Consider the following 112573-nt stretch of genomic DNA (forward strand, 5'->3'; position numbering starts at 1 on the left):
AGTATAAATACCTCCTATAGTTACCAGATGGAATTGTTTTCTTATCCCTAGACAAGGGTATGGTTACCAGATGGAATTATTGTCTTATCTCTAGACAAGAGTATAGTTGCCAGATGAAATTATTGTCTTATCTCTAGACAAGAGTATAGTTGCTAGATGGAATTATTGTCTCATCCCCAGACAAGGGTATAGTTGCTAGATGGAATTGTTGTCTTATCCCTAGACAAGGGTATGGTTACTAGATGGAATTGTTGTCTTATCCCTAGACAAGGGTATAAATGTCTCCTGTTATCCCCACTGATGTTTGTGTCACCTCGCCAAAAGATGTAGCAGATAAGCGTTAGCCTTAATTTACCCAAGGGGGTATTAGCATACAACTGTTGCCGGCATCACTTCGTTGGAGAGAATGTCTAGTATACAAGCATTGTCGGGGTGATTTTAAGGTATATAGTATACTTTTGTTGAAGGAGTAAATTTACTAGAAAACAAGCGGAGTAGACGGCTGTTGTTAGCCAGAAGCTTAAGAAATTTTCCAGTAGACAAGTATTATTATTATCATTCTACTAGGGGAGATTCCTTATTGGGACTACTCTACTGAGGGTATTCAGTGAGTAGACGGGTGTTGGAAAGGTGACTTGGCTAGGGGATATGTAGTAGACAAGTATTGTTAGTCCAACGCCCATAGGACGGCCTAATTTTACCAAGGGTGACACCTTTTGAAAAGATATTGTTGGGGTGATTTTATCTGCGTTTATTCAACAGAAAAGTATTATTGGCATGACTTGACTAAAGGGGATTTGCCGGTAGGGAATGTCTGCCAGACAACTGAAGAGGGTGTCTAGCATACGGGGATTGTGAGGCTGATTTCAGTGGGGGAAATTTAATAGCAAACCGTTGTAAGTCAGAAGCAGAAGGGAGTGTCTAGCAGAAAATTACTGTGTTGTTAGCATGACTAGACTGGGAGAATGTCTAGCCGGCTACTGTTGTGGGCTTTGCCCCCGCGATGGTATGATAGAAGGGTTTTACTGGAGGGTATGTCTAGTAGACAGGTAAAGGGATAACCAATAGACAGGCATTGCTGATAAGAAGACAAGTATTGTAAAAGGGGAATTGCGGGGAATTATCATTGTGACTAGACTGGAAGAGATGTATATGTAGCAGACAACTTTTGTTGCCATGACTTCACTGAGGGGATAGTCTAATCTCACTGGGGGTTATTTTTGGTAAACAATTGTTGTTAGTATGACTTTAAAGGGAGGGTGTCTAGTAGGTAAGCATTGTCGGGGTGATTTTACTAGGGGATAGGCAGACGAGGATTGCCAGTCTGAATTCCCCGAAGTGTCAGGGAGGTATTGTTGGTATGACTTTTAAATACTTTACCCTAAACCCTATCCCCTATCCCCTTTATCCTACCCCCAGAGAGGGGCGCCGAGAAGGCACTTAATTCGGTAGACTAGATGAGTATTGTGGGCGTCACTTGATTGGCGGAAAAGTCTAGTGGAGTATTACTAGTATGACTTGCCTGGGAAGTTTAGTAGACGGGTGTTGCTAGGATGACTTTGGAGGAGAGGGGATGGGGGAATGTGGCTATTGTGACTTTACTGGAGGGAGGTATTGGCTTAATAATAGGGATTAGTGGCGTAATCTAGAATTCTGGTGAAACAATGCGTATTTCTCTAAACTGGCTGAGAGAATTTGTGGAGGTAAAACTGTCGGCAGAGGAATTAGCCAAGACTTTAACCATTGCCGGGTTTGAGGTGGAAGACATTGAGGATAGACGCACCTGGGCTGATGGGGTGGTGGTGGGGAAGGTATTGGAGTGTAAAAAACACCCTAATGCTGATAAACTAAGTGTGTGTAGGGTAGACATTGGGGAAAAGTCCGTTTATCAAATTGTTTGTGGTGCGTCTAATGTAAGAGAGAATATACTTGTTGCCGTTGCCAAGCCGGGGAGTTATTTGCCTAAGGTAGATTTAAAAATTAAACCCACTAAGTTGAGGGGGGTTGAAAGCAATGGTATGATTTGTTCATTGGCAGAGTTAGGTTTAGAAAAGGAGAGTGAGGGAATACATATCCTGGAGGGGGATTATAGGGTGGGGGAAGATATTCGCCCCATTTTGGGTTTAGACGATGTTATCCTAGAGGTAACTGCCACTGCCAATCGCGCGGATGCTTTAAGTGTAGTGGGGGTAGCCAGGGAGGTGGCTGCCTTGACGGGGGGAAAACTCACCCTGCCACACATTGAGGAGACAATCAACCCCATTTACTCTGACAAGGTTGCCATAAGGGTTGAGGATACTTCCGCCTGTCCGGCATATATTGCCACAATCATCGAGAAAGTTAAAATCGCGCCTTCTCCTGACTGGCTACAAAGACGTTTGCAAGCGGCAGGAATACGCCCCATAAATAATGTGGTTGATGCCACTAATTATATTCTCCTAGAATGGGGGCAACCCTTACATGCCTTTGACAAAGATAAGCTACATACCATCGCCAAAAGTGACAGTCTAACAGTGGGTGTGCGTTTTGCCAAAGAGGGGGAGACTCTGACAACTCTAGACAGTCAAGAAAGAAAATTAACCCCTCAAAATTTGCTTATTACTATCAACAATCAGCCAGTAGCCTTAGCCGGCGTCATGGGTGGCGAAGATAGCGAAGTTGACGAGAATACTCAGAATATCTTACTAGAGGCTGCCCTTTTTGAACCAGTTGTAGTTCGTCGTAGTGCAAAAATTCAGGGAATTCGCACGGAATCTTCTACTCGTTACGAGAGGGGAGTAAACCAGGTAGAGTTGGAGAAGGCTTTAAATAGGGCAATTTCCCTTATCAACCAACTGGCAGGTGGCAAGGTTACCAGTCAGATTATAGCCGACAATCGCTCTTATTCTACCCCTGTTATTGAATTAAGACTCCAGCGTCTGCATCAGGTATTAGGGAAGGTGAGAAAAGGGGATAGCCTCATAGACATTCCCCCCGAAGATGTGGTTAGAATTCTAGAAGACTTAGGTTGTCAACTGGAGGTAAAAAAAGAGTCTCCTTTGGTATGGCAGGTAAGAATCCCCCCTTACCGTTATAGAGACTTAGAGAGGGAGATAGACTTGATTGAGGAGGTAGCTAGACTTTATGGTTATGACAATTTCCATGACACTCTCCCCACCCAGGCTACTGTAGGCTATCTTCCCCTCAATTATCAGATACAAAGGCAAATTAGGGCTTCTTTGAGAGGGTTAGGGTTAACCGAGTTGATGCATTACTCCCTAGTAAACGCCAAGGTAGCGGGGATTAAAATTGCCAATCCCCTGTTTGTAGAATATTCTGGTTTAAGGAGTAATCTGATTGACGGTTTGATAGACGCCTTTGAATATAATCTCAGTCAGGGTAATGGTTGTTTAAATGGTTTTGAAATAGGTAGAATCTTCTGGTTAGAAAATGGGGAGAAACGAGAAGCCGACGCCTTGGGGGGGATATTTGGGGGTGACTTGTATACCGAAGGCATTTGGGTAAGAAGTGGTAAACCTCAACCCATGACGTGGTATGAGGCTAAGGGAATCCTTGACAGTTTCTTCGACTCTCTGAAGTTGCCAATCACCTACCAGGCAGAATCTGATGACTGTCGTCTTCATCCGGGACGCACTGCCAGTTTATGGTTAAATGGGAATAGAATTGGTGTATTTGGGCAACTCCATCCCCGTTTGCGGCAACAAAAAGACTTACCCGACAGTGTTTACGTATTTGAGTTACAATTGGAACCCATAGTCGGCTTTTTAGAACAAAAACACATACAAACGCCTGTCTTTAAACCCTATTCCACCTATCCGGCAGTAGAAAGAGATATAGCCTTTTTCATCTCCACAGAGATACCCGTGGCAGAAATAGTCTCGGTGATGCGAAAAGCCGGTGGCAGGTTATTAGCTGATGTAAGGTTGTTTGACGAGTATAAAGGGGAGAATGTGGAAGAAGGGAAAAGGAGTTTAGCCTTTACTCTTACTTATCGCTCTCCCGATGGTACACTAAAAGACAGTGATGTGGAGCCAATTCATGATAAAATCCGTCAAACTCTTGGCCAGCATTTTGATATTATCCTCCGCAGTTGACATTGGGGAATGTAGGCGTTTATTATAAGCCCATACGGGGGGTTGGGATATAAGACGATGTACCCTTCCCGATTACAGACGAATGATAATTATTCTCCTGCGGTTGGGATTGGGTGTGGGAGTTTATAATTATAAACCCGCACATGGCGGGGGGAATAAGGCTAGGGAGAGTGGCTAATCCCAATGGTAAGCTAATGATAACAGTTTCCCCTTGGCAGGGGGTGGAGTTGAACGGCTACTCGGATAGAATTATAATCATTCGCACCTGCCTACGTTATTTTTAATTCTATTTTTGGGGATTGTTGAAAATTATACTACCAATCTTGACCCCAGTAGGGGCTTATAATCATAATTCCCCACTACATAACCATACCCCACCTCCCACATCCTATCCCCCACACCCTATCCCCTCATAAGTCACCGCCACGGCTAGTAAATCCCTAACCCATAGCTTCGAGATAGTTGTGGCTGTCATCGGCAACTGGGGTTTATTATGACACTGGTGTCTTAGTGTTGCCTAACCAGTAAGAAAGTGGTTTCTAATGGTATTGGTTGTCATACTTATTGTCACCGTTGTCAGTTGGTATTGTTAGCTTTAGGAATTGTTGTCACCGCTACTGCCTTCTTTCTAGTTATTGTCGGCGGGTTGCTTTTGATTTTATAGGCTACTGGTTAGGTGAAGACTAACTGTATTTGACTGCCACTGTCATTTTCCCTTAGCTATTATTATCCACCCTTCTCAATAGTGGTTTTTACCCAATAGGGGAGGTTTTCAGACTGATTTTTTTGTCACCCACTCCACTTTTTGGCTTTCTCAATAGCTTGAATTGATGGTATTGGCTAGCTAACTGATTGTCACTGTTGCCAGTGGTTAGTCATAATAATTGTTACCGTTATCAAGTACTAGACAAATCCGGTTGATGGGATGGTTGTTTGTATTATTAGCCACTGCCACTAGTTTAGTCATCAGAGTTACTGTTTCTATCTTCATACACTAGAATTTATCGGAGTCTCTGTGGCAGACATCAGCCGCCAGTGTTTTTTGTGACAGTCTCTAGTATAGGCTTGCGTCTGTTGTCAGTTTTTCCATCATTGCTTAGTTGGTGTCGGTTTCCGAATTAATGCTTTGTGTATTTTTGGCTAGTATTAGTCTCCAGAGTAGGGGAAGGCAGTGGTCAGACTGAATTTGTTTTTACCGACTGACTTGTAGTGACTTCGCATCTGCTTGTTACTCTAGTCATCACTGATTTCACATCACTGTATGTCGCCGAGGATGTGGTTTTTTCTATAAGCTACTGCCCTTGATTATGATAGTATTGTGTTGGGATTGTGGTTTCCATTAAGCTGCCAGTATTGGCGGTTAAACTGACTATCATTATTGTCAGTCACTTGTATTAACTGTCAGAATGATTGTCACCGTCAACACCCACATTTAGTTGTTGGTGTCGTTGGCAGTTGGTGATGATAGTCTATTTCTCCCCGGTTTGTCTTTGCTGTTAGAAACCACTACAGGTTGCCAGGCAAGAAAATGTCGGCTACTGGAATGCCACTAGCTTTTTTAACTGGCTTACTAGTCTTGGTTATATGTTAGTTGCCAGTATTAGTTGTCAGAATAATTCCTATCAGCCACCCAAGTGGGTTATCCAAACAATGTGGTGGTTGCCAGATGTCTTGTCACTCTTGCCATCAGCCATTAACATACTAGTAGCATTGATTGTGATGCCGCTGTCTCCAGGAATAGGCGTCAGTTTTGTTGTCATTGGCTACTGCCATTAATTAATTAATCAGAAGTCAGACTTCTTGTTTCCACTATCACATGGAAGCCATCAGAGTATTTTTTACTGACAGGGCGCCATTACATTCTATCACTCCCTTGTATTTTTCTCAACTAATGGGGGTGTGGGATGTGGGAGATTTGAGGTAGCTAATAAAACATGGTTAGTGATAGACAATGCCTTTGTAGAATCCTCGGGGATTAATACGCAATGCCATGTCTTGAAGGATTATTTTCTCAAAAACACTTTTACCCACCACGGGGGAAATCCCAATAAGCGTCAATGACAATGCCTTCATTCGGCCAAATGTTTTGTTTTTACCCGGGTTTCTCTATGCTAGGTATATAAAAATCCCACTTTGAATCCACGGGCTGTTGGCATTTTCAAATCCCTAAGATTAAATAGTTATTAACTACGATAATTCCTTTGTCTTCCTCTACAAATGTACCCATAACCTATTTCCCAATTAGGCCGCTAGCAATCTAAAAGGCGTCGCAATGGGGTAGAAAATAATTGCCTCTCTCCCAAAATCCGTTTAAATTGGGGAAGCTTTTTTTTGGCTGTAACATTTACCTTTAATTTTTAAATTTGTTTTTGGGCAACGTTATTATTACTTTGTACAATAAACCTCGTGAAATATATTTACTTTGGATTCTGATTATTGTTAATATGTTACTAAAAATAGAATTATTTTAATGTTAGCATAAATTGCCAAGGGCAAATTCATATTATTTCTTCCGTATGCAAAATTTAAAACCTTTCAAATAAAGGAGCCTTTTCAGGAATATATTTTCACTCATTTTTTAGCAGAGAGGCTTTTGAGACTCATGTTGACTAAGAAGAATCTAATTTTATGGCAATGTGATTCTTATGGGGCAAAATGCTATGAATATGAGGAGTGAGTAGCAGAAACTAAGATTTACAGGAAGTTATTATTGCGGAGTTTTAGACTGGCTTTCCCGTTGTCAGTCGTCAGTGGGTATTTCCAGACAAGTTGTGTTGTTAAGCTACTAGAATAAATAGCCAGTGTGTTGGTTTTATGTGTTTAGTCTTCTGAATGAAGGGAGGAATAGCTGAGAATACAACAAAACAACTTTTATGGGGTGGAAAGAGGCAGTCAAAAATGTGACAAAGTTATTCCCCCTTAGAGTGACAAGAAGTAGCCAAATGTGATGGAGTAACCCTCTTGGGGTAAAAGGGAATAGCTGGAAATGTAACCTGGTTACTTCCAGGGTGGAGTTAGCCGGAAGGGAAATAAGATGATTTTCTCTCACAAGGGAACAACCAGAAGTGTAAAATGGAAAGCAATAACCAGAAAGATAACAAGATTAGGCCAGAGTGGGATAGATGGGAAAATAGCCGTCAGTGTGACAAAATGATTCTGGGGGTAGAAGAAAGAGGAGAATAACTAGAAATATATAACAGTAACTATGAGGCAAGAGGATAGCAAGAAAAACAACAAGGCGACTTTTTTGGAATGGGAATTTTTGGAGGAGAAATGGATAGCCTGGAAAATGAGGCGACTGTTGTGAAGCAAGGGGGAATAACCAGAAATGAGATGGAAATGGGTAGCCGGGGATATAAACACCCACCCTATGGGAGAGAAGGCAATAGCCGGAAAGGCAATGTGACAAAATGTGACAGAATGACTCCCTTGGAAGAAAGAGGTAACCGGGAGGGTAATAGAAGGGGGTTAGGGAGGGATAGCCGGAAGCGTCACAAGGTGACTTTCTCCTAGGCTGGGAAGAGGCAACCAAAAGTTGTTTGGGGGATAGTTTATCTTTGTTTGCCTACATGCCAATAGCCGATTAGTTTGTAGACTAGTTTGGCGGCAGTGAATTCGGAAACAACAGAATCCCTTATAGGAGCCAATTCCATAATATCACAGCCAATCACCTCAAAATGACGACATAACAGACGTAAAAACGCCAACGTCTGATACCAGTCTAAACCCCCTGGCTCAGGTGTGCCAACTCCTGGTATTATACTAGGGTCAATGCCGTCTAAGTCTATGCTGATAAAAATCTTCTTAGTGGTTATTCTACTTATTGCCTCTGCCATCCAGTGGGGGTTAGAATGTATCTCTCTGGCCCAAATTACCGGTATATTCTTGGCTTTGATTAACTCCGCCTCCTCTTTGCAAATGGCCCTAATCCCCACCGGTAGTGTGGGTAGTCCCAATTCTAACACTCTTCTCATCACACAGGCATGATTGTGTATTGAATTTTCATATTCATGCCTCATATCCCCGTGGGCGTCTATCTGTACTACAGTAAATGTTTCAGAAATCCTTTCCCGATAAGCTCTCACTACTCCCGTAGTTATTGCGTGTTCTCCTCCTAGGGCGATAACCCATTTGCCGTCTTGAATGAGTTTTTTGACGGTGGCAGTGGTGATATCTAGCATCTCCTCGGGGGTGAGTTGGGGGTTAACCCGCGTGTCGGCTATGTATTCGTGGGTGTAGATAGGGGTTTGGAAACAGGTTTCGATGCCCAACTCCTCGTCATAACATTCTAACTGATCTGAAGCGGTTAGGATAGCCTCTGGCCCATTCTCACATCCTTTTCTATAGGTGGTGGTGGCTTCGTAGGGAATTGGTAAAATGACTACATCTGCCTTTTCATAGGTGGATGTGGTTTCTGAGCCCAAAAATTGTTTCATTTTCTCACTAAAAATCTTTCTTTGTCTTCCTAGTTTAGACCGTTATTAATTATAACAGAAATTTAAACTTTTATCTACAAGGCTTTTTCTGATAATAACCAGGTCAAGAATGCTGGGTTTATTTTTGTTTCTGCTGTTTTATGAGAGAAAATGAGATAAACTGATTCTTGTTTCCTTGTCGAGTTTTCCCAGAAGCAAAATTATATGAGTAGGCCAAGACAACACCTATTACTCCTGGGGTTAATTGTGATTTTAAGCCTACTGCTTAGGTTAACAGAATTAGCTGCAAAACCCCTCTGGGTGGATGAAATTCTAACAGTTATATTTAGTTTAGGGCACAGTTTTGATAATAGGCCGATGCCGCAAATATTCCCCATAGATTTTCTGCCGAATATTTTTACATTTAACCCCCAAAGTTGTGCTCAAATTGCAGAAACAGTATCTAGGGAATCCACTCATCCGCCGTTATTTTTTTGTCTGTTACATGGTTGGTTGGGGTGGATAAAGCCAAATGCGTCTCTGGAGGAAATAGTATGGCAGGCGCGTTTTTTACCAGCTGCCTTTGGGGTGGCGGCTACTGTCGCCATGTATTTTCTGGGAAGGGTGGCATTTTCTCCTACCACTGGCTTAATAGCATCAGCATTTATGGCAGTCTCTCCTTTTGCCGTTTATTTATCTCAAGAGGCGCGTCATTACACCCTTCCCATGCTACTAATTATTCTCTCCCTGACTGAGCTAATATCAATGCAAAGGAATTATACCTGTTGGGGAAAAATTCGGGCGAAAAACTGGCTACCCTGGGTCATTTTTACCACCCTTGGTTTATACACCCATTATTTTTTCATTCTAGTATATTTCTCGCAAATTGGCGCCCTATTTTGCCGACAGTTTTGGCTCTTATGGCGGGGAGAAAAATTTAAATCTTTCTTACTCTGGAGTCGAAGTTTTTATGTCTGTCTGCTGCCATTAATCTTATTCTCTCCCTGGCTATCGATTTTGTTACAACATTCTGGTCGTCCTGAGACTGAATGGTTTAAACCTTTTGAACCTAGCTTTTTAAATTATATCATTCCCTTATACCAAATTATGATAGGTTGGATTTTGATGGTAATAGCATTGCCTGTAGAAACCCCCTGTCTCTGGCTTACTATTCCCTCCGCTTTGTTGATGTTTACATTTGCTTTTCTCGTAGGCAAATATGTCTGGCGGGGATTATTTCAATCATTGTACAGTGGCGATTGTCTTCAACGAGAATCTACTATTATTGTTTGTAGTTTTATTCTCTTGAATCTGCTTCAATTTTTGCTAATCATATATCTACTCGGCAAGGATATAACTTCTGCTATTCGCTATCATTTTGTCTACCACCCTGCCATTTGTCTTCTCATGGCTGCCTGTTTTACCCACCCTCTAGGGCAAAACAAACGAAAAGAGAAAATAAAACTCTCATATTCTACTGTTTTATTAGTGGGATTGTTGAGTAGTTTGTGTGTGGTTTATGGGTTGGTATTTGAAAAACCTTACAAGCCGGAATTGGTGGCCCGAAATTTGAATTTAGAGGCAGAAAAGCCTTTAATAGTTGTCTCTGGGTACAGCAAATATCAGGAAATTGCCCTGGGTTTGGAATTTGCTTTGGAATTATATAAGCAACGCCATTATCTACCAACCTACTGGCTATTTGTTGATACTAAAAACGGCTACAATCCTGTGTGGCAATTCCTTTCCAACCTAGACAACTCCTTTGCCAGTAAATTTTCCAATTTATGGATAATTGCGCCCGGGTTGCGTCGCCAAGATTTTCCTTCAAATTTATCTTTCTCTGGTTCTGGTATGTGTGTTATCGATTCCCAACATCATTACCGTATTGGCATCCCTTATCAACTCTATCGTTGTTTTCCTTTTAGTAATTAAAACTTAATTGTGTTTGTTTCATAATCCGACTTTTACTAAGACGTGGCTGATATTCATTCAATTGATTTGTCAGCTACGTCGTCGTTTGGCGGTTGTTTTGTGTGGCAACTTTTTCCAACCTAGATAATTCTCTTGCTGGTAAATTCCTCAGGTGATTAATGGCAGCGTCGCCGGCATCTCCCCTCAACGTCTTATCAAATTTATATTCCCCATTGGCTTTACCTTTGTTGGTTTTAGTAATTAAAACCTGGATAACGACAATTCGATTCCCCAGCCGCCTCGTTTTTGTTCAAAAACTCCCTTATAATTCTTCTTAGTCAGTAGGGTTGACCGAAGTTAAGCTAAATTCTGAGATACCAACTGGGAGCATTTGTACATAGGTAATTAAACCAAAAGCGGAGAAGTTTGTTATTATCCACTTACTAGTTTTTACGAGTAAACAGGAATATATCATCCCGTTGGTATACTAGTATAAAGTCATTGTTGGTAAGCAGAAAATTAATTAGCCTTTTCATCTCCTCTTGGGAGGTGGGATAGCCGGGGTTTTTAGCATTAAGGAGAATGTATTTGCTTTTAACAACCTGCTGATAGTCTATAGTCTCGTCAGCCAGGTAAACCGTCTCACGATGAGTGAGATGAGGCGCGTATCTATGGTTGGTAAATACCACCTCTTTGTTATCAATTAATTCTATAGCTTTCCTAGTAGCCTGCCATTGGTGAACATCTCTCCAATAGGATGTCGGTGTGATGGGCAAGAATGCTGTCCATCTTGTCAAAGCCAGAAACATTATCAAGGCCCAGATTCTTATTTTTATGTCTTTTGATAACAGGGTTTTTTGTCTACCTAAACTGGCGACAGCTGTTATAATCAAAAAGGGAACTATAGGAATAGAATATTGGTATACCAGGTTTTTTTGCGGAAGATAATCAGCCAGCAGGTTGATAACGATAGTGGGAATTGCCGGAAGCAAATTATCTATTTCTTGCCAGGCTATTATGGGTATAACAGGAATAAATAAAAGGGTCAGATATTCAAGGTTAGGCAGAGTAAGAAGGTGGGATAAAACTGTTTTTGGTTTGGTGAAAACATTAACTATAATCTCTATAACACTATTACCTAAATAAGAATACCTCCCGACTGCTGCGGCTTCCTCGCCACTGAATTTAGGTATGACTATTTGAGAGGAGATTATAAACCATAAAACTCCCATAGATGTTGCCACTAAACCCTCTATTTTTCTGCGTCTAAATAGCAACAGCCATAGTCCCATCGCCGCTACATTTAAAGACAATACTGCCTTGCATCCTAGTATGAGAATAATACTGGCTACAAACCAATACCATCTTCTTCGAAGTGAATAACTATTTCCAAAGGCATTACTGGCTAAAGTAGCTATAAAAAACAATGGCGTGGCTATTGTCTCCGGGTGGAAGTCGAAAATATTCACGTTGAATATTACCGGATATAGCCAATAAACTAGGCATATTGTCCTCGATTTTTCCCCATTAATTCCGAAAAGAGAACAAATTTTTATCAGAGGCAAAACTGCTAACGATAAGGAGAGTGATTGGATAAAAAATAGCCAATATACTGACGGATAAAGGGAGTATAATGTAGCAATTGGATAGAGAATAAAGGCAGCATGATCCCCTAATATATGCAATCCCCTAAAGGTGATATAGGGATTTTTTCCCCGGGAAATCAGATAGACTGCATTGTCGAAAATCCCTAAGTCATAGGCGGCAGAATGGAATAATAAATGACGGATTACACTGGCAAGGAATAAAATTAAAAAGCTAAACAATGTCTGGAGACTAAGGGCATTTAGAAACTTGAAATATTGCATGATATATGTTACAATCGCCTCCAGGAGGAAGGGGAAAGATTAGACAATCAGAATTAACATTGTACAGAATTGAGACTGTAAGTAGACAAGCTTGTAAGAGAGAGTCTGGTAAACAAAATAAAGTGAAACACACCTACATTTTGTTTTACAAACCCTATAACGTCTTGTGTCAGTTTACAGATAATAGCCCAAAGAAAGAGGAAAGACAAACCCTAAAAGACTATATCCCAATACCTGATGTGTATCCGGTGGGGAGACTGGATTTGGATAGTGAGGGGTTGTTGCTATTAACCGACGATGGCAGAGTACAATATCGTCTTTGTAATCCGAGTTTTGCCCACCCACGCACTTACTGGGTACAAGTGGAAAATATACCTAATGAAGAAGCCCTAAAACAACTGGAAAGGGGGGTAATAATCCAGGGGAGAAAAACAAGAAAAGCTATAGTACGTGTGCTAGAATCAGAACCAGAGTTACCCCCTAGAAATCCCCCCATCCGCTATCGTAAAAGCATTCCCACCGCGTGGCTGGAAATAACCCTCACCGAAGGCAGAAATAGACAAGTCAGGAGGATGACAGCTGCCGTGGGATACCCCACCCTACGTCTGGTAAGGGTGAGAATCGGGGTTACCCCCACCCTCCATTTTACCCTCGAGGGATTAAAACCAGGACAGTGGCGATTCCTTACCCCTCAGGAAGAGAAAATTTTAGTCTCCCTAGTCACTAACTATTCTAAGCACAAATAACTATTCTAAAACACAAACTACCCTAAAGCCGATGAAATTGTAACAGGCTTCGGGGGGATAACTATTGCGTTTAGCACTACGACAGTATCTAGCAGGTAGCGCAAAAGAGCCTCCCCTCACAACTCTATTTTGGTTACTCATGGTAGAATAGTGGGGAGAACCATCTCTGGGGGTAGAGGTATAACTGCTAGTATAATGATCCTCACACCATTCCCAAACATTGCCATGACAGTCATATAAACCGAAGGGATTGGGATAGAAGTTGTCTACGGGGGTGGTTTTTCTTTCTCTGAGACTAGTATTTTTACCGCCTTGTTTTTGCGGATTGTAATTGGCTACTTCGGGGGTGATGACATCGCCGAAGGAGTAGCGGGTTTGGGTATTGCCGCGACAGGCATACTCCCATTCTGCCTCGGTAGGGAGACGGTAATTCCTACCAGTATATTTGCTTAGGCGTTTACAGAATTCTTGGGCGTCAAACCAGGAGACTCTTTCCACAGGCAGGTTATCTCCCTTAAAAGCAGCTGGTTTAGGTTTAAGAGGACGAACAATCTTGGGGAAACGGGATACCACCCTCCATTGTAGCTGAGTGATGGGATATTTGCTAATATAGAAGGGACCTAGGGAGACTAGATGTTGTGGTCCCTCGTCATTGTCCCTACCCTCTTCATCGTTGTTGGAGCCCATTAGGAATTTGCCACCGGGAATAAATATCATTTCCAGGTTGACCCCCTCTCCCAGGTATTCTACAAAGAATTGTGCCTCACGGGTAGTTAATTTTTTCTCCACCTTGGAAACTAAACCCAAAAAAGTTTTCTTGAGGGACAGGCTAATGGTCTCAAAGGTGAATTTTTCGATGTTAGGATAGTTATATCTAGGTCTGGTGAGGGTAGGCAGGGGTGCAGTTAAGTCTGCCGGTTGTACTACTGTTTCCTCGTTTTTTTCTGTTATCTCTTCTTCTTCTTGTGTCAAGGTGGGAGTTGAAGGCAAATCCACTGTTGGGGATGCAGCCATCATTTCCGGGGAATCTTTGAATAATTCTAACCAGTCTCTGAGACAGTGAGGGCGTTGTTTTACGTCCATTGCCATCCCTTTAAGGATAGCATCGTTAAAGATGTCACTGAGATTGGGATTATAATGCTTGGGAGGTATGAGAGGCTGAAGGTTACGTAAATTGGCGGAAGTGGGCAGTTGGGCGGTAACCAATACGTATAAGGTGGCGGCTAAAGAGTAAACGTCACTGTAGACTCCCAATTTGCCATTTTCTTGCCATCTTTCGGGGGGGGAGAAACAATCTAGGCCTTGGTAGGTTTTTCTCCTCTGGGCAAAGACAAACAACTTAATTGCCCAACCATAGTCTATGATAATAGGTTCTTTTGTTTCTTGTTCCAAGATGATATTCTGAGGTTTGATATTTAGGTGAAGACAGCGATTCTGATGGAGGAGGTTTAGGGCGGTGGCTATTTTCCTGGTTAATATCAAAGCCTCGGAGGGGGAGAATTTCCCTTGGTTGTCGAGATAGGTAGCCAAGTCAACCCCCTGAGGGTATTCCATCACCATGTAGACAATATCCTCTTCTACAAACACCTGAGGATAAAGTTTGACTATGTAGGGATTCTGACAATTATTTGCCACTTGCCGTGCCTGTTGAATCAGTTTTTTTGTCAAATCCCCTTTTTCCGCACCCATTAGGTCCGCTATTTCCGTAGCTACAATTGTCACTAATTTGTTACGGCTAGTTTCTCGGGCGCGATAGAAAACACCAACACCCCCCCTAAGAATAGACTCGATGACGAATTGGCCGTTATTGAGGGTTTTCCCTTTTTTCCAACTGCTCATGGGTATCCTAAACCACCATACCGTTGACTGTTGTTTGTTATCTTAAGTTCCGATTATCTCCTACAATAGTGAATAGTGGAGAATACCTACAAAGAGAAGAGATTTAATGAATCTGGAGGAAATTGTTGAACAGGCCATCAAAACTGGGTATTTGACTCCTACTATGGAAGCGGAGATTAGCAGGATATGTGAGGCTTCCGAGGAGTTAACGGCAGCAGAGTATAGGGCGTTGGATAGACTCATGGGCGCCTTGTTGGCGGGGGAGATTACTGCCTCTCCCAAAAAACGGTTTATCAATGTGATGGAGGAGTTGGTAGTGACTGAGGTAATCAATAGGGTGGCGGAAATCGAAACTACAAGCGATGTTGATTTGGATGTGGGAGACATTGCCGCCTATGCCCTCAATCGACTCCCCCCCCTCTATGCTACCACAGAAGAAGGAGCATCTTTCCAACGCCAAAAGGCCAAACAGGAATTGCAACCCCTAATTATTCAACGGGTAGAGGAGGCCATTGAGCGTTATCTCAACTGTCCTCGATTTTACCCTGAAAGGAAGGCTTTGGGTCATTCTAACACTCCCACTGTTTTTGAACAAGTCAGTCGTCTTCTCTCTTCCCAGGCTTCTCGATACGAAACGCCTCTAAACCAAAACGAGGAGTAATCTGAATACTATGCTTTCTCACCGTTTTAATACTGACACCTACTCCCACCAGGATACACAAAGGGCAGTATTAGACATAGAGGGGATGAGGTGTAGTGCTTGTGTGAGGGCAGTAGAAAGACAACTTACCAGACAGAAGGGGGTAGTTTCTGCCCAAGTCAATCTGATTACTTCTATCGCTACAGTACAATACAAACCAGAAGAGGTAAAACCGGAAGTCTTGGCGGAGAGGCTAACAGCCTTGGGGTTTCCCTCCCGGGTGAGGAAGGGGAAGGATTGGGAGAAGGAGCAAACGGAATTCTGGCGGCAAAAAAGGGAAGAAGAAAGGAGAAAATGGCACATAGAGCTGATTTTTGCCTTCTTACTCCTGTTTTTATCCTCTATAGGCCATTTAAACCCCCATGCCTCCCATTTTCCCTCTCACTGGGTTTTAGCTACTCTAGCCATCCTCTTCCCTGGAAGGGAAATAATACTAGACGGCTTTACGGGGTTGTGGCATAGACGGGCTAATATGAATACCCTGATAGCACTAGGAACCATTAGTGCTTATGTTACCAGCTGTCTGGCTTTGGCTTTCCCACAGTGGGGATGGGAGTGTTTTTTTGACGAGCCTGTCATGTTACTGGGTTTCGTGTTTTTGGGGAGGGTATTGGAGGGAAAGGCCAGAAATAAGGCTATGGAGTCTATGGAAACTCTCCTTTTCCTAACGCCAACCATCGCCCGTGTGGTGGCAAGGGGAAGACAAGAGGATGAAGGAGTGATGATACCGGCTTGTCAGGTGAAATCAGGGGAGTGGGTTAGGGTTTTAAAGGGAGAGAAGTTTCCTGTAGACGGCGTGGTGGTGGTAGGGGAAACAGTAGTAGACGAGTCTCACCTGACAGGGGAGTCTATCCCAGTGGCAAAGAAACAAGGGGATACTGTTGCCGCGGGAAGTCTTAATCTGGGAAACCCCGTCACCGTGGAAACAATCCATGTGGGCGGTGATACCATTGTAGGACAAATCGTTCGTGTTGTCCAGGAGGCACAAACCCGAAAGGCACCAGTGGAAAAATGGGCAGACTGGGTGGCAGGTTATTTTGTCTATGGTATCTTTCTGTTGTCGCTTTTGACCTTCTGTTTTTGGTATTTTTGGGGCACCCGCTTTTGGCTACCACCAGCTGCCAGTAAAGCCTCCTTTAGCCTGAAACTGGCTATTAGCGTTTTGGTTGTGGCATGCCCTTGTGCCTTGGGACTAGCTACCCCCATTGCTATCCTGGTAGGTACCACCCTTGGGGCTAGTATAGGTATACTGATTAAAGGGGGGGATGTCCTGGAAAAACTACAGCGGGTTACAAAAGTAGTATTTGACAAGACTGGCACCCTCACCCAGGGCAAACCGGAAGTAACCAATATTATCAGCTTTCACGAGGGGCTTGAAGAAAAACAAATCCTCCAGATAGCCGCCAGTTTAGAGATTAACAGCAATCACCCCTTCGCTTGGGCTATCGTCAGAAGAGCAAAACAACTAGATTTACCCCTGTTGCCCATCCAACAGTCTACAGAGGAAACCGGTTTTGGGGTAAAGGGCTACTTGGCCAACTGCCCCTACTATCTTGGTAACGCAGCGTGGCTACGAAAAAACCACCTAACCCTGCCACCCCAGCTAACCCATCTGGCAGACTCCCTCCAACAAGAGGGGAAAACCGTTTTATATTTGGCACGAGACGATGCTATAATGGCCATGATGGCCCTGGCTGACCCGATAAAACCCCATGCCCAAGAAACGGTGGCACAGCTAAAGCAAATGGGCTTCTCCCTGGCTGTTCTCAGTGGCGATCACCCGACGGTAGTTGAAACTATTGCTCAACAACTCCAAATAACAGAATACTACGGAGGGCTTACAGCTTTGGAGAAGGGAAAGCTATTGACCAAGTGGCCATATGTCGCCATGGTAGGGGATGGGATTAACGACGCCCCTGCCATGGCTCAGGCTTTTGTAGCCATTGCTATGGGGGATAAAACCCAAGTGGCAATCCAAGCCGCTGATGTGGTATTGCTTCATGGACACCTCCCGGACTTACTCTCCTTATTCCGTCTTAGTAAGGCCACCTTTAACAAAATTAAACAAAATCTGTTTTGGGCTCTAAGTTATAATGCCACTGCCCTCCCCCTGGCCACAGGCGTCTTCTTCCCCTGGCAACACTGGTGGCTTAACCCTAGCACTGCCGCTGCCCTGATGGCCTTTAGTTCCCTTTTTGTGGTTGCCAATTCCCTTCTATTGTTACAAAAGTCATCTTCCCTTTCACAGGATTATACTTAAGTGTTTCTTTAAAGATAAAATAAAGAACAGATGGCATAATGAAAAAGCAGTATCCCCAAGAGCCAAACAGAAGGGAAAAAACCATGAGACTGTCCCATTCACTCCCTGTAGATATGGTCAACGAAAGCCGAGAAATGACAGACTACCCCTCCGCCCAACCCCATAAAGCCCATATCCTCATCGTAGAAGATGATAAGGGCAGACGGGAACTTCTCCTTAGAAAAAGCCGTTATAGTATAGGAAGGGCACAACAATGTGACATACGTATTCACTCCCCCTTTGTGTCTCGTTATCATGCCACCCTCTCCCGCAAGTTCGACGAAGAAGGGTATTTGTACTACGAGATTTGTGATGGGGATGGGAAAACTCATTTTAGCGCCAATGGCATTATCGTCAACGGCAGGAAAGTGGTCAGTCACCCCCTCAAACACGGCGATAAGGTGGTTTTTGGCCCTCAGGTGTATATGATATACCAACACTGTCAAAGAGATATATTCCCCTCCCTACCACCAGATGATCCCTTTGATATTACCCTTATAGACCCGGCTATGATGGTAAGTGAGTGGGATGAGGTGTAGATTCTACTGGACTTACCCTGGCGCGATACAAAAGGCGGGCCCCCTGACGGTATCCCACGTAACGGATCCTAACCCATTTAATGTCTCCGGCGGATGGGGGTGTGTCTTCCATCAATTCGTGCTCTTGGGGATTATACCTTACAATCTCTCCCACTTGTCCAATGGGCTCTATCCCCCATGTCTTTAACAGCTGATACAATGGTTGTAAAAAGGGCAACAGTCGCGAGGCTGGCAAGTCTGGATGACGTCTAATGGCATCTACAAAGGTGGGAAGTTGTAACAACAGAGATTCCAAAATACTAAGAGTCTCCTCTTGGAATTGCTGTCTCGCCTCTGACTGGGATGGCTTTTCCTCCTCTTGAGGTTGGGTTAACTGGCGAATGGCTACATCCAAAGGCAACCCCACAGATTCGGCAATTTTTCTTATCACCCCTAGTGGTGTCTGTTCCAACAAACCATTCTCCAAACGGTAAAATTGTAACTCGGGGACTTTGCTTTTTCGACTCCATTGTCGGTAATTGTCACAGTTTATTTTCTCCCGCCAATGACGCAAAGTGTTTTTCACATGGTTATGCAAATCCTGCCTCATTTTTTTTTATAGCTATTTATTTTCTGGTCCAAATTGTTTAACATTAAGCAAGGGGGTAAAATGGAGGTCCAACCTACTCTTATATTTATGATATGATAGCGTCATCTGCCCTGGTATTATTGTAAGCAATTATAAAATATACCATTGAAATCCTGTAATGATAATGACCGACTCCAACCAACAAGGCAAGGCTAAGGCTCCAAAAATCCCTATTAAAGAATTTATCGGCAACAGACAGTCTACCCTGTTTCAGAGTCTTAAGCAACCCCAATTTACTGGCGAGTTGACTTTCCAGTCTGCCAAGGGGGAAAAGTGGACCTTTTATTTCTACATGGGCAGAATTATCTTTGCAACAGGTGGGAAACACACAGTTAGAAGGTGGATAAGAAGTGTCTCCCGCTTCGCACCAGTCTTAATCACTCAAATCCCCACCCTAGATGAGGAAGTCATCAACCAACCCGGTTTCCGTCAATTCTGGGAATATGAGTTACTCTGTTACTGGCTGAAAAAAGAAGAGGTTACCAGACAACAGTTAAATTCTATTATCCGTGCAAGTGTGGTGGAAATCCTATTTGACATTACCCAGAGAATGGAAGTAGTCTTCCAGTTGGATGCCACCCAACCCCTCTCCACCCAGTTGGTGTTTTTAGATCCAGAACAGGTTATAGCAGAAGCCTGGCAACTTTGGCAAAATTGGCAAAATGCTAAACTGGCAGATCGTTGTCCTAATCAGTGTCCTGTTATTAGACTAGCAGATAAATTACAAGAACGGGTAGCCCCTAAAACCTTTCAAATGATGCTCAAACTGTTCAATGGCAAAAATACCCTTAGGGATTTAAGTTTGCAACTAAATCAAGACCTCACCAAAATGACTCGTTCTATGTTACCCTATATCCAGTTGGGATTAATTGACCTGATAGACGTGCCCGATTTGCCCTGTCCTATTAAATTCAAAGACTAACTTCCATACCCGCCGACGAGTTGCTAAACTTTTTGCAGGGGGTTACAATTATGGGGACAGTTTCTACTCGGGGGTGATTTTTTATGGACGACTTTTGGGACAATGTTGCCCGTTATCCTCGCTATTTACTTAGTCTCATTTTGGGCATTTTTTTCTTTCTGGGACAGCAACTTAAACCCCTTTTTAATAACCCCCTAACCGCCACTATTTTAATTTTCATAATCTTGGGAATTGTGGCCTTCTTCTATTTCACTATAAGGGCTATGTTAGGACTGCCCATCTTTTAATAACAGTCTAATAACAAAACAGGAATAAATCCCCTTTGATAAGAAAATTATCGGCATAAAAGGAGGAAGGATAAAATTATGGCTAGCAGTCGTCGTGTGGAGAGGGTATCATCCCTAATCCGCCGAGAAATTAGTCAAATGCTTATCAACGGCATTAAAGATGATAGAGTGGGCGCAGGGATGGTAAGTGTGGTAGATGTGGAAATGTCAAGGGATTTGCAACATGCTAAGGTGTTTGTCAGCATCTATGGCACAGAGGAAGCTAAAGCCGAAACTATGGAAGGCCTTAAAGCCTGTACTCCCTTCGTCAGACGGGAATTGGGACAACGTATCCGTCTCCGTCATACTCCAGAGATACAGTTTATTTACGACCCGTCTCTGGAAAAGGGAGATAGGGTGATAAGTCTAATTAATAGGCTTTCCGCCCAAAGTGCCAGCAAATCTCAACAAAAGGAGGAAGAAACAGAAGAGGAAACAGAAGTAGAAGTCAGTGGTGAGGAGGAATAACCTCAAGCCTCAAAAGTGAGTGGTTTGCCCCTTACCTGGGTGTTGACTCTGCCATTGTCTAACACTACCTCCCCATTGACGATGGTATAAACTGGCCATCCGGTAAGATTCCATCCTTCAAAGGGACTCCAACCACACTTGGTGGCCAGATTCTCCCGTAAGACAGGACGCCAGTTTTCCCAATCCACCAAAACTAAATCGGCATCATAACCCACTTTTAATTCCCCTTTGTGGGGGATTTTGTAGATTTTGGCGGGATTGGTACACATCCATTTTACTACCTCGGCAAGGCTACAACGTCCCTGTTTGGCCTGAGTCAACATCAGTGGTAGACTTGTTTCCACCCCCGGCATTCCTGATGGACTTTCCGGATAGGGTTTTGCCTTCTCCTGCAGAGTGTGGGGCGCATGATCCGTCGCTATACAGTCAATTACACCGTCTTTCAACGCCCTCCATAACATTTCATTGTTTTCCGGCGAACGCAACGGCGGATTCATCTGTGCTAATGTGCCCAGTCTCTCGTAGTCTGTTGTGTTTAGAAGGAGGTGTTGCGGTGTAACTTCAGTCGTAATAAAAGAAGTTTTGTGGGTGCGCAGATACTCCGCCTCTATACCCGTACTAAGATGGAGAATATGTAAACGCCGTTGGTATTTATTTGCCAGTTTAACAGCCAGTTTGGTGGCCGAGAGGGCGGTTTCCTCATCTTGGATTTGGGAATGGATAGCAGGATTGGTGTTGCCGGCAAACAGTTTCCTTCTTTGGATTATCCTCTCTTGATTTTCCGCATGTACCGCAATTAGTCGGTTATTGGTGGCAAAAATCCTCTCTAAATCCTCCTCCTTGCTTACTAATAGAATACCATGGCCTGAGCCCATAAACACCTTTATCCCACAGACAGGATTAGCAGTGCGTAAATCCTCTAAATTCTCCGGTGTGGCGCCTATGAAAAAGCCGTAATTGACTAAACACTTCTTTTTTGCCCTTTCCAACTTGTCATTCAAAGCCTCCTGGGTAGTAGTGGGGGGAATAGTATTAGGCATCTCCAGAAAGGATGTAACTCCACCCTTCGCACAAGCACAAGTAGCCGTAAACAAGTCCTCTTTATGTTCTAGTCCGGGTTCTCTAAAATGTACTTGAGGATCAATTACACCCGGCATTAGCACTAAACCCCTAGCATCTATAATCCTACCACAGTCCGAAACCAAATCAGTGCCAATGGCTGCTATTTTCCCCTCTCTTACCAGTAAATCCCCCTTTCTCTCCTCTGAGGGCAGTATCATCAGGGCATCCTTGATCAGTAATTCTGAAGTCATTGGCGTCTTTTCTTTCCCCTCTCTTATTCTTGGCAATTCTAGTTTACTCTACATAGGGTTTTTCAAAAAGGCACTTTTTTTCCCAATGCTAGAATGGGTATCTGAATTGAATCCTAATAACCCCTATGGATATGCAATGGCAGGAATTGTGTGGTAGCTGGGTGTTAATTCCTCCCTACCCCGTCGGTGTTATTCACTTCCTCGGTGGCGCCTTTGTGGCAACCGCACCCCAAATCACTTACCGCTGGTTGTTAGAAAAATTGGCTTCTGATGGTTTTATCATTGTTGCTACTCCTTTCCTTAATACTCTCAACCATAAGGCCATTGCCCTCAGTGTTCAAAACCGTTTTGAACATGTTTTATTCCGCCTAGAATACCAGGAGAGAATTGATTTAACTGGCTTACCAATTTATGGAATTGGTCACAGTATGGGCTGTAAACTACACCTGTTAATAGGCAGTCTATTAGAAGTAGAGAGGGCTGGCAATATCCTCATTTCTTTTAATAATTTCCCCTTCAAAAAAGCCATACCCTTCGCTGAAAATATTATCGACAATCTTCAGGATAACATTAAACAATTATCACCCCTAATATATTCTCTTCAAAATCTCAGAAATCCCCTCCCCATCCCGGATTTCCTCCCCTTGCCCTCCTTCCCCCAAGAGCCCGATTTGGAGTTCATTCCCTCCCCTACACAGACCCAAGAAATTATTAAAAATAATTACAAAGTAAGACGCAATCTGTTGATAAAATTCAAGAATGACACAATAGACCAAACAGAAGATTTGCAAAAAATTTTGGAACAAAAACACCCCGAAATGATTTCCACCTTAAAATTGCCTGGCAACCACTTAACCCCCCTAGGCCCAGATTTAAATAAGGGCGTCACCGATGAATTTTTAAACCAAGTGGGGGTGGTTGGACAATGGGTAAAGGAAAATGTGGCTAGAGATTTTGATACCCTTTATAGGGAAATTAATAGATGGTTAAACCCCTGTGTAAGCTATAGTCCTTGATAAGATAATATCTAGGGTTTAAAATGAGACAAAAAAACCGCCAATAAGGGGTAATAAATGAAAAGTAAATTCCTGGAAAGACTACACAGTCCGCAACGCCCTGTGATAGTATTTGATGGGGCAATGGGCACTAATCTACAAGCCCAAAATTTAACAGCAGCAGACTTCGGTGGCGCAGAATACGAGGGATGCAATGAATACCTGGTATGTAGCAAACCAGAAGCAGTAGAAAAAGTACACCGCGACTTTTTAGAAGCAGGTGCGGATGTAATCGAAACTAACACCTTTGGAGGCTCAACCCTAGTCCTAGCAGAATACAACCTAGCAGACCAGGCCTATTATATCAACAAACGGGCCGCTGAACTGGCAAAAAGACTAGCCCAGGAGTATTCTACCCCAGAAAAACCCCGTTTCGTAGCAGGTAGTATCGGCCCCGGCACTAAACTGCCCACCCTCGGACATGTGGACTTTGATACCCTTAAACAAGCATATCTCCCCCAAATCAGAGGCTTGTATGACGGAGGCGTAGATTTACTGCTGTTGGAAACCTGTCAGGATGTACTACAAATAAAAGCCGGACTTAACGCCATAGAAGAAGTTTTTGCTGAAAAGGGAGAACGCCTCCCCATAATGGTTTCTGTTACCATGGAAACCACCGGCACCATGCTAATAGGCACAGATATCAGTGCCGCCCTTACCATCCTCGAGCCTTTCCCCATTGATATTCTAGGCCTAAACTGCGCCACCGGCCCAGACTTGATGAAGCCCCACATTAAATTCCTCAGTGAACATTCTCCCTTTGTAATTTCTTGTATTCCAAACGCAGGACTGCCGGAAAATATTGGGGGGAGGGCTCACTACAGGCTTACTCCAATGGAACTACGAATGCACTTGATGCATTTCGTAGAAGACTTGGGTGTGCAAATTATAGGCGGCTGTTGTGGCACCCGTCCCGATCATATCAAAGCCCTGGTGGAAATTGCTAGTAACCTTACCCCAAAACCCCGCACCGTCAGAAATAGTCTAACTGGTAACGTCACAATAACACAAGGATATGAACCAGCCGCCGCCTCCATTTACACCAGTGTACCCTATAAACAGGAAAACTCTTTTCTCATTGTAGGGGAAAGACTTAATGCTAGTGGCTCGAAAAAATGTCGTGAGTTGCTTGATGCCTCCGACTGGGATGGTTTAGTCTCCCTGGCCAAAACCCAGGCAAGGGAAGGCGCCCATGTTATAGATGTTAACGTGGATTATGTGGGGAGAGACGGCGTCTCAGATATGCGTCAGTTAGTCTCCCGTCTGGTAAATAATGTAAATCTTCCCCTCATGTTAGATTCCACCGACTGGCAAAAAATGGAAGCTGGTTTGAAGGTGGCAGGAGGTAAATGTATTCTCAACTCTACCAACTATGAAGACGGGGAGGAAAGGTTTTTCAAGGTATTACAGTTGGCTAAAAAATACGGCGCCGGCGTGGTGATTGGCACTATTGACGAGGAAGGCATGGCCCGCACAGCTGAGAAAAAATATCAAATTGCCAAACGCGCCTATGGTGACGCCACCAATTTTGGCATTCCACCCCATGAAATCTTCTTTGATACCCTAGTTTTGCCTGTCTCCACTGGTATTGAGGAAGATAGGGGCAATGCCAAGGCTACTATAGAAGCCATTAGAATGATTAAGGCGGATTTTCCCCACTGTCACTTCATGTTGGGGATTTCCAATGTTTCTTTTGGTTTAAACCCAGCCGCGCGTCAGGTTTTAAATTCTGTTTTCCTCCACGAGGCTATCGCCGCAGGTTTAGATGGTGCCATCGTCTCCCCCAGTAAGATTTTGCCTCTGGCTAAGATTGATGAAGAGGTCATCCAGGTCTGTCTTGATTTGATTTATGATCGAAGACAATTTGATGGCGATGTATGTGTTTATGATCCTCTTGCTAAATTAACTACCCTATTTGAGGGTAAAACTACTAAAACTAATAAAACTAATGTGGCTGATTTGCCCATAGAAGAGAGATTAAAACGACATATCATTGAAGGGGAAAAGATTGGATTAGAAGATACCCTAAGGGCCGCCTTGGAAAAGTATTCTGCCCTCGATATTATCAACATTTTCCTCCTAGAAGGCATGAAGGTTGTGGGGGATTTGTTTGGCAGTGGCAAAATGCAATTACCTTTTGTTTTACAGTCTGCCCAAACTATGAAAGCAGCTGTGGCATTTCTTGAACCTTACATGGATAAAACGGAAACCAATGGCGTTACCAAGGGCACTTTTATTATCGCTACTGTTAAAGGAGATGTACATGATATTGGCAAAAACTTGGTAGATATTATTCTTTCTAATAATGGCTACAAGGTTATTAATTTGGGAATTAAACAACCCGTTGAAAATATTGTCCAAGCATACCGAAAACACAAGGCAGACTGCATCGCTATGAGTGGCTTGTTAGTAAAATCCACTGCCTTCATGAAGGAGAATCTAGAAGTATTTAATCAGGAGGGAATCACTGTCCCGGTTATCCTTGGCGGGGCAGCTTTAACTCCCAAATTTGTTTATGAAGACTGTCGTCAAACCTACAAGGGCAAGGTGGTTTATGGCAAGGACGCTTTCGCCGATTTACACTTCATGGATAAACTAATGGCAGCTAAACAACAAAATAAATGGGATGACATTCAAGGGTTTTTAGGTGAATTCGCCGGGGAAAATAAAATATTCCAGGGAGTGAATTTGGAGGAAAATGAGGCTACATCTGAGAAGGGCCAAGAGAAAAAATCAGCCGGTATCGGAGTAGAAAAAGATACCAGAAGAAGTGAGTTTGTAGAAGCAAATGTACCTAGGCCAATACCACCTTTCTGGGGCACAAAAATTCTCCAGCAAGATGAGCTAAACCTCGATGAAATATTCTGGTATTTGGATCTACAGGCACTGTTTGTAGGTCAATGGCAATTCCGCAGACAAAAAGGTCAGTCGAGAGAGGAATATGACGTTTTTTTAAAGGGGAAAGTACACCCTATTTTAGAACAATGGAAAGAGAAAATTAAGAGGGAAAAATTACTACACCCAACCGTGGTTTATGGTTATTTCCCCTGTCAATCAGAGGGCAACACCCTGTACATCTACAACCCAGAAAACCCAGAAAAAAGAGAAGTAGTCGCTACCTTTGAATTCCCTCGTCAAAAGTCTGGTAAAAGACTGTGCATCGCTGACTTTTTTGCCAGCAGGGATAGCAACATCATCGACGTCATCCCCATGCAGGCAGTAACAGTAGGAGAAATTGCTACTACCTACGCCCAAAAACTGTTCCAAGATAGTCAATATACCGACTATCTATACTACCATGGCCTGGCAGTCCAAACGGCAGAGGCCCTGGCAGAATGGTGTCATGCCTTAATCCGTAGGGAATTGGGTTTCGGACACCTCGACCCTGACAATATTCGTGATGTACTACAGCAAAGATACCAAGGAGCTCGTTATAGTTTCGGTTATCCGGCCTGTCCTAACATACAAGACCAGTATGTACAATTGGAATTGCTGGGGTGTAAGCGGATTGGCATGTACATGGATGAGTCTGAGCAAATATACCCAGAACAGTCCACCAGTGCCATTATATGTTACCACCCGGCAGCCAAGTACTTCAGCACCTAGTACTATTTGCCAATACAAAAACGACTAAAAATACGGTCTAATACTGACTCGCTGACATCTTCACCGGTGATCTCCCCCAGGGATACAATGGCACTACGCAGGTCGATAGTCCAAAAGTCCAGGGGGAGTTGGTTTTCCACAGTTTGTAACACGTTTTCTAGGGCAACTTTGGCCTTGGTGAGGGAGGCGGCTTGTCTTTGGTTGATGGCAATTTCCAAATTCTGGGCAACGGTTTTCCCCTGATAGACGGTTTGCAAAATAGCCGACTCCAGTTGCTCAATGCCTTGATTCTTGGCAGCGGCAGTTGTCACCACGGTAGTTATCTCTGGGGGGTATTTTACATTACTCGGGGGAGCAATGTCAATTTTATTGATGACCAAGATTAGATTACGTTGTTTAACTTTATGATATATCTCCTCGTCTTCCGCTGTCCACCCCTCACTGGCAGACACTATAAACAGAATCAAATCCGCCTCTTGTGTAGCCTTTAATGATCTCTCTACCCCAATTTTTTCTACAATGTCTTCAGTTTTACGAATGCCGGCAGTGTCTAATACTCGGATGGGTATGCCCTGGACCACTAGTTGGGATTCTACCACATCCCTAGTAGTACCGGGCAAGTCAGTAACAATGGCTTTATCAGTCTTACTCCAGGCGTTTAGGAGGCTAGACTTCCCCACGTTGGGCCTTCCTATTATAGCAACCTTCACCCCACTGCGCAACAACTCTCCCCTCTCTCTAGTCGCCAAGATGGTTTCAATTTTTGCCAAACTTTCCTTTATCTGTTCAACTGTCTTATCTTCATCCAGGGGGGGTAAATCCTCTTCAAAGTCAATTCTGGCCTCCACCTCTGCTAGAATGTCCACTAACTGACTGCGGATTTCCCTAATAGGTTGTGCCAGTTTACCACAAATTCCTGCCAACGCAATTTCGGCTGCTTGGGCGGACGACGCCGCCACCATCTCCGCCACACTCTCCGCCTGTGTCAGGTCTATTCTACCATTTAAAAACGCCCTCAGGGTAAATTCTCCTGGTCTTGCCAGTCTTGCACCTTCTTGCAAACATACTTCTAACACCTGTTGTACTGGCATTATCCCCCCATGACAGTGGAATTCTACCACATCCTCCCTCGTATAGGACCTTGGCGACAACATCGGCAACAACAACGCCTCGTCTATTATCTTGTTTTTCTTTGGATCCTGTACATATCCATATAACACTCTATGTGACTCCCACACCGCCCTCCCTCTGGGTTTAAATATCCTCTTGGCTATCTCCACTGCTTTATCCCCACTCATCCTTACTACCCCTATGCTTCCCTGTTGGGGCACTACCGCCGTCGCTATTGCCACTATTGTCTCCTGTTGGATGATGGGGCTGGTACTTTCCCCAGCCCTACTATCCCCCTTCTTTGCCATTTTTCCCCTACCATCCTCTTTTCCTTCCTCTCATTATACTTCAACTCCTCTTCTTCTTTTTTTATGGCCACTATACCTCTCCCCTATCTCCTCATAATACCAAAACTCCCTTCCCTCCTCTCTATACAATTTTTATCAATTCCCCCCCCTCTCCCCTCCACGCTTTTGATAATCTTTTTCATTTAGAAAATACGGTGCCCAAATGGCTTGACAGTACCCTCGCCTGCCGCCACCCTACACCCCCCATCCTAGCAAAAGGTCTAGAAAAATGTCAAGGGGTATAGGTGTCAAGGGTGGGGGTAGGGCTTGTATCTATCCCAGCAAGGCAACAAGGGCAGAACCGAAGGCGGCGGAAGTGTTGGGGGAGGGGAAGACGGGAACTTTAAGATGTCGTTGTCGGATAGCAAGCCAAGTGGGATTATGGGCACCACCACCAGCAGTATAAACAAGGGAAAGGGGATTGGCGCCAAGTTGTACTAGTAATTGATAGCCCATGGCCTCAATAGCAGCAATGCCTTCAAGAAGGGCATGGAGAAATTGGACGGGATTGTCAGGACGAGGAGAAATTTTGGGCTCAAGATGGGGATTGTTGATGGGGAAACGCTCACCCTTGCTCAAAAGGGGATAATATTTAAGGGGAGAAGGGATAGAAGGATCAATTTGTTGGCTAAGGGAAACAATCTCCTCAAGGGAGAAAAAGTGGGTTAAAACAGCACCACCAGTATTAGAAGCACCACCGGCAAGCCACAAGTTACCAAGGCGATGACTGTAAATGCCATAACGGGCATCGTCAATCCGCCTGGTGGAAAGTAATTTTAAAACAAGGGTTGAACCAAGGGAAGTAACCGCCTCCCCAGGCTTGTTGGCGCCACTGGCAAGAAAAGCAGCAATACTATCAGTGGTACCGGCTTTGACTAAACAGTGGGGATTAATGCCAAATTGACGACTTATAGAGGGTAAAATGGGGGCTATGGCTTCCCCGGGAGTCTTAACCTGAGGTAGGGAAGAGAAAAAGGGCAAATTGTGCAGCCAACAGGGATAGTCTTCTATGGCAGGATCATATCCCAGTTTCAGAGCATTGTGATAGTCGCTGATACCAAGAATACCATGAAGGAGATAGGTCAACCAATCCGCTTGGTGAAGAACATAGAAACCATTTTTAAGGAAACCCTCACGATACCACCAGTAAACCTTGGCAAAACTGGAGGTGGCACTCACCACAATGCTGTCTTCTGGGGCGATTTGGGCTATCTCTTCCAGGTATTTTTGGCCTCGGTTGTCACTATACCAAAGGACAGGCGCACGGACCACCCCATCGTTGTCCAATAATAACATGGTACTGGAGGTAGCGTCAAGGGCAATAGCCCGTAAATTTTCGGCTAGGGGAGGGGGTAGATGAGAGAGGATGGAAAAAAGGGCTTCTTGCCAGTGTTGGGGAGACTGACTGGGGAAGGGGGTAGTGGTGTAGGAGAAGATAATTTCCCTGTCCTGATTAATAATAACAGCCCGGGCGGAGGTAGTGCCAAAGTCTATCCCCAGATAGTAACTCATCCTATTTACAAAACTTTACCTAGTTAGCAAAATATTGTAAACTACCACATGTTAGTGCCATCAAGGAGCAAAACAGATCCATGGAGTTAGCATTGGAAAAAGAGGGAATGCCATTGCCATCGGTGCCTAAGGAGTATCTGAAGGCGCCAGGGGGGTGGAATCCTAACGTAATAATGTTTATAACAGCAATACTACTAGGAATAAGCTCAGTGTGCGGGCACTTCTTCTGGCATTTTCCCAATTGGTATTGTTTTCTTGCCAATGTTTTGGCATTACACATGTCAGGGACAGTAATTCACGATGCTTCTCATAACAGTGCCCATAGCAATAAGATAATAAACGCCATAATGGGACATGGAAGTGCATTGATGTTAGGATTTTCTTTTCCAGTATTTACCAGAGTCCATTTACAACATCATGCCCATGTGAATGACCCAGAAAACGATCCAGATCATTTTGTATCTACGGGAGGACCATTATGGATGATAGCAGCTAGATTTTTCTACCATGAGGTCTTCTTTTTTAAACGGAAACTTTGGCGAAATTGGGAATTATTAGAGTGGTTTTTGGGTCGTTTATTAGTGTTTATAATTGTATTTCTGGGAATAAAATATGGTTTTATAAATTATCTAATGAACTATTGGTTTGTGCCGGCGTTGGTAGTGGGAATTGCCCTAGGTTTGTTTTTTGATTATCTACCCCATAGACCATTTAAAGAAACAGATCGTTGGAAAAATGCAAGAGTCTATCCCAGTCGTATCCTAAACATCTTGATTTTTGGACAAAATTATCATCTGATACACCATCTATGGCCCTCCATACCCTGGTATAAATACCAAGACGCCTATTATGCCACCAAACCCCTATTAGATGCCAAGGGATGTGCCCAAACCCTGGATTTATGGAATGGGAAAAATTTCTTGGAATTCCTCTACGATGTTTTCCTGGGAATTCGCTTTTACCCCAAAAAATAGGCCAGTGGCAGTTGTAGCCCCAACCCCCAGGATGATATTATAGGTAGAGGAATTGATAAGCAGCAAGGTAGAAATTATGGACATTCTAACACTAGGTTGGGTTGGTATTCTGGCGTTGTTTTCCTGGTCCATTGCTATGGTAGTATGGGGACGTAGAGGGTTTTGAGAGGTGGAGTTGGAATCGGTATACAATGTTTTGTTCGTGATAGCGCTGGGGTTGTTGTTATTTGTCAGTGGAGGGGTTTTTTACCTCACCAGTCTTCAGTGGCGGGATAGACGTCGTAGGGAAAGAGATAAACGTCTTTAAATCCTGTCTCAAAGTTAACTTGCCCCCCCAGGGGGGCTGTCGTTTATGATGAAAGGTAGTGAGATAGAAAAACAAAGTAACCCCTTGCCTTGGATATTCGGGTTGGCTGTGGGGGGCGTTTTATTACTGGTGGGGTGGAATTGGGCATCCTGGAATCGTCTTGTCAATTCAGAGGGGGATTGGCAGAAATACACAGTAGTAGTAAAACGGGAAACTATAAATCCAAGAATTAGAGCCAGCGGCAGGGTAGAAGCCGTCGATATTGTGAATATCAGTCCCAAAAACCCCGGCAGGATTGCTAGGCTGTTGGTGGACCAGGGAGCAATAGTAAAAAAAGGACAGCTAGTTGCTATAATGGAGAATGGGGAGTTGTATGCCCAGGGGGCAAAGGCAGAAGCGGCCCTAAAGGAAGCAGAAGCCACATTGAGGGAAAGAGATATAGCTATCCAGGGAGAGATTCAAAGACTGTCAGCACAGCTTCTTCAAGCCACAGCCAACCTCGAAGAAGCAAAAGAAAGAATCCCCCGACAAGTTGAGCAAGTGGCCTCCCAATTAAAAGAAGCAGAGTCCAGACTATTGCTGGCAGAAACCGAATTAAACCGAAATGAACAACTTTTGAAGGATGGAGTAATCACCCAGTCCCAATTTGATCAACTAGCAAGTCAGTACCTGGTGGCCAAGGCAAATGTACAACAAATCCAGCAGAGACTAGAAGAATTAAAAAGGACAGCACAACCCACCCTCAGACGTTTAGAAGCCACGGTAAGAGAAATTCAGATTGCCCTCCAGGAAAGACAAGTGCGTGGCAAAGCAGAGATAGAAAGACTAAAAGCCAGTGTGAAAGCGGCCCGAGCCAATCTAGAGTTGGCCAAAATCCAGTACCAGGACAGTTTTATTGTAGCACCCTTTGATGGTATTATCACTCAGCGCTTTGCCACAGAGGGAGCCTTTGTAACTCCTACAACTTCAGCATCTAGTACAGCATCTGCCACCTCTACCTCCATAGTAGCACTGGCCAGAGGGTTAGAGATAGTGGCAAAAGTGCCAGAAATAGACCTAAAACAGATTAGGATAGGGCAACCGGTGGATATTATCGCCGATGCCTACCCCACGGAGGTGTTTAGAGGGGTTGTAAAACGAATTGCCCCCGCCGCTATTATAGAACAAAATGTGACCTCCTTTGAGGTGAAAATTGATATTCTCACAGGCAAGGAGAAATTGTTGTCGGGAATGAATGTAGAGGTACAGTTCCTCGGTGAGCAGCAAGATACAATAGTAGTACCCACAGTGGCAATAGTTACAGAAAAAGGGCAAACGGGGGTAATGATACCGGATGAGAAGGGGAGGCCCAAATTCAAGCCGGTGACAATAGGTACAACTGTGGAGGATAAGACACAGATACTGAATGGTTTGTCTGTAGGGGAAAGAATTTTTATAAACCTGCCAGAGGATCAAAAAAGCCGTACAAGCCCATAATCATAAACCCTGTTGTTGGAGAATAAAGTTCTGTACCTTTTCGCGATACAATTGTAGGTGGTCTTCAACCCAATCCCTGCTATCACTATTAGCATAAATATGAACAAGAGGCTCACCCCCGTCAGGCAGAATGAGCACCCAGTTATCGGTATAATACTCCTTAATCTTAACACCGTCTATTAATTCTAGTCTTTCCGGAGGCTCAGTCTCAATAAGATAACGCATTAAGGCCCCCTGAATCTTAGAAGGGCAACGAAGTGTGATAGACTTGTGACAGACTAGGGGTAACTCGCTACGGATTTGGGCAAGAGAGCGTTCCTGTATTGTTAGAATTTCAATAAGCTTAGCAATAGTAAACATGGCATCAAAACCAGGATGCAGTTGGGGGAAGATGAAACCCATGTCACCGCTACCCCCTAAAACCACCTGGGGATTCTGACTGGCTTGCATCAAGGAAGTGGGATTGGCCCTAGTACGAATTACCCTGCCATCATGGAGACGAGCAATCTTTTCCACTGCCGATGAGGCATTAATAGGAACTACAACGGTACCACGGGGATGGGCACTGAGAATGACATGTACCATGAGGGCGGTTAACTCCTCGCCGCGGATGGGGCTGCCAGATTCATCTACCAGGATAAGCAACTCCCCATTAGCAGAGACTTGGACACCAAAATTGGCCTTCAACGCCTCCACTACACGCCCCAGTTGCGAAAGTAGGTTTTCCTTCTCTACGGAGGATATAGGCCGTTGTCGTAGACTAGCATTCAAAACAACGGCATCGCAACCAAAATTGGCCAGAAGTTGGGGAAGGATGGCACCGGAAACAGAATACACATAGTCGATGACGATTTTGGCATTACTGTTACGGAGGGCCTCTAGATTGAGATGATTTTCAAAAGCCTTGCGATAGGTTTCCACCACCTGGGAGGGGTAAGACATATCCCCTATATCCACAGCTGGCACCCTTCTCAAATCCTCCTTAAAATAAGCCCCCTCTATCTTTTTCTCCTTTGCCTTAGAGATATTAATCCCATTGGTGTCAAAAAATTCGATGAGTATATAATCATGACGTTCAGGATGTAGGCGGACATGAACACCACCAGCTACACCCAATTTAGGAGTCATAGTGCGAGTAATGGGGATGGCAGTAGCCTCCAGATTGTGAACATCAATACCCACAGACATCAAGCCCGCAATGAGAGAGCGTGTTACCATCCGAGATACAGCCCTTTGATCCCTGGAGACTACAACGCTACTACCCTGTTTGAGAGTTGAACCATAGGCTGCCCCCAATTTGACAGCAAATTCGGGGGTAATGTCAATATTGGCCAAACCAGTGACCCCTCTCTGTCCAAATAGGGTACTATGGGCTATATTGCCCCAAATCAGGTTAATATTAAGGACTGCCCCCGGTTCGATTCTCTTGTTGGGCCATACTCGTACCCCCGTATTAATACACGCCTCTTCCCCTATACTACAAAGAGACCCCACTACAGCCCCTTCTTGAATTTGAGCTCTGCGATCTATTCTTGTACCTCTGGCAACTACACAGCCCGAGAGAGAACATTCCTCGCCGATGATGACACCATTCCAGATGATTGGGCGATTTAATTCGGCATAGTCTCCCACTATGACATTATCGCCCACAACAGTGCCGCCGAAGATTCTAACCCCCTGGCCGATTCTGCAGTTGTGTCCTATTAGCGCCGGGGGCTCGATTTTTGCCGTGGGATGTACATAAGTGTTTTCCCCTAACCAGATACCATTGTCAATTTCCCGATAGGCAAATTCCAGTTTAACCTTTTTTTCCAAAGCGGCGTAGTGAGCCTCCCGATAGGATTCCAGATGTCCCACGTCACACCAGTAGGCATTAGCGATATAGCCATAGATGGGTTCACCTTTTTCCAAAAGCAGGGGGAATAAGTCGGTGGAGAAGTCGCTTTCTTCGTGGGGGGGTAGGTACCGTAGCACTTCCGGCTCGAGGATATACGTACCAGTATTCACGGTATCCGATATGATTTCACTGATGGCCGGCTTTTCCAGGAATTTTTGAATACGGCCGCATTTGTCCGTGATTACAACCCCGAATTCCAGGGGGTTAGCGACGCGGGTGAGGATGATGGTAGCCTTAGCCTTTTTCTGCTTGTGAAAGGTGATAGCCTCTGTGAGGTTAAAGTCTGCGATGCTATCTCCACTGATTACTAGGAAGGTGTCATCCAGCATTGCTTCAACATTTTTGACACACCCCGCAGTACCCAGAGGTTGTTCATCTTCCACGCAGTAGTTGATTTTGACACCGAAATCTCTGCCATCTTGGAAATAATCCCGCATTACATCAGGGAGGTAGTGGAGGGTAGCGATTATTTCCTTCAGCCCGTGACGTTTAAGAAGATTGATGATATGCTCGGCTATGGGTCGGTTTAACACCGGTACCATGGGCTTTGGTAAGTTGCATGTAAGCGGGCGTAGTCTAGTTCCTGAACCCCCCGCCATTAAGACGGCACGCATACAACCTCCTGCTGTGTGGGTGGTTATTTATTAATTTAGAGCATTTTTCTCTCACAGGTGTAGATATTTATCATTCTTTACTCTCACGGGCCAAATAGGTAGCAAAATCCGCTGCAGTTAACGGGTAAGAAAACAAGTATCCCTGTCCATAATTACAGTTTATTCTCTGTAATATTTCCTTTTGTCTTTCTGTCTCTATTCCCTTAGCAATTGTCTTTATGTTTAACACCTTACAAGCCGCTATTATTGCCTCTATAAAGAGCCTAGTCTCCTTTTCCGTTTCAATTCTTTCTACGTAATTTTGAGCTATTTTAACAGACTTAAAGGGAAACTTATGGAGGTTGGATATGCAAAATGCCCCTTGGCCAAAGTCGTCCAGACACAAATCTATTCCCAGTTGGTTTAACCCTCTAATTATTATGCTGCTAGCATGAGGATTTTTTTGGATACTCTGCTCTTTAATTTCAAACTGTAGTTTCCCAGGGTTAATTTGGTTTTTTCTTATACAGTTGTGAATTGTGTTGAGAGTCTCTTGATTTTTCAACTGATATTCTGATATATTTATACTGATAGGTATTGTCCTGAGTATTGGCCAACTTTTTAGGTCACCTACCAGAGTGTTAATTAAGTACTCCTCAAAAATATAAATCAGGCCACTTTTCTCGAGGGTGGAGATAAATTCTTCCGGATAAATCAAACCAAATCTGGGGTGTTGCCAGCGGACTAAGATTTCTGCGGATACTACTTTCTCTGTGGATAAATCTATTACGGGTTGGTAGAAAAATTTGAACTGATTGTTTTGGATTCCCTCAAAAAAACTTCTCTCCCATGAAGACGCCCCATTATCAGTTTCCTCCAGTTCATCATGATAAAATTGAAACTGACGGCGTCCGCTTCTTTTTGCTTGATACATGGCCAAATCAGCCCGGCGAATTAATTGTTTCAAATCCTCACCATCCTGTGGGAAAATAGCAATGCCTATACTCGCCGAAATGTTGACTTTTTTTTTCAAAATCTCGAAGGGTTCACTGAGAACAGAAATGATTTTTTCTGCTATAATCTGTAATTGCAGTGGGCTGATAACCATAGGGACGGCTAGGAGAAATTCATCCCCTCCAATACGAGCAAGTAAATCGGTGCTGCGGAGTATTTTCTTCATTCTCTCAGTCGCCTGTATCAGCAATTCATCCCCATAATCATGTCCAAAAGTGTCATTGACTTCCTTGAAATGATCCAAATCGATAAACATTAACCCTACATTAGTCTTTGTCTCCTTGGCATTTTCTAGAATGTCTTCTACTTTTTGGAGGGCGTAGTTGCGGTTGGGAATCTTGGTCAAGTTGTCATATATCGCCTGATATTTTAGCAAAATTTCCTGTTTTTTCTGTTCGGTTATATCCTCTTTTACGGCCACATAATTTGTGATAACTCCCGCTGAGTTGAAAATAGGAGAGATTAAGGCCCTCTCCCAATATAATTCCCCGTTTTTTCTTTTGTTATGAAATTCTCCCCGCCATTCTTTGCCACTGGTAATGGTTTGCCACAACTTTTTGTATTCTTCAGGGCTAGTATAGCCCGACTTTAGGATGCGGGGATTTTTGCCAATAACCTCTTCCCTTTTATATCCAGAAATGGCCTCAAACTTAGCATTCACATACTGTATATTTCCCTGGGCATCGGTGATAACAATAGAGGCAGGACTTTGTTCAGATGCCTGGTATAATATTTTCAATTCCTGCTCCATTTTTTTTCTTTCTGTGATGTCGATAAGAGAGATTAAATAGGCGCCTTTACCATTCCAAATTATAGGCACTGCCCGCATCTCCACGGTGATTATTTCCTCCTTGCGGGGTATTTCCAACTCACTAATAGTATTTAATTCTGCGGGTATACCCAAAGTATGTCCCAGAAGCCTATGACGAGGGCGATTAAACAGTTTTTCCGCCTGCTGATTGATGAAGATTATCTTCCCCTCCAAGTCAACTACAACCATTCCTTGAAGACTGTTATTGATGATAGTTTTGAGCCTTTCTTCAGTTTCTTTAAGGTGTATCTCCGCTTCTTTTCTTGCCTTTACCTCTGCCAAAAGACGTTTATTTTGCGCCTTTAGTTTTTTGGTAAGTTGACTAATTTTAAGACAGGAATTAATACGGGAAAGAAGTTCTGGATATTGCACCGGCTTTGTGATATAGTCATAGGCGCCCAACTCTAAACCTCTTACTTTGTCCTCCGTATCCCCCAAAGCGGTAAGAAAAATGATGGGTATGTCCTTAGTCTTGGGAGATTTTTTTAGAATCGAACAGGCCCTAAATCCGTTTAATTCGGGCATGACTATATCTAGTATAATTAGGTCCGGGATAACCTCAAATATTTCCTGTATCCCCTTAATAATTTCAGTCTCCGCTATAACCCTAAAACCATTTTTTTTTAGGAAAAGACTCAGAATTTCTAGGTTAGTCCTGTCGTCGTCTATGATATAAATCAAGTAGGGGTGGAGCCTATTTTCGCCAGATGGGGGTAGGTGGGGAGATGACATGGTCGGTGGTGGGTTGGTAGGGGAGGGATTCATCTTGCCAAAAACTGGAGTAGGAAATAGAGAGGGGGCATGTTAAAATGGGGGAAGACAAATAATGAAAGAAAGGAAACCCCCCCGCCGGTGGCGCCATAAAAGCCACTTCAAACCGAGAATAAGAAGAGTTGATAGGAGAGGATATGGAATTGTTGTCTACGCTACTTACCATTATAATCTCAACCTTGGGGGTGGGGGGGTACGCGGTTAATAATTTGTTAATCAATAACATCAAAAGGAATTCCCAGCAGGTGGAAAAAATAGAAGTGAGGGTGAATAGTATCCCCGGTTATCAACTGTTGGGAGGGAAAATAGACTCATTACAGATGAGTATAAAAAAATGGCAACCGAGAAACTCAATAGTATTTGACTTGGTAGAGGTAGAAACGGATAGTATTCAATTGAATCTATCAGCTATAACAAATCAACAGAGAAATTGGCGACAGCTATTACAAACACCTGTGGCTGTGGCGGGAAGGATTATTTTAACAGAGGAAAATCTAAATAAGTTATTAAAATCGCCAGAGGTACAATCCTTGATAGAGAGAATAGGGGGAAGAGTGAAAATCGCAGATTTGAATATAGACTTACAAGCCAACAATCGGATTCGCATTGACGGCAAAACCAAACTACCTCTCAGGGGGGAGGAGTTGTTAAATATTAGTTTAGAATTCAACCTGGAGCTGACTAGAGGACATAAACTAGAAATTAGAAATATAGCCGGAACTTTAAATAATAGACCATTGTCATCTAGACTGTTAAATGAGTTGGTAGATGGCGTCAATGACAGGTTGAGTTTAAGGCAGTGGGAGAGAGATGGCATTACTGCTAGACTTTTAAGATTAAATACTAATGAGAATCAACTAGAAATAGCTGGTTTTATTCACATAGACAACAAGAAGACTATACAAGACTATGACAGAAGACAATAAATCTCATTCCCCTGTATCCCTCAGAATACTTGCTTCCCTTGCCACTGCCATACTTGCCTGTGGCGGGTTTGCGGCATGGTTTACTTATACAAAACTACAATCCGCCAACGAAGTAACCCAACCCATAGATGGAGAAAAAGCGAAACAACAACAAACCCCAACACCACAAAAACCCCCTACCCAACAGCCAATACAGAAACAAGAGGTAGAGATATATATCCTGGATGACAAATTAAACCTGATACCCAAAAAGGTGGCAGTGGCGGGGGTAGAAAATCCTAACCCCCAGTCAATCCTAACAGCAGCCTTCAATCAGCTTCTCACCAATACCAGGGATAATGACACGGCAATCCCAGCCAATACCAGGTTACTCAGCCTAAAGGTGAAAGCGGATGGAATTCATGTAGACTTGTCAAAAGAATTCACCAGTGGTGGTGGCAGTAGTAGTATGATTGCCCGTTTGGGACAGGTGATTTATACTGCTACCAGTTTGGATGCCAAGGCAAAAGTTTGGATTAACGTAGAGGGTAAACCATTAGAAATTTTAGGAGAAGAAGGGTTAATGGTAGATCAACCCATGACGCGGGAATCATTCCAGCAGTCGTTTAGTGGGTAACTGCCTTCACTGGGAGGACTATTTACCATGGTAAGAGGAAAATGGAAGTTAAAAGGAGTGGGATTTTGTCTCTGTCTGTTTTTATCCCTACTGTCGGTTTTATCTACAGGAAAAGTGGGGGTATTGGCGGCAGATGAGAGAATTTTTCTCCCCCTTACCTTGGAATTTTTAGATGAATATGAGTTTAAAGACAATCGGTATAACGATACAGTAGTAGGTGGTTTTTCTGGAATAACTTACAATCCCCTAGAGGACACATATTATATCATTTCTGACGACCGTTCCCAATATTCCCCTGCCAGATTTTATAAGGCAAAAATTAGAATTGACGGAGAAAAAATCAGTGATGTTATCCTGGAAGATGTTGTCCTTTTGAAGGATGAGGCAGGGAATTTATACCCCGAAAATACCATCGATGCCGAGGGAATTGCTTATACTCCTCGTCAGACATTGTTTATCAGTAGTGAGGGGGTGGTAGATAGGAAGATTTCTCCATTCATCAACGAGTATGACTTACAAGGCAATCTTATCAGTAAGCTGCCAATTGCTTCAAAATACATTCCCGCGGAGAAGGGAAAAGGCATACAGAATAATTTAGGATTTGAATCTTTGGCTATCAAGGCTAATAGCCTTTCCCCTAAAGAGTCATTCCGCCTATTTACAGCCACAGAAGCCGCTTTGAGTCAAGATTTAAATTCAAACAACCCCCAAACGAATTTAAATGCCCGTTTTTTGCATTATCTTGTTGGCAATAACCCCCTATTGATAGGCGAACATTTGTATAAAATTGCTCCGGCAACTTCAACCACTTTGTACAATGGAATATGTGAGTTATTGGCCTTACCAGAAGAAGGTCATTTACTAAGTCTAGAAAGAACTTTTGGCCTGGGGGGATATGGGGCAAAAATTTTCCAGATAACAATAGCAAATGCCAGTGATACTACCCTCCAAGAATCCCTAAACAACAATGACAATCTAGTACCAATAAGGAAAAAATTGTTGTTGGATTTGGGGGAATTGGGTATACAATTAGATAACCTAGAGGGGATGACATTGGGGCCCCGCCTGGCTGATGGCAGTCAAAGTTTGATTGTCGTCAGTGACAATAACTTCGCCCCAAACAACCAACAAAAAAATCAATTCCTACTGTTTAGACTGAGTAAGTCATGACTGCTGAAATCATCTGTGTAGGCACAGAATTACTATTAGGAAATACCCTAAACAGCAACGCCCAATATTTGGCACAACAACTGGCAAATCTGGGAATCCCCCACTACTTCCAAACGGTAGTAGGAGATAATCTAGAAAGAATCCACCATGTGCTAAAGATAGCCTTGCAAAGGGCAGAAATTCTCATCTTCACCGGTGGTTTAGGACCTACACCAGACGATCTTACCACAGAAGCGGTGGCCTCCTTCTTCAAAATTCCCCTGGAAGAGAAACGGGAAATAATTGAAGAAATAGCCGGCAAATTTGCAGCTAGAGGTCAAAAAATGCCAGAAAACAACCGAAAACAAGCACTATTGCCCGCCGGAGCCCAAGTAATACCCAATCCCACTGGCACCGCCCCAGGTTTTATCCTCCAACCCTACAGGGACATTGTAAACCACCCGCAACAAAAATTAACAGTTATTACATTGCCAGGAGTGCCATCGGAAATGAAAATAATGTGGGAGGAAACAGTAATAGCCTTTTTAGAAAGTCAGGGGTGGGGGAAGGAAAAAATCTACAGCGAGATGATGAGGTTTAGGGGTATAGGAGAATCAGCCTTAGCCACAAAGGTAAACCACCTTTTTTCCCTTACCAACCCTACAGTAGCACCTTATGCCTCCCCGGGGGAAGTGAAATTGAGAGTGTCTGCCAAGGCAACCAGTGTGGAGGAGGCGCGTAAAATCATGAATCCTGTTGTAGAAGAAATTAAAGCCATTGCCGGGGAAGATTATGTAGGCTCGGATGATGATACCCTAGAAAGGGTGGTAGGGAAATTGTTACAACAGAGAGGGGAAACAGTTAGCGTTGCCGAATCCTGTACTGGTGGCGGTATAGGACATATGATTACAAGTGTACCTGGAAGTTCAGCGTATTTTTATGGGGGGATAATAGCCTACAGCAACGAGGTGAAGATAAGGCAATTGGGGGTTGAGGCAAAGGCTATAGAGAGAGAAGGCGCGGTTTCCGAGACAGTGGCAAAACAGATGGCATGGGGGGTTAAAGAGAGATTAGCCACAGACTGGGGTATAGGTGTTACAGGTATTGCAGGCCCCGGGGGTGGTAGTGAGAGTAAGCCTGTGGGGTTAGTATATGTAGGAGTTGCCAAGCCGGATGGGGAAACAGTAGCCTATGAATTCCGATTTGGCAAAAATCGTAGTCGCGAGATAATTCGCCTACTTACCTGTGGCGAAGCCTTAGATAAACTCCGCCGTCATCTTCTTAAATCCTAGAATGTACTACCATTCCACCCCCACAGATAACCCTTAGCATCGGCGAATTCTATGTATATGCGGTTTTGGGGCACCCCCAATTCTCGGTTTATTATACTACAAAATTCTTGACTCATGGCCTTTGTTTGATTGGGAGTCATATTCCCAATGCTTTTCACCTCAATATAGCACACTGGGTCGAAGGTGCCTGCAAAAGTCATGGGGGTATCTGATTCAAAAATTGTCATAACATATGATTCCGACTTCCCCAGATGACTTGCCAGTTTTGCAGAAAGAGTCTTCAAAAGACTATTAATCTTCTCCTCTTGTGGGCGAGATACTGATGTTTGTACTTTTATTAATGGCATATTAGCTATTCTTTTTCTCTTCCTGCTTATTGTTATATCATACTCAGCCCGGGGTTTTCTATTCAGTGTTTGTTATTGTTTTCCTCCCTGAGAATATAAAAGCGTTTTTTCTCTGGATCATAAAATATCCCATACTCAGCAAATTCATGTCCTTTTGCTTTCAGGAAACTGTCATAGCCCGCATATTTAACATAATCTGTTTTTTTGAGTATTTGCCACACTTCCTGACGGGAAATATAAACGACTTCTTCTTCTTTGTGAGAAAGGGATACTGGTGGGGGAGAGGGAGATGTAATCGGTTGTAGCGAGGAAGTTGATAAACTAGCTTCGAGTCTTTCTATTCTCCTGATAATTTCCCTCAGGGAATTGCTAAATTTTTCTTCCAGTTTATCTTGGTCTACTAGAGGTTTACCCCCGTTTATTACTATTCCCAACACCGCTTTATCTTCATTCAGGCACGCATCTATAAGAGTTTCTATAACTAAAGAAGCATCCAAATTTTTCCCAATACACCATTGTTTGAATTGTCGCCATTTGTCTTCATCTATCCCAAAGCTATTGTTGGGATTTTTCCTTCTTCTAGTCATTCTTGTTTTCCCCACATTATAGGTTGGCTATTTCAACGCAAAAAGGGGTTGTTTTGCCCTCGACAATTATATCACTTGTCGGTAAAAATTTGAAGTATGTTCATTCCACTTGCTAACCTCTGCTCATCCTAATCATAGGCTTAATTTTATTTTCTTTCATCCAAGTTAGCCATTTCCCCCTAACAGTTGTACATTTTATAGGTATAAATTCCCGAAATAGGGAATTAATTTAACTTAATAAATCCCTGTAAAAATACTTAACAGAAAAGGGGAAAGAAATAGGCTAACTTAGAAATAGGACCAGAGTCACAGGGAAATGATTGGCTTATGTTAAACATAGTATTTTCCCGTCATCATAATCATAATCATAGGGAGATAGATTGGCATACAGTAATTCTTTTTACCCTTGGTTTTTGGCTGAGTGGCAGTTTTGTTTTAGATTTTGTATTAATCCCATCTCTCTCCCTAACGGGGATGATGGGTAGTGACGAGTTTGCCTATGTGGGGTTTGTTTTATTTGGCATATTTAACAGAGTAGAGATGATTTGTGCCTCCCTTATTCTTACTGCTACTCTAGTAGAGGGCACACAACACCACTTTACGGCAAGAAAACAACAGTCGGCAGTGATTTTTGCCACTATTCTGTTGCTAATCTCTCTGGCTTATACCTACATATTTACCCCCAATTTGACAGCCTGGGGATTGTGTTTAGACCAGTTTAACACCACCAGGCCCTTGTCTGTCAATATGATCCTTTGGCATAGTGGCTATTGGTTGTTGGAGGGATTAAAATACGCCTTAGCCGTTACCCTGTTGAGATGGAATTATCGCAACGGTTGTCTTAGCAGATAAGTGGTAGATGGGGATATAATCAAACCCCGTCTATGGTGTTGGTGAGGGTTTTGTTAACATAGTCTTGGATTTTGCTGTAAGGTTCAAGGGATTTTAGAATAGTACCACCATAGCTACGACAGTTTACCCTGCCGTCTAGTAAGGCTAACACTCCCCCGTATTGACGAAGAGGTTGTGTTATTCTTTGTAGAGTTTGGATAGCAGTGGGTAACAGATAGAGGCGAAACCAGTCTTTTTTCTGTTTTTTTAGTAAACTAACTTGTGCGGAAACCAAGGGATTTTCCACAGAGGGAATGGGCAAAGTTGGGACGATAACAAGTTGGGGGGATAACTGGGGGTTAGAGAATTCTTCTTGGTGTTTCAACCAATAGTTGGTGTGGCAAACAATGATGCTATTTTGAACTAGAATACTCTCATTTAATCTTACTCTTGAGCCGAAGGAGGCTGCTAAACTGGCCGTGATTTGACTCTGGAGAGGGATATCGTCTATTATAACTATGATGGGGCGATGGTTTGTCCCTATTGTACTTATCAATCCAGCAATTTCTTGAATAGCCTTTGTGGCAAAAATGGGAGTATTAGGCAGGGGAAAATGACTGGCAATATACAGTTTTAGGGGTTTACTTTGAGGAGGGGTAGAGAATTTTAGACAGGTGAAATCTTCGGTATTTATGCCGATTTTCCTCCCATAATCCTTGGGATTCTTTTCCGAATCTAGATGACTTCCTATGATAATAAATTTCCCTCTTTGCCAAATGGTTTCAAAAAAAGGTTTAAGCCTCAGGGGGGTGGCTTTCAGATAGAAGTATCCCTCATTCTTGCTAAAACAGAAGTGGTGCACGTATTCTCCTTCTCTGCTATCAAAAGTCTGGAAAAATTGAGTCACATTTTCCGGAATGTTAATCCTGTTATTTTTTATAACCTCCCAAAGTCTCAGGAGAAGATAAATCTCCTCCTCTTCTAGAAGATAACTGTTATAACGATTAGGAGGATGGGAGAAGATAGACTTAGCCAACTGGGCAAAACTTTGGCGAAAATAATCCTGTTGAGAAGGGGGTAGTTTTGGGATGATAAGGTGCCAGTCACTAGGGCTAATTTGCCGGGTAAAATAGGAAGAAAAAATATCAGGTATTCTCTCTGCCTCCACAAAAACAGTGACGGGAAAAGAGTAGGCTTGGGGTTTATCTTGGGGATATTGGGAAGAGAAAATATGCTCCAACCAGGAATCATAATTGAGGAGATAAAGTGTTTTTTTTTCCGGCATAAGGGGAGGCTGAGTGGAAACCTGTTTAGAAGAATTTAAGTGTTGTTGGAGGAGAGGAATTTGCTGGTGAAAAAGAGTCTGCCAAAGGGAGGTAGAAGCCACCAGAATCTCAGAAGAGGGAGACAGCAGAAGGGGAATTAAGTAACTGAGAGAGTATTGAGAATGAGAAACCCCAGTTTGAATAATAGTAGAGTCTTTCAGTCTTAAGCCACGGGCAACCATCCTAGCCATGGTAAAAGAGTGTATCCAGTCGCAGTCAAACTTATTTTGCTGGCATAGACTCCTTAAAAGATTATGGACTTTTGCTTCTAACATAGGAGAGGAGATGACAGTCCAATTGATTAAATTCTAGCTATTGGGGGCAAGGATGTGCGATTATAGTATAGATGCCTAAAAACAATTGGGAAAGAGGATTCATGGCTAGAATAGAATTCGCACGCGGTATAGTAGAAGAATCAATCCCCGAGGTTAGATTAACACGTTCCCGCGACGGCAGCAATGGGACGGCTACTTTTCGTTTTGAAAACACCAAAATCTTGGAAAGCGGCAATACCCAGGAAATAACAGGGATGTATATGATAGACGAAGAGGGAGAGTTGGTCACCAGGGAGGTAAAATGTAAATTTGTCAACGGTGAGCCTAAGATGATAGAAGCCGTTTATGTCATGAGAAGTCCAGAAGAATGGGCTCGTTTTATGCGTTTTATGGAACGCTACGCAGAAGAACACGGTTTAACCTTTACTAAATCATCATAATAGCAAAAAAAAGGGGGTAGTACTATTCTGCCACAGTAAGTAGCCCCCATTAGGGGAAAACAGATGGGGAAAGAAGAATATGAGCAAGTTCGATTATGATTTAATTATCATAGGCGCAGGAGTAGGTGGACATGGCGCCGCTTTACATGCCAGCAGGTGTGGCTTGAAAACGGCAATCATAGAGGCTGCAGAAATGGGAGGCACCTGTGTAAATCGGGGTTGTATTCCCTCCAAGGCTTTGTTGGCGGCGGCTGGAAAGGTGAGAGAATTATCCCAACGTCAACAACTACAACACCTGGGAATATACGTCAACGGGGTATCCTACGACCTAAAGGGTATCGCCTCCCATGCCAACAACCTGGTACAAAAAATCCAATCAGACTTGACAAACAGTCTAAAACGCCTCAAAATAGACGTCCATAGAGGATGGGGAAAAATAGCCGGACAACAGAAAGTAGAAGTAATTACCCCAGAGGGAGACGAAAGAATATATACCGCCAGGGATATTATACTATGCCCCGGCTCGGTTCCCTTTGTGCCCAAAGGCATTGAAGTAGACGGCAAAACCGTCTATACCAGCGACACCGCCGTCAAACTGGAGTGGTTGCCCAAATGGGTGGCCATTATCGGCAGTGGCTACATCGGCTTGGAGTTTGCCGACATTTATACCGCCTTGGGGGCAGAGGTGACTATGATAGAAGCATTAGACCGCCTCATGCCCACCTTCGACCCAGATATTGCTAAAATAGCCGAGAGGGTTTTAATCCATAACCGAGACATTGAAACCTATACTGGTGTCTTCGCTACAAAAGTAACCCCAGGTACTCCGGTAAAAATAGAGTTAACATCGGCAAAAACGAAAGAGTTGGTAGAGGTGTTGGAGGTAGACGCCTGTCTAGTAGCAACGGGGAGAATCCCAGCCACTAAGAATCTAGGATTAGAAAATGTTGGGGTAGAGACGGATAGTCGTGGTTTTATCCCCGTCAACGACAGGATGCAGGTTTTAAAAGACGGCGAGGTAGTCCCCCATCTCTGGGCAGTGGGGGATGCTACTGGTAAAATGATGTTGGCACATGCTGCCTCTGGACAGGGGATGGTAGCGGTAGAAAACATCTGTGGCAGAAACAGGGTTATTGACTATCGCAGTATCCCCGCTGCCGCCTTTACCCACCCCGAAATCAGCTATGTGGGTTTAAATGAATCCCAGGCTAAGGAGTTGGGGGAGAAGGAAGGTTTTGCCATTGCCACTACTAAAACCTACTTCAAGGGTAACTCAAAAGCCCTTGCCGAGGGGGAAACGGAGGGGATGGCCAAAATCATCTACCGAGTAGATACTGGTGAATTACTTGGTGTTCATATAATAGGCCCCCATGCCTCAGACTTAATCCAGGAAGCGGCTAATGCCATTGCCTGTCGTCAGTCAGTGAGGGATTTAGCCTTTAATATTCACACCCACCCCACCCTGTCAGAAATCCTAGACGAAGCCTACAAACGCGCCAGCTAAACCCACAACCGGGGGAGTCTTTTCCCCCACAATCCAGTTGAACTTTTTTTACTGATTTACGTCCCCATGGAAGTAGATTTCCCATTATACTTGTCATGTGGAAGCCTATACTTACTGCTATTGGGGTGATTTCCCTTCTTCCTTTTGCTCCTTTAGCCATTGCCCAGTCCAATTCTACCACCCCCTCCTTCAACCGTCAGGAGTGTTTACAACGCATGGCCAAAGAGGGGTTGAAGAATGATCAAGCCGCCGTTTGGTGCAATTATGAGCAACAATGCCTATTACGGGCTCAAAAAGAAGGATTACCTCCCCTTTCTGCCAAGAGTCTTTGCCTTTGTAGCATAAAAGAATTTAGAAAGCGATATAGTACAGAAAAATTCGGGGAGTTGACAAGACGGTCAGAAAAGGATAAAAGGGTGGCCAACCAGTTGCGGGAGGTGGGAGAGGCCTGTTTTGAGAAAGTCCTCTTTGAGGAATAATATCCTCTTCCCCTACAAGCCCATACTTGACAAAGCCATTTATATGGTGCTAGGATGGGGGGGGATAGTTAAAAGGCAGGCGGTGGGACTGCCGAGACAATTGGGCAGCGCATTTTTCTGTAGAGATTTATTATCAAGAAGAAGGGAAAGAAGGAGAAGGCGGGGGTTAATGGAGAAAAAATAGTTGTTTATAGGGAGAATAAATAGAAAAGTAGGGGTGTAAGGGATGAGAAAGGTGTTATAATGAGCCGAGAGGCGCCGGAGGGGGGTTTTGTGGCAAAAATGAGCGGTAGGGATTATTTAAATCAATGCAGAAGAATGTTGGCTGGCGCCATGGAGAAATTGGGGGTGTTTGTGGGGGAGGAAGAGATTGCCGAGATATCTGAGTTAATTACAGATACAATGGGGGGGAGACGTCGTTATTATCATAATTTTGAACATATTTTAAACTTCAGCAGTCAGGATGATCCTCTTATAATCATTGCAGCCCTATTTCACGACCTAATATATCTCCAGGTAGACAGAGAAATTCCCTTTAATCTTACCACCTACCTGTATCCCTATCTCAAGGAGAAGAATGGAAGTTTTTGGCTTAGAAACAATGTTGGCAACGGGGATAAAATCCTGGGGATATGTTTGGGCTTATTTGGTTTAAAAGAGGGGCAAAATTTGAGTAAATTTCGGGGGAGGAATGAGTTTTTAAGCGCCCTAGTAATGGCCAGGATTCTTCAGCCCCATTTGCCCATTAAGATTCTAACACGTCTGATGACTATAATTGAGCTGACTATTCCTTTTAGAGGGATTAAAGAAAAAACACCACCGGAGGAGTTGCATGAACGTCTTTGGAGGGTAAACGCACAATTTGGTTTAGGTTTTACAGACAAAGAGATTGTTGACACCATCATTCAGGGAGTAAAGATGGCTAATATTGATGTTAGCGGTTTTGCCACGACAAATTTTGGGGAATTCATAAAAAATACCTGGTTAGTGTTGCAGGAGGGTAACGCCTTTTTCCAGGACAACTGTTTTTATACTGTAAAGGAATATTGTCAGGCTTTAATTTCCCCAAACAGACTTTTATCCGAGTTATCTCCCGAGAGGATTCTTCTCCGTTACAAAAATGAGCCTCCCGAGGAGGAATATAAAATACTAACTGACAGAGTTGTTTATAATCTTTCTCTGGGGAGATACTTCTTGGTTTCCCAGATAGTCAGTTTGTCAGTCTTGCAGGCTTTAATTGCCAAATTTACCCCCTCTTTACCCTTATCCTTTTTATTTCCAGATGTCTGTTTATCCCCTGCCGAATATCATTCTTTGACTGACTACATTCGGGGGGTAAACCACGTGGATTCAAACCCCAATTTCCCTCTTATAGGGGATATATTTCATTTCCTAAACTCTGAAGAAATCTCAAGGGTTTTGCCTTCGAGAGAATTGGTTAAACTCGTAACATTTGTGATGAAATCGCTTCCCCTGGAAAGACTAGAGGAAATTGAAGAGAAGTGTTATCTTTATTTCGAGCATAAAATAGGAGAAAGGGAATTGTTAAACAGTTTTCCAGGGGAGTTGGTATCGGTTTTGCAAGAGGCTTTAGGGTTATTTATGATGGAAAAAGGGGAACAAACAAAAGGGATGTGACTATTCAAAGATGTCTAATTGGGGGAGGAGAGGGGTGGTATTCTTTTCCGGAGGGGGAGGAGAGATTTTGCCGAGATTTTTCCGCAAACCAATAGCAATTTTACTATGTTTTTCAATCTGCCTCATCACCTGTTTGGCGCGATTGATAACTACGGGGGGTAAACCGGCAAGTCTAGCTACCTCAATGCCATAGGATTTATCCGCACCACCTGGTTTCACCTCGTGTAAAAATATGATTTCGTTTTCCAACTCCCTCACGGTTACCTGATAATTGGCTACATTGTCCAAAACAGAAGCTAACTCGTTTAATTCATGGTAGTGGGTGGCAAATATTGTCATACAACGTATTTGAATAGCTATATACTCGGCTACCGCCCAAGCTATGGACAACCCGTCAAAAGTGGCTGTACCTCGCCCTATTTCATCCAGTAGCACCAGGGATTTAGCAGTGGCATGGTTGAGGATATTGGCAGTCTCATTCATTTCTACCATAAAGGTGGACTGCCCAGTACCAATATCGTCTACAGCACCAACACGGGTAAAGATACGATCACATATGCCTAGGGTAGCACTTTCGGCGGGCACAAAGCTACCAATTTGAGCCATAATTTGAATCAATCCCACCTGTCGCAGATAACAACTTTTACCACTAGCATTAGGGCCTGTTAGAATTATTAAGTCAGGATAATCTCCATCCCCCAAATAAGTGGAATTTGGCACATACATCCCAAAACCGAGAAGTTTTTCCACCACTGGATGTCGGCCATTTTTGATTTTAATTATGCGTTTATCGGTAATGGTAGGGCGACAATAGTCTTGATACACAGCAATTTCAGCCAACCCTGCTAAGACATCCATGGCAGCTATGGCTTTAGCAATTTTTCTTATTTCCTCAGTTTTTTCTGCTACCTCGGCGCGCAATTGGACAAATATTTCGTATTCTAACTTAGCAATTTCACCCTTGGCATTAAGGATGCGATTTTCCCTTTCTTTTAATTCGGCAGTAATGTATCTTTCCTCATTGATGAGAGTCTGTTTTCGCTGGTAGTCTTTGGGGGCGAGGGAAGCCTTGGAACGAGGAATACTGATATAATAACCAAAGGTCTTATTGTAGCCCACCTTAAGGGTAGAAATACCAGTGCGTTGTCTTTCAGTTGCCTCCAGACTGGCTAGCCATTCCTTGTCTCCCTCCACCAGACGACGCATCTCATCCAACTGGGGGTTTACACCATCGCGGATGATACCACCCTCTTTAATCTGTTGCGGGGGGGATTCTACGAGACAATCCACCACCTTTCGCCCTAAAGCCTCTAATTCGGGGGGTATTTGCTGTAAAGCCTTGAAATAGGGAGACTTCCCCTGCTTAGCCAAGGAAGCCAGATAACTGAGACGGAGGAGGGAATCCGCCAAATTTAACAATTCTTTAGGATTTGCGGTGCCTGCGCCTACCCTGCCGGCAATTCTTTCCAAATCGTATAGATTCCTAAAAACCCGCCTTAACTCATCCCTCAAGCCAGGATTGGCAATCAACTCTTCTATAGTATCCTGACGGGCTATTATCCCCTCTTTGTTGATAAGAGGTTGCAACAACCAGCGTCTGAGAGCCCGGGCTCCCATAGCAGTGCAAGTATTGTCCAGAGCCCAAAGGAGAGACCCGTGGAAGGTGTTGTCGCGAACAGTTTGGGTAATTTCGAGGTTACGGCGAGTAGTGTGGTCTATGATGAGATAATCGCTCACCTGGTAAGTGCGAATTAGTTGCAATGGCACCTGGTGAGCCTTCTGGGTATCCTGAACATATTCTAGCAGACCGCCGGCAGCGCGGATAGCAAGGGGGAGATTTTCACAGCCAACCCCTTCGAGGGATTTAAGGGAGAATTCCAGCAGCAGTCTATTCCTAGCCTCGTGAAGTTCAAAAGCTTTTTGGGGGCGAAGGGTATAACAGAAGCAGTCGGGGAGGAAGGGGGGGATATGTTCGGATTTTTGCCCAGGGCGGATAAGGGTGTTAAAATCGGGGGCCCTGACGGGGATAAGCACTTCTGCTGGCTGGAGACGCAACAACTCTGTAGTAAGGGCATTGACATCCTGATTTTGAGTGGTAAAAAACTCGCCGGTGGAGATGTCAGCATAAGCCAAGCCCCAATAATCCTTTGCCACCACCACTGCCGCCAAGAAGTTATTGCGTTTAGCCGGCAGCATTTCATCGTCCGTAATGGTGCCTGGGGTGAGGAGTTTAGTGATGGCCCTTTTCACCATTCGTTTTTCGGCGGCGGCGGTAGCGGAATCTTCCACCTGGTCACATACTACAACAGCGTAGCCCTTTTCCACCAGTTGTCTAGCATAGCGTTCAAGGGCATGGTGTGGTACTCCCGTCATGGCGATTCGCCCCACGTTAACCCCACCCTCCTTGCTAGTGATTACCAATTCCAATTCTCGAGCCACGGTGACAGCGTCTTGGAAAAAGCATTCAAAGAAATCCCCCACTCGGTACAACAGGAGGGCGTTGGGATATTGTTGTTTCACCTCCACATAGTGTTGATACATGGGGCTCAAATCGGCAATATTCACCTGGCGATAGTCATCGTGGGGACAATTTCTTGTGCCTTTGACCACAGACTCTTCTCTCATTCTTGTCCTTTTCCTGGTATTATGGAGAGGGTAAGATTTATTGTAGGACTTCCCCTGCCTGTAGGCGCATACCATTGATGAAGGAGGCGGCGGGTTGTAGTTTTTTGCCGGCCAGTTGTACTTCCAGAATTAGCAGCCAGTCTTTCCCTGTTTGCACTATAAAGCCCTGATTTTTAAGGACTTTCACCACCTCACCTACCTTTTTCTGGGGGAGAGAGAGGGAGGAGAGGTGTTGGTAGGGGGGAGGGAGGGGTGTGTCTTCTGTTAAGGGGAGACTACGGCTAACTTTAAGGGTTTGTCCACGGAAGGTAGTATAACAGTCGGGGGAGAAGGCACGAATCTGGTTGTGGATTTGCAGGGCTGGACGGTGCCAATCTATGAGATAATCTTCATTACGGATAACGGGGGCATAGGTGGCCTTTTCGTTGTCTTGGGGGATGGGGGTAATTTCACCTCTTTCCCACTTATCTAGGGTTTCCAGTAACAAATCTGCCCCCATGAGAGCCAGTTTTTGGGACAATTCCGGATAGGTGGTAAGAAGACTGATGGAAATGGAGGCTTGCAGGAGGATGTCACCGGTGTCTAATCCTTCATCCATCAACATGGTGGTAACACCGGTTTCTGTTTTGCCATCATAAAGACACCATTGAATGGGTGCCGCGCCACGGTATTCTGGTAAGAGGGAGGCATGGACATTAATGCAACCCAGACGGGGCATTTTCAACACTGCGGGGGGGAGGATTTGTCCATAGGCCACCACTACAAACACATCCGCCTGGCTATCTTTTAGTTTTGTCAGGGTTTCCTCATCTTTTCTCAGACGTTTTGGTTGCCAAACGGGTAGGTTATATTGTAGGGCTAATTGCTTGACTGGTGGGGGGGATAGTTTATTCCCCCTTCCCTTTTGTTTGTCAGGCTGGGTTACCACTCCCACCAGGGTATGTTTTCCCGTGTTTATTAGTTTTTCTAGAGCAGGTAGTGCAAATTCGGGGGTGCCAAAAAATACTATTCGCATATTGGTAGCATACTGGTGAATCATATAGCCAAAGAGACAAAAATTATTCTACGGGATAACAAACCCTGGCTTCTTTTGGGGGGATGGGGAGGGAGAGACTTTGATGAAAGTCTTTTTGCACTTTATAACTAAAACGGGGAGACACGTGTTTGATAATTTGTCTTAGCAGTTGGTTGCCTGTTTTCTGAATAACAGAAAGGGGGAATTTGTAGATAAAGGGGGGGAAGGTAATAGTGACAGTCAAATCCAGATGCCAGTTTATACGAGTAATAGTGGCAGGGAGAGAGGAAATGTCATGACGACGGAAGACAGTTTCAATCCCCTTGGCGGCGGCTAGGGGGATAGTTTCCAAATTCATTTCTGCACGATAGTTTATGGCATAGGGGGATGAGGAGGAGTTTTCGTCAGCCACCGAATACATGATATAGTGGTCATTGACAGGGGGAGTTAAAACAACACTCATGGTGGGTTGCAAATAGTAACCTAGGGAGCCATAGTTGCCAATGGTGATGGTGTAACCGTTGTCTCCCAGGGGTGTAGCCTTCATAGGTTGGGCACAACGCACAAACCACTTCTTATGGTTGCGCAGATAATCTCTTACTGTCTCTATGTCACTATACATTTCCATCATCCCCACGAATCTTGTTTGGAATTTTACGGGGATTATACATTCAACCCCATTAGCATTGTCTGTTGCCTCCTCCACCAGGTTACGATTTAGGTTTTCTTCCCCCATTACAACTCTTCTCTCTGTAATTCCTTTTGTAACTTTAAAGTAAATTGCTTAGCCAGGGTGACTAGTTCACTGGGTATTAAGATGACAGTAGTAGTATTATTTTCAGCACCAATTTCCGTGAGGGTTTGTAGTCTTCTCAATTCTAGGGCAATGGGGTTAGAGGCTATGGTTTGACTGGCTTGTTGCAACATCTCGGCAGCTTCCTTTTCGGCAGAGGCCTTGATGAGACGTGCCCGTTTTTCGCGCATTGCCTCCGCTTCTTGTGCCATTGCCCGTTGCATAGACTGAGGGATTTCTACATCCTTCATCTCCACTCTTTCTATTACTATGCCCCAGGGTTCGGTGATTTCGTCCACTATTTCTTGGATTTGAAGGTTAATCTTATCTCGATTTTTGAGGATGTCATCCAGTGCATTCTGCCCCACTACATTTCGTAGGGTGGTCATTGCCGCCTGATAGACAGCAAACTCGTAGTTTTCGATGTTGTTAATGGCCTTTACCGGGTCTAACACTCTGTAGTACAAAACCGCATTTACCTTTACGGTAACACTGTCAGCAGTGATGGTTTCCTGAGATTCAATATCCACGGTTTTAGTGCGGAGGTCAATGGGGGTTCTTTGCTCAACAATAGGTATAATCCAGTATAAACCAGGCCCTCTTATGCCCTTGAGTCGTCCAAAACGGTATACCACCCCCCGCTGATATTCTTTGTCCACTTTCAAAGAAGAGAAGAAAATAACGGCAGCAGCGCCAATTATGCCTAATATCCAATCCATGAAACACCTCCTCGGGAGAAACCGGGAGGGAGTCAATACCCCCGGCTACCTCCCTATTCGAACGCTTCTACCAGTTATTCTAGTGTGATTTTCACTGGGGATACCTTCCAGATCTCGTCGCAATATTCCTTAACAGTGCGATCACTGGAGAATTTACCCATTCTGATGCTATTTAGGATAGACATGGTAGTCCATTTTTCCTTGTCTTTATAGGCGGCGGCTACTTGTTTTTGGCATTCCACATAGGATTGATAGTCAGCCATCAGCATATAGGTATCCTCGTGGAGGAGATGAGCCACCAACGGCTTGAATAACTCCCTGTCACCGTGACTGAAGGTGCCGTCTGCAATACGGTCGATTACCTCTCGTAACTCCTGATTCTGTTCATAATACTGATAGGGGTTATAACCGGAGGCTTTGAGACGGTAAACCTCATCGGCAGTTAAACCAAAGAGGAAGAAGTTTTCATGGCCAGCCTCGTCTCGTATTTCTATGTTAGCACCATCCAGGGTGCCAATAGTGACAGCCCCATTCATAGCAAATTTCATATTACCAGTCCCAGAGGCCTCTTTGCCAGCAGTGGAAATTTGTTCAGATAAATCCGCGGCTGGGTAAATAATTTGTCCCAGGGAGACGTTAAAATTGGGGAGGAAAATAACCTTCAGACGCCCACGCACATCGGGGTCACTGTTTATTACTTCTGCTACACTGTTAATGAGTTTTATAATCAATTTGGCCATGAAGTAGCCTGGGGCAGCCTTGCCGCCGAAAATGAAAGTACGAGGGTGGATGTCTATGCCGGGATTGCGTTTGATGCGGTTATAGAGGGTGATGATATGTAACACCATCAGGTGTTGTCTCTTATACTCATGGATTCTCTTAACCTGCACATCAAAAATAGAGTTAACATCCACCTCTATACCCAATTTCTTGTGGATGTAGTCAGCCAGGCGTATTTTATTCTTATATTTGATTTCCCGCCACTGTTGACGAAACTGCTGGTCATCAACGTATTTTTCTAATTTTCGCATCTGGTTGAGGTCTCTCAACCAACCATCGCCAATCTTGCTGGTAATCAGCTGTGACAGGAGGGGATTACTCAACAACAGCCAGCGTCTAGGGGTTACCCCATTGGTTTTATTGTAGAACTTTTGGGGCCAGAGGAAGGCAAAGGCGCGGAGGGTGTCTTTTTTGAGCAATTCCGTGTGCAAGGCTGCCACCCCATTAATGGCATGACTGCCCACACAGGCTAGATGCGCCATTCTTACCTTTTTGTCTTCTCCCTCTTCAATGAGGGACACATCTCTAACCAATTGCTCATTGCCAGGATACCACGAACGTACCTGTTCTAGGAAGAGATGGTTGATAAGGTAGATGATTTCCATGTGGCGGGGGAGAAGTTTTTGAATGAGGCTTACCGACCATTTTTCTAAAGCCTCTGGCATGAGGGTATGATTGGTGTAGGCAAAGGTTTTCTGGGTAATGTCCCAAGCCTGATTCCAATCCATACCATGTTCATCTACCAATATTCGCATCAACTCGGCGATGGCGATGGCGGGGTGGGTGTCATTGAGTTGGATGGCAAAATGTTCGTGGAAATCATCCAAACGGTTATTATTGCGTAGGTGAAGCCGCACCAAGTCTTGTAGAGAGGCAGAAACGAAGAAGTATTGCTGTGCCAGTCTTAATTCTTTACCTGCCGGGGTGTTATCATTGGGATACAATACCTTGGAGATGGTTTCCGAGTTGATTTTTTCTTCCACCGCCCTGTCATAATTGCCAGCGTTGAAAGCCTCAAAGTTAAATGCCTCACTGGCTTCTGCCTTCCATAGTCTGAGGGGGTTTACGGTATTAGTCTTGTATCCGGGCACTGGTGTATCATGGGGTATGGCAATGACTGTCCTTTCGGGCACCCATGATACTCTTTGTCTCCCCCTACTGTCATAATAGGTTTCTGTATGGCCACCCAATTTTACCTCTACAGTTTCATCGGGGCGGGGAATTTCCCAGGGGTTGCCGAAACGCAACCAGTTGTCGGGCACTTCTGCTTGCCAACCTTCTTTAATCAGCTGGTGGAAGATGCCAAATTCATAACGGATGCCGTAGCCTATGGCCGGAATCTCCAAGGTAGCGAGAGAATCCAAGAAACAAGCCGCAAGTCTGCCTAAACCACCGTTTCCTAAACCCGGATCCGGCTCTTCTTCCAATATTTCCTCCAGGGAGAGTCCTAATTCCTTTAAAACCTGTTCCACCCGTTCATATATGCCCAAGTTTACCAGATTGTTGCCCAAATGTCTACCCATTAAAAATTCCGCCGACAGATAGCATACGATTTTGGTGCGGTTCTTCTTGTAGGTTTCGATGGTTTTGAGGAAACGCTGCAACAACCTGTCCCTTACCGTATATGCTAATGCTACATAGTAATCATAGTTAGTGGCATCTGTAAAACTTACCCCCTGAATGTAAAACAGGTTGTCCAAAAACGCCCGCTTAAGGGTTTCTGGACTCATCCCCGTGCGATCGTCTTCTACCTCTATCCTGGTACACTCTTCTGCCCTTGCTGTATTGCCAAACAATTGCGGTGTCTTTTTGAGCATTTTTTCCTATTTTTCTCTCTTATCTCTTCCCTTTGTTTTATTCTCTCATATTTTCATCTTTTTTTTCTTGTAGATTTATTTCTTTTCTCCCCCTTCTCCTCTCGTACTTTTTTAATTTTCAATTGTAATTTTCTCAGCAAAACCCCAAATAAACTTTATATTTGTTTACACAAGTTATAGTTTTTTTATCATCCCTGACCCAGAGAAGGAAACAAGAGGTAGTGAAAAATTACAAAAAAGGGGGAAAAAGGAGTTAAAACAGGGCGGGGAAAAAGGGGGATTTACGAGGGAACGAACAGGGGGTAAAATAGACAATGAGAAAAAAGAAAAGGGGAGGAAAGATGAATATAGGTAGGATTTTAGCTGTAGCGAGGAATGGTTTTCAGGAAGTGCTAAGGGATAAGATTCTCTACATTGTGGGCTTGTTTGTCATAATTTTAATCCTCGGGGCTATATTGCTACCGCCTATTTCTGTAGGGGCGGATCAAAAAATATTTCTAGATTTGGGGATAAATGCTATTAGTTTAATCGGGGCTATTGTTGCAATTTTTGTAGGCACAGGATTAATCAATAAAGAAATAGAAAAAAAAACAGTATTGGTATTAATACCTAAACCCGTAGCCCGTGCCGAATTTATCATTGGCAAACATCTGGGCCTGTCAGCCGTTATATTTGTATTGTTAAGTACCATGACGGTGTTTTATCTGATACTGCTCAGCACGTTGAAAATCCCCTACAACCTGGGGAGTATTCTTGTAGCCGTCGCCTTTATCCTTTTGGAATTGGCCTTATTGGTGGCCGTCGCCATGACTTTCGGTGTTTTCACCAGTTCCATTCTAGCCACTCTCTTTAGTTTTGGGGTTTATATTATGGGACATTTAAGTAGAGATCTATTACAATTGGGTAAAATCACTGATAATCCTGGAGTAAAGCAAATTACAAGGCTCCTTTATGCCATTGTGCCAGACTTAGAAAGACTAAACCTGAAAAACGGGGCGGTTTACAATATTCTACCTCCCACTGGGGAGTTGTTTAGTGCACTAGTTTATGCCCTCTTATACATTGTTTTCCTTTTGAGTATTACAATACTAATTTTCTCCCGAAGACAATTCTAGATTAAACTATTCTAATGAAAGCTAAAACTATGTCTCACCCTGTTGTATTGGACAAGAGCCTAGTGAATCCAGAAATTGTAGACAACTTCTATGATTTTCTCGTTTTCCCCCTGGAAACAGCCAAGACAGTAGAGGATTTTTGTCGCGCCTGTTTAGAAGTAATCATTCAAAGAGTAGCAGTCAGGGTTTTTATTGTTTTCCGAGTAGAAGAAGGGGATAACATTGTCCGGGAATATGAATTTTATCCCGGGGAAAAGCCTAATATCGTTTCAATTTATAGTACTCTTAAACAAGAAATTCCAGCCAATCAAAACTATGAACAATCCCTCTGTTGGGTCAAAGGGGGTGGCGTTTATCTATTTCCTCTGATTTTTAAAAACCAACTGCTGGGCTATGTATATCTAGAGACAGAAAAAGGGGAAAAAGTGGGCAGTTATTCCCTTAAATTTTTGTCAGGTATATTCAAATTTATCTCCCTATACCTATATCAGGATCGACTAGAGAAGAAGGAGAAGCAACTGGAGGAAAGGGAGAAAACATTGGAGTCTAATTTACGGAAACAGAGCGAATATTTATCCTACATGAATCATGAGTTGAGGACACCCCTAGCAGCAGTAATAGGTTTTTCAAAAATGCTGCAACAGAGGATTTATGGAGATTTAAACCCAAAACAAGCTCAATACGTAGACGCAATATACCAATCAGCCACCTACCTGTTGGAGTTAATCAGTGACTTATTGGACTTGTCTAAGATTGAGGCGAAAAAAGAGGAATTATTCCTAGAAAAAATCTTGGTAAGAGAGTTGTGCGAGGCGAGTTTATCCCTGGTAAAAACCAAGGCAGAGGAACAAAATCTGGAGTTAAAATTAGAGATAGATGAAGACATAGTATACTGTGAGGGAGATCAACGCCGTCTGAAACAGATACTAGTAAATCTACTGTCCAATGCGGTAAAATTCACGGAAGAGGGCTCAGTAACCCTAAGGGTAACCAGGGAGGGGGATTGGCTGTTGTTTAAGGTAATAGACACGGGGATTGGCATAGACGAGGAGTCACAAAAAAAATTGTTTCAGCCTTTTGTGCAGTTAAAGACACCCCTTCATAAGAAACATAGAGGGAGTGGTTTGGGATTAGTTATTTCCCGGGGGTTGGCGAGACTACATGGGGGGGATATTACTCTTATCTCAGAGGAGGGAAAGGGGAGTTGTTTTACCGTTTGGTTACCTTTAAATCCCCAAGAGAATTCCCAAAAACAGGAGAAACAAGACAATGACTATTAGACTGGCAGTGACAATGGGGGATGTAGCAGGGATAGGGGGAGAGGTGATTTTAAAAGCCTTAGGGAAGCTGACAATACCATCTGATGTCCAGATTACTATAATTGGGTCTAAGGCCTGCCTAAGGAAGACTTATACTCATCTGCAGAGTATTATCGATGCCCCACTGGCAAACCCAGATTGTCTGGAGGTGTTGGATATAGATTGCCCCTATGATTTTATCTGGGGAGAGGGAAGCAAGGCAACGGGAAGAGCAAGTTTTCTTTACCTGAAAGAGGCTATTGAGTTGACGAGAAAGGGGGAATTTGACGGGATTGTAACAGCACCTATTGCTAAGTATTGGTGGCAGGAGGCGGGTATAAATTATCCAGGACAAACAGAGGTATTGGGGGAGATGGCTGGGGTGGGAAAATACGGAATGATGTTTGTGGCTAAATCTCCCTACACCGGCTGGATTTTACGCACTCTTTTAGCCACCACCCATATTCCCCTAAAAATGGTAGCTGATACCCTCACGCCGCAGTTAATGGATGAAAAACTGTCTTTACTGGTGGAAAGCCTGGAGAAGGATTTTAATGTAAGTAACCCCCATATTGCCGTTGCCGGTTTGAATCCTCATAGTGGGGAGGATGGGAAAATAGGGTGGGAGGAAAAACAATGGCTTTCCGACTGGCTAGAAAAGGCAAAAGCCCAATATCCCCATGTGGTTTTTTCCGGCTTAATCCCTCCTGACACCATGTGGGTGAAACCTACACAGGCATGGTTTCTGGATGGTAGCATTGCCACCCCTTCTGCCTTCCTGGCATTGTATCATGATCAGGGTTTAATTCCCGTCAAGGCTATGGCCTTCTTTGAGGCGGTAAACACTACAATAGGATTACCGTTTGTAAGAACCTCACCAGATCATGGTACAGCCTTTGACATTGCGGGGAAAGGGATAGCAGAGGCAAAAAGCATGATAGCCGCCATAGAATGGGCGCTAGAATTATGTCGTAATCGAAAAAAATTACAGGTCAAAGGCGGTTGATGTCCTTATTGGAGCCAATAACTACCATATAATGGCCTTTGGTAAGGACATATTGAGGGGGGGGGTTGATAGTGAGTTTTTCTTCATTGCCTACTGCCAAAACATTTAACCCATAACGGGTGCGTAATTTAATCTCAGCCAGGGTTTTGCCGTCAAATTCTTCTGGCACTTGGATTTCTACTATACTATGATCTGGGTCTAGTTCAAATCGGTCTAAAATGCCCGGTTTAGTGAGGGTATAAGCCAATTCCCTACCGGCGTCGTATTCGGGGTATACTACCAAGTCAGCACCCACTTTTTTAAGGAGTTTGCCATGGGTTTCGGATGACGCCTTAGCCACCACATATTTTACCCCCCCTTCTTTGAGATTAAGGGTAGTAACGATGCTTTCTTCCAGATAGTTACCGATGGCGACAATAACGGTGTCTAATTCAAAAATGCCAGCTTCCTTGAGGGCGCTAACTTCTGTAGAATCTAAACGGATGGCACTAGTAGCAATTTTATCTGTTAAGGCTTGGGCAACTAGTTTTTCCTCCACATCGGCGCCCAAAACCTCATAACCCATATTGTAGAGGGTTTGACAGACTGCCCTCCCAAATCTGCCTAAGCCGATAACGGCAAATTGACGGGTGTCTTTTCTGAGGTTTTGGAGAAACTTTATCCCCCCCAAATCTAGGTTAAAAAAGCTTTTGGGGTGAGCAGGATTATTTTTGTCCACCATGGTAGTTTAACCTACTAATAGATTTTCTTGGGGATACTCGATGCGACTTGGACGAGTTTCACCAATGATAGCCGCCATAAACAGTAAAACTCCTACTCGTCCTAGATACATGGTAAATATTAGAGCCATTTTTGCCAACTGGGGCAACTGAGGGGTAATTCCCGTAGACAATCCCACAGTGGCAAAGGCGGAGACTACTTCAAATAGAATTGCCAGGAATTCGTGTTTCCCATCCAGAAGGGATATAATGAGGGTTATAACCACCACTGTCATGGCAGAACCGAAGACCACTGCCATTGCCTTTAAAATTAGGGATACGGGCACTTCTCTTTTAAACATTATTACCTGTTCTTGTCCTTGTAGTACCGCCTTTGTACTGCTGTATAGAATTCTAATAGTTGTAGTTTTGATTCCTCCACCCGTACCACTGGGGCTAGCGCCAATAAACATCAAACAGATAGTAACAAACAAGCCGGAAGAAGTCATGGCGGCTATGTCGATGGAGTTAAACCCGGCAGTGCGACTGGTGACCGATTGGAACCAGGCTAGCATAATTTGTTCCTTAAAAGGGTGTGGGGCTAGGGTAGAAGGGTTGTTGACTTCTGTCAAATAGACGGCGATGGTGCCCAACACCAATAGCACTGCCGTAGTACTGGTTACTACCTTAAAATTGAGGGAAAATTCATGGACGGGTTTATTGTTGCGGAGGATGTCTACTAGCCAGAAACAGACTTCGATGATTACCTGATAACCTATACCCCCTAAGATTATCAGACTGGTGATAATCAGATTAACTGGCAGGGAAGTCTGGTATCTCATGAGGCTGTCGGGGAAGAGACTAAAGCCGGCGTTATTCCAGGCGCTTACAGAATGGAATACAGCCAGCCATATTCCCCGAAATAGGCCATAGTCTGCGGCAAAGGTGGGAAAAAGGAGGATGGTGGCCACCAATTCCAAGATGAAGGTGGTGACAATGATAGATATCACCAGATTGCGGCTGCCTTGAAGAAAGGGACGGTCAAAGGACTCTTTTATGGCTATTTTTTGTCTAAAATCGAACTTTTTGCCAATTAAGAGTATTAAAAAAGTGGTGGTGGTCATGTAGCCCAATCCCCCTATTTGGATCAACAGGAGGATTACCAACTCCCCCAAGAAGGAAAAATAAGTGCCAGTGTCTGTTACTGTCAAGCCGGTTACACATACTGCGGAGGTGGAGGTGAAAAGAGCCGTCAGCAAATCCCCCCACTCTCCTGTTTCCGTACACCAAGGGAGGGTTAGCAGAAAGGTGCCAATGGCAATGACGGCTACGAAGCCAAGACAAATACTTCGGGCTATTGTCATTGTGAGGATAAGGCTTTTAATACGGCTTGGTGTATGCTACCGCAGGAGGCAACTATACCTCGATTATTAATCATCTTAGGGGAGGAGAAGAAATCAAGGGGTTTGCCAAACATGTCCGTGACAATCCCACCAGCTTGTTCCACAATGATAGCACCTGCGGCATGATCCCAAATATTCTCCCGGTAGTCTGGATATTTGGGGGAAGGGAGACGGAGATACAAGGCTGCCCTTCCGGAAGCCACAATGCCGTATTTGGCCTGGGAGTCTACTTTTAGGGAGGGGTTAGTAATACCTACTGCCCTAGCAATGGCATTTTGTCTTTCTGAGTCGCCGTGACTGGATTCTACACTTTCCACCAGGCGGAAATACTCCCCCGTTTGACTGTCAACCACTTGTAGTCTAACAGCCTCTTCTCCCGTCAGGGGCATCCTATAACTCCCTTCATCCCTTACAGCCACAAACAGGGTGCCATCCCACAAGGCGGGACATCCTAATATTCCTAATTTTACCTCTCCCCCTTCAATCAGTGCCAAGGCGATAGCATATTGGTCTTGACGGAGGAATCCCTTTGTGCCATCAATGGGATCTAGGGTCCAAAAACGCTCCCCCACAGTGCCATTGCCGTAGTCAATCCAGTCTAACACCTCGTCAGCGGTAGCAGAGGGGATAATCTCTTGCACGTATCTAGTCACCTGGCTAAGAATCTCAGTGGCTCCTGGTTGACGTAGCTGCTGGGCACATTCTTCTGCTACAATGGGGTCATCGGGAAAGGCCTCTCTTATGGCTTTACATATGATGGCTTGTGAGCCGAAATCTGCTACGGTCACTGGGCTTTTGTCTTCTTTTGCCAAGGCTGGTGGTATAGCTGCCCTAACCTTCTCGCACAGTCGGGAGGCTTGACGCACTGCGGCGATGGCAATTTCTTTTTCTTTCTGGTACATATAAAGACGGGAAATGGTCTCCAGGGCATAAGATTTTATCGATTATTGGAATTTTATAGCAGAAAGGTCATGATATAATCTGACAGGGAAAGAGGCAGTGGATGAGAAGTTGATGTCAGAGGTTACAGAGGCGGTTAGAAGACTTTATAACACATATCCCTTCCCACCAGATCCCCTATTAGACGAACCCCCTGCTGGTTATAATTGGCGTTGGCACTATCAGGCGGCTTATAATTTCTGTACTGGCATCAAGCCCAAAAAAAGGGAGAAAATTCGCATTTTAGATGCGGGTTGTGGTACAGGTTCGGGGACAGAGTATTTAATACTACACAACCCCAAGGCTGACATAGTAGCAATAGATATTAGTGAGAAAGCCTTAGAGATTGCCCAAAGGCGACTAGAAAAGTCGGGAATTCTCAAGGAATTTCAGGGGAGTATTATCTTCAAACAGTTGCCTGTGGAGTCGGTTAGCCAGTTGGAGGGGGAGTTTGATTTTATCAACTGTGTTGGCGTATTACATCATTTACCCCAGCCGGAGGTTGGGTTAAAGGCATTAGCTTCAAAATTGGCTCCAGGTGGAATTTTCCATATTTTTGTGTATGGGGAGTTAGGCAGATGGGAAATCAGGTTGATGCAACAGGCCATTGCCCTGTTAAATGATAAAAAAGACGACTACAAGGAGGGGGTAAGGATAGGGAGGAAAATATTTGCCGCCTTGCCGGAAAACAATCGTTTGGTGAGGAGGGAAAGGGAGCGTTGGGCGTGGGAAAATCAAAGGGATGAGTGTTTTGCCGATATGTATGTCCACCCCCAAGAGATAGACTTTAACATCAATACCCTTTTTGATTTTATCAACAGCTCAGGTTTAGAATTTGTGGGCTTTTCCAACCCCCAGGTATGGCAACTAGAGCGTTTGCTGGGTAAAGATGAAGAACTAATGAAAAAGGCGTACTCCTTAACAGAAAAAGAACGTTACCGTTTGATAGAATTGCTAGATCCAGAAACCATTACCCATTACGAGTTTTTTCTAGCCAAACCGCCATTACCCCGATATGACTGGCAAGACGACGACCTGTTGGCAAAAGCCATCCCCCAATTGAATCCCTGTATGTTTGGCTGGGAGAGTAAAAACCTGTTAGACTACCAATTTCAACCCGTTACCCTTGACGACAACGAGTTTGCCTTTATGAAACTCTGTAGCCTGAATCCCGACAAACAATTTACAGTAAGGGACATCTTATCTCGGGTATCCTTAAACCTATCACAAGTGCGTTCTCTGGTCAAGAGGCAGTTAGTGATGTTAAGTCTGCCCTAGCCAAACAGACGTTTTTTGCCGTCGGGGAAGATGGTATTCCAGTTGGTTACGGCTTGTGCCAATTGTTCCTCGGTGACTGTAGCGCCCGTAAGGTCGGCACCACAGAGGTTAGCGCCCATGAGATTTGCCCCCTCCAAATTGGCCTTTCGCAGGTCAGCCTCCCGCAAATCCGCCTCTTGTAGGTCGGCTTTAAGAAAATGCCCATATTTGAGACGGGCCTTGTAGAAATTGGCGCCCTTTAGGTCAGCAGCGTAAAAATTAGCCCTTTTCAGGTTGCTTCCTTCAAAGTTGACCCCTTGCAGCTGACAGTGGTGGAAATTGATTCCCGGTATTTCTTGTCCGGAGAAGTCAAACCCGTTTAAATTCTGACCACTAAAGTCCCTTTTACCCCTGCCATAACTGAGAAGGATAGTCTCCACTGTGACCGGAAGGGCAACCAGATGGCCGGTTTTCCCCTGACGGGATTTTCTCGCCCTAATAGCCTTGGCCAAACGGGCAGTGGGGGAAGCATAACTAGCATCAGAGGAGGAGTCATCGGCGGTGAAAGTGGCTTGAGGGAGGGGAGATTGAATCAACAATCCCTGTTTCAATTCCCCCTCTGCAGAAATCAATTCTAGATCCTTCAACACCTCTTCTGCTGACTTGTAGCGGTTGCGTACATCCACCTCCAACATTCGGGATAAAATAGTCTCCAAACCCTTGCTGATGTTAACAGACTCTCGCCACGCCAACTCCCCTGTATTTTCATTTACTGGAAATTCCTTAGGCGATTTTCCCGTCAACAAGTACAAACAGGTAGCGCCAAGGGCATAAATGTCGCTAGAATAGAAGGGGCGCATGGCCAACTGTTCAGGGGGTGCATAACCCATAGTTCCCACAGCAAACTGGGTAAGGGCGGTTTTGCCGTGGTATTTCGCCGCCAACTGGCTATTGACCTCATCCTTGACTGCCCCGAAATCAATGAGTACTAGTCTACCGTCTTGTTCTCTCCGGATAATATTAGCCGGTTTGATGTCGCGATGAATAATTTTTTGGGAGTGGACATATTTAAGCACCCGTAAAATCTCCTCCAGAAATTCCTTGAGCTTTTTCTCAGTAAAAACACCGTTTTTCTTAACTTCCTGTTGGAGATTATCCCCTTTAACCCAGGTTTGTACCAGGTAAAAGCGCCTATCTTGTTCAAAATAGTCCAAAAGACGGGGTATTTGGGGATGGTCTAACTTTCCCAGGGTTTTGGCCTCTCTGGCGAACAATTCCAGTGCCATTTCAAAATCCTCTTTGTCATCCGCAGGCACTTTCAATTGTTTAACCACACAGAGGGGGTTGCCAGGGAGAGACAAATCCACACAAAGGAAAGTGGAGCCGAAGCCGCCCTTGCCGATTTTCTTGACAGCACGATAACGACCCCTTAAAATAAGCTCAGAGCCACATGCCTGACAGTATTTCAGATTTGGGGGATTTTGGGGAGAGGGGCAGTCGGGGTTGAAGCAATAGCTCAGAATCATTCGGCTCTTTACATCTCCATCCACAATAAGTATAACGATTTTAAACAGGGACAGTTCCCCGTGTTTTCCACGAAAACCCCACAAAAAACAAAAAGAAAAAAAAAAGGGCTAACTAAGCCCTCCTTGACTAACCCTGTTAGCAAAACACTTTATAGTCACCTAGAAGACGGCACTACTTAACCACCAGTTTGACGTTGGCATTTTGTAGGCCGCGCTGTTTAACCTCTTTCAGGGTCTTGTTAACAGCATATTTTTGGTTGATGGAGTTGATGAGTTCAGTTTGATTGTGTTTCTTGGCAACACCCCACAGATCGGCGATGAGGTCAAAAGTGCCATCGGCATTCCGAGACCATCCCAGGTCGTATTCCCCTTCCAAAACGGCCACAATGTCAGCACGAATTCTCTGATTGTTGTAGCCGCGGACATCGGCGTTGAGCTTAACAGTCAGGCCAAGGTCCTTGAGGGAGTTGATGAGAACTTCAGCGTCGGTTATTTTTGTACGGAGTGTGCTAAAATGGGACATGGGACTTCCTCCTATTCTCTAACGACAACAAACAATTAACTAAAGGACAAGTAGAACTGTTAGCACGGGGCTAACCTTTCTCTATAACAGAGAAAGCCTGTCAAAACTCCATCCGCTGGTACTCAGCGATGGAGGCTGAAGCAGGTCGGGCCCTTTGTCTGGCCCAGTCTCGTAGCGCGGTGACCTGTTCAGTCATAGTACGGGACAGAGGGAGAGTGGACTTGATAGCGGCGATGATGTCCAGCTGGTTAAACTCTCTCCCCTGGGCGAAGGCCTCATACATGGCCGCCACTATCGCCTGCTCAATCTCTGCCCCGGAGAAACCTTCGGAAACCTTTGCCAACTCCTCCAGGTCGAAGCGACTGATGTCACGGCGTCTTTTCCTGAGGTGAATTCTGAAGATTGCCTCTCTTTCTAGGGGGGTAGGCAAATCCACGAAGAAGATCTCGTCAAAGCGGCCCTTTCGCAGGAACTCCCCCGGCAGCCTGTCAACCCGGTTAGCAGTGGCCATGACGAACACCGGCGAGCGTTTCTCCTGCATCCAGGTAAGGAAGGAACCAAAAATTCGACTAGAAGTACCCCCGTCCGAGTCACTCGAGCCAGCACCCCCCGCGAAAGCCTTGTCCAACTCGTCTATAAACAGGATAGCAGGGGAGATAGACTCGGCAGTCTTCAGGGCACTCCTCAGATTAGCCTCTGACTTCCCCACCATGGAGCCGTCGTAAACCCTGCCCATATCCAACCGCAACAGAGGCAATCCCCAGAGTTTAGAGGTGGTCTTAGCAATAAGGGACTTACCGCACCCTGGGACACCTAGAATCAACATCCCCTTCGGCTGAGGCAGGCCGTACTCTCTGGCCTTGTCGCTGAAGGCTTCGGCCCTTTGAGTCAACCACCGCTTCAGCTCCTCCAATCCCCCCACCTCGTCTATGGTCTCGTCTTCCTCCAGGTATTCGAGAATGCCATTGCGGCGGATGAGTTGCTTTTTCTCGGACAAGACAATTTCCACTTCTTCCTCGCTCAGTCTGCCCGACTGGACAATTGCCTTGCGGTATACCTTTTCCGCCTCGTCCAGGGTCAGTCCCAAAGCCGCCCTTACCAGCTTCTCCCTCACCTCCGGAGATGGTGGCCTTACTCTGCCCTTTCTGACTACCCCTTCCAGAACTCCATCTAGCTCTCCTGCTTCTGGCAGGGGGAAGTCCAACACCACCAGATCCTTTTCCAGTTCCGGGGGAGTTTTCTGATAGGGTGACATTAGGATCATGATTTTTTCTGTCCCCTTGAAACTAGCTATGGCATCTCGAAGCCAACGGGTTACGGTGGGGGACTCCAGGAAGGGATGTAAGTCCTTGAATATGTAGATCCCCGGTTCTTTTTGTCTTACCACCCACTCGATGGCCGCCTCTGGGGAGATGGTATTGTGTTGCCCCGACACCCGTTCACTATTGCCCCATTCCACTATGCCACGGGTCACCGTCCACAGGTAGATCCTCGGCCTTGTCTTGCCCTCTGCCGTCCTTGCCACTATTTCGGCAATTGCCTGTTGGGCGCGCTCCTCCTCCGATGTGATCAAGTATATGAGGGGATACTGGGCTCTTATCAGGATGCTCAACTCTTCTTTCATGGGCCTTTCCTCAACAGTAGTCGGCAGTGAGTGGTACAAAAGACGGTGGTCGCGGCTTGACTTCTATCTAACAGGGCAGCAACTGTCCTGAGGCGTTTGGGGCAACGGTGTTGGTCTTTTCTTCTAACAGTGGCAGTTCTTCTTCCACCACGGTAGGCTGACTCTTTAGGGACACCATCTTGCCATCTCGCAGTACCATGGCGGCGTTACATTCGGGACATATGTGCACTTGGTGCGTCCTGCCATATCCCGCCTCCACCTCTTCTACCACTTCCGGGTGTCCTAGGTAGAAGCCTATGGCTTTTTCCACCAAGGCAGACATGGAGTCCCCTTCTATCGCCGCCCTTATTTTCAGTTGGCGATGTAACGAAGGTGGGAGATAGAGAGTTACTTTTTGCTTTTCTTGCATATTTGCTGTTTGCTCTGCCCAGGTGCGATGTCTCTAATTTAACCTTTTTTTTCCTCCCTGTCAAGACGTTTTCCCATTTTTATGGCTTTTTCGTAACAATTCTTTACATTTTAGCCAGAGACTGTCACTCCGCCACCACAGTAGCAGGGGTGGCAAGAGGGAGCCAACCCGGCCATTGACGGTTATTTGATACAATAAGGGCAAAACCCGGACTCTTGCGGGGAAAGTGGCGGGCTTGTATTAGTAATACTCCTGGTGCTTCTTGTATCTTTCTGACAAGGGCAAAGGCAGGGGGTGTGGGTGTCGGGAAGTAGAGGAGAAACAAACATAGACCCTAGTAGCAGTATGCTAGGGACTAGCCAGTATAACACACCGGCCTGCGGCCTCTGGGGTGACTATGGGGGCATTCGCGAACCCTGCCGTGGTATACTCTTCTTCACTTATGGGCTTTTTACCAAACTCAATGATAAAGGGGGATTTAAGGGAGTAGGTGAAGGCAGTGGCTTTTAGGAAGGAGGGGGATACTAGTGACAAGGAGAGGATTATAGAAGTGACAGTGGTTAGAAGTCCTATCCCTATTGCAACGACACACCAATCCCCCGACAGTGGAACGGTCAATTACAATAATAGTTCAGACGTTCTTTGAGGGAGATTAATCGGATGTTAAAAAACCTGCCACCGCTGACAGAGGAGACCATTTGGGGCATTCTGAAGGAAGAGATAGACGACGAGACGGTGAATCAACTGGCCTGGTATTATTTGGGGTATCGTTATGACGAGACAACGGGGAAATGGGATACCAGTTTGGTAGAAGAAAGTTGGCAAAAAGAATACCCCAACCCACCAGATTTTATAGCTAATCGTCCCCCCGTGGTCAAGTTGACTCGCTCAATTCCCCCCGAAAAGAAGCAACTGTTAAAGGAAAAATTAGGTTTCAAAGGCTATAAGATTGGGGAATTCACCCCCCGAGATGCTAGACGTGCTACCATTGCTAACTGGTTACTGGGTTTGATTAGCTGAGACTGACTGTCCGAGAATCAGAGAGTTTCAATACATGCTGTAAATCATAGGGGAAAGGTTTTTTGACAGGCTGATAGTCTTTGGGATGGGGTTTACCGTGACGCAATACGGCATTTACCAAGAAACAGGGTTTATCACTGAGATTGATGGCGCCATGGGGGATTTTCGGCGGAATTATTACCACCTGAGGCCTGTCCTCCCTTAAGTGTATGTACTCGTAACGTCTGTTGTGCAATATCACCAATACAAAACTTCCCCTCACCACCAACAGCTGATCGGTCTGAAAACGGTGTACAAACAAATCATCCACACTGTGGGGGGGAATTTGTACTAGCATGGTTTCGTGACTGGACTGGGGGGTATAAAAGTACGACATACCCCCCTGTATAGACTCCAGTTGGCGGATTACTACGCCGCTGCCTTTGATACCCATTGTCTCTGCCCTTCCTTTGTGATTGTAACCTTCCCCTAGTCTAGCTCAACAATTTGTAAAAAAATGTTGCTGATTTGACGAAAAATTCCCCTTTTGTGGTAGGGCCAAGGGCATATAATAATCCACCGAGTTGATGGGGAAACAAGTTGCGCTCCATCCGAAAGAATGAGAAGATAAACAGTTAACAGTTAACAGTAGAAACAAACTGACTATGGTAGTTGCAAGCCAGTCTATTGAACAGTTGTGCATTAACGCCATTCGTTTTCTCTCCATAGACGCGGTAGAGAAGGCTAAATCCGGACACCCAGGCCTACCGATGGGGGCGGCGCCCATGGCCTTTGTATTGTGGGATCGTTTCCTGCGCTTTAACCCCAAAAACCCTAATTGGTTCAACCGTGACCGTTTTGTGCTGTCAGCGGGACATGGCTCCATGTTACTATACTCCCTGTTACATCTATACGGTTACGACAGTGTTACCATAGAGGACATCAAGCAGTTCCGGCAGTGGAAGTCAAAAACCCCAGGACACCCGGAAAACTTCATGACACCAGGGGTGGAGGTTACCACTGGACCGTTAGGGCAGGGAATTGCTAATGCAGTAGGATTGGCTTTGGCAGAAGCCCACCTAGCCGCCAGATACAACAAACCAGACTGCAAAATTGTAGACCACTACACTTATGTTCTCCTGGGGGACGGTTGTAACATGGAAGGTATCTCTGGCGAGGCGGCCTCCCTCGCCGGCCACTGGGGGTTAGGTAAGTTAATAGCTCTTTACGACGACAACCATATTTCCATCGATGGCTCTACAGATATAGCCTTCACAGAGGATGTATGTAAGCGGTTTGAGGCCTATGGATGGCATGTACAACATGTACCAGACGGAAATACAGATTTGGAAGGCATTGCCAGAGCCATAGAAAATGCTAAGGCAGTCACCGATAGACCCTCCCTCATCAAGATTACAACTACCATAGGCTATGGTTCCCCCAACAAGGCTAACACAGCAGGGGTTCATGGTGCGCCCCTAGGTGCAGATGAAGTAGCCCTTACCCGCAAGAATCTAGGTTGGGATTACGAGCCTTTTGTGGTACCTGAGGATGTGTATAATCACTGCCGCAAAGCCATTGAAAGAGGAGCCCGTCTCCAGGCAGAGTGGGAAGAAACCTTTGCCACCTACAAGGCCAAATACCCAGCCGAAGCAGAGGAGTTTGAGAATATCCTTAATGGCAAATTGCCCGACAACTGGGCCGACTGTCTACCTCGTTATACCCCTGAAGATAAACCCGTTGCTACCCGTAAACACTCAGAAATCTGCCTAAATGCCATTGCCAAGGTATTACCCCAACTAATCGGCGGCTCAGCAGATTTAACCCACTCCAACCTCACAGAGATTCACCATGAAGGCGATTTCCAAAAGGGCGCCTACCACAACCGCAATATCCACTTTGGCGTTAGAGAGCATGCCATGGGGGCTATTTGTAACGGCATTGCACTACACCGTAGCGGTCTTATTCCCTATGGAGCTACATTTTTAGTATTCACAGATTACATGAGAAATGCCATCCGGCTGTCAGCCCTATCACAAGCCCATGTAATATGGGTGATGACTCATGATTCCATCGCCCTGGGAGAAGATGGCCCTACCCACCAACCCGTCGAGCATTTGATGTCTTTGCGTCTGATACCCGATTTGTACGTATTCCGCCCCGCCGACGGCAATGAGACTTCTGGCGCCTATAAGGTGGCTATTGAAACCAGAAACAGGCCCTCCCTCTTAGCCTTGAGTCGTCAGAATGTGCCCAATTTGCCGGGCACTTCCATAGAAGGGGTAGCCAGAGGCGCCTATGTCCTCTCCGGTGGGGAAGAAACCCCCGATATTATACTAATAGGCACTGGCAGTGAGGTAGCTTTGTGTGTGGGGGCGGCCGACAAGTTAAGGGCAGAAGGCGTAAAGGTAAGGGTCGTATCTATGCCCTGTATTGAGCTTTTTGAAGCCCAAGACGAAGAGTACAAAGAGTCCGTATTGCCCAAGGCCGTGAGAAAACGAGTATCTGTAGAAGCCGGCGTCACCTGGGGATGGGAGCGTTATATTGGGGATGAAGGTATTGCCATTGGCATCGACTGCTTTGGCGTTTCCGCGCCAGGTAATGTGGTGATGGCAAAATTCGGTTTCACGGTGGATAATGTCTATGCCAAGGCTAAATCCCTTTTAGGCTAAGATGCCAGAGGCCCCCTTTTAAGGGGGCGTTTTTTTGCTACTTGTAGTCACTATTTCCCCTCTTTCTGAGATTCTAGATAACAGACGGCGCGGAACTTCAGTGCCATAAGATTGTCATAGAGGGGATTCAATTTACACAGGGGTGGAATTTTCAATATGGTGCGATTAAAACACCTAATTTCTCGGGCAAAAGGACACTGAGAGGGGATTAGTTCGTCGATTATCCTAGCAGTTTTCTCATCTTTAATCTCGATACTATCTATCCATTTCTTCAGTGGTGATAAAGGGTCAAAACACCTAATTCTTCTGCCTATATCCCGCAAAAAACCTCTATTTACTATGTTTAAATCATCGGAACCTGGGCAGTTTTGAAGTACTATTTCCGAGAAGAGATAATCTGTGATTCCCATGAGGAAAATCTCCCTTATTCAAGGTTTTGAGACAAAACCCCCTTCCGCCTGTCCTCACTCCCACCCTTTCCCAGGGGGATTTTTGTCTCCAACTTTTATTATATAACTCGTATAGAAAATGATAGCAATTTTTTATTCGGTTTTCACGCCAAAAAAAGGAAATACTACCCTACATTTACATATAAGGTTTTGCCTGTTGCTTAATCTGACAACTGAATTGTCTTAGTGATATTTTGGCAGGGGAAAACAGATGGATGGTTTTCTTAACCTCAATAAGCCGGCAAATTTCACCTCCCACGACTGTGTGGCTAAACTGAGAAAAATCCTTAATACCAGGAAAATAGGACATGGTGGTACTTTAGATCCTTGTGCCACAGGCGTACTACCCATTGCTGTCGGCAAGGCAACTCGTCTGTTACAGTTTCTACCAACAAAAAAAGCCTACATCGCTACTATCAGACTCGGGTTGGTTACCACTACTGACGATTTAGAGGGGGAGGTGATAAAAAATGCAGCCACTGTCCATGTTACTTTGGAGGAAATTCAATCATGTCTAAGGGATTTTATTGGTGTTATTCGGCAAAAACCCCCCGTTTTTAGTGCCATCAAGAAAGGCGGCGAAAAGTTGTACAATTTAGCCCGTAAGGGGATAGAAGTGGAGGCCCCCGTCAGGGAGGTTTTTATTGAGTCAATTGAGATTTTAGGTTGGCGGCAGGAGGAAGCTGAATTGGATTTGAACATAGTATGTGACTCTGGTACATATATAAGGTCTATTGCCAGGGATTTGGGAGAAAAACTAGGCTGTGGTGGAACTTTAGCAGGTTTAAAAAGGACACTTAGCTGTGGCATGATAATAGAAAACAGCCTTACGTTAGAGGAAATAACTGAGCAAAAAAAACAAGGCATCTTGAAGTTGATAGAAATAGATAAGCCCCTGGATAATCTCCCTGCTATTTATTTGAAAAAACAAGAAGGTGAAAGGTGGTTAAAAGGGCAAAAACTAGAGATGGAGATAGAAACAGAGAAAAGTGGGAAAATCTTCCGCACCTATAATCATCAGCGACAATTTATAGGTATTAGTGAAATGGTAAAAGAAAACCCCCCCGTTATCAAACCAAAAGTAGTAATTGGCTAGTAATTGGCTAGTTATCATCCCTCTTTTCGGAGATGATTCTGCCAAAAATGAGGTCCACTTTAACCTCTCTTCTGATACCATCACGATAGGCTTTTATTTCCCACAAACCGTCTTCATATTCCATCTCGACAATGGGGGAATAACCTCGACTTTCCAGCAAATGCAAAATTTCTACCGCCGCCTTGGTATTACCCCGACGTCTATAGGTATGATAATCATCGTCATCGGAAGATGCCTTTACAGCTAAATTAGGGAAGAAAAGGGTGGCTAATATGAAAAATAGGGTTATCCTGATGGTTTGTTTAAACATAGGCTTCTAGGAAAAGGGGGATGCGGGGGTAGACGGGTAATATCAAAATAGGGTTTCTGGAATTAGGTGGTTTCGTCAGCCTGTTTTGCCAATAGTTGTTGTCTACATTTTTCTGCCTCCTCTAGATAACCGCCTTTCTCGTAGTATTTGATGGCAGTTTCTAAGTCATCCATTTTGAGACAGGCTAAGGCAGCTTTCTCCCAACGAGACAAAAACTGCCAAAGTTGTGCAGCCTCTTCCCATTTTTCCTGATACTCGCAGACTTCGGCTAGTTTTTGCCAATTGTTGAGGTGTCGCCAACACTCTTCTGCTTTTTGCCAATCTTGACACTTTTCAAAACAAATGGCAGCCTTTTCCACATTCCCGGCAGATAACCAGGCTTTACCGGCTTCTTGCCATTTTTGCTGATATTCACACACTAAAGCTAATCTATCCCATTTCCATAATTTGCGCCAACACTGTTGTGCCTTCTCCCAGTCTTGGCATTTTTCAAAACAAATGGCGGCTTTTTCGGTTTCCCCCGCTTTCAAATAGTTACTGGCGGCTTTATCCCATCTTTCTAGTTTCTCATAGGCCTGGGCACTCTTGTCCCAAATTTCAGCTAACTCCCAGTATTTAGCCGCCCTTTCCCAATCCTCACACTGTTGATAACACAAGGCAGCCTTCTCCCACTGTTTCAGTCTTAACCAGTCACAGGCTGCTTTTTGCCATTTCCCCTGGCGTTGTGCGGCAACTCCCATCCTATCCCAATTCTCCATTCTATACCAACATTCTTCTGCCTGTCGCCAATGTCCCCCTTCTTCATAACAGATAGCCGCCTTTTCCAGATTGCCTATTTTTTCCCAGGCTTTCCCAGCGTTTTCCCATTCTTTTAATTCCTCCCAAATGGCAGCGGCTTCCTCCCATTTTTCCTGTTTTTGCAAACAGACAGCCAAATTGTCCATTTTGTTGATTTTCCGCCAACACTGTGCCGCTTTCTCCCAGTTTTCCCCTGCTTCATAACAAATAGCTGCTTTTTCTATTTGGTCTATTTTTTCCCAGGCTGCAGCAGCTTTTTGCCATTCTCCCAAGTTTTCCCAACTTTCGGCTGCCTCTTGCCATTTTCCTTGTTTTTCGCAGGCGATAATAATTCTAGTCCAATTTTTCGTCTGTAACCAGGCTTTTTCCGCCTTATCCCAGGCAGAAGCGCGTTCGTAACACAATGCCTGTAATTCATAGGGGTTGGTGTTATTCCAAGCTTCTGCGGCTTCTAACCATTTTTCCTGTTGTTGCAGACAAATGGCTACGAATCCCCAGTATCCTAATTCCCGCCATAGATTTTCTGCAGCTTGCCACTGATTGCCCTTTTGATAACAGAAGGCTGCCCTTTCTTTTTCCCCCAATTTTAGCCAAGTTTCGGCGGCAAAGGTCCAACTTTCTTGGTATTCGTAGGATAATGCTAATTGTTGCCAGTTACCTAATTCATACCAGCATTTTTGAGCTTCTGTCCATTTTTTTGCCTTTTGCCAACAAATTGCAGCCTTTGCCATATCGCCATGTTTTTGCCAACAGTTGCCAGCCTTTTCCCACTGTTGTAATTCTTCCCAAATGGCTGCCACTTTATCCCATTTATTTAACTTTGTCCACATTCTAACAGCCAGATTTATTTGGCCGTTTTGACGATAATATTCCTCCGCAATTTGGTAGTATTTGGTAGCCCTTTCTTCCAAATCTCTTTGTTTACATTCATCCCCGGCCAATTCCCACTGGTTTTCCTTTTCAAGGCATCTTAATTTCCCCTCAAAGTCTCCAGATTTTTCATAACAAAACTTGGCCAAGTTCAAGTCTTGGATTAACTCAAAATACTCCCCTCTTCTTTGCCATTCTTCCTTATCTAAAACTGACCATTTAGCTAGCCATAATTTTTCGTCTACTTCCCGCCAAGACTCGATGGCTTTTTCAAATATTCCTAGTTTATTCCACAAGTCTCCCGCCTTGCCATAGTTCCCCTTAGTTTCTTCCCAAAAGGCATACACCTTGTCTAACAGAGTTTGATTGCCGTTTTTTTTACAGATTTGCTCGGCTATTTTATAACACTTTTCATTTTCGTATTCTAGGTATTTATCTACAATCATTTCAACTTCATGAGGTGAGTATTCTTTATTGAAAAGAGGCGTCAATTCTGTTTCGTATCCAATTTCTACCACAGAAGCTATTTTGGGGTTATCCCAAAGGGTATCACTGGTATTGTCATAGAAGTATATTCTGTGACGCGCCATATTGGCACATGTTGATAGACGCAAATATTTTTCGGAATTTCCAGTGATTTCTGACTGCTCAACACTATCAAACAACTTCCACACTAATAATTGTTCGAATTGGAGGTGTTTGGCTTCCGAAAAAGAAATTATTCTCTCGCTATCTTGGGGGAAAAGGCTTATAAGATTTTCTTTCTCACCCTCGTCGAATACGACAATAGCACAGTCAAAATTTAAAGAGGATTGGCTTTTGAGAAAATCAGTGCTAATCTCAGAGAGTACCAAAGGTTTAACTCGGGAATTTATGAAGGAGGAGGAATCAATTTTATTCCCTCTTATCTCTCCTATTACTGATTTAAAATCGACGATGTTTTTCTCGGTGAGAAAACCAACATTTAATGTTTGAGTTTCAATGGCATTTCTAATCTGTTGCCAGTTAGGAAGTTTGTGGAAGTTATCAATGAGTAGCCTTTTAATCCTATTAACCTCATCATTTTTACCCTGGTTGGAGGTATCAAATACAAAAAAGAAGCGAGGCAGATTTTCTTCCTCCTTGTTGTTTTTTGTAAGAAGTTTTAGAAGAAGCTCCATCTGGACTTCTGTTAAATTTTCTCCATTGTCGACATAGATAATGTCATATTCCCCCTGGAAGTTTTTAGGCAACTGACTGAGCAAATAGTGGGTTAAATCCAGGTCATCCCAATAATTATGTGTTTGCAACCATTCTTGATACTGAGTGGCGAGGTTATAGACAAGGGAAAAATCTGTATCTTTTGGGAAAATACTTTGATTTTTTGAGGCGATATACTCGTTATTAGTAATGAAAAACTTCTCTTTATCAAGACTCTTAATGCAGCCCTTAAGATTACGTCGAATTTCTTGCCACAAATCTTCTGGTTTTACGGAGAAAATCTTTTTGTCTTTGAAAAAGGAATCCACAAACTTTGCATAAGTAACACGTCTTTGGGCGAGAAACTTTTTAGGGAATATAAGGTGGTACTTGCTAAGGATATGCTGACAAAGTGGCACATATTCAAAGACAGATACCTGCCGAGTAAAACCATAGTATTGAACTAATTTTTTCGCAGCGTTGGTTGTGGCTATACTGGAGGAAAGATAGAGAATTTTTCCGCCAGGGGGCATTTTTTCAGCCTGTATGATGGCAGAGAAGAGGGCAGTAGTAGTTTTACCGTTTCCTTTTTCGCCGGTTAAAATTGTGGGGAGGGAAGGTTGTTTATTTAGTACTTCTCGTTGTTGTGGCGAAACTACTATGGCCTTTCTTTCTCCCTGATTAACCACAAAGTTACACCAGAAATCCTTTGGACTTTGGCTAACTCTTTCAGGGGATAAATTAATCTCATCAGTGACAATTTTAGAGACAAAAATACCCGGTGGAGGAGCAGAAACACTTATGAATTCCTGAATGGGGGGATTAAGATTGGCAATTAACTGTTTTACCGTTTCCAGTTTCTCAGCAGGGAAACAATCAACTATCTTGGCAACAAAAGATTGAGAATCACTTACAGTTATAGGAGAAACAACATTCAAGATGCAGCAGTTATCCCAGGCAACAAAAATAGCCAATTTTCTGTCCCAATGACCATCTTGATTTTGGGGAATATTTTGGCTTATAATACCATAGACCGCGTTAACAAGCTGGGAAATTTCAAGAGGGGAAAATGGGTAAAAACGAGAGAAAAAATGAACGTCGATGGAAATGGAAATTTCTGGGGTTGTCATAAGAATAAAACAGTAGTCCGCCACAGGAAAAAGAAAGGAAAAATAGTGGGGAGGGTTATGAGACGCTGGTCCTAACCCGTCCTAACTTATCCTAACCTAATAGTATAGGCTGGGATTGGAGAAGGGGGAATACCACTGTGAGGCTGCCGGCTGACGCCCAGTAAAGAGGTTAACAAAAAGTTGTGATCTAGTTAAGAAATGGTAACAAAAAGGACAGAAACGAGAGAAAGTGGTCACTACTATGGAAAAATGGTCAAACTGGGTAAGGTGTGAGGAAAAGGATGAAAGCAAAACATAGTCTGTTAGCAACATTAGCAGTTACAGCCACAGTGCTAGGCGGCAGTGGGGTGAAAGCGGGAGAAATACAAACCCTTGAAGAGGTGGAAAAGTATGCTACCCAGGGAGGCATACCCACCCAGCAGCAGGTGACTAGTGTTTCCCAGTTAAGAGACGTATCCCCCACGGATTGGGCCTTTGAGGCCTTAAGAAACCTGGTAGAGCGTTATGGTTGTATAGTAGGATACCCAGACAGGACTTTCAGAGGCAATCGCGCCTTAAGCCGTTACGAATTCGCCGCCGGCTTAAATGCCTGTATGCAGGCAATAGAAAGACTAATAGCAGGCGGGGGTGGTATTTCCAGTGAGGATTTGGAAAGACTACAACGTCTGGCAAGAGAATTCGAGGCGGAATTAGCAGCTTTGGGAGCAAAAGTAGATAAACTAGAAGGGCGTGTCGCCTTCTTGGAAGAACGTCAGTTTTCTACTACAACCAAGCTACAGGGAGAGGCAATCTTTGCCGTAAGCCATGCAGGTTACGACGGCAATAAAACTATCTTTGCTGATCGTGTTCGTTTAGTGTTAAATACAAGTTTCACTGGACAAGACAGCCTAATTACCCGGCTGGCGGCAGGGAATGCTATTGGTTTCACCACCATAGACAATTTCGGCTACGTGGGGGGAAGCCCAACTCAAACTCAAACCTTCAACCTATATCCCGGTGGTGGTAACAATGCACAAGTGGACTGGTTAGCCTATTATGCCCCACCCATAAAATTCGGAGACAAAAGTGAGTTGAAAATCTATATCCCCGCCTTTGGAGGCATTCACAGCGACTACGTACCTACCCTAAACCCCTTCTTTGAGGATTATGATGGGGGTAATGGCGCCCTAAGCACATTTGCCTCCGAAAGCCCCATATACCGTATTGGTGGCGGCAGTGGCATTGCCCTAAGTTATCGCACCGGATTTCTGGAAAGCATTTTAGGCCCCACCACCTTTACTGTGGGCTATCTAGCAGGTAACGCCGCTTCTCCTCAAAGGGGTGCGGGTTTATTCGACGGCGACTATTCCGTCTTAGCACAGATAAACGTTAATCCCAATGACGCCCTTGCCTTTGGCTTCACCTACGTGCGGGGATTCCATAAGAGTGGCAATGACATATTCGCCGCCGGTGGCACCACTGGAATAGTGGGCACTCCCGCTGCTAACCTGGGCCCATTTGGCGACAGACGTACCAATTCCTATGGAGCGCAAGTAGCATGGCGGATTAGTCCAGGTGTTAGTATAAGTGGCTTCTTTGCCTATACTGATGTTGAGCTAGACAGTGCTATTCGTAGTCTTCTTGGAATACGTAGCACTGATATTTGGACCTATGGTGGGGGGATTGCCTTCCCAGACTTGGGCAAAGAAGGGAGTGTGCTGGGAATATTTGCCGGGGTGCAACCTTATTTCGGCGAGGCAAGGAGGTTTCCGGGCAACGAATTGCCAATCCACGTGGAGGCCTTTTATAAGTATAAGTTGAATGATAACATATCCATAACCCCTGGTATAATCTGGCTTAACTCTACAACCCAGGGAGGAAGTGCTGAACAGGTTATCGGCACCCTGAGAACCACCTTCACCTTCTAGTATTATACCCTACACCGCCAAGACTAAACCCCCTAGGGGGTTTTTTTATTACTAATAGGGGATTTGATTTAATATGGTGTCAGTATGTGATTGACAACACTATGTGTTCCTATGGCTTCAAACACAAGTGAAACAAAGCATAACTACAGAGATGAGCAAATCTCCGCCTGGCTGAGGGGTTTGTTGACTGTAGCCTATGCAGATGGCCATTTTGACGCAGAAGAGAGGGAGTTTATTACTGGTCTGACCAAGAATGAACTAGCACCCAACACTAGGATAGACGATTTACAACCTATTTCCCCAACCTCCCTAGCAGAGGCTTTGGGAGATGACATGGCGGTGAAGGAGAATTTTCTCCGCACAGCCGTGATGGTGGCAATTGCCAATGGGGTGTATAGCAAAGAAGAATCGGAGATTATACAAAGTTTTCAGGAAGCCTTGGGATTAAGGGTGGAGGCACTGAAGGCATTGGAAGCCACCCTCTGGCACCCGGGGAAGCAGGAGGAGGAAAAAGGGGGGATAGACTTGCTACAACCGGTAAAACACTGGTTAGACGGCATAGAAATAAAAGATGCCCGCTTAGCCCGTTTTATATGTAAAATGATTCCATCCCAGTGCCCATTTGAAAGGGATATTGTCTTGTTTGGCAGGAAAATCGTCCATATACCCCCAATGTGTAAGTTAAACCCATTATACGAACAGCTAATAGCCCTAAGGTTTCGCGCCCTTTCCTTCCTAGCCGACGAGTGTAAGGAAGATGTAACCCCCTATCTTTAATCTCCCCCTTATGCCAGTTATAACTTATCCTAAACCCCAATAGCTAAAGCCTAGATTTATAATGGGAGACAACAAACATGAGTATTTATTCCCAAGAGGTAGTAGTACATGGTAGCAACAACAGTAGCAAAAAAAAACCCCCGTCTGACTACCCAGATTGAAACAATCGCCGCCGACACCATCGCTATTCGCAGTCTAGACTGGGATAGAGAGCGTTTTGACATCGAATTTGGCCTTCAAAACGGCACCACCTACAACTCCTATGTCATCAAGGGGGAGAAAAACGCCCTGGTAGATACCTCCCACACAAAATTCCAACAACTATACTTCGATGCCCTCCAAAAGGTTATTAATCCCCAGGACATTGACTATCTTATCGTATCCCATACCGAACCCGATCACAGTGGCCTAGTAAAAGACTTACTGGCACTGGCTCCCCACATCACAGTAGTAGCCTCAAAGGTTGCAATCCAGTTCCTGGAGGGGTTTGTCCACCAAGACTTCCGGAAGATGATAGTAAAAAGTGGCGATCGTCTTGATTTGGGCAACGGCCACGTGCTAGAGTTTGTTAACACCCCCAATCTCCACTGGCCTGATACTATAGTAAGTTATGACCATAAGACGAACATTCTGTTCACCTGCGATGTGTTTGGGATGCACTACTGCAGTGACTCCCTGTATGACGAGCGGCTGGAAGACATCGAGGCAGACTATCGCTTTTATTATCAGTGTTTGATGGCGCCCAATGCCCGTTCAGTCCTGTCCGCCATGAAGAAAATCAAGGAATTAGGAGAAATCTCGCTAGTGGCTAATGGCCATGGCCCTATTCTTAAGTATAACATAAAAGAGCTCTTAGACCGTTATCAGCGTTGGAGTACTGAACAGACAAAGAGTGACAAGATAGTTACTGTATTCTACGTCTCAGATTACGGTTACAGCGATCGTCTTTCTCAAGCCATCGCCAAGGGGATTACCAAAACCGGTGTTACCGTAGAAATGGTGGATTTGAAAGCCGTAGACGCCCAGGAAATCCCAGAAATCGTCGCCCACAGTGTCGGTGTTGTCATAGGGATGCCCCCCATGATAGCCCCCTTCAACGATAAAATCGGTGCTATCTTGGCTTCTGTCAGCAGCAAACAGTATTTTGGCCTTTACGAATCCTATGGTGGCGATGACGAGCCCATTTACCCCCTAGCAGTTAAACTGAGAGAATTGGGGTTAACAGAGGCTTTCCCCCCCATCCGCATCAAACAAACCCCCCAGGAAACTACCTATCAACTCTGTGAAGAGGCGGGGGTAGACTTAGGGCAATTGTTAACCAAACAAGCCACCATCCAACAACGCAAATCCATCAACACCGACTTAGACAAAGCCATGGGGCGTATTAGCGGGGGTTTGTATATAATAACCGCCAAGAAGGGAGAAACCAAAGGGGCAATGTTAGCCTCCTGGGTTGCCCAAGCCAGCTTCAACCCCCCCGGTTTTACCGTAGCCGTAGCTAAAGACAGGGCCATTGAATCCCTCTTACAGGTAAATGATACCTTTGTCTTGAACGTTTTGGAAGAGGGCAACTCCCAACCCCTGATGAAACACTTTCTCAAACGTTTTCCCCCTGGTGCTGATCGTTTTGCCGGCGTTAAAACCACCACTGCCAAAAATGGCTCACCTATTCTCCTGGATGCCCTTGCCTATCTAGAATGTCAAGTAGTCAGTCGCATGGATTGTGGCGACCACTGGGTTGTTTACAGCCAGGTTACAGACGGGCGTGTTTCCAAACCCGATGCCCTTACCGCTGTCCATCATCGTAAAGTAGGTAACTATTACTAGTACCCCATATTTTATCCCCTGTTGGTGTTTCCTCTTTAAACAGCATCACCTGCTAAAATTCTCTGAATCGGGCGGAGTATTAGCGAGATTTTACTCCCCCTAATTAAATCTTAATTTTTAATAGCTTAATTCTTGATTAGATAGCAAAAACAAGTTACAATAAGCCTAAGTAGTTTGGTCTAAATCAGGAGCAACTATTGTTAGACTCAAAGCAGTAAATGCCCTTGGACTTTCGGAATGTAAATTTACTATGGAGTTCCCTGATCGTAGAAACTTTAGTAAAACTAGGATTAGAGAATGTAGTTATTTGTCCCGGCTCAAGGTCCAGTCCTTTAACTGTGGCTTTTGCCGAAAACCGGGGGATTAATTGCATCCCAATTTTGGACGAAAGGTCGGCCTCTTTTTTCGCCCTTGGATTAGCGAAAAAAAATCAAAAACCAGCGGCTTTAGTCTGCACTTCAGGCACGGCAGGAGCCAATTTCTTCCCCGCAGTTATTGAGGCTAAATACAGCCATGTACCCCTTATAATTTTCACCGCAGATAGGCCATCTACCCTGAGAAATTGTCATGCGGGCCAGACTATTAATCAGGTGGGTTTGTATGGAAACTATCCCAGTTGGCAAGTAGAATTAAGTGAGCCTTCATGGGAGTTGGACAAACTCTTTTACCTCAGACAAAATATCATTTATGCATGGGAAAAGTCCCAATTCCCAAGCGGGGGTGTCGTGCATATAAATGTTCCTTTCCCCGAACCACTATCCCCCGAATTACAACTGGAAATATCACCAAAAAAAAGAGAGTACATTAATGAAAAATTACTATCCTCATTTCCCAATATCCCTACTCAATACCACTACTCTTCAGAAAATTTAGAAGCCTACCTCAACACTTGGAAACAAACAGAAAAGGGAATTATCATCGCTGGCGTTGACACTCATCCCTCCCCCGGTTTGTATGTCAAGACTGTTAAATTTCTTTCGGATATTTTAAGATTCCCCGTCTTGTCGGAAGCCCTATCCCCTGTGCGAAACTATGCCCACCTCAACCCTCATCTGGTGACTAATTATGATGTGATCCTAAGACACCCAAAATATGCCCAAGACTTGTTACCCCACCTAGTTATTCTCTTCGGGGAATACCCCACCAGTAAACAACTTAGAATCTGGCTGGAGTCTAATAAAATTAGCACCTACATTATCACCGAAAGTGATGACAATTTTGACGCCCTACATTCCCCCTCTCAACACATCAGAATACGCCTGGAAACCCTATGTTGTTTTCTAGAGGCTAGCCAGAATCAACTGAAAGAAAACGGGCATTATCTGAAAAACTCTTACCTCAAGACTTGGTTAACTTTGGATAAAAGGCTAGGAATAACTATTGGCAACCAGTTGAGGCAAATAGAAGAAACAGGAGAGATTTTTGAGGGCTCAATAGCCTTCCTCATGTCTCAATATCTACCCCCAAAAACCCCCGTGTTCATTGCTAACAGCATGCCAGTGAGATATGCAGAGTTTTTCTGGCAAAAAAATAATCGCGAGTATAGGGTATACTTTAACAGGGGAGCTAATGGTATTGATGGCACTTTATCCACTGCCCTGGGAATAGCCTATAAAGAAAAAAAAACCACGGTATTGTTGACAGGAGACTTAGCTTTGTTACATGACACTAATGGCTTTTTGATTACTCCAAATTTTCAGGGTTGTCTGGTAATATTATTGGTGAATAACAATGGTGGGGGTATTTTTGAAATGTTACCTATTGGCCAATACAAACAAGACGTATTTGAAAACTATTTTGCTACCCCCCAGTCAGTGAATTTCCAACATTTATCTCAGAGTTATAACATCAACTACAAATCCATTTCTACCCTTGAGCATCTGAGGGAATTATTGTCCAATTTACCCCAAAATGGCATTCACCTATGGGAAATAAAAACCGATAGGAAAAAAGATGCCCGGCGTCTGAAAAACATTCTCTCCCCTGAAGAAACTCATAAAAATAATTGAAAGACTAATTAGACTCGTCTTCCAGATAACAAACAGGTTTATTACCACCCTGACGGCTGTAAGCAGACTTCCCCCCACACAGTCTTCCTAAACTATCATAGTCATAGGGACACTCACATACCCCTTGACGAGGAGCACGAATAGGAGTACCTTTAATCTCATTAGATTCGTCCACTACAACTGTATTGTCGCCCCTGTCACTTTTACTATTGCCATTGTCATTGTAGTTGCCAGTCAAATTCGGCTTCAAGTTAATAAGCCACCAACCAATCCCCACCACAAAACATGACAACACACCAACGGCAATCAAGTTAAAGGATAAGGAGAAACGAGGTAAGAGAGAATAAGGGGAATTTTTGGCTAAATCTGACCAAAGAGGCGGATTTACTGCTAGATTTTGACATATAACCGGCAAATAAGAGGCCCCAGGTGCTTTTTCCTCCAAGTGGTATAATTCTTGTATCTTGGCTTTGGCTTCCTTAACGGCAAGATAAAGAGTCTCACCACTGGCATAAGACTGAAGGAAAAATTTAAGAAACTCTTGGGCCACTTCATCTGGAACTGCCTCCCGCATTACAATAGTCTGAGGTAACTGTAAGTCTGCCAAATTGAAGCCTAAGGCTAAACCATCACAAGAGTTAAAAATGGCTAATTCCAAACCATTACTAATCGCCTTGGTGAGAGTCTGCCGCAACTTGCTAATCTCGATTTTCTCATAAGGATTTATCTGTAAAACCCCCTCCTGACGAGAAGTGTTACTGCCACTGTGGCCGGCAAAAAAGAGAATATGCCAAGATTGTTCCCATAAAGGGGTAAGTTGGTGTAAACTGGGTTGATCCAGGAAAACTATCTCCGTATTAGGCAGACTTTCCAGAATCTGTCTATCCCTTTCCACATCTATCCCCCGTCTGTCTCCTAAGATAGCCAAAATCCTAACCTTGCCCCCAAAAGAAGAGACATTACTACGGGGTGGCTTGCAACACTGACATTTACTCAAGGCAAATTCAATATAGGGATAGTCTCGCCATACCTCCCAAAGATGCCAGGGAAGCTGCCATAAGCGAATATCATCGGTTTGAATTACAAAACGAATCAAATCCTCCCGTTGCAGATGAGGAAATAGATTTATTAAGGCAGCCTGGACTTGAGAATCCCGTAGCCACCGGTTAATATCTAACTGAAGGGTTTTTATGTTTTGTAAACACTCATCCACTGCTAAATTAGTAACTTGTGCCCCAGAAGCCCCCATTCGTAGAGAATAAGATAAATTACGGTAACAACACTGCCAACGAGTATAACTGCTATAAACATATTCGGCAGGCGGCAATTTCCCCTCCACCTCCACCAATAAATCTTTAGTCTCCTCATCACTGAGTCTGAAAGTAAAAGGGAAACCCCTTTCAAAACCGCCTTCCCCAATCCTGGCAACAATTAGTTTCCTCCCCATATCCCCCCGCTAAGTGACTAAGGAAAGTCTCTGACTGTCTCCACCAAACACCCACTCCATTGTAGTCCATCATAGGAATACCCAGACATGCTCTAAGATTTTAGCTTTAGGATTAAACAATTAGGACAAAAAATGAGTAAACTAAAAGTAGGCCTGTTATTCGGCGGCAAATCCGGTGAACATGACGTTTCCATCACTTCTGCTCGTTCTATAGCCAGTGGCTTACAAGAGGGTTACAACCAAGAAAAGTACGAGGTAATTCCAATATATGTAGACAAAGAAGGCAACTGGTGGGGCAAAGAAGTAGCAGAATCAGTATTGTCGGCAGGGAAGCCAAAGGAGACAACAGGCGAAAGGAGAAAATGGGAATTCCCCCCTGAATGTAAACAGGTAGACGTCTTCTTCCCCATTATACATGGCCCCAATGGAGAGGATGGCACAGTCCAGGGATTATTAACATTAATGGCAATACCATTTGTAGGTTCAGGTGTTCTTGGCTCAGCCATTGGCATGGATAAAATCGCCATGAAAAACGCCTTCGCCTGTGCCGGTTTGCCCCAAGTCAAGTATATTGGTGTTAACAGAAGCGAAATTTTTTCCAATCCCTGTGTCTTCCCCAAACTATGTGAGCGATTGGAAGCAGAATTAGGTTATCCTTGTTTCGTAAAACCTGCTAATCTGGGCTCGTCTGTAGGCATTAGCAAAGTTAAAAACCGCAATGAGTTGGAAAAGGCATTAGACATAGCCGCCTCCCTTGACAGAAGGGTTATTGTGGAGGCTGGGGTAACCGCTAGGGAGTTAGAATGTGGCATCCTAGGCAATGATAACCCTGCCGCCTCCGTAGTGGGGGAAATCTCCTACAATGCCGAATTCTATGACTATCAAACCAAATACACCGACGGCTTAGCTAGCCTTATCATCCCCGCCGACATCCCAAAAGACGTCAGTGAAACTATCCGTCAAATGGCTATTAAAGCTTTTCAAGCCATTGATGCCAGAGGTTTAGCTAGAGTGGATTTCTTTTATCTGCCTGAAAGTGGCCAAATTCTGGTTAACGAAATCAACACCCTCCCCGGTTTTACCTCCCTCAGCATGTATCCCAAACTCTGGGAAGCCTCTGGTATCCCCTTCCCCACCCTCCTAGACAAACTAATCACCCTCGCCCTTTCTGACCAGTAGGGAAATCCACACCCGCCAATTGTAAAGTTTTGTTGCCACTTTTGAAAAGTTATGTTAAGTTAGAGTTAAATCAATTGACACGAGCGCACTAATAACATAGGGAGGCAGGTTATGGAAAACAAAGAAGGGAAATTCGGCTTTACCACTTTTGCTGAAAACTGGAATGGTAGGTTAGCCATGTTGGGTTTTGTGATTGGCATCCTCACCGAGTTAATTACTGGCAAAGGCATCTTAGCTCAACTTGGTTTAATGTAATCATAGCCACACTGCCCATCTCTATTTGTGACTTGGTTGACTTCTATCTATTCGGTTAAGCTAAAATGAAAACCCATCCTCCGCCGAGGGTGGGGTTTTTTGTGTGGCAGGTTATTTTATCCCCCACCAGAATACCCGTCATGTTGCTGAGACTAATATTTGCCGCAATTTTGGGCGCCATCTTAGGGTTAGAAAGGGAATTACGGAAAAAAACTGGAGGGGTGAAAACCAATGCCCTTGTCTCCCTTGCCTCTTGCGGTTTTATACTTATCGTTAGGGAAATTAACTCAGCTGAGACAGCCAGAGTTATCACGGGTATCATTCAGGGTGTTGGCTTTATCGGTGGGGGTTTGATTCTAAAGGCTGGCAACACTGCTAAAAACGTTACCGGCGCGGCGGAAATTTGGGTATCCTCAGCTATAGGTATCGCCTGTGGTGTCGGTTTATGGCAGATGGCCATTTCTCTGTTGTTAATTTCCCTCCTACTCCTCCGGCTTACCCGTAAATATCTTCCCCCCCATTCTCCCAATTCCCATCCCCAGTAGGTTATATTGTTTCTCGTCAACGCCTCATTATGGAAAATCGGTTGCTTTTACCCCACAATTTGACTATTTGGCAAAATACTGTCCACTGGATTCCCTCCCATAATACCCTAGAAAAATGGCAAAAATTTTATGAACTAATTTGCCGTTACAACCTCCACATTAATCTCACCAGAATTACCCACCCCGATGAATTTTGGGAGAAGAACTTATGGGATTGTTTAACGCCTGTTATTCCCTACGATTTAAATAACAAAAAAATAATGGATGTGGGCACCGGCGCCGGTTTTCCAGGTATGCCTATAGCAATGGCTTTTCCCCAATGTCAAGTGGTTTTAATGGATTCAATCTCCAAGAAAATCAATTTTCTACTCCTAGTTAAATCTGAAATTAATCTCCAAAATGTCGAAACTATAAACGCCAGGGCAGAAATCGTAGGGCAAGATAAAAATCACCGAGGAAAATATGATTTTGTCCTCACTAGAGCAGTGGCCGCAATTTCCGTTTGTCTAGAATATAGTTTACCTCTTTTAAAAGTAGGTGGAATTGCCATCCTCTGGAGAGGCAATCTGGCAGAGGAAGAATTAGAAAAAAATAAGCGCGTCGCTAAAAAACTGGGAGGGGAAATAATAGAAGTAGTCGCAACAAAAACGCCTCTCAGTCACAATATAAGACACAATATATATGTTAAAAAAATTGGCGAAACTCCCCCATTATACCCCCGCAACCCCGGTAAGCCTGTCAAAAAACCTCTAGAACTTATTGATTAATTCTAAGGGTAAAAGGATAACGATTTCCCTCCATTTCCCCTACATAAATCAAATATCTGCCTGGCAGCCATACCCCCTTTATTTCCGGTTTCCTCCCCAGTGTTGTGTCTCCTAAAACACAAAATCTCTCCTTGTCAGTGGGCCCAATAACCAGTAAACTAGGCTTACCCCCCTCAGCCTCCACAGTAATACTAAGAGAATAAACCTTTTGAGGAAGTTGAAGGATATGGTTAGGCTTGTCAGCAATAAACCCACAATCCCCACTGTTTTTCTCCCCCCCCGTCATCCCCCTGATTTCCCGACTTTCTGATTGTGCATTTATTCCTCTGGCAAATAGTAATACAAAGAAAACAAGCAAAAATCGATAAATCATATTCATACTCCCCACCGTTGATATAACAGCGGTTTTTTATCATAGACTAGAAATAATCGGCCATTGTTCAATGTTTCTCCCATGTCTACCCATACCCTGCCAGAAACCCTCGACAAAATTGTCCAAAAATTCAAACGTCGTGAGAATCCTAAACAGAAATATGAACAACTACTTTGGTATGCTAAGAGACTGGCGCCAATGCCAGAAGAAGAAAAAACCCCAGAAAACAAAGTAGCCGGTTGTGTTTCTCAAGTATATGTATGTGCCCATCTAAAAGACGGTAAGGTATACTACCATGGAGACTCGGACGCACAACTGGTGAAAGGTTTAGTAGCCTTTCTCATAGAAGGCTTAAATGGTTTAACCCCCCAACAAATCCTTAGTCTAACCCCAGACTTTATCGAGGAAACCGGTTTACGTGTCAGTTTAACCCCCTCCCGCGCCAATGGTTTCATCAATATCTTTAAGAAAATGCAACAACAAGCCTTACTCCTCTCCAACCAAACCCTTCAGTCTTAGTTTTGGTTTAACTATTTTTCCCGGGGCAATTACCACTAGAATTCTCCCATTATTGCCCCAAAGATGGTACAATGGTGGTTGGTTGCTCCTAAGGCGTTGTCTTTACTTCTTCGCCCTTTGACTCAGTTTCCACTGTTTTTGTCTTATCCCATAAACTCAGCCTCAGCGGCGATTATCTTTGTTTTGGCAATGGCAATTATAAACCCTCCCCGATGATGACTCATTTATCCCCTTGCCTTTCGTTTCAGTCTCATCCATATCCTTTCAGCTATCCACTCCCACATCCCCCTCTATTTTGTCTTGTTTTTCCCTAAATGCAACCTGTTGATTGAAAAAGAAGAAGTGTAAAATATGTCAATATTGCATGGAAGTTTTCTGGTAAAGAAAGAGGAGAAGTACTTTTTTATTTGGGGAGAGACTTGGAGAAATATCGAAAAGCATAAATACGATTTGGAAGCAGAGTTTCTATACATATACCCCTTCTTGATAGAAGACAAGGAGGAGATTTTAAGGCTGCTAAAAAAATGCGGTATAGACAGGAATATTGGCTGTGGAGAAATAGAAAGTTTAGATTCAATTTGGCATTGGGAAATGGCACTATTTCCCGTGCAAAAGAAGCCAAAATCCAAGACAGTAGTCCCCCTGTTATATGAACAGTTTTTGGCAATCAGCAACAAATTAAGCTCAGTAATTTTATATCCATGGGATGTGGGAGGATTGAAAATTGAGCCCGTCACTATGCTAGGGATATTGCAAAAATTACCCCTTAATAAAACTGACTATATCGCTTCAGACTTACGTTTCTGGAGTCATGTTTATCGCTGGGGTTGGGATTTGATATGCCGTCAAAAATTTATTCCCACCATTGATGAAAAAAATAACTGTTACTGGCGGCCGGTTTTAGATAGTAACATAGACCAAAGCAGACTGGAGCATTTTATCCAATCCATGCCCTCTATTTGTCGTTGTTATGTGGAAAACGAAGACGACCCCAGTATACCACAACAGGAGCTAATTCTTGAATTTTTATGTACCGTCATAGATATCCAAATCCGTCAACTCCTCCCCGCCATCCCTAACAAAACCGACTCTATGGTATCCTCCTGGATAGAAGCCTTAAGCAATCCCCTACATAGAAAATGTAATCTATCTCCCCTCAACAACAAAAGACTAAGAATGGCATTTAACCACTGGGTATTGCCCATTCAAGAAGATATAATCACCTCTGAGCATCAGTTGAGGAAAAGACAATATCGTCTTTGTCTAAAATTACAACCCCCCTCCTCAACCCAGGGAGACAACTACGATAATTGGCGACTAGACTACTTCCTCCAAGCTATCGACAATCCAGATTTTCTCATACCAACAGAACAAATTTGGATACATCCTCACCCCCAATTGGAAATAGGGGATAGGCTAATAGAAAACCCCCAAGAAATTATTTTAAAAGGATTGGGATTGGCAGCTAAATTTTTTGAACCAATTAGGGATAGTCTAGAAGAAGCTACCCCCAATTATTGTAGAATAAATGCCATTTCCGCCTATCAGTTTGTCCGCAGTGTAGCCTGGCAACTCCAAGACAACGGTTTAGGAGTTATCCTCCCAAAAGGCCTAAGCAGAGGAGCAGATGAAAAACGTTTAGGAGTTAAAATACAGGCGGAAGTAAATCTCAAAAAAGGGGAAAGGTTGACTTTAAATACCCTGATTAATTATAACTTAAAAGTGGTAGTAGGGAATAGGGTTTTAACCCAAAAAGAATTCCATAATTTGCTGGCCAAAAAATCCCCCCTAGTAGAAGTAGATGGACAGTGGCTAGCACTACAACCCGCTGACGTTAAGGCTGCTGAGGAAATTTTCAATAATAGTAAGACTCCCGTAAATCTCACCGTGGAAGATGCAATTAGACTCAGCAGTGGCTCCACAGAAACTATCGCTAAACTGCCCGTAGTGGGATTTGAAAGTAGTGGAGCTCTGGCAGAATTACTCAACAGTATTAATGACAACAGCAAGATAGAAATTTTAGAAACACCCAAGAATTTTAATGGAACTCTAAGACCCTATCAAAAAGTCGGTTTCAGCTGGTTGTATTTCCTGCAAAAATGGGGCCTAGGAGGATGTCTGGCCGATGACATGGGTTTAGGAAAAACTGTACAGTTAATCGCCCTGATTTTAACTATAAAAGAAAGGGAGGAACTGACAAAACCTTGCTTAATAGTTTGCCCCACCTCTGTGTTGAATAACTGGGAGAAAGAGTTAGAAAAATTTGCACCATCCCTAAAAGTTTTGCTACACCATGGAGAAAATCGTAGCAAAGACAACGAGTTTATCGAAGCAGTTAAAAATGTAGATGTGGTAGTCACAAGTTATCCCCTAGTATATCGAGACCTTGACATTTTAAACCAAATAGAGTGGCAAGGAGTCGTCCTAGACGAGGCCCAAAATATCAAAAACCCCCAGGCAAAACAAACCCAGGCAGTCAGACAATTAAAATCAGATTTTAGAATAGCTTTAACTGGCACACCTATAGAAAACAGATTGTCAGAATTATGGTCTATTTTAGACTTTTTAAATCCAGGATATCTAGGGCCACAACAATTCTTCCAACGTCGTTTCACCCTGCCAATAGAAAAATATGGAGATGAACACTCGTTGAAAACTCTAAAATCCCTAGTTAAACCCTTCATTCTAAGACGCCTAAAAACCGACAAAAATATCATCCAAGACTTACCAGAAAAACAAGAAATGAACGTCTACTGTGGCCTATCCGCAGAACAAGCCGAATTATATCAGAATTTGGTAGAAAAATCCCTACAAGAAATAGAGGAAAGTACAGGGATCAAACGTCATGGTTTAATCCTAAGTTTACTAGTGAAGTTGAAACAAATCTGCAATCACCCCGCCCATTTCCTCAAAGAAGAAAAAATAGATACCTCCTCCCGCTCAGGAAAATTGTTAAGACTAGAAGAGATGTTAGAAGAAGTAGTGGCAGAGGGGGACAGGAGTCTAATTTTCACCCAGTTTGCTGAGTGGGGAAGCCTTTTACAACCCTATTTGAGTGAAAAATTAGGAGTAGAAGTATTATTCCTCTCCGGCAATACCAAAACAGAAAAACGTCAAGAAATGATAGACAGATTTCAAAATGACCCCCAAGGCCCGCCCATTTTTATTCTATCCTTAAAAGCAGGGGGCACAGGCCTAAATTTAACTAGGGCCAATCATGTATTTCACTACGACAGATGGTGGAATCCAGCAGTGGAAAATCAAGCAACTGATAGAGCGTATCGCATAGGCCAAAAACAGAATGTACAGGTGCACAAGTTTATCTGTACCGGCACTTTGGAGGAAAAAATTGATAAGATACTAGAAGGTAAAAAACAACTAGCTGAACAAACCATCGAAACAGGAGAAGAATGGCTAACCAACCTAGATACAAACCAATTAAGAGAATTATTGGTATTGGAGAGAAATGCTGTCCTCTAAACTAAAATAACAATGATATGGCCAAAAAAAGGACAGAAAAATGGAGGTGAAAATGGTAGCAAAAATCCCAAAAAAACCACAAAATGCTGCCATTTTTTACAAGCCAGAAGGCTACACCACAAAAACTACAAGAATACTAGGGAGGATGGCAGCAGGGGAGGGGTTTTTAAAAGCCTACGTAGAATCCCAAAAAGGTCAACCCCTATACTGTTACTGTGATAACCAGTCAGAATTCGAACATTTCCGCAACACAGTCACCCCCTGGTTAAAACAACCCTCCCAACTGGTTTTTATCCCCCGAAGTCAATCCTCCAGAATACAAAATGTAGGCAACCTCTATTTACCAGGGCCAGCTTTAGGGGATTTCGCCTGGCAGAGACGATTTTACAACCAAAGGGGCTACAGTATTTGTGGTGTCACCCATACTATTGCCAGCAAGGAAGCCATTAACAGTATAGCAAATCTCCTATTAGCACCAGTGCAACCCTGGGACGCCCTAGTTTGCACCTCTAATGCCGTCAAGACGGCCGTAGAGAGAATCTTAAACGATTGGGGGGAGTATTTAGGGCAAAAATTCAATACCACAGTCAAATTCAATTTCCAGTTGCCAGTAATACCCCTGGGGGTTGATTCCAAAACCTACCAATTTAACCCTGAATATAGAAATAGGTTGAGAAGTACATTGAACATAGCAGAAGATGATATTGTAATTTTATTCTTTGGAAGGCTAATATTTTATGCCAAGGCACATCCAGTGCCCATGTATTTAGCAGTAGAAAAAGCCGTAAATAGTGCCAGTTTTAAAAATAAAATTCACTTGATTCAGTGCGGCTGGTTTGAGGAACAAAGGGAAGAAATTGCTTTTAAAGAGAGTGCCATACAGTTTGCCCCTTCCGTGAATCATATATTCTTAGACGGGAGAAATCCAGGGATAGGGCAGCAGATTTGGTCAGCAGCTGATATATTTATTTCCCTCTCCGACAACATTCAGGAAACTTTTGGCATAACCCCCATTGAAGCGATGGCATGTGGTTTGCCGGTGGTTGTCTCTGACTGGGATGGATATAAAGACACGGTGCGTCATGAGATAGACGGCTTTCGCATTTCCACTATCATACCCCCAGAAGACTATTTTTTAAATTTTGCCCACGACTATCACATAGATGCCATTAATTATAGCATGTTCATTGCCTACTCCTGTTTTGCCACCATGGTAGACATTGAAGAATGTGCTTCTGCCCTGGCAAAACTGATAGAAAATCCGGATTTGAGGAGGAAAATGGGGGAGAATGGGAGGAAAAGAGCAGAAGAGATATATGATTGGCAAAATGTGATTAATCGTTATAGGGATTTGTGGGAACAATTAGAGGAAATCAGAAACATAAATGAAATGTCAGTGCCTGTAAGGAATAATAGTCGAGCCAATCCTCTTTGTGATGATCCCTTTCACCTGTTTAGCCATTATAGCAGCCAGCGTCTCCACCCAGAAACTAGGCTGAGACTAGGTAATAATGCTAGAGAATCCCTACAAAAAATCAGGAAAATCTGGATTACCAGTTTCGGCGAAAATACCCGTTTTAAGAATGAGATGGTAGATGACATACTCAATCAGTTTAGTGAGAAGCCAACTATAGAGTTGGACTATTTTCTGAGGGTTTATGGAGAAAACATTGCACCCATCTTATATAGAACAATCATGTATCTGCTCAAATTTGGTATTTTGGAAGTAGAAAGGGACTCGTCTGACAAATAATAAAACCAGATTCTAGCATGTTAGGATGCAAATAAAACCCATAAGGTGGCATGGTTCATTTCTATAGCTAAAGAGGCTAACCCTAGGAATAGGAGGAAAACAAATGAAGAAATACAAAACCATATATGGGCTAGTTTTAAGTCTGATTATACCCGTGCCTGCCCTAGCAGATTCCCCGGTGGAGGTGTCACCCAGGATAACACCCCCAATAGTAGCCCAAAGACAACCTCAGGAAAAGGTGAGGATTGCGGTGTTAGACTTCGACGCAGCTGCCATGGATAACCTTACATGGTTGTCATACATGGATCACAATACAAGGGGAGTAAGAAATATCTTCATAAACCGCTTAGCAGAAACGGGTAAATACACAGTGATAGAGGCAAGCAGAGTAGACAACCTATTACCATGGAAAGACTGGGGAGGGAAAAGACAAATTGATGCCCAAACCGCGGCGGAAATAGGTAGAAAACTAGGGGTAGAGGTGGTAATTGTAGGCAGCCTAACCCGTTTTGATATTAGCAGAAGAGGGGGAAACATAGGCCTGGGCTGGTTTGGCGTCAACATCGGTGGCAATAGCACAGAGGCAGTGGTAGAATTCAACGTGCGCGCCATTAACACCAACACCGGCGAGGTGATAATGGTGGCAAAGGGCAATGGCAGTAGCACACAAGTAGACCCTCGAGTATACGTATGGGGCAGAGGCGGTGGCACCTATTCTTCTAGCCAGGAAGGGCAACTTCTTGCCTCCGCGGCTGTAAAGGCTGTAGATCAAGTTATAGAGGAAATGAATCGCCAATATTCCAAATTCTCTGCCATAACCCCTGTAGTCCCTAGTACCACGGCTATAGTAGCAGATGTAACCGGCAATACGGTAGTGCTAAACAAGGGGAAAAAGGAAGGTTATCGGGTGGGGATGCGGTTAGCCATCGAAAGAGTGGAAAGGGAGGTAAAAGATCCCCAGAGTGGGCAAGTAATCCGTCGTATTACAGTACCCCTGGGAGAAATAGAATTGTATGATGTGGATGAAGCCTCCAGTCTTGGCAGAATAGTCTCCGGCAGGGGATTTAAGGTGGGAGACATAGCCAAACCCCGCACGGGTTTATAATTACAAACCCCCCCAAATCCTATCCCCTACACTCTACATCCCACATTCTCTTTACGTTTCTTAATAAAGAACCCAAAAAGGCAGGGGGCTTTGCTAGAATGGTGGCGATGGACGGCAGGAGACGTGACTGCCAGGGGCTGACCTGGGCATTTTTTATTTGATAAATATAATCATATAGACGGGGATAATAAAGGAAAAGTATAATCGAGATTCAGGGGACATGATGTAGGCGGTACAGGGCGGAATTGGAGGTGTAATGAAAGTAAATATTAAAAACAGTGAGCAAATAAGAGAGAGAGAAAAGAGAAAATTGGCAAAAGTTATTCACTAATAAGGGAGGAAAAAGAATATTTGTGGGGATATGGCTACCAATACTGGGGAAAATAAATGATAGAAAATATCAATAAGCTCCTTGGGGCGCAAAGTAGTCTCCCTTAGCCACCATACCCCCAACGCCTAGCTAATGCCCAAACAACCACATGAAGTTAAAACCAAGAGTGAAATCGTTGTTCTTACGGGCAAGCATACTGCCAATATTACCACTAGCAGCAGCATTAGTACCATATAAACCGATACCCATATTACCATTTGAGGAGAAATAACGGGCACCAATGGCCCAGACGGTGGCATCATTGCTTAGCATGGGGGTAACCTCCCCAAGGAATTGTAACCCCGGTGAAGGCTGGAAGTTAACCCCCAAGCCTAAACCCACAAGGCGGTTATTGCCAAAAAATCCCCCTTTAGGGTTGAGGAATAGTGCCAATTGGCTGGTGGGAGAATAAGAAAAAATCCCCTCTGCTGAAAAGGCACCCACCCCGTCAGTATCCCCCTCAGAAGCCTCTAAAAATGCCCCCCGAATACTAAAAGAGAAAGCATCTCCCCTTGCCTGATCAAGAAAACGCAGTTTAGTAGCACCTCCGAATTTGAAAGAGTTGCCAATAGGCTTTTTGCTGTCTGACAGTTGTTGCCCTATAAATTCTAACTGAGCATCGTCACTCATTCCATAGGCCACCTGAATGTTAAAATTAGGACGTAGTCCCGTGTCGACAAAAAAAGTGCCCTGTCTGAGAGTATCGGCAGTAGTCAGGGTTATTCCGTCAAAAAGCAACTGTTTATCTCTCCCTGTGAGTGGAGGGAGAGGGGTAGAGGCAAAACTAGGGGGGTAGTCGACGAATATATCAGGAGTATAACGCACATTCAGCCCCAAGGCCACATCATCCCCCCTGGTAGGAAAAGCCAGTAAACGAGTGGCTGGAGTAGTGCCCAAACGGTTGGTTACTGATAGGTCCACAGCTACGCTTGGACTATGTATATAACTCAAGCCAGCACTCCAGACTGCACTCCTCTCCAGTCTTCCATTGGCATCTACACTATTATGACCCGGCCCGATGGGGATGTTAACATCGGCAAACAAACCAAATCTGTCATGGAGGCGAATACTGACACCTGTGCCCAAGTTGAAGAAGGTGCCATAAAAATCACCACCGTCGTTGATAGTCTCGGGGAAGATGTTTAACCCTCCCACCAAATGCCATTGGGTATTTTCACTGAAACTATAGGTGTAGGGTACTTGAATACTAAGGGCTACAGTGTTAGTTTGACGACTGCTGATACCCCCATTGAATAAACGATTCTCCGAAGTAATCTTCAACCACTCTACAGAGGCTACAACCGCCAAGTCATAATTGTCTTCCCTGACAAAACGATACTTTAGCCGAGGCGCCAGGGAGAAAAAACCAAAATTAGTGGGTCTACCGGCTATGGGCTCCCCTAGAATATCATCAAAGAAAGATAAAGCCAACCCCGCCTGAAAATTGTCAGTCACCCCCCAGTCTATAGAGCCATTATACACTTGTAGGCCTATTCCTGGAACATCTCCAAACAGGCTATAAACATGGGTGCCATAGGTGGTATAAACTGCCTTAGAAGGGAGAATGTTGGCCGTCTCTACCGTCATCGGCGCAGGTGGAAACAATTGTAAGGGGGTGAGACTGTATTCAACCCCCTGAGATAGAAGCAGTTGAGTATTACCCGGTTGAGACAAAAGCTGTTGGGCACTGCCCAAATTTCTTAGGTTATCCACGTTGGTAGGCAGTTTAGGTATGTCAGATTCCCCAGCCCATACCCTAGAAACACTGCCCGTCAGTAGAGGTAAACAAAATATCACCACTTTTGCCAGTTTCATATCTTTTGAATTTCACGAGGAAGAAACAACAGATAGGAATAAAACCTACTTTTTTCGACTCCACTTATTCCCACAATGATTTCAAGTATAGGTATAAATTCTGGAAAATAAGCCCCCGGGCAATGAAGACATAGGCCAAATAAGAATACTATTTGCACTTCCAAAGTCTACAAACTCAGCACCTTCCACCATTCCTATTCTCAGTAGTAAACAGCAAAAAACGTAAAGGCTCTCTGATAGGGGTAGTCCAGTCCTATAACACTAAAAATTACAAAACAACTATAGCTCCGAAAACACAACACAAAAAAAAACACAAAGAAGCAAATGTACCCAGTGTGTTTTATACTTCAAAAGGGGTGTATTTTATTGGCATGAGCCACATTGTTATACCTAAAAAGGGGGAAAGGGGTAAACATGTCAACCCCCATCTTGGGGATTGTGACAAAAGCCGAATTGACGATGGCTTTGAGAAGACAATCCCTCTGCCCATCATAACAGAAGGAGCTTTTTGTCAGTTGAAACCATCAAGTTGATCGGGTAAGTTCGGTTTAGGGTGTGAGAGTATGAGTGGAAAGTTCCCGTTATACCGCTGGCTTGGCCTTTTAAAACCACTGCTGTTGTGGTTGCTGTTAACACCCCCCCTAGCTGCCGTGGAGTTGAGGGTGGCAGTGAAAAAGGGGGTAAGTAGCCTACAAGTAGGCAGTTCAACTCCTGCTGTCGTCAGAGATGCTAGAGGTAGGGTGGTGGGGCAAATAGCTGGAATGAACTCTTTTATATCCAGTGCCGAGGGAGGCAACGTGGCCATTGGGCAATGGAAATCCAACCGTCTTTGGCTTGAGCCCAGTGGCGGTGGGTTTGTCTGGATTGGGGATGGCTGGTATCGTGGTAGGGTTTTACTGGTGCCCCAAGGAGATGCCCTCACTGCCATCAACTACGTAGATCTGGAGGATTACTTGTATAGTGTCGTGGGGGCCGAGGCCATTCCCAGTTGGCCCTTAGACGCCCTCAAGGCTCAAGCAGTGGCTGCTCGTACATATGCCTTATACAAGCGTAATACTAGTGCCAATCAGTTGTTTGACCTGGACAATACTGTGGCCACCCAAGTGTATAAAGGACTGAACAGCGAGTATACTACAACCCATCAGGCAGTGAGGGAGACGAAAGGAGAAGTAATGACCTACAATGGTCAAGTGATTCTGGCGGTGTTCCATGCTTCTTCTGGTGGCCATACGGAAAACGTAGAAGATATTTGGCTTTCTCCCCTTCCCTACCTGCGGGGAGTAGTAGACTACGATCAAACCAGCCCTGTATTCAGTTGGACAAAAACCGTTTCCCCCAGTATTCTACGCGGCATAGTGGGGGATGTGGGAAATATCCGCGCCCTAGTGCCCCAAAAGACTACCCCCAGAGGTCGAATTGTCACCATGACTATAGTGGGAGATAGGGGCAGTCGTGTGGTTTCTGGGGCGGATTTACGAAAGGTGCTGGATTTGCGTAGTACCTTATTCCGTGCCAATGTTTCTGACAATGGTTTAGAGATTTATGGACGTGGCTTTGGCCATGGCCTAGGATTGAGTCAATGGGGAGCTCAATACCTAGCGTCTAACGGAATCAACTACCGTCAGATATTGGCTCATTATTACCGGAATGCTAGACTGGCGCGAATCCAAACCCGCAATTAGGGGACAATCACCTTTGCCCCCTCCCTATCCACTTCCAAACACCTGACAGTGGCCCTTACTCCCTCCTCCCCCCAGCTTTCTCCCATTGCCCTCATCACCTCGGATACACAGCCAGGGGAGCAAAGGGCCAGTAAAGTGGGGCCAGCCCCACTAATCACCATGCCATGGCCCCCTGCCCCCAATACCGCCTCATAAACCCTCTCGTATCCCCTAATTAAACTTTGACGGTAGGGCTGGTGTAGTTTGTCCTTTAGTGCCTCCTTCAACCACTCCGGCTTCCCCGTTTCTAAGGCTTTTACCAGTAGTCCTAAGTGGGCAATATTAAACACTGCTTGTTCATAACTAAGAAACTGCGGTAATACCGCCCTTGCCTGGGAGGTAGACAGTTCAAAATCGGGAATGGCCACCACAAACCTGATTGTCTCATGACAGTCAATGGGCACAAAATGGCGATTACCCCTGTCTCCCACAGAGAGAATACAGCCTCCCAACATAGCCGGCGCCACATTATCAGGATGCCCCTCTATCTCAATGGCCAAATCCAGCAACTGTTCCGGGGAAAGAGGATAAGAAGCAAAATGGTTGGCCGCCAACAACCCCCCCACTATGGCAGTAGCCGAACTACCTAAGCCTCTGGCCAGGGGCACATTGACTTTTACCCTTATATTCACAGCAGGGACTTTTTTGCCAATGTGTTGATACAAGTGGGAAAAAGAACGGTACAACAAATTATCCTCTTCCAAAGATATAGTCCCAGATTCAACCCCTTCTACCGTTATGGTTGTGGCGGAATCGCTAGCAGTGAATTGAAATTGATTGTAAAGGGATAAGGCCACGCCAATGCAGTCAAACCCGGCCCCCAGATTGGCCGTGGTGGCAGGCACTCTTATAGACACACTTTCCGGTTTGTTCATCAATCAGTTTATCAATCAGATTGTCAGTTAACCAAGACTAAAATTTCACAAATAATAAGTCTATCAGGGAGCTTGAGATCATTTACAATCAGAAAAGAGGGATCCTATTAATCCCTGCCCCATAATATCAACAAGCCAGTTTTTTAGTATATTAGTCCCCCTAGGCATGGTTTGGTTACAAAGATTTTTTAACAAAAACGAAAACGACAAAAACCCCGCCAACTCCACTGAGGAAAGAGAATGGCTCAATTTAGACCCCAATATTTTCGGTAGTTCTCGTATTTTTTTCAGTACCAATCGCCCCATTGACTTATATGAATTAGAGGAGTTGTGCGATTCCGTAGGTTGGGCCAGAAGACCGTTAAGAAAAGTAAAAAAAGCACTGGAACATAGCTATTTAGTTGCCTCCGCCTGGGAAGTAAAGGGTAATAACGGTAAAACCACCCTTATTGGCTTTGCTCGCGCCACCTCAGATCATGCCTTCAACGCCACCATCTGGGATGTGGTAATCCACCCCCGCTTTCAAAGGAAGGGCCTTGGCAAAGCCTTTATGAAGTACATAATCAACAAACTTCGTAAAGACGACATCAGCAATGTCACCCTCTTTGCCGACCCCCATGTGGTAGAATTTTATCGTCGCCTTGGTTTTGTTGCCGATCCCGAGGGCATCAAAGGCATGTTTTGGTACCCTAACTAACCTTTAGCCCTTGCCAAACTCCCCTCCCATGAGTTACAATGTTATCCGTTTACTACTCTACGGGATGTAGCGCAGCTTGGTAGCGCGCCTGCTTTGGGAGCAGGATGTCGTCGGTTCAAATCCGGCCATCCCGATGCCTTTTTTTCCCTGATTTTCGGTTTAATTGACCTTCTGGAACTTCACGCTAACAAGCAGTTAGTCAGCAAAGTATAGGCATTGCTTTTGTCCATAACACAACGAAAAGATGGATTGCCATTGCGGGAGAGAGTCGGCAATCTTATGTAAGTGGGAATATTTCCCACATAGTCTCCGCAGGCTGGTGGGGATAAAAACATGTCCCTGAGGGTGGGGTGGCTGTTATTTGGCAAGAATCATTATTATTATTTATTTCCCAGACACTGTTGTGTGTGAATCCTTTAAATGGGAATTTTGGGGAAACAGCAGGTTAAATAGCTGATAATACTATTTCTAATTCTATAAGTTTCTCTATTTCTAATAGTGTCTCTAGGAGTCCTTTTTTCCTTATCGAATCCATCTAACCCCTTATTTTCTCCTCTATTTGCCCATTTAAAAATACTTTGAACCCATATCCACTTGTACTTCTAGTTTCTCTTCGGTATATATAAAATACTTGCCCCGGCAGTCTTTCTATTCCTCTGTGGGGGAATTATTTTAATCCATGCCAGGGCAGTTAAATTATCAGAAACTTCCAAAAAAGTCTTCCGGTTCAAACTCCGCCAATTTGATGGGCTTGTTGTGCCAAAATCGGGTTTTTGGGTCATCCAAACCCAACATCAATAAGTAAAATCCCACTATTGCCTATTCTTATAACGCATCTCATCCTATACCTAATTCCTATACCTATAAAGTAAAAGTCCCCTTGTTAAGGGGAGAGGGAAAAATTTTAGGGCCACCGGAGAAATGGTGGTGGAGGGAAAAGGCTTCTTCAGAGGGGCAGCTATTGTGTTAGTTGTGGTGTTTGAGGATTAGTCTTTCATCTTCTACATCCACGTAAATGGTGTCGCCCTCTTTAAACTCACCGCGGAGGATGGCTTTGGCGATGGTGGTTTCTAGATAACGTTGGATGGCACGTTTCAAGGGTCTGGCACCGTAGACCGGATCGTAGCCTACTTCGGCCAAAAAGTCAATGGCACTTTCGGATAGCTTCAAGGAGAGTTTTTGTTCGGCTAGACGGGATTGGAGACGATTTACCTGCAGTTGGACGATTTGACGTAATTGCTCCTTGTTGAGACCATGGAAGATGATAATTTCGTCAATGCGGTTGAGAAATTCCGGACGGAAATTGGCGCGCATCGCCTCCATCACCCGGTTGCGCATCTCCTCGTACTTGCTTTCATCCCCGGCCAGGTCTAATATATACTGGGACCCTATATTACTGGTCATGATGACTATAGTATTGGTGAAATCCACTGTGTGACCCTGAGAGTCGGTGAGACGACCATCGTCCAACAGCTGTAGCATGATGTTGAAAACGTCCGGGTGAGCCTTCTCAATCTCGTCAAAGAGGATAACAGAATAAGGACGACGACGAATGGCCTCTGTTAACTGTCCCCCCTCTTCATAACCTACATACCCCGGTGGCGCACCTATTAAACGAGATACACTGTGTTTCTCCATGTATTCGGACATATCGATGCGTACCATGGCCTCCTCGGTGTCAAAGAGGATTTCCGCCAGGGCTTTGGCCAGTTCGGTTTTCCCCACACCGGTTGGCCCCAAAAAGATGAAACTGGCAGTAGGACGGTTAGGATCAGATAGGCCCGCACGAGAGCGTTGTATGGCCTCTGATACTGCCCTTACGGCATCATCTTGGCCTATTACACGTTTGTGGAGTTGTTCTTCTAGATGTAACAGTTTCTCTTTCTCCGATTCTACTAGTTTGCTGACGGGAATGCCAGTCCATTTGGAGATGATTTCGGCGATATCTGCTTCTGTCACCTCCTCCCGTAAGAGGGATTTGCCACTAGTTTGTTTTTCTGCTAGGATGGCTTGAGCATCTTTCAATTGTCTTTGTAAATCGGTGAGTCTGCCATAACGCAATTCCGCCGCCTTGTTATAGTCGTAGTCTCTTTCCGCCTGTTGGATGGCTACGTTGACCCTTTCAATTTCTTCACGGATACTGCGGATTTTGTCTATGATCTCTCTTTCTGCCTGCCATTGGGCATTTAAAGCTGACTGTTGTTGTTTTAATTGTTCAATCTCTTTCTCTATCTTCTCCAGTCTTTCTAGAGAGGCGGGATCATTTTCTTTCTTCAGAGACAGTCTTTCCATCTCTAATTGCATTATTTTCCTGTCCACCTCGTCTAGAGCCTCCGGTTTAGAAGTGATTTCCATTTTCAGTTTCGCCGCCGCCTCGTCTATCAAGTCAATGGCCTTATCCGGCAGGAAACGGTCACTGATGTAACGATTTGATAATACAGCAGCAGCTACAAGAGCACTATCGGAAATTCTGACGCCGTGATGGACTTCATAACGTTCCCGCAATCCCCGTAAAATAGAAATAGTATCTTCTACATTGGGCTCGTCTACATATACGGGTTGGAAACGTCTTTCTAAGGCGGCGTCTTTTTCTATGTATTTGCGATACTCATCCAAGGTGGTGGCGCCAATACAACGCAATTCTCCACGGGCTAACATGGGTTTTAGTAGGTTGCCCGCATCCATCGCCCCCTGGGTAGCGCCTGCTCCTACAACCGTGTGAATCTCATCGATAAAAAGGATGATATTGCCCCGGGATTCGGTAACCTCTTTTAATACAGCTTTTAGTCTTTCCTCGAATTCTCCCCGATATTTAGCACCAGCTATTAATGCCCCCATATCCAAAGCGATGAGGGTACGGTCTAATAAGGATTCTGGCACATCTCGGTTGACTATTCTTTGAGCTAGGCCCTCTACGATTGCCGTCTTACCTACACCTGGTTCACCTATCAGTACGGGATTGTTTTTTGTTCTTCTTGATAGTATCTGTATAGTACGACGTATCTCGTCATCCCTACCAATAACAGGGTCTAGTTTACCGGCACGGGCTAAAGCTGTCAGGTCGCGGCCATATTTTTCTAGAGACTGATATTTAGCTTCTGGGTTTTGATCTACCACTTTCTGACTCCCCCTTATTTCTTTGATTACTTTTCTGAGTTTATATTCGTCCAAGTCGAACTCTCTGAAAATATGTTTGCCAAGGCGATCATCTTGGCTGTAGGCTAGCATCATGTGTTCGATGGAGATATATTCATCCCCAAACTCCTGGCGATACTTTTCTGCAAAATCTAATAGCAAATCTAGACTTCTGCCCAAATAGATTGAATCGCCTACATTTTTAATTTTCGGCTGTCTTTGAATAAAATCATCTACTCTATCTCGAAAACGGGATACGTTTACATTTGCTTTATTGAGAATATCTACCGCTAATCCCTCTTGTTCGAGAAGAGATTTTAACAGGTGTTCAGTCTCTATTTGTTGGTGTTGATTCTGTTTGGCAATGTCGGGAGTTTTTACTATTGCCTCCCAAGCTTTTTCCGTGAATTTTTGTGGGTTGGTAGGCTGCATAATTCCTGCTATATGGGTGGTTGTGAGGGGTTAAATTTCTTCCCCTTAGTGGCTATTATAAATTCCTTTTATAAGTCAAAACATATGGGGAATCCCCCACTGGGGGGTGTGGATAACTATGATTATTGGTTTTCTTTCTTCTTGCCTGGGGGGAGGGGAAAAGCGGTTTTAACAAAAAGAAACAACTCCTTCGGTTACTAGCTGAAGTCTATTTTACCGGCTTCTATGATTTTCCACTCTTCGTTAGTTATTCTTTCCAGCTTAGCTGGTTTAATTACTTTTATGTCCTCTCCTAGGATAACATCCGGAATGGGACTCAATGCTTGGAATAGTCCAGTATAAATTGCTGCCTCTAGTATCCCTTTAGAAAAAATTTTGAGACGATTAGGAAAAACATAATAGTTTCTAATGCCTACTGTTATACAAAAATCCCCCGTTATATTCGATTTAAAAAATGCCTTCCCATCATCAGTCTCTCCACCTCTGGTCACTATATCAACCAACAAATAAGAAACCCTGGATAGTAGTCGATAATTCTGGTTATATAAATCCAATAATTCTTGTTCTTCCTGACTGTAGTCTAAGACTTTTCCCTCGGTTTTGATATGATTCTTTCTTGTGACAAATGGGGACATTATTTCCTCGACACTGTCGTCAATCGTCCACCCCATTTCCCTGCCATTGTTTTCTGCCACTCCTCCTTTTTCCATTTCGTACAAATGCTCAATATTCGCTATTTTTGAGAGACAGTATTTCGTAATTTTTTCCAACAACAATTGTCTCGACTCCACTTCATCCCTTGTATTTTTCAGGTCCTCCATAAGGGACTCTATTTTTGTTTTTAGGGATTCCAATTCCTCGTGGTATTTCCTGTCCTTGCAATGGGCTAGCGACTCAGAATCTTGTTGTTTTAAAAGTGGCGGGTATTCCTGCCAATGATTTATTTTCGCCTCGTAATCTTTGGCTTTATCCTCCGGCAATTCCTGCTTCTTAATCCATTCCTTTTGAAGGGACAACAACTTCTTATCCAGTAGAACTATTTTGTTATTGATTTCCCTTTCAAATTCTTCTCTAAAAGACTTCAAATCTTCCTGCCATTGATTCCTGTTTTGACTGTCAACAGAGGGGATTCTTGTTGCTGACTTGGGGAGGTAGGTGGCGAGAATACCCTTGTTTTGTAAAAGCCACTGGTTGCCACCGGGAAGCATTTTTACAATTGCTGGCTTATCTAAATACAAATTACCACTCCCTGCCGTCTTGAATCCTGATGGTAAATCGAAGAGAAAATTAATACTGTGTTTATTGTCCGCCACCCTAATTCTCCTAAGGGGATTTAAGACTAGAAGATATTGTTTTTCTCTAGAATTTTCCAGTAGAAGAATCCAGTAATTTCCGGAAGGGGAAGTTTCTACAACTATTTGATTTAAGTTTTTACCCCTGTAGCTATCTGCAGTGAGGGAAACCGGGGTAGCATATTCTTCAAAAATTGTCGGTACATCATTGTATATTTCTACAAATTTTTCCAGGGGAATTTTGAGGGGTTTTGGGGGTGACAAAGCAGCAGAGGCAGAAATGGTTTTTTGGGATTCTAATTGTCTCACCCGCGATTCCAATTGTTGTAGGGTGGTAAAAATTTGTGATAAGTCAGCTTCATTCATATATACCTCCTATTTATTTTTCTGAACACCTATACAAAAACGACCTATTACCACATCATTACTCTCGTTTTTTAGGGCTTCCATGCTAAGGGTTTTTAGTCTATTCATAAATATGGACAAATTCAAAGTTTTAGAACCATCGGTACCACTATTATCACTCCAATTGTACCACCAATCCAGTCCCTCGAGCTCATTGAGGATTAAGTCCGTTTCAAAGAGGTAGATTTGGGGTTGTGGGAGTTTATTTATATCGAGAGTGGCTAAAAATTCCAGAGTTTGTCTGTTATAGTCTAGTTGCAAGTCACTAATGGTTAGTGCCTGTTGTAGAGAAACATTAGGATTTTCACGAAAATATTTTTTACTACTAGTAGGCGAGTTAGAAACTGTTTGGTTGCCGGTGTTGTTGCCAGCTTCGTTGACGACGGCGGGGGAGGGATTGAAAGTATAAACTCTGGTTTTTGTTGTTAAATTATCTTCGGTAATCAGAAGAGTATTGTTGCTGTTTTGGGGAGTTGCCAGTTGAGGAAAAGGTGTAGAATATTTGATGGTAACCGTGGGTTGGTCATTGCTAATAATGTTAAGGAAGTCATAGGCGCTAGTTTTCTCATTTTCCGGGGTAACTACAACCCTGGCATCAGATAAGGCAAATACTCTTTCTATTTGTCCACCTTCTGGTAATTGAGAGTTGTTTTGGATGTCAACAAAACTACCTAAACTTACCGGGTGTTTTAAAACATTTTTGCCAGGGAAGATGAACATTTCACTATATTGTTGTAAGTCGGGGGCGAGTCTTTTGTATTCTTCAAAATAACGGGCAATTCTGTCAAATTTCCCTATGAGGATAAGATAGAATGGACGATAGGTGTCAGGGTTATTTTCATCACTGGTATATTTAAACTTAGCTTTGCCGGTAAAGGGGTTAAAAACAACACCATCAAATTGACTTTTAACACCAATAAAGCCTATGGTATAATCCTGTCCACCTCGGGTAAAGTAGTTCTTATTAAGGGCTTCAATTAACTTACCCGGGTCATCTCCCTCTAAATCAGTTACAATGATGGTGAGTTTTTCCCTTCCTTCGGCGGGGGGGATAATAGCCGACTGTATAGGACTAGTGATGGGCTGGTAGGTGGGGTCCTTACTGTCGTAGAATATAGTTAGTTTGGAGTCTTGACGGAATCTGGTGCGGGTGAGGGGTTTTGTTTCTCCAAGACGGTAGTATTCTATCCTGGTATTGTTGTCTTCGGTGATACTGGTGGCTAGTATTTCCATCATTTTGACATAGTTGCTGTTGGGTCTTGAGACGAATCCCAACATGGAGTCACTGCCATCCACGTAAATGGAAACATCTAGGGGTTGACTGGTGCTAGCTGTGTCTGGGGGGGTTGTGGTGGCAAAAGGCATTTGACAGGTAACCCTTTCTTCTATTTTCCCACAGCCCGCAAGAAAGGATACAACCAGAAGGGCAAGGAAGGGTTTAGCAATGGGGATGGAGGTTTGTTTTGTTTCCAACCGTAGGGCGATGGTGCGATGGGATTTGGACTTGGAGAAGTAGGGCAACATTAGTGGATAATCTTTCAAGACAGGTTATAGTTCAAGTGGAAGTATACAGCAACAACAGTATGGGGGATGGTTTCAAAAGGGTAATAATAATTCTAGAGCCAATTCAATAGCTACAATAGAGGAAAACAGCTAGTCAGTTGGGGGAATATGAAGGAGAAACCAGTATTGGATTTTATACCTCCAGACCATGTTAATATCATGGGTTATGTGGATGAGTCGGAGGTAAATGGGCCTGGACGCCGTGCGGTAGTATGGGTACAGGGGTGTAATCGAGGATGTCCTGGTTGTTTTAACCCTCAGTCTTGGCCGTTTCAACCCAATCAGATTGTTTCCATTTATGACTTAGCGGAACAGATATTAAGTAATCCTCGTAATGATGGTGTTACATTCTCTGGGGGGGAACCTTTTTGGCAGGCAGGGGCTTTGGCGAAGTTAGCTAGGTTATTGAAAGAGAGGGGGTTGAGTGTAATGTCCTTTACGGGTTTTACCCTGGAACAATTGCAATTGCCTGACGCACCACCCCATTCCCAAGAGTTATTATCCCAGTTGGATATACTGATTGATGGGCCTTATATTCAGTCTTTGGCTATTAATTCTCCTGATTCCCTGGTTTCTTCTAGTAATCAAAGGGTTCATGTATTCAACCCCGACTTTAAGGATAAACTAAATTGGGCATCAGATCAAGTAGAAATTCATATTCTTAAGGATGGGACTAGGATTGTGACGGGCTTTTTGGGCTCATTAAATTTGATTTAGGCTGAGACTTAGGGCGAGGCCAAAAAGAGGGCTATTTCTCTGGCAATATAGTCTGCCCCCTGTTTATCTATTTTTTTGTTGCTGAGGGGGGGCAAAACATCTTTTTTCAAGAAATCCCAATTGCCGTGAAAAAATTCCTGCCATTGGATGATACGATGGTAGCTATACTGACGCAACCCTTCCAGGAGGATGTGTGCCTCGGCAAAGCCGTCGCGGGTGAGGCTAATGATGGGCACATCCAAACACATACTCTCGGCAAAGGTGCTAAATCCGGGTTTACACACTACTTTGCCACACAGGGGCATGAAATCTACTGGGCGGAGGGTTTTGTCTGTGACTTTTAACAGATTGGGTAAAGGGGGTGCATTTTTATCAAAGGTAATGAATTGCCAGTCGGGGAAAAGGGAAAGATTGTGGTAGGGGATAGCTTCTAATCCCAAACCGCCAAAGGTGAGTAGGACAGTTTTCTCTTTATCCCTTGTCAGATTAAAACGAGTACGTATCTCCTCTTGGGGATAACGGGGTTGACTGCCGATTAGGCCAACATCTTCCTTCACTGGAAAAGTTTGCATTTCCTCTGCCATGGGCAAACGAAACAGTCTGTCCACCTTGTGGTAGTGACTAGCCAACCAGTCGGCTATGGCAGTGAATTCGCCACCCCAGCTGCGATAGATAAAATCCCAACCGAAATTGCCCACCATCCAACAGGGGATGTTTGCTAAAGAAGCTACCTCTGCCACCATAGCGGGAATGTCTGCTACTATTAGACTTACTTTGTTTAGACGGACGAATTCCACTTCTTGGGTGACTATTGTTTTTTCTTTCTGTTGGTATTCTCTGAGACGGGCAAGTGTACTATCCAAATCCATGGTGAGACTATCAGATTGTATTACGCCCACGTCGAATGCCCTACTGCGGTGGATAAAATCTCCCTGGATGTAGGCTTCTAATAGCCATCTTGGGGCGGTGGTGGCAATTATCAACAATATGTCTGGGTTTATTTGTTTTATTCTATTAGCCACTGATGCCATTCTTACCGCATGGCCGAAACCATGATTGGTTATTGCTAGATATAAAACTGGTCTAGACATGAGACTTTTTAGTCATTTTCCCGGGCCGCAACGAACTGACACATTATATACCCATCTCTCCTCCTTGACAATTTTCTTTTTTTCTGTTAAACTGGTGCCATCGTTACCATGGCCGTCTTTTCTTCACCCTTGGCGGTGAGGGGGCGGCCTTTTGTCTTTTTTTGGGGGAAGTAGGACAATGAGCCCTATTGAGTTGAGAAAAAAAAGGGTTTTCCGGTAAAATGATTGAAAAGCAAGGGGGAGGTGGGGCAAAAGGGAATGTGAGGCTAAATTGTGGCACTTTTTGGCAAAAAGGTGAATGGGAGTTCAACCAATAAGAGTTCAAGTAATATTAGAAGGGCAGTTGTTCTGATGAGATTTTACAATTTTGAGCTAAATGGATACAGGATGAGGGACTTATTAGTAAAATGGACCAGAAGATATCCCCAATCTTGGATTCCCCTGGCAGTAGCAGAGGCCATTTACCAGGGTAGGTTAAAGGCGATTTCGGTGGAACAAATATTAAATAGTTGGATGAGAAGGGGGAGTGTAGTACAAAGCTTTAATTATGAATTTTTGCATTTGATTCAACCAGAAGTGGAGGAGGAAGTTGGGGATGTGGGGGAATATAACAATATGGCCTTGGTGGGGGAGGAGGGGCTTACCATGGTGGAGCAATGTGATTTGTCCCATTGTTTTCGCAAATTGAGGGGATTTGTGATGGGGAGGGGGTAGGGGTTTTGGGATTGGGTTACGGGGGATATATCTGTAGTGGGATTTTGTGTCAAAATAGTAAAACGGCAGTAAGAGAAAGAGAAGTATATGGCGAGAAAACCAGACGAGTATTTGGTACACATTCTCCTCAGTGGTGGCCACCGGGAAGAAGTGCGTTTCCCCAGTATACAGGATTTCCAGAAGTGGTACAGCGGGGAGTTGGTGCCGAAGGCCGACTCCAAGGACTTTATCAGCGTCCCCATCAAAACGATGCAGGGCGAATACATGGTAATACGCCCTTCGCAAGTGGTAGGAATAAGAATCGAACCAGTGTTTTTTGGCAGTGTCGATAGAGAAGAGGTTTAACCCAAGCGGGTGGCGGAAGTATTATTTGCAGACGTGCTTACTTAAGTCGATGCCTGCCTCTTTTGCCATGGCGGCTAGTCCTTTTTTGTCGAGGGTTTTGAGGGCTTTGGTTGAAAGACGTAGTTTCACAAAACAGTTGCCCTCTGGCCACCAAATCCGTTTGTATTGCAGGTTAACATGTTGTAGTTTTTTGGTGCGGCGGTGGGAGTGGGAAACGGCGTAGGCGTTGTTAGCTCTTTTGCCCGTCAACTGGCATACGCGACTCATGGTCCAGTCTCCTTTTATGGGATAAGAACAGCAAGTTATAATTGTAGTCGGATTTTACTCTTCTATGCAAGGGATGTGGAGGGGGGGCTTCTTGTTACAAAAGTAGTTTGGTGAGACTGCGGGAAAACAAATGGCGGCGGTTAATCTTGTGGGTCACCTCAGAAAGTGGCAGACAACGGAAGTTGTGACCATTACCGTCCACCTGATATACAAGAGAGTTATCCAAATCCAGGGCAGTGAGTCTGCCAAGGGGGACATGATATACGCCAGTGTCAATACCTAGCCAACCCTCTCCCTGGGCGATATCCCCTGGTTTTAGGCCATTAAAGGTAAAGGTGATGGTATGTCCTACAATGATAGTCTTGTCGGGGAAGTAGGGTTTCTCGATACAGTGGAATTCCTGACGAATCCAACAAAATTGAGCCTGGGATTGTTTGCTAATGGGCAAATTGGGGTGAACACCGGCATGGACTAACCAAAAATCCCCCAAGTCTATATACAGGGGGAGGGTTTTAAACCATTCAATGTGTTCGGGGGGTGGTACTTTTTGACCGTAACTGGCCACTGTGGCATTTCCGCCGTTGCGCAACCATGTTTGGAAGGCTATGGGATTTATGGTTTTGCCTCCTAGGGAGTCTAGTAACATTATCTCGTGGTTGCCGAGGATACAATAATGGTTATTTTCCTTCACAAATTCCACCACCCTGGCTACTTCAGGCCCCCGGTCGATCAAATCTCCAAGGAAATAGAGGGTGTCACTATGGGAGGGGCTGATTTTGTCCAAAAGGGCACAAACCGCCCTGTAGTGTCCATGAACGTCCCCAAATACTATTCTCCTGCCCATTACTTTTGCCTATCAATGGTGGTTCATGCTTTTTCCTTGCCGGCTACTATATCTAGTCTAACAGATGTAGTTTATCCTATTATATGTTGGCGGCCATCAAAGTATTCTATGGCAGACATCAAACTGTTGCGGCAACCGACTAGTCCTCAATGGGTGGCACAGGCCCTAGCCAATCTGGACACTATCCTATTGGACCACTCCCACTGTGAGCGGAAAGCGGCTGGGGTGGCTATAAACTTGATGTTCCGTTATCCTAGCCACAAGGAATTGGTGTATCGTCTCACAGCTATTGCCAAGGAAGAATTAGAACACTTTGAAAAGGTGAATCAGTGGTTGGAGAGGAGGGG

The 112573-nt window shown here is 44.2% G+C and carries 93 protein-coding genes and 1 tRNA gene; 53 read left to right on the forward strand and 41 right to left on the reverse strand.

Translation table 11 applies throughout. From position 1 onward, the window contains the following. Positions 1 to 1664: 1664 nt before the first annotated feature. The 3 genes from IGQ44_10310 to IGQ44_10320 all read left to right on the forward strand — a co-directional run bounded on the left by IGQ44_10310 (position 1665) and on the right by IGQ44_10320 (position 7607). Positions 1665 to 4094 (forward strand): phenylalanine--tRNA ligase subunit beta, encoded by a 2430-nt coding sequence (locus IGQ44_10310; protein ID HIK38364.1) that lies wholly within the window; start codon positions 1665 to 1667, stop codon positions 4092 to 4094. A 1584-nt stretch (positions 4095 to 5678) separates the two neighbouring features. Continuing rightward, positions 5679 to 5870, forward strand: coding sequence for a hypothetical protein (locus tag IGQ44_10315; protein ID HIK38365.1), 192 nt, complete (start codon positions 5679 to 5681; stop codon positions 5868 to 5870). Between the two features lie 1497 nt (positions 5871 to 7367). Further along, positions 7368 to 7607 carry a hypothetical protein gene (locus IGQ44_10320; protein ID HIK38366.1) on the forward strand — a complete coding sequence of 80 codons (240 nt, stop codon included), beginning with the start codon at positions 7368 to 7370 and terminating at the stop codon, positions 7605 to 7607. Between the two features lie 38 nt (positions 7608 to 7645). On the opposite strand, the gene speB is transcribed toward IGQ44_10320, so the two are convergent. Continuing rightward, on the reverse strand, positions 7646 to 8530 hold the full coding sequence (speB, locus tag IGQ44_10325; GenBank protein ID HIK38367.1) for an agmatinase: 885 nt from the start codon (positions 8528 to 8530) through the stop codon (positions 7646 to 7648). 204 nt (positions 8531 to 8734) lie between these two features. Between speB and IGQ44_10330 the strand changes: the two genes are divergently transcribed. After that, positions 8735 to 10441: a glycosyltransferase family 39 protein gene (locus IGQ44_10330; protein ID HIK38368.1), complete on the forward strand. Its 1707-nt coding sequence runs from the start codon at positions 8735 to 8737 to the stop codon at positions 10439 to 10441. Between the two features lie 422 nt (positions 10442 to 10863). On the opposite strand, the gene IGQ44_10335 is transcribed toward IGQ44_10330, so the two are convergent. Further along, positions 10864 to 12288: a DUF2079 domain-containing protein gene (locus tag IGQ44_10335; protein ID HIK38369.1), complete on the reverse strand. Its 1425-nt coding sequence runs from the start codon at positions 12286 to 12288 to the stop codon at positions 10864 to 10866. A gap of 122 nt (positions 12289 to 12410) precedes the next feature. On the opposite strand from IGQ44_10335, the gene IGQ44_10340 reads away from it, so the two are divergent. Beyond that, positions 12411 to 13034, forward strand: coding sequence for a pseudouridine synthase (locus tag IGQ44_10340; GenBank protein HIK38370.1), 624 nt, complete (start codon positions 12411 to 12413; stop codon positions 13032 to 13034). On the opposite strand, the gene IGQ44_10345 is transcribed toward IGQ44_10340, so the two are convergent. Next, complete coding sequence (locus IGQ44_10345; GenBank protein ID HIK38371.1) at positions 13035 to 14873, reverse strand: SUMF1/EgtB/PvdO family nonheme iron enzyme; 1839 nt, start codon at positions 14871 to 14873, stop codon at positions 13035 to 13037. A gap of 106 nt (positions 14874 to 14979) precedes the next feature. On the opposite strand from IGQ44_10345, the gene IGQ44_10350 reads away from it, so the two are divergent. The 3 genes from IGQ44_10350 (at position 14980) to IGQ44_10360 (ending at position 18411) form a co-directional block, all read left to right on the forward strand. Beyond that, the gene (locus IGQ44_10350; protein HIK38372.1) at positions 14980 to 15534 is read left to right on the forward strand and encodes a late competence development ComFB family protein; all 555 of its coding nucleotides are present in this window, start codon (positions 14980 to 14982) and stop codon (positions 15532 to 15534) included. Between the two features lie 10 nt (positions 15535 to 15544). After that, positions 15545 to 17833, forward strand: a complete 2289-nt coding sequence (locus IGQ44_10355; protein ID HIK38373.1) for a cation-translocating P-type ATPase — start codon at positions 15545 to 15547, stop codon at positions 17831 to 17833. Between the two features lie 134 nt (positions 17834 to 17967). Further along, on the forward strand, positions 17968 to 18411 hold the full coding sequence (locus IGQ44_10360; GenBank protein ID HIK38374.1) for an FHA domain-containing protein: 444 nt from the start codon (positions 17968 to 17970) through the stop codon (positions 18409 to 18411). On the opposite strand, the gene IGQ44_10365 is transcribed toward IGQ44_10360, so the two are convergent. Further along, the gene (locus tag IGQ44_10365; GenBank protein ID HIK38375.1) at positions 18380 to 18976 is read right to left on the reverse strand and encodes an XRE family transcriptional regulator; all 597 of its coding nucleotides are present in this window, start codon (positions 18974 to 18976) and stop codon (positions 18380 to 18382) included. The genes IGQ44_10360 and IGQ44_10365 overlap by 32 nt on opposite strands. 187 nt (positions 18977 to 19163) lie before the next feature. Here IGQ44_10365 and IGQ44_10370 point away from each other — a divergent pair, with 187 nt between their 5' ends. The 3 genes from IGQ44_10370 (at position 19164) to rbfA (ending at position 20755) form a co-directional block, all read left to right on the forward strand. Next, positions 19164 to 19961, forward strand: a complete 798-nt coding sequence (locus tag IGQ44_10370) for a DUF4388 domain-containing protein (protein ID HIK38376.1) — start codon at positions 19164 to 19166, stop codon at positions 19959 to 19961. 83 nt (positions 19962 to 20044) lie between these two features. Beyond that, the gene (locus IGQ44_10375) at positions 20045 to 20248 is read left to right on the forward strand and encodes a DUF751 family protein (GenBank protein HIK38377.1); all 204 of its coding nucleotides are present in this window, start codon (positions 20045 to 20047) and stop codon (positions 20246 to 20248) included. A gap of 78 nt (positions 20249 to 20326) precedes the next feature. Further along, a complete protein-coding gene (gene rbfA / locus IGQ44_10380) occupies positions 20327 to 20755 on the forward strand; it encodes a 30S ribosome-binding factor RbfA (GenBank protein ID HIK38378.1) in 429 nt (142 codons plus the stop codon). Between the two features lie 2 nt (positions 20756 to 20757). Here rbfA and IGQ44_10385 read toward each other — a convergent pair whose 3' ends face one another. Beyond that, the gene (locus tag IGQ44_10385) at positions 20758 to 22068 is read right to left on the reverse strand and encodes a dihydroorotase (protein ID HIK38379.1); all 1311 of its coding nucleotides are present in this window, start codon (positions 22066 to 22068) and stop codon (positions 20758 to 20760) included. A gap of 131 nt (positions 22069 to 22199) precedes the next feature. Between IGQ44_10385 and IGQ44_10390 the strand changes: the two genes are divergently transcribed. Both IGQ44_10390 and metH read left to right on the forward strand, forming a co-directional pair. Beyond that, positions 22200 to 23084 (forward strand): DUF1350 family protein, encoded by an 885-nt coding sequence (locus tag IGQ44_10390; protein HIK38380.1) that lies wholly within the window; start codon positions 22200 to 22202, stop codon positions 23082 to 23084. Positions 23085 to 23141: 57 nt separating this feature from the next. After that, the gene (metH, locus tag IGQ44_10395) at positions 23142 to 26729 is read left to right on the forward strand and encodes a methionine synthase (GenBank protein ID HIK38381.1); all 3588 of its coding nucleotides are present in this window, start codon (positions 23142 to 23144) and stop codon (positions 26727 to 26729) included. Positions 26730 to 26731: 2 nt separating this feature from the next. Here metH and mnmE read toward each other — a convergent pair whose 3' ends face one another. Together mnmE and IGQ44_10405 are read right to left on the reverse strand one after the other, a co-directional pair. Next, positions 26732 to 28147 carry a tRNA uridine-5-carboxymethylaminomethyl(34) synthesis GTPase MnmE gene (gene mnmE, locus IGQ44_10400; GenBank protein HIK38382.1) on the reverse strand — a complete coding sequence of 472 codons (1416 nt, stop codon included), beginning with the start codon at positions 28145 to 28147 and terminating at the stop codon, positions 26732 to 26734. Positions 28148 to 28459: 312 nt separating this feature from the next. Further along, positions 28460 to 29698 (reverse strand): FGGY-family carbohydrate kinase, encoded by a 1239-nt coding sequence (locus tag IGQ44_10405; protein ID HIK38383.1) that lies wholly within the window; start codon positions 29696 to 29698, stop codon positions 28460 to 28462. A 107-nt stretch (positions 29699 to 29805) separates the two neighbouring features. Here IGQ44_10405 and IGQ44_10410 point away from each other — a divergent pair, with 107 nt between their 5' ends. The 4 genes from IGQ44_10410 to IGQ44_10425 all read left to right on the forward strand — a co-directional run bounded on the left by IGQ44_10410 (position 29806) and on the right by IGQ44_10425 (position 32455). Then, the gene (locus IGQ44_10410; protein ID HIK38384.1) at positions 29806 to 30672 is read left to right on the forward strand and encodes a fatty acid desaturase; all 867 of its coding nucleotides are present in this window, start codon (positions 29806 to 29808) and stop codon (positions 30670 to 30672) included. A gap of 76 nt (positions 30673 to 30748) precedes the next feature. Further along, a complete protein-coding gene (gene petN, locus IGQ44_10415) occupies positions 30749 to 30838 on the forward strand; it encodes a cytochrome b6-f complex subunit PetN (GenBank protein ID HIK38385.1) in 90 nt (29 codons plus the stop codon). Positions 30839 to 30841: 3 nt separating this feature from the next. Continuing rightward, entirely contained in the window at positions 30842 to 30979 is a 138-nt protein-coding gene (locus tag IGQ44_10420) for a hypothetical protein (protein HIK38386.1), read from the forward strand. Positions 30980 to 31027: 48 nt separating this feature from the next. Next, the gene (locus IGQ44_10425; GenBank protein ID HIK38387.1) at positions 31028 to 32455 is read left to right on the forward strand and encodes an efflux RND transporter periplasmic adaptor subunit; all 1428 of its coding nucleotides are present in this window, start codon (positions 31028 to 31030) and stop codon (positions 32453 to 32455) included. Here the strand turns inward: IGQ44_10425 and IGQ44_10430 are convergent, their stop codons facing one another. The 3 genes from IGQ44_10430 to IGQ44_10440 all read right to left on the reverse strand — a co-directional run bounded on the left by IGQ44_10430 (position 32456) and on the right by IGQ44_10440 (position 37707). Continuing rightward, on the reverse strand, positions 32456 to 34966 hold the full coding sequence (locus IGQ44_10430; protein HIK38388.1) for a mannose-1-phosphate guanyltransferase: 2511 nt from the start codon (positions 34964 to 34966) through the stop codon (positions 32456 to 32458). Positions 34967 to 35036: 70 nt separating this feature from the next. Continuing rightward, positions 35037 to 37502, reverse strand: a complete 2466-nt coding sequence (locus tag IGQ44_10435; protein HIK38389.1) for an EAL domain-containing protein — start codon at positions 37500 to 37502, stop codon at positions 35037 to 35039. Next, complete coding sequence (locus IGQ44_10440; protein ID HIK38390.1) at positions 37465 to 37707, reverse strand: hypothetical protein; 243 nt, start codon at positions 37705 to 37707, stop codon at positions 37465 to 37467. The genes IGQ44_10435 and IGQ44_10440 overlap by 38 nt, the downstream gene beginning before the upstream one ends. On the opposite strand from IGQ44_10440, the gene IGQ44_10445 reads away from it, so the two are divergent. From IGQ44_10445 to IGQ44_10460, 4 genes are read left to right on the forward strand one after another with little or no spacing between them, the layout of a single operon-like run. After that, on the forward strand, positions 37679 to 38467 hold the full coding sequence (locus tag IGQ44_10445; protein ID HIK38391.1) for a DUF2993 domain-containing protein: 789 nt from the start codon (positions 37679 to 37681) through the stop codon (positions 38465 to 38467). The two genes, IGQ44_10440 and IGQ44_10445, sit on opposite strands and share 29 nt — an antisense overlap. Continuing rightward, positions 38451 to 39083, forward strand: coding sequence for a GerMN domain-containing protein (locus IGQ44_10450; GenBank protein ID HIK38392.1), 633 nt, complete (start codon positions 38451 to 38453; stop codon positions 39081 to 39083). The genes IGQ44_10445 and IGQ44_10450 overlap by 17 nt, the downstream gene beginning before the upstream one ends. 27 nt (positions 39084 to 39110) lie before the next feature. Further along, complete coding sequence (locus IGQ44_10455) at positions 39111 to 40253, forward strand: esterase-like activity of phytase family protein (GenBank protein ID HIK38393.1); 1143 nt, start codon at positions 39111 to 39113, stop codon at positions 40251 to 40253. Further along, positions 40250 to 41524 (forward strand): competence/damage-inducible protein A, encoded by a 1275-nt coding sequence (locus IGQ44_10460; GenBank protein ID HIK38394.1) that lies wholly within the window; start codon positions 40250 to 40252, stop codon positions 41522 to 41524. The genes IGQ44_10455 and IGQ44_10460 overlap by 4 nt, the downstream gene beginning before the upstream one ends. Here IGQ44_10460 and IGQ44_10465 read toward each other — a convergent pair. Further along, positions 41521 to 41871, reverse strand: a complete 351-nt coding sequence (locus IGQ44_10465) for a hypothetical protein (protein HIK38395.1) — start codon at positions 41869 to 41871, stop codon at positions 41521 to 41523. The genes IGQ44_10460 and IGQ44_10465 overlap by 4 nt on opposite strands. Before the next feature lie 62 nt (positions 41872 to 41933). Continuing rightward, positions 41934 to 42458, reverse strand: coding sequence for a hypothetical protein (locus tag IGQ44_10470; protein ID HIK38396.1), 525 nt, complete (start codon positions 42456 to 42458; stop codon positions 41934 to 41936). A 327-nt stretch (positions 42459 to 42785) separates the two neighbouring features. Between IGQ44_10470 and IGQ44_10475 the strand changes: the two genes are divergently transcribed. Further along, on the forward strand, positions 42786 to 43310 hold the full coding sequence (locus tag IGQ44_10475) for a hypothetical protein (protein ID HIK38397.1): 525 nt from the start codon (positions 42786 to 42788) through the stop codon (positions 43308 to 43310). Between the two features lie 19 nt (positions 43311 to 43329). On the opposite strand, the gene IGQ44_10480 is transcribed toward IGQ44_10475, so the two are convergent. After that, complete coding sequence (locus IGQ44_10480; GenBank protein HIK38398.1) at positions 43330 to 44889, reverse strand: DNA helicase; 1560 nt, start codon at positions 44887 to 44889, stop codon at positions 43330 to 43332. 101 nt (positions 44890 to 44990) lie between these two features. Here IGQ44_10480 and psb28 point away from each other — a divergent pair, with 101 nt between their 5' ends. From psb28 to IGQ44_10500, 4 genes are all read left to right on the forward strand, one after another. After that, positions 44991 to 45329, forward strand: coding sequence for a photosystem II reaction center protein Psb28 (gene psb28, locus IGQ44_10485; GenBank protein ID HIK38399.1), 339 nt, complete (start codon positions 44991 to 44993; stop codon positions 45327 to 45329). 79 nt (positions 45330 to 45408) lie between these two features. Next, positions 45409 to 46833 carry a dihydrolipoyl dehydrogenase gene (gene lpdA, locus IGQ44_10490; protein HIK38400.1) on the forward strand — a complete coding sequence of 475 codons (1425 nt, stop codon included), beginning with the start codon at positions 45409 to 45411 and terminating at the stop codon, positions 46831 to 46833. A gap of 95 nt (positions 46834 to 46928) precedes the next feature. Beyond that, positions 46929 to 47312, forward strand: a complete 384-nt coding sequence (locus IGQ44_10495; protein HIK38401.1) for a hypothetical protein — start codon at positions 46929 to 46931, stop codon at positions 47310 to 47312. Positions 47313 to 47594: 282 nt separating this feature from the next. After that, positions 47595 to 48950 carry a hypothetical protein gene (locus tag IGQ44_10500; GenBank protein HIK38402.1) on the forward strand — a complete coding sequence of 452 codons (1356 nt, stop codon included), beginning with the start codon at positions 47595 to 47597 and terminating at the stop codon, positions 48948 to 48950. On the opposite strand, the gene mutS is transcribed toward IGQ44_10500, so the two are convergent. The 5 genes from mutS to IGQ44_10525 all read right to left on the reverse strand — a co-directional run bounded on the left by mutS (position 48951) and on the right by IGQ44_10525 (position 56699). Then, entirely contained in the window at positions 48951 to 51575 is a 2625-nt protein-coding gene (mutS, locus tag IGQ44_10505; GenBank protein ID HIK38403.1) for a DNA mismatch repair protein MutS, read from the reverse strand. 37 nt (positions 51576 to 51612) lie between these two features. Beyond that, positions 51613 to 52590, reverse strand: a complete 978-nt coding sequence (locus IGQ44_10510; GenBank protein HIK38404.1) for a methionyl-tRNA formyltransferase — start codon at positions 52588 to 52590, stop codon at positions 51613 to 51615. Positions 52591 to 52633: 43 nt separating this feature from the next. Then, positions 52634 to 53299: a DUF1997 domain-containing protein gene (locus tag IGQ44_10515; protein ID HIK38405.1), complete on the reverse strand. Its 666-nt coding sequence runs from the start codon at positions 53297 to 53299 to the stop codon at positions 52634 to 52636. 26 nt (positions 53300 to 53325) lie between these two features. Continuing rightward, a complete protein-coding gene (locus IGQ44_10520; GenBank protein HIK38406.1) occupies positions 53326 to 54102 on the reverse strand; it encodes a slipin family protein in 777 nt (258 codons plus the stop codon). Between the two features lie 74 nt (positions 54103 to 54176). After that, a complete protein-coding gene (locus IGQ44_10525; protein HIK38407.1) occupies positions 54177 to 56699 on the reverse strand; it encodes a glycogen/starch/alpha-glucan phosphorylase in 2523 nt (840 codons plus the stop codon). A gap of 341 nt (positions 56700 to 57040) precedes the next feature. Between IGQ44_10525 and IGQ44_10530 the strand changes: the two genes are divergently transcribed. From IGQ44_10530 to pdxA, 3 genes are read left to right on the forward strand one after another with little or no spacing between them, the layout of a single operon-like run. After that, positions 57041 to 57814 carry an ABC transporter permease gene (locus IGQ44_10530; GenBank protein ID HIK38408.1) on the forward strand — a complete coding sequence of 258 codons (774 nt, stop codon included), beginning with the start codon at positions 57041 to 57043 and terminating at the stop codon, positions 57812 to 57814. Between the two features lie 29 nt (positions 57815 to 57843). Further along, complete coding sequence (locus IGQ44_10535) at positions 57844 to 59094, forward strand: HAMP domain-containing histidine kinase (protein HIK38409.1); 1251 nt, start codon at positions 57844 to 57846, stop codon at positions 59092 to 59094. After that, the gene (gene pdxA, locus IGQ44_10540) at positions 59084 to 60118 is read left to right on the forward strand and encodes a 4-hydroxythreonine-4-phosphate dehydrogenase PdxA (protein HIK38410.1); all 1035 of its coding nucleotides are present in this window, start codon (positions 59084 to 59086) and stop codon (positions 60116 to 60118) included. The genes IGQ44_10535 and pdxA overlap by 11 nt, the downstream gene beginning before the upstream one ends. On the opposite strand, the gene IGQ44_10545 is transcribed toward pdxA, so the two are convergent. Genes IGQ44_10545 through IGQ44_10555 form a run of 3 tightly spaced genes read right to left on the reverse strand, consistent with a single transcriptional unit; the run spans position 60105 to position 63121 of the window. After that, complete coding sequence (locus tag IGQ44_10545) at positions 60105 to 60839, reverse strand: TrkA family potassium uptake protein (protein ID HIK38411.1); 735 nt, start codon at positions 60837 to 60839, stop codon at positions 60105 to 60107. The two genes, pdxA and IGQ44_10545, sit on opposite strands and share 14 nt — an antisense overlap. 6 nt (positions 60840 to 60845) lie before the next feature. Next, the gene (locus tag IGQ44_10550; GenBank protein ID HIK38412.1) at positions 60846 to 62180 is read right to left on the reverse strand and encodes an ATPase; all 1335 of its coding nucleotides are present in this window, start codon (positions 62178 to 62180) and stop codon (positions 60846 to 60848) included. After that, on the reverse strand, positions 62177 to 63121 hold the full coding sequence (locus IGQ44_10555) for a 3'(2'),5'-bisphosphate nucleotidase (protein ID HIK38413.1): 945 nt from the start codon (positions 63119 to 63121) through the stop codon (positions 62177 to 62179). The genes IGQ44_10550 and IGQ44_10555 overlap by 4 nt, the downstream gene beginning before the upstream one ends. Before the next feature lie 112 nt (positions 63122 to 63233). Between IGQ44_10555 and IGQ44_10560 the strand changes: the two genes are divergently transcribed. Next, positions 63234 to 64436 (forward strand): class I SAM-dependent methyltransferase, encoded by a 1203-nt coding sequence (locus IGQ44_10560; GenBank protein ID HIK38414.1) that lies wholly within the window; start codon positions 63234 to 63236, stop codon positions 64434 to 64436. On the opposite strand, the gene IGQ44_10565 is transcribed toward IGQ44_10560, so the two are convergent. The 6 genes from IGQ44_10565 to IGQ44_10590 all read right to left on the reverse strand — a co-directional run bounded on the left by IGQ44_10565 (position 64433) and on the right by IGQ44_10590 (position 69115). After that, positions 64433 to 65941, reverse strand: a complete 1509-nt coding sequence (locus IGQ44_10565; protein ID HIK38415.1) for a pentapeptide repeat-containing protein — start codon at positions 65939 to 65941, stop codon at positions 64433 to 64435. The two genes, IGQ44_10560 and IGQ44_10565, sit on opposite strands and share 4 nt — an antisense overlap. A 172-nt stretch (positions 65942 to 66113) precedes the next feature. Then, the gene (locus IGQ44_10570) at positions 66114 to 66464 is read right to left on the reverse strand and encodes a DUF1257 domain-containing protein (protein HIK38416.1); all 351 of its coding nucleotides are present in this window, start codon (positions 66462 to 66464) and stop codon (positions 66114 to 66116) included. A 100-nt stretch (positions 66465 to 66564) separates the two neighbouring features. After that, on the reverse strand, positions 66565 to 68088 hold the full coding sequence (locus IGQ44_10575) for an AAA family ATPase (protein ID HIK38417.1): 1524 nt from the start codon (positions 68086 to 68088) through the stop codon (positions 66565 to 66567). Between the two features lie 67 nt (positions 68089 to 68155). Continuing rightward, a complete protein-coding gene (locus IGQ44_10580; protein ID HIK38418.1) occupies positions 68156 to 68497 on the reverse strand; it encodes a hypothetical protein in 342 nt (113 codons plus the stop codon). Positions 68498 to 68621: 124 nt separating this feature from the next. Then, on the reverse strand, positions 68622 to 68822 hold the full coding sequence (locus IGQ44_10585; GenBank protein ID HIK38419.1) for a hypothetical protein: 201 nt from the start codon (positions 68820 to 68822) through the stop codon (positions 68622 to 68624). Positions 68823 to 68845: 23 nt separating this feature from the next. Then, complete coding sequence (locus IGQ44_10590) at positions 68846 to 69115, reverse strand: hypothetical protein (GenBank protein ID HIK38420.1); 270 nt, start codon at positions 69113 to 69115, stop codon at positions 68846 to 68848. Between the two features lie 42 nt (positions 69116 to 69157). Here IGQ44_10590 and IGQ44_10595 point away from each other — a divergent pair, with 42 nt between their 5' ends. Continuing rightward, positions 69158 to 69517 (forward strand): DUF1823 family protein, encoded by a 360-nt coding sequence (locus IGQ44_10595; GenBank protein HIK38421.1) that lies wholly within the window; start codon positions 69158 to 69160, stop codon positions 69515 to 69517. Here IGQ44_10595 and IGQ44_10600 read toward each other — a convergent pair. Next, positions 69510 to 69950, reverse strand: a complete 441-nt coding sequence (locus IGQ44_10600) for a dTDP-4-dehydrorhamnose 3,5-epimerase (protein ID HIK38422.1) — start codon at positions 69948 to 69950, stop codon at positions 69510 to 69512. The genes IGQ44_10595 and IGQ44_10600 overlap by 8 nt on opposite strands. A gap of 211 nt (positions 69951 to 70161) precedes the next feature. Between IGQ44_10600 and tkt the strand changes: the two genes are divergently transcribed. Then, entirely contained in the window at positions 70162 to 72168 is a 2007-nt protein-coding gene (gene tkt / locus IGQ44_10605) for a transketolase (protein HIK38423.1), read from the forward strand. 50 nt (positions 72169 to 72218) lie between these two features. On the opposite strand, the gene IGQ44_10610 is transcribed toward tkt, so the two are convergent. Then, positions 72219 to 72578, reverse strand: a complete 360-nt coding sequence (locus IGQ44_10610) for a Mo-dependent nitrogenase (GenBank protein ID HIK38424.1) — start codon at positions 72576 to 72578, stop codon at positions 72219 to 72221. Between the two features lie 250 nt (positions 72579 to 72828). On the opposite strand from IGQ44_10610, the gene truB reads away from it, so the two are divergent. Next, a complete protein-coding gene (gene truB / locus IGQ44_10615) occupies positions 72829 to 73713 on the forward strand; it encodes a tRNA pseudouridine(55) synthase TruB (protein HIK38425.1) in 885 nt (294 codons plus the stop codon). Positions 73714 to 73720: 7 nt separating this feature from the next. Here the strand turns inward: truB and IGQ44_10620 are convergent, their stop codons facing one another. Continuing rightward, positions 73721 to 74023, reverse strand: a complete 303-nt coding sequence (locus IGQ44_10620; protein ID HIK38426.1) for a PepSY domain-containing protein — start codon at positions 74021 to 74023, stop codon at positions 73721 to 73723. Positions 74024 to 74085: 62 nt separating this feature from the next. Beyond that, a complete protein-coding gene (locus IGQ44_10625) occupies positions 74086 to 78000 on the reverse strand; it encodes a hypothetical protein (GenBank protein ID HIK38427.1) in 3915 nt (1304 codons plus the stop codon). A gap of 281 nt (positions 78001 to 78281) precedes the next feature. Here IGQ44_10625 and IGQ44_10630 point away from each other — a divergent pair, with 281 nt between their 5' ends. The 4 genes from IGQ44_10630 to menD all read left to right on the forward strand — a co-directional run bounded on the left by IGQ44_10630 (position 78282) and on the right by menD (position 84520). Further along, on the forward strand, positions 78282 to 79907 hold the full coding sequence (locus tag IGQ44_10630; protein ID HIK38428.1) for a carbohydrate porin: 1626 nt from the start codon (positions 78282 to 78284) through the stop codon (positions 79905 to 79907). Between the two features lie 111 nt (positions 79908 to 80018). Further along, entirely contained in the window at positions 80019 to 80684 is a 666-nt protein-coding gene (locus IGQ44_10635) for a nitrogenase (GenBank protein HIK38429.1), read from the forward strand. Positions 80685 to 80792: 108 nt separating this feature from the next. Further along, positions 80793 to 82511 carry a diflavin flavoprotein gene (locus tag IGQ44_10640; protein ID HIK38430.1) on the forward strand — a complete coding sequence of 573 codons (1719 nt, stop codon included), beginning with the start codon at positions 80793 to 80795 and terminating at the stop codon, positions 82509 to 82511. Positions 82512 to 82729: 218 nt separating this feature from the next. Further along, positions 82730 to 84520 carry a 2-succinyl-5-enolpyruvyl-6-hydroxy-3-cyclohexene-1-carboxylic-acid synthase gene (menD, locus tag IGQ44_10645; protein HIK38431.1) on the forward strand — a complete coding sequence of 597 codons (1791 nt, stop codon included), beginning with the start codon at positions 82730 to 82732 and terminating at the stop codon, positions 84518 to 84520. Positions 84521 to 84524: 4 nt separating this feature from the next. Here the strand turns inward: menD and IGQ44_10650 are convergent, their stop codons facing one another. Further along, positions 84525 to 85967, reverse strand: coding sequence for a CHAT domain-containing protein (locus IGQ44_10650; protein HIK38432.1), 1443 nt, complete (start codon positions 85965 to 85967; stop codon positions 84525 to 84527). 132 nt (positions 85968 to 86099) lie between these two features. Here IGQ44_10650 and IGQ44_10655 point away from each other — a divergent pair, with 132 nt between their 5' ends. The 4 genes from IGQ44_10655 (at position 86100) to rsmG (ending at position 88713) form a co-directional block, all read left to right on the forward strand. Continuing rightward, positions 86100 to 87146, forward strand: coding sequence for a D-alanine--D-alanine ligase (locus IGQ44_10655; GenBank protein HIK38433.1), 1047 nt, complete (start codon positions 86100 to 86102; stop codon positions 87144 to 87146). Between the two features lie 111 nt (positions 87147 to 87257). Next, a complete protein-coding gene (locus tag IGQ44_10660; protein HIK38434.1) occupies positions 87258 to 87401 on the forward strand; it encodes a high light inducible protein in 144 nt (47 codons plus the stop codon). A 140-nt stretch (positions 87402 to 87541) separates the two neighbouring features. After that, positions 87542 to 87946, forward strand: a complete 405-nt coding sequence (locus tag IGQ44_10665; GenBank protein HIK38435.1) for an MgtC/SapB family protein — start codon at positions 87542 to 87544, stop codon at positions 87944 to 87946. Positions 87947 to 87975: 29 nt separating this feature from the next. After that, on the forward strand, positions 87976 to 88713 hold the full coding sequence (rsmG, locus tag IGQ44_10670; GenBank protein HIK38436.1) for a 16S rRNA (guanine(527)-N(7))-methyltransferase RsmG: 738 nt from the start codon (positions 87976 to 87978) through the stop codon (positions 88711 to 88713). On the opposite strand, the gene IGQ44_10675 is transcribed toward rsmG, so the two are convergent. Continuing rightward, positions 88703 to 89086 carry a hypothetical protein gene (locus tag IGQ44_10675; GenBank protein ID HIK38437.1) on the reverse strand — a complete coding sequence of 128 codons (384 nt, stop codon included), beginning with the start codon at positions 89084 to 89086 and terminating at the stop codon, positions 88703 to 88705. The two genes, rsmG and IGQ44_10675, sit on opposite strands and share 11 nt — an antisense overlap. An 81-nt stretch (positions 89087 to 89167) precedes the next feature. Here IGQ44_10675 and IGQ44_10680 point away from each other — a divergent pair, with 81 nt between their 5' ends. The 4 genes from IGQ44_10680 (at position 89168) to IGQ44_10695 (ending at position 95943) form a co-directional block, all read left to right on the forward strand. Beyond that, positions 89168 to 89605 (forward strand): SufE family protein, encoded by a 438-nt coding sequence (locus IGQ44_10680; protein ID HIK38438.1) that lies wholly within the window; start codon positions 89168 to 89170, stop codon positions 89603 to 89605. Positions 89606 to 89956: 351 nt separating this feature from the next. Continuing rightward, a complete protein-coding gene (locus IGQ44_10685) occupies positions 89957 to 93085 on the forward strand; it encodes a DEAD/DEAH box helicase (protein HIK38439.1) in 3129 nt (1042 codons plus the stop codon). Between the two features lie 52 nt (positions 93086 to 93137). After that, positions 93138 to 94838: a glycosyltransferase family 4 protein gene (locus IGQ44_10690; protein ID HIK38440.1), complete on the forward strand. Its 1701-nt coding sequence runs from the start codon at positions 93138 to 93140 to the stop codon at positions 94836 to 94838. A gap of 103 nt (positions 94839 to 94941) precedes the next feature. After that, positions 94942 to 95943, forward strand: a complete 1002-nt coding sequence (locus tag IGQ44_10695) for a penicillin-binding protein activator LpoB (GenBank protein ID HIK38441.1) — start codon at positions 94942 to 94944, stop codon at positions 95941 to 95943. 460 nt (positions 95944 to 96403) lie between these two features. Here IGQ44_10695 and IGQ44_10700 read toward each other — a convergent pair whose 3' ends face one another. Further along, positions 96404 to 98128 carry a hypothetical protein gene (locus tag IGQ44_10700; protein ID HIK38442.1) on the reverse strand — a complete coding sequence of 575 codons (1725 nt, stop codon included), beginning with the start codon at positions 98126 to 98128 and terminating at the stop codon, positions 96404 to 96406. Positions 98129 to 98499: 371 nt separating this feature from the next. Between IGQ44_10700 and IGQ44_10705 the strand changes: the two genes are divergently transcribed. Together IGQ44_10705 and IGQ44_10710 are read left to right on the forward strand one after the other, a co-directional pair. Then, positions 98500 to 98661, forward strand: a complete 162-nt coding sequence (locus IGQ44_10705) for a hypothetical protein (GenBank protein HIK38443.1) — start codon at positions 98500 to 98502, stop codon at positions 98659 to 98661. A gap of 30 nt (positions 98662 to 98691) precedes the next feature. Next, positions 98692 to 99810, forward strand: coding sequence for a SpoIID/LytB domain-containing protein (locus IGQ44_10710; GenBank protein HIK38444.1), 1119 nt, complete (start codon positions 98692 to 98694; stop codon positions 99808 to 99810). Here IGQ44_10710 and IGQ44_10715 read toward each other — a convergent pair. Continuing rightward, the gene (locus IGQ44_10715) at positions 99807 to 100724 is read right to left on the reverse strand and encodes a homoserine kinase (protein ID HIK38445.1); all 918 of its coding nucleotides are present in this window, start codon (positions 100722 to 100724) and stop codon (positions 99807 to 99809) included. The genes IGQ44_10710 and IGQ44_10715 overlap by 4 nt on opposite strands. Before the next feature lie 166 nt (positions 100725 to 100890). On the opposite strand from IGQ44_10715, the gene IGQ44_10720 reads away from it, so the two are divergent. Both IGQ44_10720 and IGQ44_10725 read left to right on the forward strand, forming a co-directional pair. Continuing rightward, positions 100891 to 101421 carry a GNAT family N-acetyltransferase gene (locus IGQ44_10720; protein ID HIK38446.1) on the forward strand — a complete coding sequence of 177 codons (531 nt, stop codon included), beginning with the start codon at positions 100891 to 100893 and terminating at the stop codon, positions 101419 to 101421. Between the two features lie 60 nt (positions 101422 to 101481). After that, positions 101482 to 101555: transfer RNA gene (locus IGQ44_10725), tRNA-Pro, on the forward strand. An 832-nt stretch (positions 101556 to 102387) separates the two neighbouring features. On the opposite strand, the gene clpB is transcribed toward IGQ44_10725, so the two are convergent. From clpB to IGQ44_10740, 3 genes are all read right to left on the reverse strand, one after another. Further along, positions 102388 to 104988: an ATP-dependent chaperone ClpB gene (gene clpB / locus IGQ44_10730; GenBank protein HIK38447.1), complete on the reverse strand. Its 2601-nt coding sequence runs from the start codon at positions 104986 to 104988 to the stop codon at positions 102388 to 102390. A gap of 197 nt (positions 104989 to 105185) precedes the next feature. Continuing rightward, entirely contained in the window at positions 105186 to 106646 is a 1461-nt protein-coding gene (locus IGQ44_10735; GenBank protein ID HIK38448.1) for a hypothetical protein, read from the reverse strand. A 9-nt stretch (positions 106647 to 106655) separates the two neighbouring features. Then, positions 106656 to 108137: a hypothetical protein gene (locus IGQ44_10740; GenBank protein HIK38449.1), complete on the reverse strand. Its 1482-nt coding sequence runs from the start codon at positions 108135 to 108137 to the stop codon at positions 106656 to 106658. 219 nt (positions 108138 to 108356) lie between these two features. Between IGQ44_10740 and IGQ44_10745 the strand changes: the two genes are divergently transcribed. After that, on the forward strand, positions 108357 to 108965 hold the full coding sequence (locus IGQ44_10745) for a radical SAM protein (GenBank protein HIK38450.1): 609 nt from the start codon (positions 108357 to 108359) through the stop codon (positions 108963 to 108965). 8 nt (positions 108966 to 108973) lie between these two features. Here the strand turns inward: IGQ44_10745 and IGQ44_10750 are convergent, their stop codons facing one another. Then, positions 108974 to 110056 carry a glycosyl transferase gene (locus tag IGQ44_10750; protein ID HIK38451.1) on the reverse strand — a complete coding sequence of 361 codons (1083 nt, stop codon included), beginning with the start codon at positions 110054 to 110056 and terminating at the stop codon, positions 108974 to 108976. Positions 110057 to 110407: 351 nt separating this feature from the next. Here IGQ44_10750 and IGQ44_10755 point away from each other — a divergent pair, with 351 nt between their 5' ends. After that, positions 110408 to 110770 (forward strand): hypothetical protein, encoded by a 363-nt coding sequence (locus IGQ44_10755; protein ID HIK38452.1) that lies wholly within the window; start codon positions 110408 to 110410, stop codon positions 110768 to 110770. 87 nt (positions 110771 to 110857) lie between these two features. Further along, complete coding sequence (locus IGQ44_10760) at positions 110858 to 111115, forward strand: hypothetical protein (GenBank protein HIK38453.1); 258 nt, start codon at positions 110858 to 110860, stop codon at positions 111113 to 111115. Between the two features lie 21 nt (positions 111116 to 111136). Here IGQ44_10760 and IGQ44_10765 read toward each other — a convergent pair whose 3' ends face one another. Together IGQ44_10765 and IGQ44_10770 are read right to left on the reverse strand one after the other, a co-directional pair. After that, positions 111137 to 111382, reverse strand: coding sequence for a 50S ribosomal protein L28 (locus IGQ44_10765; GenBank protein HIK38454.1), 246 nt, complete (start codon positions 111380 to 111382; stop codon positions 111137 to 111139). 94 nt (positions 111383 to 111476) lie between these two features. Next, complete coding sequence (locus IGQ44_10770) at positions 111477 to 112226, reverse strand: serine/threonine protein phosphatase (protein HIK38455.1); 750 nt, start codon at positions 112224 to 112226, stop codon at positions 111477 to 111479. 108 nt (positions 112227 to 112334) lie between these two features. Here IGQ44_10770 and IGQ44_10775 point away from each other — a divergent pair. After that, on the forward strand, positions 112335 to 112573 hold a 239-nt coding region (locus IGQ44_10775; GenBank protein ID HIK38456.1), incomplete at its 3' end, for a tRNA-(ms[2]io[6]A)-hydroxylase.

Origin of the sequence: Geminocystis sp. M7585_C2015_104 (genome assembly GCA_015295805.1) — a bacterium.
Taxonomy (GTDB): Bacteria; Cyanobacteriota; Cyanobacteriia; order Cyanobacteriales; family Cyanobacteriaceae; genus DVEF01.

What these genes read in the sequence shown, in the direction of transcription:
- IGQ44_10310 (HIK38364.1), top strand. Translation starts at nt 1,665, where the DNA reads ATGCGTATTTCTCTAAACTGGCTGAGAGAATTTGTGGAGGTAAAACTG.
- IGQ44_10315 (HIK38365.1), top strand. Translation starts at nt 5,679, where the DNA reads ATGTTAGTTGCCAGTATTAGTTGTCAGAATAATTCCTATCAGCCACCC.
- IGQ44_10320 (HIK38366.1), top strand. Translation starts at nt 7,368, where the DNA reads ATGGATAGCCTGGAAAATGAGGCGACTGTTGTGAAGCAAGGGGGAATA.
- speB (HIK38367.1), bottom strand. Translation starts at nt 8,530, where the DNA reads ATGAAACAATTTTTGGGCTCAGAAACCACATCCACCTATGAAAAGGCA.
- IGQ44_10330 (HIK38368.1), top strand. Translation starts at nt 8,735, where the DNA reads ATGAGTAGGCCAAGACAACACCTATTACTCCTGGGGTTAATTGTGATT.
- IGQ44_10335 (HIK38369.1), bottom strand. Translation starts at nt 12,288, where the DNA reads ATGCAATATTTCAAGTTTCTAAATGCCCTTAGTCTCCAGACATTGTTT.
- IGQ44_10345 (HIK38371.1), bottom strand. Translation starts at nt 14,873, where the DNA reads ATGAGCAGTTGGAAAAAAGGGAAAACCCTCAATAACGGCCAATTCGTC.
- IGQ44_10350 (HIK38372.1), top strand. Translation starts at nt 14,980, where the DNA reads ATGAATCTGGAGGAAATTGTTGAACAGGCCATCAAAACTGGGTATTTG.
- IGQ44_10355 (HIK38373.1), top strand. Translation starts at nt 15,545, where the DNA reads ATGCTTTCTCACCGTTTTAATACTGACACCTACTCCCACCAGGATACA.
- IGQ44_10360 (HIK38374.1), top strand. Translation starts at nt 17,968, where the DNA reads ATGACAGACTACCCCTCCGCCCAACCCCATAAAGCCCATATCCTCATC.
- IGQ44_10370 (HIK38376.1), top strand. Translation starts at nt 19,164, where the DNA reads ATGACCGACTCCAACCAACAAGGCAAGGCTAAGGCTCCAAAAATCCCT.
- IGQ44_10375 (HIK38377.1), top strand. Translation starts at nt 20,045, where the DNA reads ATGGACGACTTTTGGGACAATGTTGCCCGTTATCCTCGCTATTTACTT.
- rbfA (HIK38378.1), top strand. Translation starts at nt 20,327, where the DNA reads ATGGCTAGCAGTCGTCGTGTGGAGAGGGTATCATCCCTAATCCGCCGA.
- IGQ44_10385 (HIK38379.1), bottom strand. Translation starts at nt 22,068, where the DNA reads ATGACTTCAGAATTACTGATCAAGGATGCCCTGATGATACTGCCCTCA.
- IGQ44_10390 (HIK38380.1), top strand. Translation starts at nt 22,200, where the DNA reads ATGCAATGGCAGGAATTGTGTGGTAGCTGGGTGTTAATTCCTCCCTAC.
- metH (HIK38381.1), top strand. Translation starts at nt 23,142, where the DNA reads ATGAAAAGTAAATTCCTGGAAAGACTACACAGTCCGCAACGCCCTGTG.
- mnmE (HIK38382.1), bottom strand. Translation starts at nt 28,147, where the DNA reads ATGGCAAAGAAGGGGGATAGTAGGGCTGGGGAAAGTACCAGCCCCATC.
- IGQ44_10405 (HIK38383.1), bottom strand. Translation starts at nt 29,698, where the DNA reads ATGAGTTACTATCTGGGGATAGACTTTGGCACTACCTCCGCCCGGGCT.
- IGQ44_10410 (HIK38384.1), top strand. Translation starts at nt 29,806, where the DNA reads ATGCCATTGCCATCGGTGCCTAAGGAGTATCTGAAGGCGCCAGGGGGG.
- petN (HIK38385.1), top strand. Translation starts at nt 30,749, where the DNA reads ATGGACATTCTAACACTAGGTTGGGTTGGTATTCTGGCGTTGTTTTCC.
- IGQ44_10425 (HIK38387.1), top strand. Translation starts at nt 31,028, where the DNA reads ATGAAAGGTAGTGAGATAGAAAAACAAAGTAACCCCTTGCCTTGGATA.
- IGQ44_10430 (HIK38388.1), bottom strand. Translation starts at nt 34,966, where the DNA reads ATGCGTGCCGTCTTAATGGCGGGGGGTTCAGGAACTAGACTACGCCCG.
- IGQ44_10435 (HIK38389.1), bottom strand. Translation starts at nt 37,502, where the DNA reads ATGTCATCTCCCCACCTACCCCCATCTGGCGAAAATAGGCTCCACCCC.
- IGQ44_10445 (HIK38391.1), top strand. Translation starts at nt 37,679, where the DNA reads ATGGAATTGTTGTCTACGCTACTTACCATTATAATCTCAACCTTGGGG.
- IGQ44_10440 (HIK38390.1), bottom strand. Translation starts at nt 37,707, where the DNA reads ATGGTAAGTAGCGTAGACAACAATTCCATATCCTCTCCTATCAACTCT.
- IGQ44_10450 (HIK38392.1), top strand. Translation starts at nt 38,451, where the DNA reads ATGACAGAAGACAATAAATCTCATTCCCCTGTATCCCTCAGAATACTT.
- IGQ44_10455 (HIK38393.1), top strand. Translation starts at nt 39,111, where the DNA reads ATGGTAAGAGGAAAATGGAAGTTAAAAGGAGTGGGATTTTGTCTCTGT.
- IGQ44_10460 (HIK38394.1), top strand. Translation starts at nt 40,250, where the DNA reads ATGACTGCTGAAATCATCTGTGTAGGCACAGAATTACTATTAGGAAAT.
- IGQ44_10465 (HIK38395.1), bottom strand. Translation starts at nt 41,871, where the DNA reads ATGCCATTAATAAAAGTACAAACATCAGTATCTCGCCCACAAGAGGAG.
- IGQ44_10470 (HIK38396.1), bottom strand. Translation starts at nt 42,458, where the DNA reads ATGACTAGAAGAAGGAAAAATCCCAACAATAGCTTTGGGATAGATGAA.
- IGQ44_10475 (HIK38397.1), top strand. Translation starts at nt 42,786, where the DNA reads ATGTTAAACATAGTATTTTCCCGTCATCATAATCATAATCATAGGGAG.
- IGQ44_10480 (HIK38398.1), bottom strand. Translation starts at nt 44,889, where the DNA reads ATGTTAGAAGCAAAAGTCCATAATCTTTTAAGGAGTCTATGCCAGCAA.
- psb28 (HIK38399.1), top strand. Translation starts at nt 44,991, where the DNA reads ATGGCTAGAATAGAATTCGCACGCGGTATAGTAGAAGAATCAATCCCC.
- lpdA (HIK38400.1), top strand. Translation starts at nt 45,409, where the DNA reads ATGAGCAAGTTCGATTATGATTTAATTATCATAGGCGCAGGAGTAGGT.
- IGQ44_10495 (HIK38401.1), top strand. Translation starts at nt 46,929, where the DNA reads ATGTGGAAGCCTATACTTACTGCTATTGGGGTGATTTCCCTTCTTCCT.
- IGQ44_10500 (HIK38402.1), top strand. Translation starts at nt 47,595, where the DNA reads ATGAGCGGTAGGGATTATTTAAATCAATGCAGAAGAATGTTGGCTGGC.
- mutS (HIK38403.1), bottom strand. Translation starts at nt 51,575, where the DNA reads ATGAGAGAAGAGTCTGTGGTCAAAGGCACAAGAAATTGTCCCCACGAT.
- IGQ44_10510 (HIK38404.1), bottom strand. Translation starts at nt 52,590, where the DNA reads ATGCGAATAGTATTTTTTGGCACCCCCGAATTTGCACTACCTGCTCTA.
- IGQ44_10520 (HIK38406.1), bottom strand. Translation starts at nt 54,102, where the DNA reads ATGGATTGGATATTAGGCATAATTGGCGCTGCTGCCGTTATTTTCTTC.
- IGQ44_10525 (HIK38407.1), bottom strand. Translation starts at nt 56,699, where the DNA reads ATGCTCAAAAAGACACCGCAATTGTTTGGCAATACAGCAAGGGCAGAA.
- IGQ44_10530 (HIK38408.1), top strand. Translation starts at nt 57,041, where the DNA reads ATGAATATAGGTAGGATTTTAGCTGTAGCGAGGAATGGTTTTCAGGAA.
- IGQ44_10535 (HIK38409.1), top strand. Translation starts at nt 57,844, where the DNA reads ATGTCTCACCCTGTTGTATTGGACAAGAGCCTAGTGAATCCAGAAATT.
- pdxA (HIK38410.1), top strand. Translation starts at nt 59,084, where the DNA reads ATGACTATTAGACTGGCAGTGACAATGGGGGATGTAGCAGGGATAGGG.
- IGQ44_10545 (HIK38411.1), bottom strand. Translation starts at nt 60,839, where the DNA reads ATGGTGGACAAAAATAATCCTGCTCACCCCAAAAGCTTTTTTAACCTA.
- IGQ44_10550 (HIK38412.1), bottom strand. Translation starts at nt 62,180, where the DNA reads ATGACAATAGCCCGAAGTATTTGTCTTGGCTTCGTAGCCGTCATTGCC.
- IGQ44_10555 (HIK38413.1), bottom strand. Translation starts at nt 63,121, where the DNA reads ATGTACCAGAAAGAAAAAGAAATTGCCATCGCCGCAGTGCGTCAAGCC.
- IGQ44_10560 (HIK38414.1), top strand. Translation starts at nt 63,234, where the DNA reads ATGTCAGAGGTTACAGAGGCGGTTAGAAGACTTTATAACACATATCCC.
- IGQ44_10565 (HIK38415.1), bottom strand. Translation starts at nt 65,941, where the DNA reads ATGATTCTGAGCTATTGCTTCAACCCCGACTGCCCCTCTCCCCAAAAT.
- IGQ44_10570 (HIK38416.1), bottom strand. Translation starts at nt 66,464, where the DNA reads ATGTCCCATTTTAGCACACTCCGTACAAAAATAACCGACGCTGAAGTT.
- IGQ44_10575 (HIK38417.1), bottom strand. Translation starts at nt 68,088, where the DNA reads ATGAAAGAAGAGTTGAGCATCCTGATAAGAGCCCAGTATCCCCTCATA.
- IGQ44_10580 (HIK38418.1), bottom strand. Translation starts at nt 68,497, where the DNA reads ATGCAAGAAAAGCAAAAAGTAACTCTCTATCTCCCACCTTCGTTACAT.
- IGQ44_10595 (HIK38421.1), top strand. Translation starts at nt 69,158, where the DNA reads ATGTTAAAAAACCTGCCACCGCTGACAGAGGAGACCATTTGGGGCATT.
- IGQ44_10600 (HIK38422.1), bottom strand. Translation starts at nt 69,950, where the DNA reads ATGGGTATCAAAGGCAGCGGCGTAGTAATCCGCCAACTGGAGTCTATA.
- tkt (HIK38423.1), top strand. Translation starts at nt 70,162, where the DNA reads ATGGTAGTTGCAAGCCAGTCTATTGAACAGTTGTGCATTAACGCCATT.
- IGQ44_10610 (HIK38424.1), bottom strand. Translation starts at nt 72,578, where the DNA reads ATGGGAATCACAGATTATCTCTTCTCGGAAATAGTACTTCAAAACTGC.
- truB (HIK38425.1), top strand. Translation starts at nt 72,829, where the DNA reads ATGGATGGTTTTCTTAACCTCAATAAGCCGGCAAATTTCACCTCCCAC.
- IGQ44_10620 (HIK38426.1), bottom strand. Translation starts at nt 74,023, where the DNA reads ATGTTTAAACAAACCATCAGGATAACCCTATTTTTCATATTAGCCACC.
- IGQ44_10625 (HIK38427.1), bottom strand. Translation starts at nt 78,000, where the DNA reads ATGACAACCCCAGAAATTTCCATTTCCATCGACGTTCATTTTTTCTCT.
- IGQ44_10630 (HIK38428.1), top strand. Translation starts at nt 78,282, where the DNA reads ATGAAAGCAAAACATAGTCTGTTAGCAACATTAGCAGTTACAGCCACA.
- IGQ44_10635 (HIK38429.1), top strand. Translation starts at nt 80,019, where the DNA reads ATGGCTTCAAACACAAGTGAAACAAAGCATAACTACAGAGATGAGCAA.
- IGQ44_10640 (HIK38430.1), top strand. Translation starts at nt 80,793, where the DNA reads ATGGTAGCAACAACAGTAGCAAAAAAAAACCCCCGTCTGACTACCCAG.
- menD (HIK38431.1), top strand. Translation starts at nt 82,730, where the DNA reads ATGCCCTTGGACTTTCGGAATGTAAATTTACTATGGAGTTCCCTGATC.
- IGQ44_10650 (HIK38432.1), bottom strand. Translation starts at nt 85,967, where the DNA reads ATGGGGAGGAAACTAATTGTTGCCAGGATTGGGGAAGGCGGTTTTGAA.
- IGQ44_10655 (HIK38433.1), top strand. Translation starts at nt 86,100, where the DNA reads ATGAGTAAACTAAAAGTAGGCCTGTTATTCGGCGGCAAATCCGGTGAA.
- IGQ44_10660 (HIK38434.1), top strand. Translation starts at nt 87,258, where the DNA reads ATGGAAAACAAAGAAGGGAAATTCGGCTTTACCACTTTTGCTGAAAAC.
- IGQ44_10665 (HIK38435.1), top strand. Translation starts at nt 87,542, where the DNA reads ATGTTGCTGAGACTAATATTTGCCGCAATTTTGGGCGCCATCTTAGGG.
- rsmG (HIK38436.1), top strand. Translation starts at nt 87,976, where the DNA reads ATGGAAAATCGGTTGCTTTTACCCCACAATTTGACTATTTGGCAAAAT.
- IGQ44_10675 (HIK38437.1), bottom strand. Translation starts at nt 89,086, where the DNA reads ATGATTTATCGATTTTTGCTTGTTTTCTTTGTATTACTATTTGCCAGA.
- IGQ44_10680 (HIK38438.1), top strand. Translation starts at nt 89,168, where the DNA reads ATGTCTACCCATACCCTGCCAGAAACCCTCGACAAAATTGTCCAAAAA.
- IGQ44_10685 (HIK38439.1), top strand. Translation starts at nt 89,957, where the DNA reads ATGTCAATATTGCATGGAAGTTTTCTGGTAAAGAAAGAGGAGAAGTAC.
- IGQ44_10690 (HIK38440.1), top strand. Translation starts at nt 93,138, where the DNA reads ATGGTAGCAAAAATCCCAAAAAAACCACAAAATGCTGCCATTTTTTAC.
- IGQ44_10695 (HIK38441.1), top strand. Translation starts at nt 94,942, where the DNA reads ATGAAGAAATACAAAACCATATATGGGCTAGTTTTAAGTCTGATTATA.
- IGQ44_10700 (HIK38442.1), bottom strand. Translation starts at nt 98,128, where the DNA reads ATGAAACTGGCAAAAGTGGTGATATTTTGTTTACCTCTACTGACGGGC.
- IGQ44_10705 (HIK38443.1), top strand. Translation starts at nt 98,500, where the DNA reads ATGAGCCACATTGTTATACCTAAAAAGGGGGAAAGGGGTAAACATGTC.
- IGQ44_10710 (HIK38444.1), top strand. Translation starts at nt 98,692, where the DNA reads ATGAGTGGAAAGTTCCCGTTATACCGCTGGCTTGGCCTTTTAAAACCA.
- IGQ44_10715 (HIK38445.1), bottom strand. Translation starts at nt 100,724, where the DNA reads ATGAACAAACCGGAAAGTGTGTCTATAAGAGTGCCTGCCACCACGGCC.
- IGQ44_10720 (HIK38446.1), top strand. Translation starts at nt 100,891, where the DNA reads ATGGTTTGGTTACAAAGATTTTTTAACAAAAACGAAAACGACAAAAAC.
- clpB (HIK38447.1), bottom strand. Translation starts at nt 104,988, where the DNA reads ATGCAGCCTACCAACCCACAAAAATTCACGGAAAAAGCTTGGGAGGCA.
- IGQ44_10735 (HIK38448.1), bottom strand. Translation starts at nt 106,646, where the DNA reads ATGAATGAAGCTGACTTATCACAAATTTTTACCACCCTACAACAATTG.
- IGQ44_10745 (HIK38450.1), top strand. Translation starts at nt 108,357, where the DNA reads ATGAAGGAGAAACCAGTATTGGATTTTATACCTCCAGACCATGTTAAT.
- IGQ44_10750 (HIK38451.1), bottom strand. Translation starts at nt 110,056, where the DNA reads ATGTCTAGACCAGTTTTATATCTAGCAATAACCAATCATGGTTTCGGC.
- IGQ44_10755 (HIK38452.1), top strand. Translation starts at nt 110,408, where the DNA reads ATGAGATTTTACAATTTTGAGCTAAATGGATACAGGATGAGGGACTTA.
- IGQ44_10760 (HIK38453.1), top strand. Translation starts at nt 110,858, where the DNA reads ATGGCGAGAAAACCAGACGAGTATTTGGTACACATTCTCCTCAGTGGT.
- IGQ44_10765 (HIK38454.1), bottom strand. Translation starts at nt 111,382, where the DNA reads ATGAGTCGCGTATGCCAGTTGACGGGCAAAAGAGCTAACAACGCCTAC.
- IGQ44_10770 (HIK38455.1), bottom strand. Translation starts at nt 112,226, where the DNA reads ATGGGCAGGAGAATAGTATTTGGGGACGTTCATGGACACTACAGGGCG.